Source organism: Pradoshia sp. Z3_51, assembly GCF_058215915.1.
In genome coordinates, this window is sequence record NZ_JBZAJC010000012.1 from 1 (window position 1) to 89,559 (window position 89,559).

Genomic DNA, 89,559 nt, shown 5'->3' on the forward strand with positions numbered 1-89,559 from the left:
GGATCAAACTCTCCGAAAGATGTTTGATCTAGCTAAATTTTAAAGCAAATTGACGAGATTTTAAAAATCTCTTTTTTTTAGACTTGCTTGGCGTTTCGTTTTGTTTAGTTTTCAAAGAACAATCTGTCGTGTTAGCGACTCTTACATTATATCAAGATAACTTGTTGTTGTCAAGCGTTTCTTTTAATGTATTTAACTAACAATCTTTCATTTGGTTCGCGTTGCAAAAGCAACTTTATTATCATAGCACCTACATTTTCGAAAGTCAACATTTTTTTGATATTGTTTCGTTCCTGTCTGGTGCTTACTTATAGTAGCACGCTATTAAAGCATACGTCAACCATTAAATTAAAATAAAAATACTCAGACATTCAATTTCATTGTGCTAGATTAACAACAAGACGATTTTGTTATTAATTTTTATAGTATATTAATACTATTGTCGAATACCATCAGTTCTCATCTATATTCAAAGATGACTCCTTCATATACGCTTTTCCTTCTATATAATAACTTCTAACCTTGATCGCTAAGTTTCAACTTAACGCTCCCTACGTGAATCAAGATTTATCCCATTGTCTAACAGCATACAATCGGGAATACCTTAATTATTTGCCATTCAACAGCGAAGCAAATACTTAATCTATAGAAGCTATTGCAAAAATAGGCTCCCGTTGTTCTTCCAGAGAAAGCTTGATCTGGTACGCAATAATTGAAACAAGTCACCCATATCGTCGTTTAACAATACCGTTTTCTTAATTCCTAAGGACTAATTCTCCAATTTGCTGCTGATTCTTTGCACCAATAACTACCGTCTTCGCCAAACCTAGAATATATTCATTTCAGGTTGAACGTTCTCATAATAAGCGTCGGAGATTGTTGAATTTCGTTACCAACTCCAAGATACTATGAGAAAATATTAAGAGTCCTCAAAAGAACATCTCTTATTAAACATTCTTTTCTTTCATATATATTAATGAAAAGCTCGCAACCCTTTCCAGTATAGATAGAGTTGCGAGTTATTATTTACATGATATCAACTATGTGTACTTCTCCTAATTTTACTTTGCCTTGTTTAACCAACTTAATTCCTTCTCCTGCCAGCAGGTTTGTAAAAACAATCGGTGTAATAATGGATGTCGCATTTGACTTAATGAAATTTAAATCAAATTCCATTAATATCTGGCCCTGCGTAATCTTATCGCCATCTTTAACCTTTGTTTCAAATCCTTTACCATTCAACTTTACCGTATCAATGCCAACATGAATTAATAGTTCATGACCACTGTCAGATTTTATAGCAAGAGCATGTTTAGTCGGGAAAATACTTATAATCTCTCCATCAACCGGAGAAGCAACGATTCCTTCACTTGGGATCATCGCAAATCCATCACCCATCATTTTCTCAGCGAACACTTGGTCAGGAACCTCCGAAATCGGAATCAACTGACCCTCAAGTGGTGCAGCGAATTCTCCCTTTGAGAAATCTGTTTTTAACGCATCCGGATTTACCTCTTCTATTTGTTGTTGTATCTCAGCTTCAACATTATCTGAGGCTGCTTTGGTAGGACGCGGCTTATTCCCTGCCATTATATCCTTCATCTGAGATTTAATCGTTTCGGAACGCGGGCCAAAGATTGCCTGAATATTGTTCCCCACCTCTAGCACACCAGCAGCTCCGAGTGCTTTCAGTTTATCTTTATCAACTTTCGCAATATCGTTAACCTCAACACGCAAACGGGTAATACAAGCATCTAAATGTGCTATATTTTCTTTTTTCCCCATTGCCTCAAGAATATCATACGGAAGCTCATCGACTGAACCACCCTTACCCTGAGCACTTTCATCATCTTCATCTTCCCTTCCCGGCGTTCGAAGATTCCAAGTACGGATTGCAAATCTGAAACCGAAATAATAAATGACTGCGATTACCAAGCCGACCGGAATAACAAGCCACCAGGCTGTTCGATTTGGTACTATCCCAAATAAAATAAAATCTATAACTCCACCGGAAAAGGTCATCCCTATTTTGACGTTCAACAGTTGCATAGTCATAAAGGAGAGACCTGCAAAAATAGCATGGATTCCAAAAAGAACAGGCGCAACGAACAAAAACGAAAATTCCATTGGTTCTGTAATACCTGTTAAGAAGGAAGTTAGGGCTGCTGATCCCATGATCCCGGCTACCAATGTTTTTTTCTCAGGCTTCGCTTCGTGATAAATGGCCAAAGCAGCTGCAGGTAATCCAAACATCATAAACGGATATTTCCCTGTCATAAAAGTACCTGCTGTCAATTTAACCCCATCTTTAATCTGCGCAAAAAAGATTGCCTGATCACCACGAACAATTTCTCCAGCTTTATTTGTGTACTGTCCAAATTCATACCAAAATGGTGAATAGAATATGTGATGAAGACCAAATGGAATAAGCGATCGTTCAATCACCCCAAATATAAATGCCGCTAATGTTAAGTTTGTATCTATCATATTTTGAGATAATGTATTTAATCCGTGTTGAATTGGCGGCCATATCAGTGTCATTAATAGACCTAGAATCAATGCGGAAGCAGCTGTAATAATAGGGACAAATCGCTTACCCGCGAAAAAGCCTAAATAGGAGGGTAACTCAATTCGGAAAAACCGATTATACATATAAGCTGCCAGCAGTCCAACAATAATCCCCCCAAATACTCCGGTTTGCAAAGTGTTAATGCCTAAAACATTAGCATAGGATGGATCATTGGCAGCCATGTCAGCCGTCACATTCAAAACAACCCCCATGGTCACATTCATAATTAGATAACCAATGATAGCAGCCAGGCCGGCGACCCCTTCCCCTCCAGCAAGTCCAACTGCTACACCTACCGCAAATAATAATGAAAGATTGCTAAAGACAATTTGACCAGAATCCTCCATCACAGTTGCAACCTTTTGAATCCACCCAGCATCTAAAAATGGCATTAGGTCCAACAGATTCGGATTATGAATGGCATTTCCAAGAGCTAAAAGAATCCCAGCCGCAGGTAATATAGCGACGGGAAGCATTAAAGCTTTCCCAATTTTCTGCAGGACACCGAATACTTTCTTGAACATAGTACGTCCTCCTTAGACTTATTAACAAAATAAAAGCGACTGATTATTTTCTGCTATCCATAACCAATCTGAATAATTACTTGTTAATATGCCCAAAAGGCACTCAAATACCAAGAAAACATGAATATTATGGAGGCCCTATCCAAAGATGGGATTGCAAACATGTTTCCTATCCATAAAAAAATAGCTGCCGAACTCAGCCGGCAGCCTTTAGAGAACATATTTATGAAAGGAAAATAAAGTAACAAACAAATATAACAAACATTCCATACATGATTGGGTGGATCTCTTTAATACGTCCAGCCACAATCATCGTAATTGGATAGAAGATAAATCCACAGGCAATCCCAGCCGCAATGCTTCCGGATAATGGCATCATGATGATTGTAAGAAATGCAGGCACTGCAATTTCTAATTTTGACCAATTGATATCACCGAGTGAGGAGCACATTAACACCCCGACAATAATCAAGGCCGGTGCTGTAACCGGTGATGTAATAACAGATAAAAGCGGATATAAGAATAGTGATAATAGGAACAACAGTCCAGTTACAACTGCTGCGAATCCAGTTCTAGCCCCTGCTGCGACACCTGCTGTTGATTCAATGTATGATGTCGTTGTAGATGTCCCAAACAATGCCCCTGTCATCGTTGCCAGGGAGTCTGCAAATAAAGCCTTGCCTGCTCTTGGCAATTTATTATCTTTGGTTAATCCTGCCTGGTTGGCAACCGCCATTAGTGTACCGGCTGTATCGAAAAAATCGATAAATAAGAATGTCAGCACAACAACCAGAAATTGGATAGTGAATAAATCTGATTGAATTGGATTGAAATACGGTTCAATCGCAACACCAAAAGTAGGAGCCACACTTGGAATTGCACCGAATATACTGTCAGGAATCTCAATAAGGTTTGCTAACATCCCAATGATGGCAGTAATAATCATTCCATAGAAAATGCCACCTTTAACGCCTTTAACTAAAAAGATAACTGTAATTAATAAGCCTACGATTGCCAATAATGTATTTCCATCCGTGAAATCACCGATTCCAATAAGAGTAGCATCATTATTGACGATAATTCCTGCATTTTTCATACCAACAAAGGTAATAAACAACCCAATACCTGCACCAACAGCATATTTTAATTCTGCAGGAATCGCATTAATAATGGTCTCTCTTAATCCAGTCAACGTTAATATAGCAAAAATAAAACCGGAAGCTAAAACGCCTGCTAAAGCTGTTTGCCAAGGAATACCAAACGTTAGAATTACTGTATAAGCGAAGAAAGCATTCAGCCCCATACCCGGAGCAAGCGCAATCGGATACTTTGCAATTAGCCCCATAAAAATTGAACCAACTGCAGCAGCAAGTGCAGTAGCAACGAATACAGCACCATGATCCATTCTCATTGAATCCGGAAGGTCTGGTACATCTGCCAAAGATAATTGCAATGGATTAACAACTAAAATATACGCCATTGCCAGAAAAGTTGTAATCCCGCCAATAATCTCTCGTTTGTAATTGGTGCCAAGTTCGTCAAACTGAAAGTACTTTTTCAACCTACTTCCTCTCCTTCTTTTCATACGCTTTCGTATAAGTTCCGGATAACCAAAAAACCTCGAACGAATCCGTTCGAGGCTGACTCAAATACAAAGAATAACCTATAAATAGGCAGTATCATTCATATCCGTAGTCAAGCTATTAACGGTAGCTCGGTAGAAACTTATGGGCCATATTCCCATGATTATACGAATTTATATATTTATTAAATTATTAGGTCTTTTGTATTGTATCAAGAGAATGATACTTGGTCAATAATAAAGCGAACATTATCTAGAGGTTGAGAAGGATTTGTTCGCATTTACTCCTGATGCTAGATTGGTGTAGTCAGTCCTAGAAACATTACCATACCTTTCAGGATTTATACTCATTTCCATTCATGATCTACACAAATAACATCCTTTCCATTTTATAGATTATGTTGTAAGTAACCATTAAAGCCTACACATTTGGTATATATTACAACCAGAAGCCTAAATATTGTTGTTGAATTCAGCAGATATTAAAGTATAATCATAATGGTATTTGAATATTCAGATTAGCATATTCACCAAGCTAGCCTTTCAACTCTATGATATTAATGCAGAAATACTGGTTTTATACTTTACTAAATGTGAATTAAGAAATGGACGCACTTTGAATACACTGACATATTCACCAAAGATTTTGATAAACTGAGGAAATAACTATGGATACCCAAAATTTTATAAATGTGAAAATAGATAAAGAACAATTAGAGTATGCAAAGAATCTACAAAATTTATTATGTAAAAGATTAGATACCAAACAGCCTGTAGAATATGAAATCCCTGATATTATTGCTGAACAGGCGTTGTTTCTGTATATAGATACAATGGAACGATATTATCGTTTAGAGGGTAAAGATTGGGAGGATTTTTACAACAACTTTAGCGGTGTCACAAACGTACCAAGAAAAATAGAAGATTTCAGAGAACAAAATATCAAACCATACAAAAAATAAGGGGATAACCAGTTGGCTATCCTCTTATTTTGGATTTATAACCTACTTCATAATGGAATAAGGACTTTTCGACCTTGGAAGAATTAACAAAAAGCCCTATATGCTCGGTCAATCAAAACAAGGACTTATACAAAATAGGAAAAATAAAGATAGGTCGCCTTCCACCTATACTACAGGCTACTCTACCCTATGTGAGTAATTCTTTCTCAGTTTATAAAATCCTCTTCCGCAATACACAAAAATCACCAAATATATTAAAAACAAAATAGACCAAAATATAATAAATCCCCTATTCCATGAACTCTCAATCCCGCCTAAAGCGATACTCATGGCCGAACAAACTATAAATAATAGAAAAATCCCCAGAAGAGGTACTAATTTTTTCATAAAAATCCGCTTTAGCATGTCCAGTTTTGATTGATCATCACTGAAAATATTTGTATCTCCTTCATCTGTGTTACCTGCTGATTTTCTAAAATAGCTGTATTCATTTATATCCTGCATATATTCCCAGCCATAATCTGCATACATCTGCAAATAACTTTGCTTGTCTTCTGATGTCTGCGGATTGAAATCCAATTTGTAGACTACATCTTCTGGCTCACATAATTCAAAATAATAAAACCCTGGCAGTTTAACTTTCACCAATTTATACCCTTTATTATGCATCTCACGCAAAAATGTCTCTTCTTTCTCGTAATCTGTTAACATAAACCAGCGAAATTCTCTTTTCATATCATTTTCCATCATATAACCCTCCTCTACTATTTTGATATAGTCTCTCAATACGCCTTATTTCAATATTAAGAATTTGCTTGCCTAGTTCAGTGATCATATAGAACTTCCTTTTATTTTCTTCACGAACAAACATAATTAACCCGTCTTTCTCCATTTTTGACAGGCTCCCATACATAGTTCCCGGACTGATTATTATCTCGCCGCCTGTCATTTCCTTCACCTTTTTAGCAATGTTGTAACCATGCATTTCTTCCTGCATGCAAAATAGTATATAAAACCCTGTTTCTGTCATAGGTATGTAAATTCTTTTAATCCGCTCTTCCATACTTCCTCCAATTTATAGCTCTATTTCACATCTACTATATCGTGGTTCGATACATAAAGTATATCGCACTACAATATATTCATCAACCATCTCTTACCAAAAGTGGTTGGTTTTAATTATCCCTTTAGACTTATTTTTGACATAAAAAAAGATCCCCTTTCCCACCCAAATCTCAGGTAAAAAAGAGAGTCACATTTTATTTTTATTCTTATATGCGGGCAAGCTGATGAAAATACAAATCAACTCTGCTCCATCCAACGTTGTGGCTATAACTACAGAACTAAAAATGAAAAATAGAATCTATCTCACTTATAACCTGAAAGTTTTATTCGTTTGCATTGAGCCATTCCTTTAAAAGAGCGATGTATTTTTCTGTGTCTTCTACGAAACATGAATGTCTGCAGTCGCGGAAGAGTTCCCAACGAGAGTTTGGAATATGGTCATACATATATTTTGCGATGTAAGGAGTGCAAAGATCACTACCTCCATTAATTACAAGTGCTGGCTCTTGAATGTCTTTTAGTTGCGCTGTAACATCATAATCTTTTAATGTGCCGAGTGGAGTAAATTCATTTGGTCCCCAACCGACTACATATGCTTCATTTCCTATTTTTCTAGGACGCTTCATACATTCTGGTGAATCTTCTGTGACAGGTCCTCCAGCGTGGCGAATCATGTATTCTTCTTCTGCCGCCAAATAGGCTGGGGCATCGTAGTTACCAGTGCTTGTTGCAATGGCAATGGCTTCTTGCATATCTTTTGGCATGAATTTAATCATACGTTGCTGTTCTTCTCCCCACATCCAAGAAGCTGGAAGAGTGCTAGAAAGGATGATGCTTTTGATTCCGTTTGGTTTGTAATTGCAAACATAATTCAAAAGAAGCATGCCTCCCCATGATTGACCCAGAAGATGGCATTCTTCTAAGCCAAGGTGCTTGCGAAGTGCAATGAGTTCTTCTGTCCAAACTTCTGCGTTCCAGAGGTTAGGGCGATTTTCTACATAAGATTCCCCACAACCGATTTGATCGTACATAATTAATTGGCGTCCATCTTCCTCAACAAATTGATCGAGTACTTCAAAATAGTTGTGAGTGGAGCCTGGTCCGCCATGAAGTAAAATGAGTGGTTTTTTATTACCGGTATTTTCTCCAACGATGCGGTAATACGTTTTAAAATCTAAATATGGCATAAATCCTTCAGTAATTTTCATAGATATCCTCCTAGTGTTATATATCCAATAATTGATCCTTCACAAAATGGAATTTGCTTTACTATTACCAAATAAACGGTATCAAGCGATATTTGACTTTTTGCTTATACTCACGATAACCATCGAGTTCTTTTTCAAGAAGTTTTTCTTCATTTTTAATCCTTTTGGCAATTATAAAGGGATATACAAGAAAAATAAAAAACGAATATATTGAACCTAACACAATCGGCATCGACAAAAACAAAAGTAATGTCACACTATACATTGGATGTCTGACAATACCGTATAGCCCCGTATCGATAACTTTCTGATTTTCCTGTACCTCAATAGTACGACTAAGATATGTATTCTCCCTGAGTACCTCTGCATAAAGAATATATGCTACAAGAAATACCACCGCAGCACAAATTACAACACTCTTTGGTAAGGTGTACCAATCAAAACGAAAACCTAATCCCGCAACAATAAAACCTGCTAAAAACATAAGTCCGCTAAGCTTTACCACAAGACATTGTTCATCTTGCTTCTCTTTTACATTGAGTCGCTTTTTTAACAGTTCTGGGTTTTTGAACATCATCACAATTCCTGCAAGGAACATTGGCACAAATAAAATCCCCATAAATAACCAACCATACGCAAATAATAAAGTACCCGCAGGTAAGAATATCAATAGACCAACTAAAACAACCCCCAATAAAAATTTAGTTAGTGCTTGAATGAATAATTTTGTTGTCATAATAACTCTCCCACAATTCTAATTTACCTCTTCAGTGGAAACTATTGCATACATTGTAACGACTATTCAAAGTTATTTTAATATAATCCCCACAATCTACCAACTCATTTCACTTTCCTGCTTTCTCTCAAAATCGCTCATAGCTTCATTATCTTTTTCTCGAACACTTATAATTGCTTTTTCTACCTGGAAACAGATGTGCAAATCGATAGGTAATTTTTTCTGCTTCGTGGTTCTACACGGGCTCCGGTTGCAAGAGCTAAAAGCTCATGTTTACGAGGAGCTCTGATAAGATCTCGTAATGGAAAGTGTATTCGGGCAACCTATTTTCATTGTTTTTGAATATCTTTTTAGAAACCACGAAAAAAAGGTCTACCTGAAATGATTTATTCAGATAGACCTTTTCGTCTCGTTTATATATCTGCTATCAATTTTCTATCAATCAGCCCAGCCTAAAACCACTTCAAAAACTCAGTGTTTTCAATGGTTCTATCGATTTCCAATTCTATTCCCACTCAATCGTCGCAGGTGGCTTGGACGTGATGTCATACACAACACGGTTAATATGATTTACTTCATTGACAATTCGCACAGATATTTTTTCAAGTACATCCCATGGGATTCTTGCCCAGTCAGATGTCATACCGTCAATAGATGTTACCGCACGGATTCCTATTGTGTAATCATATGTGCGGGCATCTCCCATCACACCTACACTGCGAATATCCGGAAGGACGGTGAAGTATTGCCAAATATCACGATCTAGACCGGCATTTTTAATTTCTTCACGAAGAATCGCGTCTGATTCCCTTACGATTTCCAGTTTGTCTTCCGTTATTTCTCCCAATACACGGATTCCCAGACCTGGTCCTGGGAAAGGCTGTCTCCAAACGATCTCATCCGGAATACCCAGTTCTGAACCAAGTGCACGCACTTCATCCTTGAAGAGTGTATTTAAAGGCTCGATAAGTTGGAATTGCATATCTTCCGGTAATCCACCTACATTATGGTGAGATTTAATGGTTTGCGCAGTAGCCGTTCCACTTTCAATAATATCAGTATAAAGCGTACCTTGAGCGAGATAGTCAATTCCTTCGAGCTTGGTCGCTTCATCATCAAATACGTAAATAAATTCATTTCCAATGATCTTACGTTTTTGCTCTGGGTCACTTACTCCAGCTAATTTCTTCATGAATCGCTCTTTGGCATCTACTTTAATTACATTCATATTGAAGCCTTCACTGAATGTTTTCATGACACCTTCCGCTTCACCTTTTCTAAGTAAACCGTGATCCACGAAGATACATGTCAATTGATCCCCGATGGCTTTATGAATCAATACCGCTACAACTGAGGAGTCTACTCCGCCGCTCAATGCACATAGTACTTGTTTGTCTCCAACTGTTTTGCGGATTTTATCCATTTCCATTTCAATGAAATTAGCCATGGACCAATCGCCTTTACATTTACATGCTCCAAATACGAAGTTTTTCAATAGGTCGTTACCATATACAGAATGTCTTACTTCTGGATGGAATTGAACAGCATATAATTGACGGCTATGATCACTCATTGCCGCGATTGGGCATGATGGATTCGTCGCATCAACTTGGAAGCCCTCAGGAGCTGTAACAACATGGTCACCATGACTCATCCATACCGTTTGTTCAGTAGGGAGCCCATTAAATAATAAACTTTCATGGTTCAGCTTAATTTCGGCTTTTCCATATTCGCGTTTGCTTGCACGTTCCACTTTTCCGCCAAAATGCTGAGTCATTAGCTGCATACCATAGCAAATTCCCATAACTGGAATGCCCATATCAAAAATCCGCTCATCACATGTAAAAGCTGTAGCATCATATACGCTGTTTGGTCCGCCGGAGAAAATAATCCCCTTTGGATTTAGCTTCTGAATTTCTTCCACCGTAATTGTATGGGGATGAAGTTCACTGTAAACTCCAAATTCACGAATTCTCCTTGTGATTAATTGATTATATTGACTTCCAAAATCAAGAACGACAATCATTTCTTGAATCGGGAGATCAGTTGTTTCTATCATCACTTTCACCTCGTCTGATATTTTCGGTTAATTGAGCAACTTCATCCAAAGAGATATTTATCTCTCTTCCCCATATGCTTATAAAGAAATACCAGGTATCAACCTATTAGAATCCTTATCCTTTATGTACTAGCTATTCCACAATTTAGGATTATTCATTCGAATAAAGAAAAACTAGAATCCCTATTTACAATTCAGAGTTCTAGTTAACATTTATATAATTCCTCCATAGTCAAATCATTTTCCGGTGATTTGGTAGGAACTTCCGAACCTTATTTTCGAAATTATATGAAGGGTAGATTGCTTTTTATTAACCGCCATAATTGTAACTTGAGAGAAAAGTGTGGTCAAGCAATAGTTCTTAAAATCATCTTCTCCCATTGTTCTTGAAAATTTCGCCAATCCATTTCAATTTTTTCTCCAGAATAAATGTGTTTTTCATATGCATGCGTTAGCCTATTCATATCTGATGATCCGAAGAAACGATCCACGTAAATCGCATACTCTCTCAGGGTCTGTCCAGGCTTTCTTTTTATTCCATACCGATTTAATTCTCTAAGCAATTGCATATAGGCATTTGAATAATTCGGCTTTTTCATAAGCCTCTTATAATAAAACACCCAAATGTGCGGCATCCATTTTCCTCTGATTCTATATAACAAAACAGCCGCTCCACCTAATACCAAAATCACCACTAGAGCTTTCTTCCAATGTTCCGCTACTTTATCTTTGATTGTTCCAAACGTAAACTGGGAAGCTGTATCCTTTGTTTCGACCGGCTTTTCTGGCTCCTTGTTTTCTGGTTGATTCGTTTCTGGGGTAACCTGCGTTTCCTCCTGATCATTGCTGACCTCCTGAGAAGCTGTAAACCGTACTTCAGAACTAAAGCCCTTCGTTGGTTCAAAAGGAACCCATCCTACGCTGGGAAAATAAACTTCAGGCCAGGAGTGTGCATTATTATTCGTGATCACGTAGCGAGACTCGCCCAACTGCTGATCATAAACTAAATCACCTGCCGTATATCCCTTTACCCAACGCGCCGGGATTCCGAGTGAGCGAACCAATACAACCATGGCACTTGAAAAGTTATCACAGTATCCTATTTGTGTTTCAAATAAAAATTGATCTACATAATCCTGGCTTTCCTCAGGATAAGGAACATCTTCTTTACTATAAGTAAATTGTTCACCTTTTAAATAATCCTCAATCGCTTTGACTTGATCGTACATACTGTTGGATCCTGTCTTTTCTGCAAGCTCTATTGCTAAGCTTGAGACACGCTCCGGAACATAATCAGGAAGACCTAGCGATTGGCTTATTAGTGAATCCATTTCCATTTCATACAAATCATTTATTTCATCCTGTTGGAGTACATCCAGATAATAGGTTGGGCTTCTAAATTGCATGCCCACCTTTTTTAATTCGTTTTTATTCGTATCCTCCTCATATATCGGAGTAATCTCAGAAGAGTCACCTGAATACAATACACTAGAAAAAACTGACTCATCCTCAGGATTCAGGTTATAAATTTGCTCGATAGCCATGGGGCTTGGATAAGGAATATGGCCATGGTCTATCTCAAATTCCAGTTCTGCCGTTGACACTGTATTCGTATTTCCCCCCCTGTAATCGTATAGCATAGTTGGTTCTGATTCTAATATCGTTTGACCCATACCATAATCTGCACCAGTTTCCCATCCTTTGCCCGTATAAACATTTTTATTTTCAATTTTCCAATACGTACGGACAGATGAGGAAGCCCTAAACACTACCCCATCATCGCCAACAAAATCGCCACCTAATTTGCTGTCATCCTTGTCATACCCTATCCTTTTTTGAGTAGATCCAAATTTCTCTGAGGTTGATTTAATAAAGGAAATAGGATCAGGCCATATTGCCTGTGGCTTTGGAGCAAAGAAACCAATGACTACCGCAAATACAATCATGCTGGATAAAGGAATAAGCCAACGGATAGCAGTTCGATTGGTATAATGGATGTTCTCCCCAATTAGCAAACGTACTAACGCGAGCATGCCAAGGATTGCAAATCCAATAACGACTACTCGTACAATCGCTTGATTACTATCATAGGTTGTAAAGGTATCTAGAACTGTTACATAGATAAATGTCATAAACAAAAACAGGAACAATCGCTGTTTCACTTGTACCCAATAATGAATTAAATAGGTAAACATCCATATTAAAATGAAGAAAAGAAACGTTCTGAATTCAGGACTTAACCCTTGCCAATCCGTTGAAAATACAGAGAACAATCCCTCTTTTATATCGATGAAGAAAGCGCGTATCCAACTGTCTTCTGTCAAATAGAATTCAGGACGATAAAAAATCAGATAAAGACTCATACCTATATAAACGGATAAAGCAGGAGTCATGATTTTCCAGGACACTCTGAATGCATACATCACCAATGAAACGGCTGCAAAAATAATAAAATACTTAATTTGGCTTGTGTTTGTCACTTCTCCAACTGGTCTCATCCACTCTATTAGCATAATAAAAGCAAACAGGAATAACAGAAGACGTATACCGGGATGCAGGTTATTCGTTTTCATTTTCATCTGCCGCCCCTCTCTTCAAAAACTCCCCAATCCTCTCGATTTCGAATAATAGACATTTTCGCTCCATGATTTATTCCAAAGGTATAGGCCTCTTGTTCAGCCTTATTGAGTACATGGGAAGATTCACAGAAAAATAGAATATACAAGGAATGGATTCCTCCAGCAAGGTTGGTATATGCTTTTACGAATGGTAAATGTAAAACAGAAGTAACAACAATAAGAGATGCATTTGGCGGTATAAATCTTGTCTGAGGTGTATAAAATCTTGGGGAACTTACATCAATTTTTGGCGAAGCTTTTATTTTAGCCATAAAATTCAAGGCTTTATGAACATATCCTTTTCCTTCCTTTACTTCTAATAGGTTATCCAGTCCACCTCCACCAGCCCAGAGACCCAATTTCATCCCCTTAGTCAAACCAATTTCAGCGATTGATGCACTAAAGGTCACCATTTCTTCAAAAACAGAGTGGTCACTCTCACAATTTATTAAAAGAAAGAAGTCACTGCTGTGTTTTTCTTCAAAGTTTTTAGTTTTGAGCCCGACGCCCCTTGCACTTGATTTCCAGTCAATGACGGTCATACGATCACCCGGAGCATAATCTCGAATACCAGAAACCATCGCTGTTTCATTTCTGATTTTATAGGAATTTGTGCGCTTGCCTTGTTCATAATCACCGAGAACCTGTCTTAATGGCAAAGGAACCGTTGCAGGAAGTACAAGGATTTTTTTATCGGAATCTATCATTCTACTCTTCTCAATTAACCCGAGAATATCTCCTGTTCTTATTTCAAGCTTATTAAAGGTATGCTCTCCTCTTGGCATACTCTTAATGTTATAGGACAATTCTATTCTTTTTCTGAATCCCGGAAAAACGATAGAACTGATTTTTTCCCTTCCGAGTAGGATTTCCAGCCTTTCCGGTAATAGTTCATGAATGAGCAGGTAGGCAATCGGAACCGGCATATTCCTTTTAATAATAATTTTCATAACTACTGGGTCACCGGCCGTTAATTCCTGATCACCTAAGACCCGCTCTACTGTAAAATCACTTAATGGATAGACAAAAATCATTAGAGCATACAAGGCGAACGGAAGAAAACTATAAAAAAGGAACCAGCTGACAAACCCTCCCTGGAACATGGCATATGTGAACGTCATAATTAGTAAAAGCAGGAGAATGACAAATTTCCACCACTTTTCCCATTTATTTAACGTCATTCTTATAAATTTCATTTTTAATTCACTTGCCTTTGTACCGGTACAGGCGTCCTTGCTAAAATTTCATCGAGAATAACTTGAGCATTGAATCCATCATAAACCGATTCAGCCTTCACGATCATACGATGATTAAATACATATGGAAGTAGAAATTGTACATCATCTGGTATACAGTAATCACGATTATGCATAAAAGCCCAAGCCTGCGAAGCCTTCATAAGAGCAACCGTTCCACGTGGGCTTACGCCTAAATAAACTCGATTATCGTTCCTCGTTTTCACAGCCAGTTCTACAATATACCGCGCAATCATATCATCCACATATACAGATTGGATTTCCTCCTGCAGCTTCACCATTTCATCAACAGTAATTACAGGATTTAAATCTTCAACAGAAGCAAGCATTTTTGCATTTGTCAAAATCGCCAATTCATCAGCCATCTCCGGATAACCCATTTTCATTTTAAGTAAAAATCGGTCCAGCTGCGCTTCTGGTAAAGAATAGGTACCTTCATATTCAATTGGGTTTTGGGTGGCCATAACAAAGAATGGATTGGCCAATTTGTGTGTCACGCCATCAACGGTAACTCTATGTTCCTCCATTGCTTCCAGCAAGGATGACTGTGTTTTGGGAGATGTTCGATTGATTTCATCAGCCAATATGATATTCCCCATAATAGGCCCGGGACGAAAGATAAATTCATGCTCTTTCGGATTATAGATGGAAATACCGGTTACATCAGATGGCAATAAATCCGGTGTAAACTGAATACGCTTATAATCAGCCTGAATTGATTTGGCAATAGACTTAACTAACATAGTCTTCCCAACACCGGGTACATCCTCAAGCAATACATGTCCTTTTGCCAAAAGGGCTGTAATGCTTAACTTAGCAACCTCTCTTTTACCGATAATCACTTTCTCTATATTTTGGATAATCTTATCTATCATAGGATTTAGTTTTTCATTCACGCCATATTCCCCCTCTACTTATAACCTTATTGTTATAATATTCTGTATTAACAGTCAATAACTTTATTGTAAATATTTTGTAGAAAAGGGGTTTAATCATTCAAGAAAGAGCGAAATAAGACCCAAAATAAAAAAAGGAGAGATTTTCCCCCCCTTTTAATAAAGATAAGCTTTAGTTTTACTACTGATGGGTTTCTACTCAAGTTATGTTTTATGAAGTCTCTTGAATGTAAACCTACCAAATAACATCTTGATTTTTAAACATAAAAACGATTAACAGACTAATTCCGCAACATTTCTTTAGCTTGCAGAACCAGTTCCCTATCCCGCTCATAGTAGAGCTCCAACAAATCTTGATATAGTTCTCTATTATGAACGCTGTTCAAATCTGCTTTAATTGAATCCCACTGGTCTCCGAATGTCGATTTTGAAGCGATCAAGTTTTGGTACATATTCTCCTTCGTATATATGGAGAGGATCTTTTTTATTTTCCTATATTTAAAGAACGATAGCTTATTACGAGATTTCTTCAATTTGTCTAATAGAACCTTATTATTATTAAATTCATCCAATTGGTTTTTGATTTGAAGAAATAGGAGTAAATCCATCATAGCTCCAATAGAGTACATACTTTCTTTATCGTTGATTCTGTCCCCCCGGTATGGCGGAGGCAAACAGTCCAGCATTAAAAACCGTTTCACCAATTTTGGAAAAGGTATCAGCTCCTGCTGAAACTTTCACACTTGTCTCTGCATTACTATTAAATGTATCAGCTGTCTCAATTAGAGAATCTACTGCATTAACCGCTGAAAAAGCTGTACTTATCCCGGCTGTCGCGATATTCAACTTTGATAATATCCCCAATGTTGATGCACCAGTACTGCCCGTATTAAGAACGGTTGGAATAATATCGGTAGCTGCATCAGCAGCTGAGGTTGCTCTGGTAGCTAATGTGTATGCCTCAGCAGTATCATAAATCCCAAATCCCATATCAACAGCAGTATTCATATCTTCAACATAATCAAACCAAGTGCCATCTCCAACTCCTAATTTAATTCCATTTACCAGGATGTTTGTTAGATAGTTTGGTCTCCCAAATACACTGCTTGGTTTAAATTGATCACCTTGCTGCAGTACATCTACTGTAAAACTGACTTGCCCATTTATTATAGTATTCCCTACAAAGTCAATGGTTTTCCACGTATCTGGTTCATTACCCTCTATTCCTTCACTCCCTCCACTAGGAGCATTGCTGTTTATTGGACCAGGAGAAAGCGAAGAGCCTGGTAATAGTCCACCCGGATGAGTTGAATTGGAGTCACCACCTATCTTACTGCCAGGTAATATTACGCCTGGATAGGTAGGATTGCCATTTCCATCTGTTCTATTATGATTATGGCCAGGTAAATAATCCGGTACTTTATAAGGCGGTTGGACAGGGCCTATTCCTGGCAGGCCGTTTTCCATATCTGGGATATTTCCCGATTGGCCATTAGGAGAGCCGGACTGCGGCTCTCCACCCGTTCCTATATCTCCATGCCAAGATTTATTCTCCCAAGATTCCCCCTCCCATGGTTCCCCTCTCCATGGTGTTCCGGACCATGCTGCTGAACTGAATGGGATAATGAAAGATTGAAAGAGTATAAAAGCAATCGCCATCAATATGAATACCTTTTGAATAAATAATGACTTATTCAATGATAAACCTCCTAGTTATGAGGAAGCTGATAAGTCCTTGATGTATACACATTCCCATTATTTCAGTTATAAATAAAACCTCCACTTGATGCAAAAGCGGAGGTTACAAGTCTAGTTGAATATTTGATGTAAGGATTATCCACCCTTTGCTCTAATAATATTTAGGTGATTTGTCCTCATCGCTGGAAGAGCAAGTCCAACAATTAGGATCTCATAAGGGAAACCTCCACCAGCAAAGAAGTCAAAAATCGCAATAGGTACAAGAAGGACATAAAAGAAAATCATAAAATATTTATAAAATTTACTCCATCGTTTTTCCTTCTTACTCACCTATAATCATCTCCCATACTTTTATTTGATAAATCAGTAGTTCCCTAAGATATAGATAAAGATGGAATAGAAATTCATTAGCTCCTGATTAAAACTTTACGTTCCTCTAACTCTTTCATTTCATGGTTTTTGTACCTTTGAATGGAGGAATCAAGAAGATTGTAAAATGTTTCTTTAGTTGCTGGATATTGACTCCAATTTAATTCACCTTCATCAAAGATTGATTGAAAGTCTTTTTCAGCATCAGGCCCACAATATTTATAAAGTTTTTCTTTTATATATAAATAATCCTTTGATTTAAATCTTGATTTTGTTTGTTTAACCGTTTTTAATAAATGTCTGTTGGCTTCTAATTGTTCATACTGACGTTTTACTTGCAGATACATAATCAAATCCATTTTAGGCAACAGGTCTAATAGCTGAACTCGATCCTCTACTGTAAATGAACGTTCCTTATCAACTCTCTTACCAAGATCAGTAAATGTCTCATAAAAGTTGTTCTTCATCTCCTGGCACCACAGAATGTATTCAGAAAACCCCTTAAAACTGGTTAATAGTTTCTTTTCCTCTTCATTTTCTGCCCAAATTTCCAATACATTGTTCATTTGTTCCAATGTATTATGAATGGCGTCTGTCGCATTAATCCTCGGCCTAACAATATCTTGGATTTTTAAAACTCCTCCAATAAAGGACAGGTAATGATCAAGCACAAACACCTTCTCATCATAGGAACTTTCCACGCTTGATATAATGACGTAGCCACTTCTTTTTTTACCCGGGAATTTTTTGTATTCTGCAAGCCACCAATTTTTAGATTGATAATTAAAACAATAATTAATAACGGTACATTTCTCTAATAACTTTTTATGTTTTTTTGCGATCTCTTCAGCTTCTGATTTAATCATTTGGATCCCCCTAATTTGTATACAAAAAGCGATGAGTATATAGAGCAAATTCTATCTAAGAAAATGCACCTTTAATGGAATTAAACATTGATCCTATTTTTTCCCCGACCTTCTTAACTCCTTTTTTAATTGAGCCATCTGCTATACCTTTAACCAGCTTCGATGCTCCCCATAATACTGCACCACCTGCAACCATATATGCTCCTACTAACTGCCCCCCGGGGATAGCACCTGCCACGACGCCAGAGTTCATTAATACTTCTCCAATTGATGCCGTAGTATCTGCTCCAGCAGCCACCGTTTTAGCAGAACGCCAACCATTTTCCTTTACTGAATCATAGGTACTAATACCATTTTTAACGGTGTCTATCGTGGAAAAGACTGTACTTATTCCTGCAGCACCAACATTAAGTTTAGACAACATTCCAAAAGACGCGGATGGTGGTGGGTTAGTAGAAGAACCAAATATAGAATCAAATGTAGACAAATCTTGCCCGCTTTGAATTAAGTTCCTATATTTCCTTGCATCTGTAATACCATCTATGCCCGTATACACTTTATCAGCGATCTCATATCCACCATGTAAATAATTGTAACCCGATGAATCTCCAACCCCTAATTTTATGCCATTGAGCAAAATGCCAGCAAAACTATTGGGTTTCAATAAACTAAACTTACCGCTTTCTATTTCATATGCTCCTTTTACTTGACCACCAATAACATCATTCATTATAAATTTTGTCGCTTCATAGGGGTCTATGTCAATTTTATCCTGTCCATTCCCTTCAATCGCAGGTGAACTCCCTTGAATTCCTTCATTCGACCAAGGCTTGCCCGTTTCTGGGTTAATTCCATTGGTTTCACCATTAGTCCATGGCTTGCCTGTCGCCGGATTGATTCCACTAATATCATCACCAGTCCATGGCTTGCCCGTCGCTGGATTAATTCCACTAATATCGTCACCAGTCCATGGCTTACCTGTCGCAGGGTTGATTCCACTAATATCATCACCGGTCCATGGCTTTCCCGTTGCCGGATTAATTCCACTGATGTCGTCACCAGTCCACGGTTTGCCTGTGGCTGGATTTATTCCGTTTATCTTATCACCGGTCCACGGCTTGCCCGTCGCCGGGTCTATCGGACTGACACCATCACCTGTCCATCCATCCTGGTTCCAATTATCCTGATCCCAGCCCTCTTGAGTCCATCCATCACGCTCCCAGCCATCCTGCACCCAGCCTTTTTGCTTCCATGAATCTCCTTTCCAAGTTTCTCCTTCCCATTGCAAATCGTTGCCATTCCATGCGTCGCCTTTCCAAGCATCACCCTTCCATGCATCACCTGTCCAACTGGCTGCTGCTAACGGAATAGAAATTGATTGGAGCAGGACAAAAAATATAGCAAATACAACAAAGAGCTTTTTTACTAACTTATTCCGCATCACCTTATCCCCCTCATTCAATCAGGAAGTGTTGTTTGTTTACGCAAGGTGACTGTTCTTTTCCTATTACTGTGTATTTTGATTGTATTTTTCTAGTCTCTACTTCTTAAAAACCTCAAAAGTTTCCTTATTGCAAGCTGTTTCCCCCATCTGAAGGGAGTTAAGAACTGTACAACCACTGTCACTGACCCCATATCACTCCATTATCGACTTCATTCGATAGCTGGATCGTTTCATCATTTATCCCATCAAGGTAGGATAAAAAACCGATTTCCGGACCTGCTCCGGTTTGAAATAGCTTTTCTTTAAAGCCATCAAACAACTTCCCTTGTCCTTCAAATTCATTTGCCGCTCTGACATAAATACGATTATCTTTAAAAAGCCGTATTTGTGCCTTTTCCAATTTCCCATCATTAGCGAGAATAACTTCCTTAGCCTTTGCTACTGTACCGGCCTTTATGGAGTGTTCATAGTTATCAATTAGTATCTCTTTCAGCCTTTTTTTGCCCAAGCCACTACTAAGCTCTTCGCTCAGAACTTCATCAATCGCCATTATATGAACTTCATTTGTGCTTTTTTCTGGATAGCTGTTAGCCAGTTCAGTTTTTTTTCGTTCAACCATCTCTTTGATCTTTAGTTTAGTAATCGGATTTACCTCAAGAGCATCTTCCGAATCCGAGTCAGGCTGCGGAAGATTTTCTTCATCAGTTCCATCAAACTCTGCCACAAGATTCCACACTCTATCGTAAAACTCTGCTGTTGCCGCCAAACTTGCCTGTTGTGAACTTGTAAACGCTTGTTCTTTGACAGCATAAACTTTGGCATAGTTATACAGAACAATGAACATAATCATCATTACGCTTAACATACCGAGAATAAAAAGTGTCGTACTTCCATCCTCATTCAATCGTTTCCTCATTCAATCACCTTACCGCTCGCTTCACTGGAGAATGCCAGGGAAGGAGCGCCATTTGGAAATAATTTATCCGGGAAGAAGATTAGTTCTATATTTACTGAAACTTTAGCTGTAAATGTATCTGAACTTGTCACTGATGTTTGCGCACTATTAAAGGTAAGATATTTAGCCCCCGTCTGGACTGTTTTCTCCGCTGCAGCTCTTGCCTGATCCCATTCACCTGTTATGGAGTATACCTTAGCAGCCTCATTGACAGCTGACTGTGTGACAATAACTCCATGGACTCCGACAACGAATTGCCAAATAATCAGCATTAGCATAAAAACAAGAGGTACCATACCCAAAAATTCGAGAGTAGCAGAACCATTCTCACGCTGGATTAGAGCCTTCCATTTCATTAAGCCCACTCCTCCTTAGCTGATCGATTTGCCTCCAATGTATAGATTTCTTCTCTCCATTTGATAATAAAACCTGTGATGATAAGTGTGATGATTGGGAAGAAGACCAAATTTAATAGAATATGAGAAAGAATTTGTGCAGCAAAAGAAGTAGTTAATGAGAGAATTAATAGTGTAATTCCTCCAGAAATCATCAATTCAATTAAAGACATCCCTAGAATTAAGAGAAAAAGTTTAAAGAAATGCTTTTTACCTAGCCTAATTCCTGATTTCCAACTCTTCCATATACTTTTATTATCCATTGCAGCTACAAAAGGAATCGGATATAAAAGAGTTAAAATAATCAACCCCGGTAAAAGAAATAGTATAATTCCAACGGTCGTTAAAAAACTAGCAAGAATAGCAAAAACAAAAAATTGAAATCCATTAGCAAAAAAAACAAAATAAGCATTTTTCAAGCTTCCTTCATGTCCCTGGTATTCATTAAACATATATCTTATTAACGGAACTTGAGCGAAGAGCATTAAGAGAACAGTTAGAAATGTGTAGTAAATATCAGATATTATTGTCGTTCCCAACACAGTCGGTGTAACCGCATATATATAGTTTGATAACAAAGCGTGGCCTAGTAGCAGGGGAAGTATAATTGTTACTCCCAACAAGAGTATATGTTCAAATCTGCTGGTGAAAAGAGCAAATGCTTCACGAAAAGGCTTGTCCATTAATCTCCATCCCATCATATTCATTATTTATAATTCCATAATAGAAATTCTTATCTATTAAAATTTTCAATCATAACTAATTCCTTAATAAACGCACCATTTCTTGCAACTTACGCTTATCAATATTTTTATATTTTTGATGTGATGATTCCTTCAATCTTTCAAAACTGTCTATGGTAGCTATTACATCTTTCCAAATCAGCTCATCTTCATTAAACAAGGACTTTTCAAAGTCTTTTTGTGCATTTGAATCACAATATTTTTTTAAATTGGTAACAATATAATAGTAATCTTTTTTATCAAGATTATTTCTATGATTTTTCAAATGGCTCAACAATTCCCGATTCTTATGCAGTTGATCATATTGAGACTTAACTTGCAGATAAATAATTAAGTCCAGCTTACTTCCTATTAGAACTAATTGCTCCCTTTGTTCAACTGTAAACAGATGATTTTCATCAATTTTTTTTGCTATTTTGGAAAATTCATTGTTATATTCATTGGTCTTTTCTTGGCACCATAATATAAAATCAGTAAACTCATTAAACTGATCTTTCAACTTAATTTCTTCTTCACTCTTCACCCACAAATTTAAGATATCGTTCATTTTATTAAGCGTATTATTTATCTCCTCTGTCACTGCAATTCGAGGATGAACGATGGATTGTATTCCTATACAAGTACGGATAAAAGAACCGATATGATCAAGGGCAATTTCCTTTTCGTTGACACTTGAATCGCCTTCTGTAAACACTGCATATCCTTTAGGGGTATTATTAAAGCTATACTCCGCTAACCACCACTTTCTTTTATTATAAGAAAGAACAAAATGAATAATGGTAACTTTCTCAAGAAGCTTTTTATACTTTTTGGCGTATTTCTCCACTGTGGTTCTTTCCATACTTGGAACCTCTCTCATAGCTATTTTCATATTATGTCTAAAAAAGAATGGGAGGAGGGGTAAAAGTTTTCCTCCCATTTTGAAGATGGTTTATGAAAACGCACCCCTTAATGATTTAAACCAACCTCCGACTTTCTTCTTAGCATTATTAACCCCGCTTTTTATAGAATTCCAATGCTTTGCAGCATATTTAACACCTTTTGAAACGCCCCAAATGCCTGCCCCAACAAGGACCATTGTTGCTCCAACTGCTTGTACACCTGGAAGAGCACTCGCCACAGCACCACTAGACATTAACAAAGAACCAAAGCTTTCTGTTGCACTGGCTACTGCAGTTGTTTTCTCTGTTCCTGATGCTGAACTTTTTAATACATTGATTGCTTTCGAAGTATTTTTAGCAGTATCAATCGTTGAAAAAACTGTTCCTACTACTCCTGCCGCTGCATTAAATTTTGCCAATGTACCAAATTTTGCAGCTGAATTCGCAAGAGAGGCATTCCTGTAGGCTGAGGTAAGTCCCCCCAACCCGGAATTAGCAGCATTCTGAATGGGAGAATAGGTTCTCAGCGTAGTAATTGCATCGTTAACGCTGTTTATATTATCAGCCCATAAATATGATTCATATGCCATATTAAAGGATGAGTTCGATTCACCAAGCCCCAGCCTGAATCCATTCATCATAAGTCCATATATACTATTTGGCTTAGTCAAACTAAACTTCCCATTTTCAATTACATTTACAAATTTGACTTGCCCCGCAATTACATCTTTAGCAATATATTTAGTAAGACCATAAAGGTCAATGTTACCTTCTGAATCTGTACCATTTACCTCATCAACTGAAATACGTCCTGGAGCGTATAAATAAGGAAATCCGGTCTGTGGATTTATAAAACCATTATTTCCACCTGTGATTGAGTTAGCGCCATTGGAAGCATCCGATGACCAAGGCTTTCCTGTTGCCGGATTGATTCCACTGATATCATCGCTACTCCATGGCTTTCCGGTAGCCGGATTAATTCCGTTAATCTCATCATCAGTCCATGGTTTTCCCGTAGCCGGAATAATTCCGTTAATCTCATCGCCGGTCCACGGCTTTCCGGTAGCTGGATTAATTCCGTTGATCTCATCGCCAATCCACGGCTTTCCGGTAGCTGGATTGATTCCGTTGATCTCATCACCGGTCCATGGTTTTCCGGTGGCCGGATTAATTTCGCTGATTTTATCCCCCGTCCATGGTTCTCCTGTCGCAGGGTCTATCGGGCTGACGCCATCACCAGCCCAACCATCTTGACTCCACTTATCCTGATTCCATCCCTCTTGGGTCCAACCATCTCGCTCCCAGCCTTTTTGCTTCCAAGAATCCCCTTTCCACTTCAAATCGGAGCCATTCCAAGCATCACCCTTCCAGGCATCCCCGGTCCAGCTGGCCGCCGCAAGAGGAATAGAGATGGAATGGAACAGGACAAATAATATGGCAAACATGACAAGGAGCTTTCTTACCAACCTATTTCGCTTCACCTTAACCTCCTTACTCATATCAGGAAGTAGTGTTTAATCAAGGTGTATGACTTTTCCTATTATTGCGTATTTTGATTGTATTTCTCTTCGATTTGTTTTTTGGTATCTTCGAGAGTTTTCGCATTTAAATTCTCGAGATCTTCTCTTATTGTCTTTCTGGCTTCATCCATTTCTTTTGCTAATTCGGATTTTCTTGAAGTTAAGTATTCTTTCTGTTCAGATGTTATAAGGTCTTTGTTTCTCAATCCATTAATAATAAAAACCATATTATTCTGTTGCTTTTGGATATTATTAGAATACTCATTATTCAAACTGTTAGTATCCAAATATCTTTTATTACGGTCTACCTTGGCATCATAATTAGCATTTTCCTTCCATTGTTTCCATTTCTCTAAAGCATTTTTAGCCTTATCAAATTCCGACTTTAGTTGATTACTGTTATGAACATTTGTATAAGTTCCATTCGATGCAGTTGCCATTTCTTTCAATTGTTTCTGTCCTTCTGAATCGACACCAAAACCAATAATATTAATGACAGGTTGCAAATCAGACTCTCCAAGTTTTTTAGCAGCTTCTACAGGGTTCCCATCACAGGTTTCAATTCCATCACTAACCACGTATATCATGTTCGTATTTTTATCACTCTTAAACTCTTTTAAATCATTCTGAGCATCCATCAACGACTGAGCCAAAGGAGTCCAACCAGCAGGTTCAAAGGAACTCAATGCTTGGTTAAACTCTTTTTCCTTGTAGGATCCAAACTTATAAACTAACTCACTGCTATCACAAGATAATTTTTTATCACTGTCCTTACTTGTTCCTTTATGACCATATACTCGAAGGGCAACATTGGCTTTTTCAGGCGCACTCATTAAGAATTGCTGAATCGCTTCCTTCGCTACAACCATTCTTGTTTTACCATTAGTTATATTAGCCATACTCCCACTAGAATCTAAGATAACCTCAATATTGTAATTTTCCTTAAATTGATATCGACTATCTTCTATTTCAGGATCACCAAAGGAACTCACCTTCCAACTATCTATAACCGTTTGTGGGTCTGTAACATCTACAGAAACCTGACTTACTATATAGTTAAACACTTTGTCTAATTCCTCTTCCGTAGCATTCTCTGGAATACCTTCCATCACCTTCAAAAATTCTTGATAGGATTCTGGATTCGAATCGTAGCTGATATCTGCATAAGGTCCTTGAGGTTGGTTAGCTAAATATTCCGGACTCATCTTTACTTCTGGAGCAGCTTCAAATTTTTCAATCCATGAAGTTTCTTCAACTGAGACATTTTCTTTTGGTATAGCATTCTCCGGATCTGTTTCTTCTACACTGTTCACTTCTTCAGTACTATTTTCTTTAGGCTTCTCATTTACTTCTGTTTCTTTTTCTTGATCAGTGCATCCTGATATAAACAAAGCAGCAACTGCTATTAGCACCCATTTTTTCAAGACCCCATACCTCCTAGTTTTTGTTGTATAATTATCAATCAGCAACCATTTTATCTAGAAGGCTAGTAAACTTAGTTTTAACAGTTTCACCAAGGTCTCCCCCAGCAAACGCTGTCGAAATAACCCCAACCAAAATAACAATAACCGCTGCAATCCCAATCCATTCCAAAGTCTGAGATCCTCTTTCGTTTTTCACCAATCCACCTAGCTTAGTTGTTGCCTTTACGTACATTCCTGTTAAATAATTCATTTCCATTCCTCCTATTATTCTTATAATTTTTATTATTTTAAACTCCCTTTGGGAGGGGGTTACTTAAATAAACTTCCAATGCTGTTTTCACCATAAATCATATTTAAGACCATTAATCCTGCAATGATCATAAGTGATACAGGTGCTACTACAAAGGTGGTTACCATTGTTACTTTTGGAGAAGCCTTGGCTGCGAGTTCTTTAATTTTCTCTTCGCGGAATTGCCTCATGTCCTCGGCTTGTACTTTAAATGTCGTTGCGATTGGCACTCCCAGCTTTAATCCTTGTATCAGAGATTTTATTAATCCCTGGAATTCCTTATTATCATTTCTCTCCAACAGACCTCTGTATGCCATCTCACGAGGAACACCTAAATCAATCTCATGGTTAAAACGGGAGAATTCCTCGTGTAGCGGTCCTTCAAAATAACGGATAACCTCACGTAAGGTTTGATCCAGACTGACACCAGCCTGCAAACTGGTACTCACTGTATCTAGGAAGTCAGGTAAATCATGTCTTAATGCTTCCTGACGTTTTCTAGCTGCCTGCTTCAACAGAATAATAGGAGCCATATACCCAATTAGCGGCATAAAGATCGGACCAAATTGAGCCAACGGAAATCCTAGAATTAAAAAGATCAAAGAACCAAAGAAAAGCGTAACAGCCAACCAAATTTTCAGACCCTGGAATCTGTCCAGTGTTAAATTATAGGGACGTCCTGATTTTCTGAGCAAGTCTTCAATATCTTTATTTTCACTAAAGAAGTTTATCCGTTTCCCTAGTTCAGCAAAATCATCCGAATAACTGAGAAGTTTATCAGTAAGTTTTGAGTTCTTTTTCTTCTTTTTAGGAACACCCAAATACCCTTCATGGACCGTTTCTGCAATATGGCCAATGAGTCCCCTTTTCTCATTTAAATAGCGGGAATAATGACGGATCGTTAATGTAAAAAACAACCAAAATAACAGCACACATAAAATAATTAGAGCATCCATAATTTACACCTTTATATTCGTGATTTTTCGAATCAAGAAAAACGAAAGTACAACACCCGCTGCAAACAAAACAAGTAATACAATTCCCGGTCCAGTCCATAGCGGATCTACAAAGCCATCCACTGAAGCGTTCATAATCAAGACGAGAAACACAGGCATTGCCGGAACAATAAATGAAATATATTTTTGCTCGGCTGTCATGGTTTTAATAGATTGATTAAGGATTTTGCGATCCTCAAGTGTGTTGGACATGGATTCTAGGATCGCTGCCAAGTTACCACCAGTTTTCTTCTGAATGAGCAACGTCGCTATAAACAGTTGGAAATCCCGTGATTTATTTTGTTTTTGAATAGAACGCAGGGCGTATTCCAATGGGACCCCCAATTTCAACTCCTGCGAAATTCTTTTAAATTCTTTTCCTGCCGGTGCGGGTGTTTCTTTCGCCACCAAATCGATTCCCTGAGTTAGTGTCATACCCGATCTGGCCGCATTTCCGAGCAAACGACAGATATCTGCCAGTTGGTCATTAAAGCGTTCTTCATATTTATTTTTCCGGACCATGAATAAACCGGAATGGGCACCTAGTAAAATCAATATAGGTATGATTACACTAAGAGGGAAGGGGATTTTAAACATATTTGTAAAGACCAAAACTAGTCCCAGGAATCCAAGCAGATGAAAGCCAAGATATTCAGATGGGGTTAATATAAGATTTGCATTATGTAATTTCTCTGCTAAAACTTTAGCCCGATCTGTTTTGTCGTATTTATCACCCAAACCGACAATAAAGCTTTTACGTTTTTCTTCTGGATACCAGGTTGCCAGCTTCTGTTTCCATTCACGTTTTTGGGCACGGTAGCCAAGATAAAAATAAATGCCAACTATAAAAGCCAACATAGCCACACCAGCAGTGAGAGGGATGTAAAGCATTTCATTCATACACCAATTCCTCCTCCTTTGGCCTAAAGATTACTTCATCCAAGTGAATACCGAATATACGAAGTCTCTCGAGTGCTTTAGGAACTAAGCCTGTTGCAGTATGGTATCCCAATACCTCTCCATTCGCTCCCATACCTGTACGTTTAAAATGAAAGATATCTCTGATTTGAACTTTATTTTGTTCATCAACGCTTACTTCAGATATATGGGTGATTTTCCTTTTCCCATCTGATAAACGCTCAGCTTGAATGATATAATCCAAAGCCCCTACAATATACTCCCTTACAATATGTGACGGTAAATCCATTCCCGCCATAATCACCATTCCTTCAACCCTGCTCAGTGCATCTGATGGGGAATTGGCATGCACAGTCGTCAACGATCCTTCATGACCGGTATTCATAGCCTGCAGCATATCAAATGCTTCCGATCCCCGTACCTCTCCGACAATAATCCTGTCAGGACGCATCCGTAGGGCATTTTTTACTAATTGTCGGATCGTAATTTCCCCACGTCCCTCAACATTTGCAGGTCTTGCCTCCAGTCCGACTACAGATCCCCGATTTAATCGTAGTTCAGCTGAATCTTCTATTGTAATAACTCGTTCATGAATCGGTATGGACTTTGCAACAGCATTCAGAAAAGTAGTTTTCCCACTTCCTGTTCCTCCAGAAATCAGCACATTCATTTTTGCTTCAACTATGGCCTGAAGGAAGGTCGCCATAGTTTCATCTAGAGAATCAAAATTCAATAAATCCTGCATCTCAAATGGTGTTTTACGAAATTTACGGATAGAAACCAATGTCCCGTTTAAACTGATTGGCGGGATAACAGCGTTTACACGGCTGCCATCCGGAAGACGAGCATCGACCATTGGAGAACTTTCATCTATCCTTCTCCCAAGAGGAGCAACCACTCGGTCAATAATATGTCTAACATGGGCTTCGTCTCTAAAATTGACATCTGATCGTTGCAATCTTCCCTGTTTTTCAATAAAAACTTCAGCGGGGCCATTAATGAGTATTTCTGTAATTGAATCATCATTGAGCAACGGCTCTAATGGACCAAAACCCACTGATTCGTCGATAAGCCTAGCTAACATCGTCTCTTTATCGTACCGCGGGATCACAACTTTTTCTTCAGACATAAATGCGCTGATTAAGCGTTCGATTGTGAGCCGCTTTTCGCCTTCAGATAATGCTGTTAGCGTATCTAAATTGGTTTCAGTTAGAAGTCTGGTTTTGTAATGTTCAACCAATTCATCGATATAGGGATTTGATTGCAAGGAATTATACGTAACCTCTTTTTCAATTGTTACGTCCCTTTTTTTATTAAAAAGTGCCATAATCTGCTCTCCTTCCAAATCGCCATTCGATTATTTCAATAAGCCGGCAACCCATTTTTGAACATCCTTCGCTACTGCAGGGAGCCGCTTTTCCTTAGCTTCTTTTCGAATAGGTTCACCTTTATTAATGGAATGAAGAACACCCTTTATATCCTTTTTAATTTCTGCGGCAATCGGATATTGAATGAATCTACTTAAATCTTTGCCATTTAATTCGCTATCTTTTCCTGTTTTATTGATAATGATTTCCATACGTTCATCTAAATGAATTCCCAGGCGTTTGAAGAGTTCCTCTACACTTTTAAACACACGTATGGAAGGAGTATCAGGTGTAATAACATAGAAGATTTTATCTGCTTCTTCAATTGCAGCAAATGAGGCAATATCAATGTAGCTAGGTATGTCAATAATGACAAAATCAAAACTTCTCTTGCAAGCTCTGATTAGACGTTGAACATAGTCTTCATCTATGGACTCTGCAACTTCTGTGTCTCTTGGACTCAATAAGACTTCAAGTCTCGAAAACTTCTCTTTCTCCGTCACGTTTCGAATATGGCTGTCATTAATCTCTTGTATGACAGGTTTCAAATCGGCAAGTGAACGGTTCGTTTCAATCCCAAGATAAGTTTCAATTCCTCCGTACTGCAAATTTAAATCCAGTAAGATTACTTCCGCAGTTGAATCGAGCTTCAAGGTTTGAGCAAAGGCGGAACTAATGAAGGTCGTACCGCTTCCCCCTTTTCCACTATAAAAAGCCAAAACTTCTCCTCGTCCCCTTGAAAAGATAGACGAATTTACAGCCCCGCTCGCTTTGTTAGTTTTAGTCATTTCTTTTAACGTTTGAAGCCTTTCTGATAATAAATTAATTTCATCGGGGATAACTAAATAATCCAATGCGCCCGCACGCAAAACTTCTCTCACTAATTGAAAATCCTGAATGGAATTCAAAAACATAACCAGCGTTTCAGGACTTGTCCTTTTAATCTTTTGTATGACCTCTATTACTGGCGCTTCCTGTCGATTGAGAACTAAAGCAATATCTATGTGCTCGCCATCTTCTAACTGCTGGATAACACGGCTGGTTGATACCAGTGTAAATTTGGGATACTCAGACAAAATATCCTTTATAGCTGTATAAATACTATTATCTTCATCTCCTATTACCAGCAATGATAATTCTTCATTCATAAAACCTTCCCCCGCCATCTCTAGAAAATAGGTACAAACTAATTTGTTTTTTATTCTTTCTCTTTATCCTTAGATGTATCTTTTCCAGGATCTGCTTCCTTATTTTTTTCATCTGCTTCAGTCTTTTTTACCTCTGGCTCCTTCTTTTCTACCGGTTTTTGCTCAACTACTGCCTCTTCTGTTACCACCGGTTCATTTTTCTTTGCGGCTTCAGGAGTCTCCGTAGCCTGACCTACATTTGATTTAATAATCCGGACACTGTCTGCGTAATTCTGCATATGTATTAATTCCGGAGCCTTGTCCAATGGAATCTCCAGTTGAACACCCTGAAACTTATTATCTTTTTTGGCTATACGGGCTACTTTTACGTCTTTCATAAATATTTTAGTTTGAGCCTTATTCCCTTCCAATTTATCTGAAACGATAATATCTACACGATCCAATGCTTCCAATGCCTCATCGAATAGGACTCTTTCATCCGACATCATCGAAATCAATCGATTATTTTCTTCTAATACTACAGAGGCTTGTTTAAGAATATTCTTAGAGATGACGTCCCCTTTACTTAGCGGAACGACTAATACCTTATTTTCTAAATCACTGACATTTGTAATATGGTATTCCTCCAAATACTTCTTTGGAATATCTTTTGTCGTAATCATAGTAGGCTTTAATTCCTGTCTTGAAGAAATATCTTCATTAGCTGCATAAACGGATACAACTGTCCCTAAATCATTGTTTAAAGCCTTTACCTTCTGCAATACAAAGAATCCGGCCAAAATAGCTAAAAATAAAGATAATAGCATGAATATAATAGCTTTCCTTTTTGACTCTAACATCGGTTCCCCTCAACCCCTCTTTCCTTTACATAAAATCACAAAATATTCACTTTAATAGAAATTATTATAACTTTTTACATAAATTGCAAATAATTTAATAGAATAAGATGTTAATTGGTAAAAAAGTAATATATGACCCCCTCTTTCATATTTTTAAACCTAAATTTGATAATTTTGTGACATTTTTCGTTAAGATATTTTTAAATACCCTTACATTAATTGGATAAACTAGTGCATTTTTACTATTTATTAAAAATAGCATTTGTTTTTTATAGTTATTAAAGTCTAAAAAATTAGGGATTGAATTGTAAATATATTGGGGATTTAATAGCAATCACTTGAAGAGGAGAGCAGAGATATAAAGGTCGTTTACTAATAAAAATAAACAATTTTACCCTTTAATTTTTATATTCGAAAAATAAAACTAGATATGTTGACTCAATAATTTTAACTCAAACTTATTTTCAGCCAGGACTATAGAAGAATCAAAAAAAAGACGTGTCCAACCTGGACACATCTTCCTTTATTTACCTTGAATAGCTTGATCAGCAAGAAGGAGTGAGCCAACTACGCCTGCATTGTCACCCAGTCCGGGAGAAACGATATAAGAATCGATGGCTGTATCCAGTTCAGGTAATACAACATATTGATTAAGTAATTTTTTTAAATGGTTATAGATAATCGGGAATACATGCTTTTGCTTCATAACCCCGCCGCCTAAAATAATCTTCTTTGGAGATAGGATTAAAATATATTGCATAAGGGCTTGAGCGATATAAAACCCTTCCATCTCCCAAACTTCTTCCCGCCCTTCCAGGTTAACCGCTTTTTGGCCCCAGCGTGCTTCAATCGCGGGTCCCGCTGCTAATCCTTCAAGGCAGTCTTGATGGTATGGACATTTCCCTTCGTAGGTGTCCATTTCATGGCGTCGAACTAGGATATGCCCCATCTCCGGATGAGATAACCCCTGTAGTAACTTTCCGTGCACAACTGCTCCTGCACCAATTCCGGTACCCACCGTAATATACAAACAGCTGTCCAGTCCTTTGGCAGCACCTAAGGTGGCCTCCGCCAGTGCAGCAGCATTTACATCCGTATTAAAACCAATTGGAACAGATAACCGCTGCCTTAATTCCTTAACAACCGGATAATCTCTCCAGGCAAGTTTCGGTGTTGCGGTAATGGAGCCGTATGTAGGACTATCGATATTTACATCAATTGGACCAAAAGAACCTACACCAATTGCATTTAGCTCATACTTTTCAAAAAAAGCGAATACCCGAGGCATTGTTTCCTCAGGTGTAGTGGTAGGAATCGTTATACGTTCCAGAATAGTTCCTGCCGAGTCTCCTACAGCACAAACAAATTTTGTACCACCCGCTTCAATCCCACCTAATAACATGTGAGCACCTCCCATAATTATCTTACTGCTACTGATATGAATGTAAAACGGTCATAGCGATGCCTGGAAAACGAATACTCGAATGGAATACCAATATCTAGATGACCAATTTGTTCTACTTCTAGTATTGGATCATGTTCACCACAATGGAGATATTTTTGATCCAACTCATTAGATTTAGAGGCTCTTATCTTCCTGTGAGCTCCACCTATCTTTAAATTCAACTTATTTTCAATGTGATGATAAATAGAATCATGCAGTACTTCTTCATTGATATCAGGAATCAAGTTGGAGGGCATATACGTTTCTTCAAGCACATACGGCTCATCCTCCACTATTCGTAAACGGATAATATGATAAACAGGTGTATTCATGCTGACTGAAAGGTTTTTGGCGATTTCTTCAGAGGGGAACTGGATATTAAACTCAATTACTTTGCTGACTATTTTTCGATCCTTCATTAAATTGGATAACCCAACAGTCTCATCACTGAGGACATTTACATTGTGATTCTGCATAGAAGATTGGATGATAAATGTACCGTGGCCACGTTTCCGATAAATCATCCCTCCCTGTGCCAAGATATCTAATGCTCTTTTCATTGTCATTCTGCTGCAATTAAATTCGCGGCATAAACTATGCTCATCCGGCATCATTTTATCAACCGGATAATATCCACTTTTAATTCGCTCTCTAATTTCATCTGATATAGTAATATACTTGGACATGCTACACCCTTCTTTTTCTAAACTTGTCTTTTTATAACATTCTCTCTTTCATTATAAAAAGAAGAAGATAGCCAAACAAGACTATCTTCAACTATCTTACTTAAAAACCATTATTTTTAGCTACCTCTTTATACCAATATCCACTTTTCTTAATGGTTCTTTCACCATCTTTATCTAAGTTTACGGAAACAAAACCATAACGATTTTTATAGGCATTTGACCAGGACCAGTTATCCATGAACGTCCATAAATGATATCCTTTTACATTGGAGCCTTCCTGGATTGCAGCATGAACCCATTGAAGATGGCCCTTGATAAAATCAATTCGGTAATCATCCTCAATCATTCCGTCAGCATTACGGAATTTTTCTTCTCCCTCTACACCCATTCCATTTTCAGAAATGAAGCATTCGATATTACCGTAGTTATCTTTCAAATTAATTAGAATATCGTATATTCCTTTTTCATAGATTTCCCATCCACGATGAGGATTCATTTTACGTCCAGGCATAACATAATTATCAAAATAGTGATCCGGCATAAATGGACCATCAGGATTCGGCATATGTTCTTTTGCCTTCACACGGCGCGGCTGATAGTAATTGACTCCAAGCAAGGATACTGTATTATTCTTAATTAACTCCAAATCCCCTTCTTCAATGACTGGCATGAAATCTTTTTCCTTCAGAATTTCAACCAACTCTGCAGGGAATTCACCTTTAACTGTTGGATCAAGGAATGACCGGTTAAAGAATGCGTCACAAATAACAGAAGCTTTTACATCTGCTGGATGCTGACTTCTCGGATAGGATGGGGTCAAATTCAAAACGATCCCAACTTTTCCATCCAGACCAAGCTTCTTATAGGCTGCAATTGCTTTGGCATTTGAAAGAATGGTATGATATGCGACTTGTACAGCATTTCGAAAATTCACTTCATTAGGATAGTGGAAATCATACAGGTATCCGCCTTCTACAGGTACGATCGGCTCGTTATGCGTAAACCATTTCTTAACGCGATCACCAAATGTTTCGAAACAAGTAATTGCATATTGTTCATAAGCATCAACTACTTTCCGATTTGTCCATCCGCCAATCTCCTGCATAGCCATTGGCATATCAAAATGGAATAGCCCAACAAATGGCTCAATATCATTTGCAATCAGTTCATTAATAACATTGTTATAAAATTCTACTGCTTTTTCATTTACTTGGCCTGTCCCATTCGGAAACATTCGTGACCAGGAAATAGACATCCGGAAGGAGTTGTGCCCAATTTCTTTCATTAATGCGATATCTTCCTTATATTTATAATAAAATTGGGATGTCTTTTCAGGTCCAACTCCATTAAAGAAGCGATTTGGCTCAACTTCATACCAATGGTCCCAAATATTTTTACCTTTTCCATCTACATCAGCCGCACCTTCAGTTTGAGTAGCAGAAGCAGCTGACCCCCACCAGAATCCTTCAGGAAATTGATAGTCTATTTGATCGTTAGTAGTTTTCAAAAAAATCCATCCTCTCGTCTCAAAGTTGATTCGTCTGTGTAGCTTAATGAGTAAGGAGACTAGCAGTAAAAGATATCTCCCTTCACTACTAGTCTTCTATTCAATGATATTTTTTATTTTTGTGCAGATGCTGCCGCTTCCGCTTCTGCCTCTTGTTCTTTTTTCACGTTAACGCGGTCAATGACTTTCAGGAATGGAAGCCATATCGCAAATACAATAGCGAAGTTTACTAGCTGTAAAATAGAACCCGCAATCGAGTTAGTTGCTAAATATCCGCTGAATCCAATTGGTACAGTCCATGGAACCGTTACGCCTGTCGGCGGTGGTACAAGACCAGTACTCATGGCAAAATAGGTAACAGCTGTCACAATCATTGGTGCAAGAACCCAAGGGATTAAGATCAATGGATTCATAACAATTGGAAGACCGAAGATAATCGGTTCATTGACATTGAATACACCAGGCAAACCGCCTAATTTAGCTACCTGTTTCATTTGTTTGGATTTAACAAAGACGAGAATGGCCAATACTACTGCCAAGGTCATACCTGTTCCGCCCATCCCTACTGTAAACGTATCCATAAATGGCTTCGAAATAATATGTGGTAACTCTTTACCTGCATTAAATGCAGCTACATTCTCTAAAGCCAATGTATTCCAGATAGGATCCATGACGGAGTTCATGATAATTTGACCGTGGAGCCCAAAGAACCAAAGGATTTGAATAAAGAATACAACAACTAGGGTTGGAATAATGCCACTGCCTAAGCCAGTAAGTGGTTCTTGAATAATCTTATAAATAACATCATGAAGATTTGTATTAAATGCTAAAGTTACGATTCCTTGTATCGCTAGGAAGAAAGTTAATGTAATAAGTGCTGGAATCAATGCCGCAAAAGATTTGGCTACTGCCGGTGGTACACCTGCTGGCATTTTAATCGTAATATCTTTTTGAACAGCTTTTCGGTAAATTTCACCTGCTACAAAAGCAGAAATCATACCAAGGAACATTCCTTTTGCTCCAAGACGATCTAGTGAGAGAACGCCTGTAATTGTTTCTCCCCCTTGTGTTTCAACCACAAACGGAGTCAGGAATAAAAAGGATGCAAGAGCAACTACTCCTCCAAATACAGCCTCAACATCATAGCTTTTTGATAGATAATATCCGATACCGAATACAACAAACACAGACATAATATTCATGGTTGCACTGCTTGCCACACCAAAAGTATCGCGGAGTGTTGTAATCGTGCCGTCACTTAAAAATGAATCCAAGAATGGTAGGTTTAATAGAACGACTACGATGGAACCGAACACGGTCAGTGGAAACGCTAACATAAAAGCGTCACGTAGGACACCTAAGTACCGGTTGTTATTCAGTTTACCTGCGATTGGCATAAGAAATTGACTAATTTTTTCAAACACGGGTCTTCCCCCTCAATTTAGGAATAATAGTAATAACCTAAAACTTTTTAGCCTTTAGCCTTAAAAATTTCCAGTATTTCTTTTACTAACTCTTTCATCGTTAAAGTAGACATCAAATGATCTTCCGCATGCATTAACAGCATAGAGAATTTCGTTTTTTCTCCTGATGCTTCCTTTTGGACCATTTGGAAATGAATATCATGAGAGATACTAAGATCTGCCTCAGCCTGCTTTAATAAGTCATCCGCTTCTTCAACATTACCTTCCCGGTAAACCCTTAACGACTGAATAATCTTACTCCTTGCATTACCGCTGTGTAAGATAAGCTGAAAGCTAACCTGTTCTTCTGTTAGTTGTTCAATTTGCAATTTTTCCATTACTTATCACCTATAAGGGAAATCGCTTGTTCATATGCTTTTTTACCATCTGCCATTCCATACGCCATCATATCGATTACATCCACTCTAATGCCATGTTTGTCTGCTTCTTTTTGCAGGTCAGCTTTAAGGAAACTCATTTGAGGGCCAATTAATACGACGTCTGCATCTGCCATTTCAGCTTTTGCCTTATCCTGACCTACTGCCCAAATTTTTGCATCCTCACCAATTGATTTGGCATGCTGCTCCATTTTAGTAACCAGTAAACTAGTTGACATACCTGAACTGCAAGCTAATAAAATTTTTCTCATATTTAAAACTCCCTTTATAGTAATATGGTAAAACCGCTTACATTTACTATTATAGACAGTTAGATTTAAATGTCTAGTCATTTGATAAAAAATGAATAAATTTTATGAAATTTCTATACTACTAAATTCACAGAATGTTCACTCTGAATGATATTAGATGAGCTATTAATGAGTGAAAGTACCTGAATTAAAGTGCATATTGTTGAACAGCAATCTAATAAAATAACGAACATCGCCTTTAAGATTCCTTTACAATTATCCAAGAAAAAAGGTATAGAAAAAGGGCATACCTACTTTAGGCATGCCCTTTTTCTATGCAATATTTAGTATTTTCTATTTTAATTCAATTGTTTCATTTATATTCTCTGTATCTGATTCATTCTTTGTTAGCTTCTTATATAAATTAACAATGTTTTTAGTGAGATTTCCGGTTTCCCAATATTCTGCTGCTTCTGCTTCTACCTTAATTAAAATGATATTTGGGTCATCCACACTTGTTTCCAGTAGCTTTTCATAGGCTGCATTCCAGAGTTCTTTTTTCTTGTTAATGTCATTTACAATTTCAGCTTTACCTCGAATAGAAACATAGGATCTACCGGCATACGCTACATTGACTTCCGGACGTTCCAGCACCTCTTTATATTTATCTGTTTCTTTCTTTGTAAAAAACCACAGATCCCCATCAAATTCGACTTCCTGAGTTTTCATTGGACGAGAAATCAATCCTTCACTAGTCTGTGTGGTGAGCATTGCAGTATCTACATCTTTAATTAACTCTCTTAATTTCTCCAACTCTTGTTTGTTCTCATTTTGAACATTTGACATGAAATCACCTCTTTGGATTTTATAGGTATTTTACCCTTTCACTAACCTTTTAATCGTGATATTGGTATTTAACCTGTAATTTACCACCTATTAATGACTCTGGGTTTCAAATAGTTGATGGCAGGGCAATACATCATATCCTATAGAGGACTTACATTAAAAAATCCGAATCTGTGGAACTATGCTCAAGACCCAAGATTTATCTATGTTAAATTACTTTATTTTAAAGCGATATTTTCTTCATCATACTTTAAAAGAACCGAATTTATAATATGAATGGAATCCCATTCTCCTTGTGAAAATTTCGTAATAGGATAGTTTCTTGGGAACAGGGATTCTTTGATTTGATATGGTGTTTTCCCCTCTTTATACTGTGTAATCACTTTTTCCTGAATCTCCAACAAATAATCCAGTTTTCTTTGTAATGCGATACGCCCTTTCTTTAAAAAGCCTGAGTGACAGCAATACACCTCTTCAAAATCATAGGTTAAGACATGCTTTAATGAATGAATGATAGCCGGTACACTTTCCTCCCGTAACACAACCTTTGTCCGAGGCTGACAATATAAATCCCCTGTAAACAACTGTCCGGTTTGCCGATTTAAAAAAGATAGGTGATCCTTTGAATGGCCTGGAGTCTCAATCACGTCCCATATAGCATGACGAGAGGCAAATGTTTTACCGATTTCCGTACCCTCAAATGGTTTTCGTCTACCCCAAAAAAGTTTGCGATACAATGGATAATCTGCTTTTTTGCGGCAATAATCAATCATCATCTTATTCATAAGAATGGGTACTTGATACTTCTGCTGTAAAAAAGCTGCACAACCTGTATGGTCTTCATGATAATGTGTTACAACAACCTGATCTATCTCCAAATCATTAAAAAATGGCCAAAATTCCTTTTCAATTGATTGAGCACCCGTATCAATTAAAACTCCATCCACACAAAAAACATACACATTCATATGTACATTAAGTAACGAAATGGTTCCATTCCCCGTCTGCACTCCATTTACCATCTCTGTTGTAAAGCTCTTTTTAGCTATCATCCCACTCCTCCTTACCGCGATTATTCGTTAAATATTATCACATAATGAATCATTATTCATTATGTGATTTACATGTGAGGAAAAATGTTTATTAATTTTAGGATTCTATCTTCTGGCATAGGTGTAGGACAGCCATTGAATAGCTGCTTTCCTACTCCTCTAACTTCCCTGTCGTACATCTATGGCTTGATCAAATTATAAATTCTCATTGATAATGAGAATTATTGTCAATATAATGTACTTAACTACTAGTTCCATCTTTTGTAATAAAGGAGGGTTTTTAATGCCAGATATTTATGATGTAACGATTGTTGGCGGAGGACCAGCGGGTTTGTACAGTGCGTTTTACAGCGGTTTACGAACCATGAAAACAAAGATTATTGAATCTCAGACAATGCTGGGAGGAAAAGTTAATATCTATCCTGAAAAGATGATTTGGGATGTCGGGGGATTGCGTCCTATGCGTGGGGAGGAATTCGTTAAGGATTTGATATCACAAGGATTAACCTTTGAACCTACCGTATGTTTGAATACTAAAGTTGAATATATTACTAAAGAAAATGGATTATTTACTCTTATAACAGATAATGGCGAGAAGCATATATCAAAAACCGTTATTATGGCAAATGGCGGAGGAATTATCTCTCCACAAAAGCTGGATATAGAAGGTGCATCAAAGTACGAGCTTACTAATTTACACTACACCGTTCAGCGAATAGAGCGTTTTAAGGATAAGCATGTCTTAATTTCCGGTGGAGGAAATGCTGCTATTGATTGGGCTGCAGAATTACTGCATGTCGCAGAGAGTGTGACGGTTATTTACCGTAAAGATGAACTGACTGCACACGAGGCTCAAATCAAAAACTTGCAGGAGAACCATGTAGAAATCATCCTCAATGCTACCATTACTTCTTTAGTAGCAAATAAGGAAAACCATGCGATTGATCAAGTGATTTTAGAGATTAATGGTGATAATAGAGCGATTGCTGTTGATGAAGTTTTAATTAATCATGGCTATAATCGCGAAGCTTCTCTCGAATTTGAAGATGGCTTGCAGCCGGAGATGAAGGATGATTACTATTATATCGGTACACCCAAAGGCGTTCTTTCCACAGAAGGAATCTTTGCAGCCGGGGATATTATATCTTACGAAGGAAAAGTAAATTTATTGGTCGGTGCCTTCCAGGATGCTCTCAATGCTGTCAACAGTGCCAAAGTTTTTATTGAACCTTCAGCATACGATACTGCAATGGTCTCATCACATAATGAAGTATTCAAAGAACGGAACGAATTATTATTAAAAGAAGAGCTTGGAATTTAATACAGAATCTATTCTGGAATTTAACATTTAACCATACATAAAGCTGGTAAATACGTAATTTTATCGGCTTTATTTAGACTTTTATCAATATCCCCACCTAAAATGAGGATGACAATAGCCATCCCTTTTTTAAAACTAAATCATTGTATCAATTTTACATATATTCACTAAAGGCACAACAACACATCTATTTTTAGACATCATAATGATCGTTTCTGAATCAACTTCCGTAATCAAAACAGTAATGAGAGTAAATGTTCATTTGCTTTACATCCTACCAGTTCTTCTGACGAGTTAAACATCCAGTTAGTAGAGGAAAAGGGCATTTGGAATAACCAAATAAAAAGAAGCAAGAATGCCGTTAATTAGCATTCTTGATTCTTTTTGCTACAGGGAACAGTAGCTTTATTTTCTGAATTAATATTTACACACAGTTAATGAACGCTATCATTTCCATCCCGATAACAAAACAGTAGAAACCTTTGATAATAAGCAGATTCCCAAGGGATATTCGCTTATTTTTTCAATAATAAATACATAAAATAAGGGGCACCGATAAGGGCAACCATAATACCTGCCGGGAGTCCGTTAGGCTCAATTAGATTTCGGCCGATTGTATCAGCGAATAATAATAACCATCCCCCAATCAAAATGGCAAGTGGGATAAATAATTGGTTTCGTGGTCCTACTAGAGTTTTGGCTATATGCGGTGCCATTAAACCGATGAAGGAGATCCCCCCTGTAACCGAGACAGCGGAAGCAGCCAAGGCAACAGCTGTGATCAGTAAAATGATTCTTTCCTTCTCAATCGACACACCTACACTAATAGCTGCAGGTTCACTAATCCCGAGAAGGTTTAAACGATTGGCTTTGAATAAAGTAAACGGAATAAGGATGACTAACCAAGGGAGCAACGCCCAAATAAAAGGCCAATCTGTTCCCCATATATTCCCTGCTAACCATTGAGCAATAAAATCTACTTTTTCTCGTTCTGCCGATGAAATAAGGACAATCATGGCACCGGAGAGGGCCATCGAAAAACCTATGCCTACTAACACGAGCCTTACCGGCTCCAACCCTGAGTTTTTCGTATATGAAAATAAATAGATGAAACATACGGTGAGGATCGCACCGAAAAACGCGACAAGAGGCAGCATATAAACAAATGAACCTGGTTCAATCGGAAAAAATAGAAAGAAGATAGCTACAGCCACACCCGCTCCAGAATTAATCCCAATAATGCCAGGATCCGCTAAATCATTCCGTGTAATACCTTGTAAAATAGCACCCGATAATGCAAGCGCCATTCCAGCCAACACTGTAATCAGTATTCTTGGTAAACGAATCGAAAATAAAACAAACTCTTCTTTAAACGTGCCCTCTCCAAGTAGTGTTGGAATGAGCCGGTCATAAGATAAAGCAGCTGCTCCCATCCCCATGCTGACAACCGCTGTAGCAATAATGAGAGTCAATAAAACAACAAGAAATAGTCGTTGTTTTTTTAGTAAAGAAGGATGAATCATGAGAATGCTTTCCCTCCTTTACGAACAATTATCAAGAAAAATGGCAACCCTATTGTAGCTACAATAGCTGCTACCGGAGTTTCAAATGGTGCATTTATGGTCCGTCCAAGCGTATCCGCGAAAAGCATAAAAACAGCTCCTGCAATGGCAGACATTGGGATAATAAATCGGTAATCCGTTCCGACGATGGCCCGTACAATATGCGGGATCATTAAGCCAATAAAGGTCATATTCCCGACAAGGGCAACAGATGCACCCGCCAGAAGGATAATGACAACATAAAGGATGAATTTTACTTGTGCCGTGTTTTGCCCCAAGCCAACAGCAACTTCTTCATTTAAACTAAGAATCGTCAGCTGTCTTGCTAAAATGAGCGCCACTAGAATGCCAACTATAATAAAAGGAACAATGATCTGGAGCTGGTCCCAACTAGTTCCAACTAACCCTCCTGAAGTCCATGCTGAAACATTTTTAGATACCTTAAAGTAAATACTTACCCCATCCGCAACCGCATAAAGGAAAGCAGATACAGCAGCACCTGCTAATACGATTCGAAGCGGAGAAAACCCTCCTTTTTTCATAAACCCCATACTAAATACCATGATTGTACCAACAGCTGCTCCAATAAAACAGCCAATCATCAACCCAAAATAATTAATAGATGGGAAAACAACCAGCGTAATTGCCAGCGCCGCATTTGCGCCGGCAGTCAATCCTAGTAAACCTGGATCAGCAAGCGGATTTCTCGTCAACCCTTGCATAATAGCGCCGGCAACAGCTAAAGCTGCTCCTACAAAAATGGCTGCAACTTCTCTTGGAAAACGAATCTCTCGCAGAACAAGAGTTTCATCCGTTTTCACGTTAGAGGTAAGAGCGAGCCATACATCTTTGACAGTCGTATCTGCAGCACCAAAAACCATGGCCGCCACAAACATCCCAGCAAGAACAAGCAAACTGGCAATCATTTTATAGACAAAGGGGACAGAACGTTTCATTTCTTTTGTCATCAGTTACTCATCTTCTCTTTCGTCAGAATAGGGGAAAAGGGATTCCAATTAGAATCCCTCCACCCGAAAATTATTCACCAAGAAATGATTTCTTGAAAAAAGCTAAATGCTTCTCTAATGTAACTGGGTCACTAAAGGAAGCACCGTCTCCTTCCATTTCATATACATGTCCATTTTTAACGGCAGGTATATTTTTATAGGTTTCAGTTTCCTGGAATGATACATCAGCAGCTGCGTATTTACTTAAAATCACATAATCTCCTGCGTATTCAGAGAGTACTTCCGTAGAAAGAGTATAGTATCCATCCTTAGATGTCATCTCTTTTACTTTATCAGGCATTTTCAATTTCATAGCTTGGTAAAGGATTTCTGTTCCGCGTGCCCAATTATCACCGTATACATATAAATTTTTATCAAAAGCTTCTATTACAGATACTGTTGCATCCTCACCGATTTTGGCGCGAATCTCTTCTCCGGCTTCCGCAGCACGTGTTTGGAAGTCATCAACCCAGTCCTCTGCTTCTTTCTCTTTACCTAATAGTTTTCCAATTTCCACATGCTGAGCTAAGTAATCCAATTTGCCCCAAGTATAGGTTACAGTAGGAGCAATCTCCTTTAATTTATCAACGTTTTTAACAGTAGATAACGCAATAATGAGATCAGGATTCAATTCAATGATTTTTTCTAGATTATCCTCTGAAACTTCGGCAACATCCTTTAATTCCTTTTCAAAGGTAGGGTTTGTTTTAGACCAAACGTCAACACCAACTAAATTCACATCCAGTTCAATCACGTTCCCAGTGAATCCTGATAGCATGACAACACGCTGCGGATCTGTTGGTACTTCGACTGGCCCTGTTTCTGATTCATATGTAAATGTTTTTGGCGCTTCTTCTTTTTTTGTATCATTTTCCTTCTCTGTAGATGAACTATTGCTGCATGCACTAATAATTAACACTGAGAGCAGCATAAACGGGAATATCCATTTTTTCATGTTTGGGTTCTCCTTTTAATAAGTTATAAGTAAGGCACATTGGTTTATTTGTTCGTGGATCTCTCCCTATTTGGGCATCAATATGGAATACTTTTCTGAGTACAGCGGGAGTAATCACTTCCTCGCAGGACCCGGCTTTTACAACTCGGCCATCTTTTAAGGCAATCATATAATCAGCAAAACGTGCTGCCTGGTTTAAATCATGCAAGACCATCACAATGGTACGTGCTTGTTCTTGATTCAGTTTTTGTAAAAGCTCTAAGACCTCTAACTGATGAGCCATGTCTAAATAGGTGGTTGGCTCGTCGAGAAAGATGATTTCTGTCTCCTGGGCTAGTGCCATGGCAATCCAAACACGTTGGCGCTGACCGCCTGATAGGGCATCTACCGGACGAAACTTGTAATCTATCGTTCCAGTAACCTCAAGTGCCCAGTCAATTACCTCATAATCTTTTTTAGTTAAACGACCAAATCCCTTTTGATAAGGAAACCTTCCATAGGAAACTAGTTCACCTACTGTAAGTCCGCTTGCACTTTCTGGTGACTGAGGAAGGATGGCCATTTTTTGTGCAAGAATCTTTGTATTATTACTTAAGATACTTTTCCCATCCAAAACGACGTCGCCTGATTGATGAGATATAATGCGTGTAATGGCTTTCAATAAAGTTGATTTCCCACACCCATTAGAGCCAATGATTGTCGTTATTTTCCGGTCAGGTATTTCTACACTGAGATCCTTTACAATTAATTCTTCCCCGTACCCAATGTTCAAACGATCTGTATAGAGGCGATTCATAGTAAACCTCCTTAAAAGGATATATAGCCCAATTTAATTGATAATGATTATCAATACGTAGTTAAATATAATTTCTTTTCCTACTTTTGTCAATCTATTTTTTCAGAAATTACCGAATTATTATTTACCTCGAGAAACACCGACTACATCTTATTGATAAAAAAAGACTGCTCCCTTTTTTACAGGAAACAATCTTTTAAATTCACCTTTTTATGTATGTATGAACTTTTTATAGAATATAGGGCTGTTAAACCGTCAATTCTAAAAGATTACCTTATAATCAAGGCAGTCGTGTTAGAAAGCTTATGTGACTGCTGATTATACTGAACATTAACTTTTGACTCTCTTATTGTATGGTAATAAAATAATTCCTTGCGAAAGGTAATAAAAGTTAAACAGTACACTATTACTATTAATTTTATGCTTTTTTCTCGAAAATCCCCTTAGCACAGTATTCTATGATTTCTCTTCTTCTAATAATTCCAATAAAAATGCCCGCGTCATCAATAACAGGGACAAAATTCTGCTCCATTGCCCTTAAAAGAATACTTTCCATATCAGCATCAATATGAATCGGTTCATTATAACGCTTTGGTTTTATGTCTTTCAGTTTCGTTTTATGGGTGTTTTCGAATGATAAGTCAGGGGTGTTTTTCATTTTCCAGAGTAAGTCCCCCTCTGTTAAGGTGCCAACATATCTTCCATGGTTATCGATAATGGGAACTGCAGAGTACTTGTGAAACTCCATTTTTTCCAACGCTTGTCTCATCGTGGACTCATATTTAACGAAGGCTACTTCTCTTTTTGGGATTAGAAAAAAGGCTATATTCACCGCTTACCCCCTCATCAGTTATTCATCATATACTTCCTGCTCTGCTTTAGAATGCCCGACTGATTAGTTTATATGCTGTTCTAAATTTAGCGGTTAACTTAGTCCCTTCTTTTTATCAGGTTTTTGATCTGCAATAATTAATACATCTAAATGACGGACTAAACGCAATAGCTTTTGGACAACCGAACCTCTTATGATCTCTTCCAATCGTGTCCGTGTCGATTGTCCGATAAACACTTGGGTTGCCTCTTTGTCATTTAATCGTTCTCCCAATTCTTCAACAACTTTTCTTCGGTGGGATGTTTCGTATATTTCAAAAATCCCACCCAGTCTTTCGGTTAAAAACTGCAAGTTCTTCATTTTGGACTGTTCTTCGTCTGTTAGAACAGAATGCTCCCTTACATAACCCACATACCAGTTAGCCTTCAACCGATAAGCAGTTCGAAAACCACGTCGAATTAAACGCTCACTGTTCCCGCGTAAATTTACACAAACAAAGATGACCTCTTGTTTTCGCCACGGTCCTCTTAAAGTACGGTTACGTTCCAATAATTCTAGTCTCTCATCAACATCATCAGCGACTTCACGAAGGGCGAGTTCTCTTAATGCGATTAAATTATACGTTTTAAAAAAATGATTCAGTGCCTGTTCTACTTTTTCCTTTGCGTATATATTCCCCTCCAGCATACGTTGCTGCAACTCCTTTGGAGAAATATCAATAAGCTCAATCTCATCTGCCATTCGGAGAACTTGATCGGGTACTGTTTCCCGTACCCGCACTCCTGTAATTTGTTCAATACTGTCATTTAAACTTTCTAAATGCTGAATGTTCATGGTTGAGATGACCGAAATCCCTGATTTTATAATCTCTTCAACATCTTCATAACGTTTTTTATGATTGCTGCCTGGTACGTTGGTATGAGCCAATTCATCAACTAGTACCACCTCGGGATTTCTCTTTATAATGGCATCTACATCCATTTCTTCAATCACAACATTTTTATAGTTAATTTTCATTCGTGGCATCATTTCCAAGCTTCCGACTTGATCAAGTGTTTCTTTCCTACCATGTGTTTCAAGCAAACCAATTACGACATCTATTCCGTTTTTCTTCAACTCGTTAGCCTCACGCAGCATCGTATACGTCTTCCCGACACCTGGAGCTGCCCCAATATAAACCTTTAATTGTCCACGCTTCATTTTTCCAATCCGCTCTTCCACTTCTCGATTTGATAAGCGACGGTATGGATTGATTTTATTGTCGTCTCCCAACTTAGCAGGTATTACTCTTTTTCCACTTTTATCTGTTCGGTCAGCTACAACCAAGATATCTATGTTTTGCGTACTTCGCAGAATTTTATTAATGACCGAGCCGTTTATGATTTCTTCCAGGCGGCTTCTTTTAGAATGGCCTATTACAATTTTGGTGATTTTCTTGTCAGTTGCATAGGTGACGATTTCCTCGGCTGCATCCGTTCGAGTAATAGAAAATTCTTCAAATTTACCTCCAACTTTATGAACTAACTTTTTAATGGACCTTCTAAAAGTTTGCTCTTCCTTTGAAAGCTTTCTATCCGGTGAAAGGAAACATACGACTAATAGCTCACCACCCAAACGTTTTGCAACTTGTTGTCCTCTACGTACTAAAATTGAGCCATTCCAGTGATATTGAACGGTAACAAGAATTCTCTCCGATGCTCCGGATGGTCCTATCAGCCCTTGCTGTTCTCGATATTCATCCAGTTCGTCATTTACTTCACCTGCTAAATGGCGTAAGGCAAGCTCGCGTAATACTGCCAAATTTGCTCGTTTAAACAATTTCTCTTCTAATACCCGGTCTATGTTGCCATCCTGTAAACGATTAAGAATTTGGTCAGGTGTTACATCCAAAAGCTTAACCTCATCTGCCATCGCAAGGGTGTCATTCGGTACACAATGATCCACCTGTACTTTAATGCCTAACAGTTTTTCAACAATCTCTCTAACTCCATTTAATTCGTAAATGTTCATCGTTGTAATTACACTAATATTGTGGTTCATTAGCTCTATTACATCTTCAAGTCTTGTCTTATGCGGTGCATCTAAGCGATTGCGATGTGACAAGATATCAACAAGAACAACTTCTGGATTCCTTTCTTTAATGGCTTCAATATCTAAATCCTGTTTAACTATTCCGTTCTCCACCCATTCAATTGGTCGAATCGTCTCCAAATCCCCGATTTGTTCATTTGTTTTAGGACGATTGGATGGACTGATTATTCCAATCACAACATCAATCGATCTCTTCTTCAATACATTCCCATCCAATAACATATGATAGGTCTTTCCCGATCCAGAAACCGCCCCGAGAATAATTTTCAGCCTTCCTCGTTTCACTTCATAAATCGATTGTAAAAATTCTTCGGGAGTTTTTCTGCGAAATTCGACCATGCTTTCACCCCTATCTTTCTACAGACAAGAAAAGGAGAGCTGGTATACGATACTCTCCCTTTCTCCTTCTTCCTTATTTCAATCTATCAAGCTCCATATTTAGCTGTAATACATTTACCCGCGGTTCTCCTAATATCCCATATTGCCTTCCATCCGTATTTTTTATAATAAGGGACTCTAATTGCTCTTCATCCATGTCCCTGACATCAGCAATTCTCGGTACTTGAATCTTCGCTGCCATCGGTGAAATATGCGGATCCAAACCTGAACCTGAATTTGTTAAAAGATCTGCCGGAATATCTTCTTTTTGCACATCAGGGTTATTTTCTAAAAATGCCTTTATATCGTTTTTAGTCCGCTCAATCATATCCTCATTAGATGGTGCATAATTTCCTGACCCTGATCCAGAAGCATTATATTCAATAGAAGATACACGGCTCATGAAGTATTTCGCATCCTTAAAACTCTGCCCAATCAATTCAGAACCTACCACATCCCCGTCTTTAGCTTCGATCACACTGCCATCGGCTTTAGCTGGGAAAATCAGCTGTGATACCCCTGTCATCGCCAAAGGATACATGATCCCGCATATAAGAAGTAGTACCAGACTTACCCTCAAATTTTTCAACATGTATACGTCACCTTTACTTTATTAGTTATTTTTAAACAAAATTCATGACCATAAGCAGAGAATCGATTACCTTAATACCGATAAACGGAACAATGACTCCCCCGAATCCAAAAATCGTGAGGTTACGATTTAATAGTTTTGTAGAACTCATCGGCACATATTTAACACCCTTCATTGCCAGTGGTATAAGCAATGGGATGATAATTGCGTTAAAGATGAGAGCGGATAGAATCGCGCTTTGTGGTGTATTTAGATTCATAATATTTAGTGCCCCTATTTGCGGGATTGCTACCATAAACATAGCTGGGATAATCGCAAAGTATTTCGCAACATCATTAGCAATACTGAACGTAGTCAAAGCACCTCTTGTCATTAACAGTTGCTTACCGATGGCTACTACTTCAATGATCTTCGTTGGGTCAGAATCTAAGTCAACCATGTTCGCCGCCTCTTTTGCCGCAATCGTTCCGCTATTCATCGCAAGGCCAACATCAGCCTGCGCGAGTGCCGGTGCATCATTCGTTCCGTCTCCTGTCATCGCTACCAGCTTTCCTTCGGCTTGTTCCTTTTTAATAACGGAAATCTTATCTTCGGGTTTTGCCTCAGAGATAAAATCATCCACCCCCGCCTCACGAGCGATCGTTGCGGCGGTCAGTGGGTTATCCCCTGTACACATGACCGTTTTTATCCCCATTTTTCGTAATTCGTCAAATCGTTCTTTCATTCCCGGTTTGACGGTATCTTTTAAATATATTAAGCCTAGAATTTTATTACCTTCTGCTACTGCAAGCGGTGTGCCACCTTCCATTGCGATTGTTTTTGTTTTACTATCAAGATCCTTTGGTACAGTCCCTCCCTGAGCGGTCACGTACTCTTTAATAGCATCTACGGCCCCTTTTCTAATTCTCCCTCCATCCGCAAAGTCCGTTCCGCTCATCCGTGTTTCCGCTTTAAATTCAACGCCTTCGGAATCAATTTCATGTCCCACAGTTTCTAAAACACCTGATTTTTTTGCCAGCTCAATGATCGAGCGTCCCTCAGGAGTCTCATCATGAAGAGAGCTAGCTTGTGCGGCTTTATTCAGCTCTATTTGATCTGCTTTTCCAACGGACACAAATGCTGTAGCCATCCGGTTCCCATAGGTTATCGTTCCTGTTTTATCGAGAATTATCGTATTAATATCCCCAGCCGCCTCCACTGCTTTACCTGACATAGCAATTACATTAAATTGAGTAACTCGGTCCATCCCGGCGACTCCAATCGCTGAAAGCAGTCCCCCAATCGTCGTAGGAATCAAACAAACAAGTAAGGCTACCAAAGTTGCGATTGGTATAGTCACTCCAACATAGGAGGCGATTGGAACCAGGGTCGTACAAACAATTAAGAATATCAACGTTAAGCTGACGAGCAATGTATTTAATGCAATTTCATTCGGTGTTTTTTGGCGCTTAGCTCCTTCAACCAAATGAATCATACGATCAAGGAAGGATTCACCTGGATCCGTCGTCACTCGAATCTTTAGCCTGTCACTAATTACTCGTGTACCGCCGGTGACTGAGCTGAAATCTCCACCAGATTCTTTAATAACCGGTGCAGATTCACCTGTTATTGCTGATTCATCAACAGAGGCTACCCCTTCTACAATTTCCCCATCGCCAGGAATCAATTCAGTTGCTTTGACAACAACTATATCCCCTTTTCTCAATTCAGTTGATTGGACCATTTTGGTTGATCCATCTTTCAAAAGCAATCTGGCACTTGTATCTTGTTTTGTCTTTTTCAAGCTTTCAGCTTGTGCCTTACCTCTTCCTTCTGCTAAAGATTCCGCAAAGTTAGCGAATAGAATGGTAAGAAGTAAGATTGCACTTACACTCCCGTTGTAAATTGAACTCGCTCCCCCTCCAAATAGGGTGGGGAAAATGGTCAGGATTAGGGTGATAACAAACCCAACCTCTACTACAAACATGACTGGATTTTTAGCCATCAGACGCGGGTCCAGCTTTTTAAAAGCATCTATTAAAGCACGCTTGACTATAGCGTTATTAATCGCCGCTTTACGCTTTGTGTTCATTAGAATACTCCTTTACCTTCTTTTTTCTTTATTAGCGAATCGATAAATACTCCGCAATTGGTCCGAGCGTGATAACTGGGAAGAATGTTAATGCCCCTACGATTAAAACCGTAGTCACCAGAAGAACGATGAATGTGATGTTATCTGATTTAAACGTACCAATCGTTTCCGGAACAGGTTTTTTATTTAGTAACGATCCAGCTACTGCAAGCATGGCAATCATGGAGAAATAGCGGCCAAATAACATCACTAACCCTGTTGATATATTCCAAAATGGTGTATTATCACCTAAGCCTTCAAATCCTGATCCATTGTTCGCCGCAGATGAAGTAAATTCATAGACGACTTGAGTAATTCCATGGAACCCTGAATTCGAAATCGCTGATGACCCCATTTCTGTTGCCAGCGCAATGGCCGATGGAGCCAGAATAATTAGCGGATGTATTAAAATGGTAATGGCGATTAACTTCATTTCTTTCGCTTCGATTTTACGCCCTAAAAATTCAGGTGTTCGCCCAACCATTAATCCTGCTAAGAAAACAGCTAGAATGGCATACATTAAAATATTTACGGTTCCAACACCGTCCCCACCAAATACACAATTCAACATCATTTCCCCCAATGGAACCAACCCTCCAAGCGGGGTTAACGTGTCATGCATATTGTTTACTGTGCCTGTGGTTGCAGCTGTTGTAACTGTTGTAAATAGGGCACTTTGGGCAATTCCAAACCGCACTTCCTTCCCTTCCATACTTCCATCTGATTGAGAAAGGCCGATTTCTCGAAGCGCAGGATTTCCATTTGCTTCACTAAAATAGGCTAATGATAAGAACGCAAGAAACATAATTCCCATCGCACTGAATAAAATCCAACCTTGCTTACGGCTTCTAGCCATATGTCCAAAAGCGATTGGCAGTGAAGCTGGTAGTAAAAACATGGATAAGATTTCAATAACGTTCGTGAGTGGTGTTGGATTCTCAAATGGATGTGCAGAGTTTACACCGAAAAATCCCCCGCCATTAGTCCCTAAATGCTTAATAGATTCCAAAGCTGCAACAGGTCCACGCGCAATCTGCTGTTCGGCACCCTCCAGGGTCGTAGCTGTAATCGTCGGCCCTATTGTTTGCGGAACTCCCTGACCTACTAGCACGATTCCAACCAGGATGGAAAGCGGGATCAGAATACGTGTATGGGCACGGATTAAATCCACATAAAAGTTACCTATGCTTTTTTGCCCTGTCAGGCCTCTCATAAAGGCGATACATAGAGCAATTCCTGTCGCTGGTGTTGTAAACATCAGAAAGATAATAACCATCATTTGTGATAAATAAGATAAACCTGATTCTCCGCTATAGTGTTGTAAATTAGTATTGGTTAAAAAACTTGCTACTGTATTAAAAGATAAGAACGGATCCATTGAAGCAATCCCACTTGGATTTCCCGGTAAAACACCTTGTAGACGAACGATTATATAACATATAGCAAACATTGCTATATTACTGACCAATAAAGCCTTTGCGTATTGCTTCCACTTCATATTCCCCTGCGAAATTCCTGACAGCTTATAAATTATTTTCTCTATTCCGCCAAATACTCGATCAAGCCTTGTCTCTTCCAAAGAGAAAGCACGGGCTATATAACGCCCCATAGGAATAGCAAGCAATAAAAGAACCGCTAATACCAATGCTATTTGTATAAAATCCATTATTCTTTCCCCCATAGTGTTTTAATAAATTAATATCTCTCTGGATGAATTAAGGCATCAACTAAGTAAATCGCAAGTCCACCTACAACGATTCCTATAAAAATCATTTTTCTACCCCTCGTTCCTCAATCACATTGTCACAAAATTTGATAAATCCCCAAAATAGTAGAAATGATCCTACTGCTAATCCAATTGAAATAAGATCCACAAGAATCTTCCTTTCATAAAATTGATTTTTTAATCCACAGCTAAAAGGTTAAAGGTGATTGGTTAACCAACTATATGAGCTGCTTCCAGGTTTACTTATATAAACAAGTTTGGCGCCGAGCTTCTTGTAAAGCTGATAATCCCTGCTGCATTGTGTCGCAACAATGATTTTTCTCGTACCCAATTTAGAAAAGAAGGTAGTCAATTCAAACCCTTCATTGATGGAATCTGAAATAATATAAACCTTGTTATATACCAAAAATTCCTTTTCCATTTCAATTTGGTTATCTATTCTCCTGTTTCCATTTTCCGTGTTGTAAAGAGATTTAAAATATTGCTTATAAGGCAATACATCAAATGCCCTTGTTCTGAAGCTATTACTAGAAATCACTGACGTATAAAGATTGCCTTTGCCGATAATCAGCACGTTTCCCACTTTTAAATCCCCCTTAATCTCATAGAAGGATAAAGCTGCCCTTTCTATATCCCATATATGTTGATCGAATGATAGAAAGGACACCCCTTATTGTCCTTTTATCTAACTTTAGAGAAACCATTCGGATAATATGAAATATTCATCTGGTTATTCTGGTAGTAAACGATTGAACTAGCTCTTCTTGCATTCTCATCCTCTATTTTTGCTTTTTCCTGCTTGATATCCAGATAACTCATACGAAACATTTGGTTGGTTCCTCCTTATTTTTGTTAAAATTTACCATTCAAAAAGCACAAAAAAGACCTCTGTATTACACAGTGGGCTTTAAACCAAAGGTAATACCTTCTCTCTTAACGCTTACGAGGTTAGCTGTCGGATTCGGGCCAAAAGAGTAGCCCTACCTTGTTAAGGATTCACCCCAAGTGACATTGTCACAAAAGTGGTTCCCCCGCTCTTTAAAAAGACTCAGCGATTTAAGATATTAACGTATTAAATTGTTAAAATTCAAAAAAGACCACAGAGGTCTACCCTGTGGTCGAAATAACTTCTTCGACTCCCCAGTTACACCATCCTCTCCCTTAACGCTTACGAGGTTAGCTGTCGGATTCGGGCCAAAAGAGTAGCCCTACCTTGATTAAGGATTCACCCCAAGTGACAAGAGTCACAAAAGTGGTTCCCCCGCTCTTTAAAGATTCAGCGATTAAGAATGATTTAATTATGAGAGTAATACTACTCCGGTATTTTCCAGTTGTAAAGAGTATGAGTAGCTCATATTCATCCTAAAATACAGAAAAACAGTTAAATATAACCACTTTGATAGCCAAATGATATGAAATCTTTAAATTACTCAGTTATTCACTGTTTTATTTAGAATTAAATTTTATTTTTCTTGATTTTAACAAGATAAAAAGGTGTTTCCTTATGACTCGTTGTCTGGCCCGAACCCATTTTATTATAAATCGAATACTTTAATTTAATAAAAAATAACGATCTATCCAGTACACCCAGGAAAAAGTGTCTAAAGATATTAAAACGGGTAAATAAGTCATATTAAAGAAAATTGGGAGGTATAGAATGGGAGATTATGTGATTAACGTATATGAAAACGAGCAACAAGCAGCAGATGCTATTGAGGAGTTTAAAAAGGAAGGCTATACGACTGATGAAATTTCCGTGATTGCTAACCAGGCAAATGATTTATCCAAGATGTCACAGGAAGTAAAAATATCTACTATGGATGGAGCTATTGCAGGAGCTGCTACCGGAGGGGCACTCGGCATTGCCGGCGCACTCGCAGGATTACCGGCTGTATTGGTCCCAGGTTTAGGGGCAATTTTGGCTGCAGGTCCTGTTTTAACTATGCTCGGCGGTGCGCTAGTTGGAGCCCGATCCAGTGAAGGAGGATTATTAAACTCTCTGATGAATATCGGACTTTCTGAAGAGGACGCTCAACGTTACTCTAATGAAGTCCAGGATGGAAAATTCCTCGTCATACTTCATGCTAAATCTTCCTGATAATAAAAACGGCTTGATGATTCCTACTTGAATCAAGCCGTTTTATATTACCTTAGGAAGTTTAGATCTCTCAGAAACTTTATTTATATTAAAAACTTTTTACTATTTTCGATATAATTTTATTCAACTGATTTTGGTCTTTTTGCCTGTTGAAAATCAAACTGCCTCTAATCGTCCATTCTTAATAGATAGCTGTGTTTTGTAGCTTTCTTTTGGAAATATAAATGTCCATGGCATACTCACTTCATTTGGAATCACAAGCTTAGGTAAGGTAAATTCATTTTCCGCAATAACCTCTCCCTGAATTTTGTATCGTAATCTTGTGTTATTAAATGTAAGCGGCTGATCCGTGAAATTATGGACTAATACGGTCACAAGCAGTGCCTCTTTGTGGTTGATGGCTTCCCGGATAGGAGAGAAAATTACACCTGTGCCGTTTAGATGCTTTGTCTCTACAAATACTTTTTCTATATAGCTTCGGTCCTGGGCAGATAACGCTTTATCCCACGATTTTTCGAACTGCAATTGTTGCATGATTAGAACACTCCTATTGATTCATTACTCCAAAATCCCACTATAATATATGATAAGTTTAACATTAACATAAAAACCCCACCTGTGTTTAACAGATGGGATTATATCATTATCCTCTAAGCATATTACGTCCGCCATTAACCGCGATGATTTGTCCGTTAATATAGCCTGAAATCCTTTTCGTGATTTCCCACTCTTATTTTCTGCCTATGGAAGATGATGTTAATTGGTTTGGTCCGAACCTCGCTTAAAAAGGATGCTAGGCCTAATTGACCTCGCACTCTCTTACTGTCATTACACCATAATGCTTACGCCTGTAAACACTAAGTACAATTCCTATTAAAAACGCATTCAAAATCGTCGACATCCAGCCATAGCTGATAAACGGTAAGTAGATTGTCATAATCGGGACAAACCCGAATATCATCGCAATATTATAGAAAAATTGTAAAGAAAACAGGGCCAGAGCTCCGATAACAAGTAACTTTCCATATCTATTGCGTGCTCCTATCGCAATATACCCCATTCGAATCACAAATAATAGGAGAATAATCAGAACTGCCACGGTGACAACATACCCGAAATGAGAGGTCAGACCCGCCAATGCATAATCGGAATATGTTCCTGGAAGAACATTACCCAGGCCAGCAGAGCTTCCATACCATTTTGCTTCGGTCATCAGCTCCCTTAGTTGCACATACATATACCCTGAACCATCTGCATACTTCTCGGGATTTATATAGGCTGCTATCCGCTCATTCTGATAACCTTTTAAAGAAGGCAAAACGGCTACCAACCCAATTATGAATGCTGTAATCGTACTTGCGGTTATAAATAATGCAGTTTTCTTACTTAAATGGCTCCACCATAACATAATCAAAACTGTCATTCCATAGATAAATGAGATTGCTAGGTCTGGAACCATTAAGAAAAGATAAAAGGAGTAGATAAACAAAAGAAAAAGCTGCCAAACTTTCAATTTCTTATTCTGAAAAAATTGAGCCCAAGCCAGGAAAAAGAACGGCAATGCAATCCAACAATTGAATGAACCAAGCATTGGTATACCAAAATAAGGTTCCCCATTGATTGTATAAGACGGAATTAGCCGTAACCCATAGAGTATAGCTACACCAACCAGATAAAAGGCCCAACCCCATCTTTGCAGCTTCCGATAGTCAAAGTACATAATCCCAATTGCCAGCGCTATGCCTAGCAGACCAAAAATCACTCTATTCCGCATAAATGAATCCTGTATTTCCACTTGTGACGAATCCATTGATAAAATCGGGAGAAATCCAAGCATCATCACTGCTGCTAAAAGGGAAAGAAGCAGCCAATCCACTTTCGGTCGGTATAGCTTGTTCATCTTCTCACCAAGCTTATACGGATCTCCCATTTGCTTAATCGCCTTCTCCTGTGCCTCCGTAGCCGACAGCCCTTTCCCCAGCCAATATTCCTTTGCTTCCTTAAGATGATAATTCAATTCTTTTTCAACACTTACCTTCGCTTCCTTTGAGCGAATTTGCCCGATAACTTCTCCCAAAAAGCGTTCTCTATCATTGACCATTCTGATCACCTCTCCGCCTGTCCTCTCAAGGTAAGACTAGCTAGCCATACTCGTTCATCAGACTTTTCAAGCGCACGTCTCCCCTTGTCGGTCAGCTGATACTTTTTTTCTCCTGATGATCCCCATGAAGCCGTAATGATTCCCGCTAGCTCCTGTTCATGCAAAAACGCATATATAGAACCTTCCTCGTCCTCATACTTTCTTATGCCTCTTACTGCAAGAAGCCTTGTTAATTCAAAGCCTGTCCTTTCCTTTAAAAGAAGCTGGAGGAGGTTAATGAACATATCCTGCTCGCTGAATGATTCTTTTGCGATGGACTTATGAATGCGCTTTTTCATAGTTTCTGAGAAATCTAGCTCCCGCATGCAAGTTTCCTTCATAGCCTTTTTAAGACCCTTCAACCGTTCTTCCATTCGCTATATCCCTCCCAACTATCCTTTAAAAGTGCCTTCGCTCTGCGGAGTCTCGTTTTCACTGTATTGTTATTAATAGATAGTACCTGCGCCATTTCACGAATGGGCATCCCCTCAAAATAATGAAGATAGATGACTTCCCGATATTTAATCGGCAGATGCATAACAGAATGCGCCAGACGTTCTTCTTCATCTTGCCGAATAACCGCTTGTTCAGTGCTATGCCCACTTTCACCAGAATAAATGTATTCATCACTTGAGAGGAAGACATGGTTTTTGTACCAGCTTTTCAAATAATCCTTGCAATGATTAATAGCTATTCTCCACAACCATGTCCTAATTTTTGATTTCCCCTTATATGTATGAAGGGATTGATAGCATTTTACAAAGATATCTTGGGTAAGGTCCTCAGCAAGTTCACGATTCTTCACATAAGAATAGGAGAGTTGTAAAATTTCTTGCCCATATTGGTCCATCAGTTCGTCGATGATGATCTCCTTTTCCTCAATAACGAGGCGTTCCATTGTTATTTCATCCACTATTTCTCCCCCTTCCTAAATATTGACGAGGCTATTCCGTTTCCGGTTTTAGTTTTTTTAAAATAAAGTTCATTTGTTTATTCAGGCTTGATCACATTCGGATAATCAGTCGGTCTCATGGAGATAATCCCGTGTACAAACAATACGCATAGAAATATTGATTACTTGTTTAAAATAGAAATTAAAATTACCGATATATAGATTCAAAACAACATATACATATATTACCACCAACAATAACTTTCTTTAGTAGATTAGTAACATTTTTATTTCTCATTTAAATATTTCCAAATTGCTCTGGTATATTAATTGTCATAAAATTAAGTATACTTATAAAAATTGGGGTGAATGAGATGAAAGCAGGAGTTTATCATGGCTTAAATGATGTACGAGTTGAAGAGTTACCAATGCCAACAATCGGACCGAAGGATGTATTATTGCGTACATTGCGTTGTGGTATTTGCGGTACAGATATTAATATAGTTAAAGCTGGTGCCGGAAATATGGGCATCCGGTTTGAAAAAGAATTCGGTCATGAATTTTTCGGTGAAGTAGCAGAAGTAGGCTCAGAGGTAAAGGACATTCACGTAGGAATGCGCGTCGGGGTGAACCCAATTACCGCTAAACGAGTTGGAAAAGCACTTTCCTGTGAAGCCGGCGGCTTTTCTCAATTTGTGGTCATCGAAGATGCGGCATTAAATTATAACTTATACACTTTTTCAGATGAAGTAACACCTGAAGAAGCGGCATTAATGGAGCCTATGAGCGTTGGTTTTCATGGTGCTTTCTCAACTAACCCTAAACCAGGTGAACATATCGTAGTACTTGGTGCCGGTCCGATCGGATTATCAGCTGCTGCTGGCTTGATTGGTGAGGGTATTAAAGATGTAGTTGTAGTAGATATCAATGATTGGCGTTTAGCTAAAGCTCAAGAATTAGGTGCGAAAACAATCAATACAAGTAAACAAGACTTAGCTACAGCACTTGTGGAGTATTTCGGAACAGTTGATTACTATGGTCATTCAATTCCAAATGTGGATGCTTTTGTTGATGCTGCTGGTGCCGCCCCTTTATTTGAACAAGTATTCAATTTGGCTAAACCTGATGCTCGTTTTGCCATAGTGGCTGTGTACAAGCAAGAAGTACCAATAAGTTTTGGAGCTATGATGGGAAAAGAGCTGAAAATTATTGGTGCAAGCGGATATACACATGAAGATATCGTACGTGTTGTTGATCATATTGAGAAGAAAAAAACACCAATCGCAACAATGGTAACGCAAGTCTATAAATTAGACGACCTTTCAAAGGCTTTTGACACAGCTATCGCTGCCAATGAAACGATTAAAGTTGTTGTAGATCTTACTGATTAATAATTCATCGTGCATTAAAGACACTAAAGACTCTTTAATATTATAAAAATTACAATCGACATTTTTATGTTAATAACTTAAAAAGAAGTCCCTTAAAAGTGCGTAGCTTTTGAGAGGCTTCTTTTTAATTTTTATTACGTTAACGTAAGATCATGTTGTAGCCATGAATATTTTGCGCTCATTCTTCTCGCAGATTTCTTCTTTATACCTTCTCCAATAATCTAGTGGTTTGAATATATGTTTTTTAAGAGTATCTTCCACTCGTTCCATCTCTTTATTCTCAATTATAGAAAGTATATTTCTATGTTCAGCAATCATCTGTTCAAAATGATGTTGGCTAAAGTTAATCATTCGGTGATAATCCATATTCATACGTGAAATTGCTTTCCAAGTATTATCCCTATGATGGCCTCGGAAGATAATCGAATGAAAGCCATCATCTAATTCATTAAATTGTCTAGTCATCTTTTTTGGACTCAGTGTGTTTTGTTGAATCAACAGTATTTCTTGAAGATCAAGATTTCTCCTTAACTGATCAACATTCTCTTCAGAAAAATAATTACATGCTGATTTTAAATATTTCTTTTCTAAGTCAAACCACATAAACGACGCTTCTTCAACCAATTCCAAATTTATTCTTGAAACATATGACCCAACTTGTGGAATAACATCTACAAGATGCTCTTGATGTAGTTTCCATAACGCACTTTTTATAGGCGTACTTGATACTTTTAATGCCTCAGTCAGTTCTCCAACACTCAATAACTGTCCAGGCAGTAATTCTAATGATAATATCCCTTCTTTAATTGCTCTATACGAGTAGTTATTATTATTCTCACCTGGTAACCTTGATAACATTTTCACCATACTTAGTCTCACTCCTATTAGAGAAAACACTGCTAGTCTCTGTTCAAAGCTTTATATAAGTAAAGAAGATAGTTAAATTCCGTCTAACTATCTTCTTACCTACGGCAGAAATGAAATGATGTTTTAAATTACATAATCTAAAAACCTATTATTTATATAAACACTTCATTAAATTCTTGTATCGATAAATCCACAAAATGCATCGACAGGGCTTACACCTTTAAATTCTGAACGTCCTAACAATTTATCAACTATTGCAGATAATGTATGTTCATGACTATCATAGGCATTTATGTATGTCTTAACTTGCGGTACATCTGCTAAATGGAATGGACATTGTAAAGATATAAATATTGTCGGTACTTCATTTACATAGAACGGTATATCTGGAGTTCCCTTTGAAGGATTCCATTGAATACGCTGATCTGTGCTTGGTGGTACGTCTGCTATGTTTATGATTAAATCATACTTACTTGTTAAATCAGATATTGGACGTTTTTGAGCATATACGTTCATGACTGCACCTAACATTTCTTGTGGTGGAAGTTTTAATATCTTATCTATTGCAGATTCATATATTTCAACTTCAAAACCTGCTTTTTCAAGTAATTCCTTCATTAATTCGATTGGCTTTTTCTTACCAACCGACATAGCAGCCATGATTTTACCATAAGCAGATTCTGGTCCTTTTACATCAACAAGTAAAACCCTCTTATTCTTTTCTGGATTGATTGGTAATAATTCCTGCTTATTCTTCACTAATGTGATCGCTTTATCTGATATTTCTGGTGCAACAGCCTTATTTGCTTCTGTTCCGATTTTAGCCATGGCTTCTTCTTTTGGCTGTAAAATTTCAGTTTTAGCTTTTGTGTGTAATCCTAAAGATGCTTTCAATCCTAATATACGAGTTAATGCCTCTTCAAGTCTTTCTTCAGTGATGATTCCTTTTTTATAGCCTTCCATCATCCAGTTGAAGTCTTCCTCCGGGTCATTGAAGAATAAGAATAAGTCACAGCCAGCAGCTATAGCTGTAGGTAACATCTCACTGCGCTTCATAGCAGATGTCATCGCTACCATGTGAGAAGCATCCGTTACGATTACACCATTAAAGTTCAATTTATCTCTTAATAGATTTTGTAAGACGATATTACTTAAACTTGATGGCGTTGCTAACTCTTCAATCGTTGCATCTGGTTTAAAGTGACGTACATATTCCGGTAAAGCGATGTGTCCTGACATGATAGAAGGTAATCCCGCTTCTATTAATCCTCCATATACTTTTCCGAATGTATTATCCCACTCTTCTACTGTTAACGTGTTTGGAGCAAATGATAAGTGATGATCCCTTTCATCTACGCCATCTCCAGGGAAGTGCTTAGCAGCTGGAGCTATACCACTTTCCATTATTCCTCTCATATATTCTAAAGAGTATTCTAAAACTTGCTCTGCTTTATTGGAGTAGCAACGAGTAGATATTACTGGGTTTCTCCAGTTCATATCGATATCAACAACTGGTGCAAAGCTCCAGTTACACCCGATAGCAGCAGCTTCCTCTCCGGATACTCTCCCCAATTCATAAGCATACTTAGGATCATTTGTAGCACCTATTTTTACTTGATGACCTACATATGTACCATCTATACAAGCACCATTTCCACCGCACTCTGTATTTGCAGCTATTAATAGAGGAACCTTACTATTTTCTTGTAAGATTTTATTTTGGTCATATACTTGTTCAGCTGTAGCTGGATTGTAACGAACGGCACCGATATGATAAGTAGCTAACATTCCTTTTAAGTACTCTTCATCGCGGCTGGCTCCCATGTTTACGAATAACTGACCGATTTTTTCCTCGATTGTCATCTCTGCAATTGTATCTTCTACCCATTTAATATCTTTATCTGTTAAATTAAACGGTTTTGCTTTTAAATCTACCATCATTGTTTTTTCCTTTAAGTCGATCATTAACTAAATCCTCCACCGTAAAATATCTAGAATTGGCTCTAATGATTATTCATACCAATTAGAGCCAATAATTCATCCTTAATCTTCAATTCATTAACTATTTGCATTACGTTTTGCTTCTAATTCTTTACTTAATTCAATTGTTTTTTGCTTGTTTAAAGGATACATGAATAAAACAACTGCAATGATTCCGTATAATACACCCGGCACTAATGTACCTAGCATGTAAATACCATCTAATACTTCTTGTGGTTGCGTACCTAATGTAGCATTATAACCAACAGCGGCGATTGCCACCCCACCGATACCACCAGCTACTGCTTGTCCTATTTTTCTAGACATAGAAACAATAGAATAAACCGTTGCATCTTCTCGTAATGATGTTAGGTATTCATGATAGTCAATAACATCTGAAATGAATGCATAAGTAATAAAACTATAGAAACTCATGCCCATCATAGCTAGTGCTACAATAGCGATAAACGGCATTGTTTCAATACCTTTTAAGAAGAATAGCGCAATGTATATAACACTTGCAAATGCCATTCCGACAATTGAGATTTCCTTTTTACCAAACTTTGCAACTAGTGGCTTAACTAATGGAACTGTAATGAACATTGACGCCATTTGAACAAGTCCAATTATACTTAGCGCTGCTGCATTACCGAAATAATCTTTGAACAAGTACGTATTAACTGCCATAACAATAAAAGATGTTAACATAGTCATGAGTGATGCTGTTAGTACCCATAGGAATGGTTTATTTTTCACTAAGCTTTTCAAAGAACGCAGGAAATCACCCTTCTTCACTTCTTTTGCTGGTGCCTCAATACGTTCTGTTGAAAGTTTGTAGCAACCAATATAACAAGCAATTGCTAACACACCGAAGATACAAGCTGTCATGAACATGCGATCTGCACTAATTTTGTTATCAATAAATACAATCATTGGTCCAAGAACATTAATAATAAGACCTGCTAAGCTAGCACCTACTGTACGCCATGTAGACAATGTTGTTCTTTCAACTGGATCAGCTGTAATAACAGAAGCCATTGATCCATAAGGAATATTAACTGTACTGTATAATGTACCCCAAACAATATATGTCACAAATGCCCATGCTAGATAGAATCCATCTGACATTCCAGGAATGGTTGTGAACATTAAAACACCTGTAAATACTAATGGGAATGACATACGCAATATCCAAGGCTTAAACTTTCCATTTTTTGTTGTTGGTCGTGTATCAATAAAACGTCCCCAAGCTACATCAGCAAATGCGTCCCATAGTCGAGCGACCATAAATAATACCCCTACTGTTGCAGCACTAATATGGAAAATATCTGTATAAAATACCATTAAAAATGTACTAGTTAATAAGAAAAAGAAATCGTTTCCAAAGTCACCTAGTAAATAGCCTACTTTATCTCGTAAGCCGAATGGTCTTACCGTACTAGAGTTAAGTTGTTCCTCCTGCTGGAGTACTGGTTCTCTCATGCTCATTTAGTTATCCTCCTTAATCTATCCAACAAATATAATTTGCTCAGTATTGAGCATAATTAACTAAACATATACCTTCTTTTTCTTAAGATAGAAGGGTGTTTACTCTTATGAACGGAACAGCCTTACATTTGCTCAATATTGAGCATAATTTATTAAAGTTTTATTTATAATTTGGTATGTATATTGTGTTCTTCTTTCTTTGTTACATAAATCGAGATATTGCTCAATATTGAGCATATTCAATCAAAGTTACTTATAAATTGGTATGAGTGTTGTTTTCTAACTTTTTGATATAGAAAATTTAGATTGCTCAGTACTGAGCATAATTAACCAAAAGTTTGTCTTCCTTTCATTTTCCGATAACTAGTTGGTGTCATCCCAATTCTCTCTTTAAAAAAGCGACTGAAGTGGGCGGCACTTCCAAAACCCGTCGAGCGGAATATGTCTTCCAGTGATTGATCAAGCTTCATTTCCAATAAATACTTTACCTGAATCAGTCTGCATTCCATTACATATTCCATGACCGTATAGCCAGTAACCTCTTTAAAGACATGGGATACATAGTATTTATTTAGATTAAACTCTTTTGCAATACGTTCTAAGCTGATTTTTTCGCAATAGTGCTGATTAATCCATGAGAGAATATTCTCAGCATGCTGTTTCTTTTCTGTCTTCTTTTGTTCGACGTGCAGCTGTGAACATTGGCTCATTTTATAAATCTTCATCAATAGTTGGAGAAATTCTATTTTCAGTTCTGTTTCTAATATCGAATTTATTTTACCTGTAGATTGAAACTCCTGATCGATTATCTCCAGTTGCTTTGCGAACCATTTAATTTTCTCTGCAACATATTTACCCGAAGCATCAAATCCAGTTCGCAAAATACAGTTATTCAGCTTTTGAAAAGGGTCCAAAAGATTTGGCATGCCCAAAACAGGAAATAACCTCCCTAACCAAGCTGGTGAAAAATGAATGGTACTCCTTACATAGGTATCAGGAGAAACAGTATTTGTCTTATGTAAAGTAAATCTGTCCAAAAGAATGATATCTCCTGGTTGTAAGTCATACATTTTATTATGAATAAAATAATTACACTGCCCCTCTTCAAAGACATAAATCTCATATGTACCGTGTGTTTCAAATTGATTAAATCCAGTCACATCTGTATTTAATCCTTGAAGACGATAAGAAGCCAAAATAGATCCATCTAAAACTTTAGGTTGATAAATATCCTTTGCCCATTTATTCACTACTTTTCACACTCCCGGAAGTCAGCGTTCTTAAAGGGCATTCTTTAGAACACCTACTTATTATACTAGTATATCAATAAATAAAATTCATTACATGAAAGTGCTTACTTTTTTAAGTTTTTTGATTTATTTTGCTAATACGTATTGAAATCTAAAATTATATTGATATAGTAAATGTTTGTTTTTCACAATCCCGTTAGAGGTTAGACATTGAAACATAGATTTGTTTGTATAATCTAAGCATGTTGGAAAACTCATCAAATATAAAAAGAGTTACCGTCAAAGTGCTTTCTACTTCCATTTTTTTGACTCATATTGCTCTCTCTTGTTTGCCATAAGATACAGAAAAATAATAATTTTATAAGGCCAGCAAAGATAAATATTAAAAAACACAAGCTCTTTGGACTTGTGTTTGTCTTCACTCATTCACTTTATTAAATAAATCCATAATATGGGCTTTGGCTATTTGCATAATGTGCCCAGTTAATGAGTGTAATAAAATCATACACAGGTAGCTGCACTGCTTGCTGGATATCAAATGCATAGGGAGGAAGGTCACTGCATTCTAATAAGATGGCTCCGATTTCAGGATGCTTTTCCTTTATCTCAATTGCCTTTTTTACAACCTCATCCCTCAGCTTTTCATTATTAAACGTACCAGTTCCATTAGAAATAGATGAAAACTCTTCTCCCTGACTTAAATCACCAATGACTAAATTAGACCTGTCTGTAACACCGCAAGTTTTTAAAAGAGAATCAGTCAATCCTTTTTCATAGGCTGTTAATATACCGATCTTTTGCCCTGGCTTTAATCCAACCTGAATCATCGGCATTTGAACTAGGCTAGACAGATAAACAGGAATTTCTAATGCATTTGCTATTTGCTTATGAAAGTTTCCAAAGAATCCACAGGCACTGGAAATTACTTTTGCCCCTTCACTTTGAAGCTGCTTTGCTGCTTCAATAATCCCTTTTTCCAGAGTTCTATCATTATTTAAAAGACGCTGACCCGTACAGCCGGGAACCAATTTATAATGAACAGGAAACGGAAAGGTTGAATAATTTGCGACATTGCCGGGAATGACAGGATAGGAATTCTCATCCAAGTACAAAATCCCAACAGAAAAACCTGTTACATAGCGTCCCTTTTTTTGTACAAGCTGGCCTGGATTTGTGCCAGGACCAATATATCCATAATGCATTCAATCTTCTCCCCTTTCTTATCAGAATTAGTCTTTTACAGAAATATGGATTTATGCAAAAAAGACAGCAGAAGAAGCCCGGAAATCTTCACCTTGACCCAATTTAAATTATCCAAAGACTAAGAACAGCGGAAAATAAATTAGGTTTTTGAGATGGGCAATAATCCAAATAAAAAAAAGTTGCCGACAAGACATCATCCTGTGGCAACTCTTTTATTAAAATCAAGCCTTTAATCCGTAATAATTTTTTTTTGCAAACAATAGATCCATAATAACAAGGATAAAACGAGGAAAATCAGCATTGTCATGCTCAAGCCATTAATATAATCTCCCCACTGGAGTGACCCAACCATCATCCCTACACTGCCGATCACTGTAAAGCCAAAGTTCATTAGACTTGAAGCTGCTCCGACATTTGACTTTTGCATAGATAATAGCGTATTTGACACCATCGGTCTGAGATATGTCGTGATAACCGTGAAGGGCACATAGCATACAAGAAATACAAATGGGCTGATGGAACCTACTAAGAAGAGCAGGCAGATAGATATTGTGACAATTACAAATGCGATATTGATCGATTTTTTTATCGAACCGCCACCAACACGCATATAAAGAAATGGTCCAATCAAACCTATACAAGCTGCACCGGCAAAGTAAAGGCTGAAGGCAGATTCTGAGATGCCAAATCCATCTATATAAATATATGAAGCGAGTGTTAGATATGCCATAAACGGTGCCATTAAGAGAGCAACAACAAGCAATAGGCTGGTAAACTTCTTATCCTTCACAATACTTGTAAGCCCTAAGATAGATTTAAATGTACTGCCAGATACTCGCTTTTCCTGCGGCAAAGTTTCTTCTAAAAGAAATCCTCCTATAAGTGATACTAGGAATAGAGCAGCTAGAGCAACAAATGTCATCTTCCAGCTGAAAAAGGCTAAAATAACCGCTCCCAAAATAGGCGCTAGCATTGGAGCAAGCAGAACGATCGCCTGCGTGATTGACAAAACATTAGACATCTCTTTTCCTTCGAAGCTGTCTTTAATCAAAGCTGTAGAGATGGCAACCATCCCTCCTGCACCAAATGCCTGAATTGCCCGTGCTGCAATCATGATCCAAATCGATGGCGAAATTGCACAAATGATGCTAAAAGTTAGTGCGACAAGGATACTGCCCAACAGGACTGGCTTTCGTCCGTACTTATCACTCATTGGGCCAAGAATGAGGATACCAATTGCCATAAAAATAAAGAATATCGTCATTGTATAGCTCGTTACTGACGAGGTTGTTTGATAATAGTTTGTCATCTCAGGCAACGAAGGCATATATAAGTCTGTTGCCAGAGGAGGCGTCATCGATAATAGTGCGATGAAAGCAATAAGCCCGCCCTTTTTTAAATATTTTTGTTCCATTGACATCTTCCTATCTTCCTAATGATTACATGGATTATTAGGATTAAATTAAAAAAAATTCAATTACGTCATCATTAGTTTTGTTAACGAAAATAATCCACATTATCTTAGGGTAACAGGAAACTGCTGAGCTGGGCGTATGTAAAATATAGAAATATTGAGGGGGTATCCAAGAGGACTGTTTCAACTTATTAGGTAATACATCTTGAACCTAATAGTCATCTCTAAATTAAAGAGGCTATTCGGATATGCTTTTATCTAAACTATTAAGAAGTGCCTGTACCGCATCTTTTTATATAATTAAAAATTCTAAAAACAACTACTACTCTGGAAAATAACAAAGACTTTTTGCATCCTAACAAGGCTGTTAGTTATAAAAAATCAATAAAAATTTGGTGTATACTCCGTTATAGTTAATCAATAATTTATGAGGTGTTACCATGAATACAATCACAATTGACAATAAAACTAAATCACAACTTAACATAGAATATATGAACGCTGTTTACGCTGTTAGCAGTGCTAAACATCCAGCTGAATATCTATACAAAGTTACTCAATATAAGAAAGCAAAGCATTATAAACAACTCTTAGAAGGCCATTTAAATCAACATCAATGTTCTTAATATTTTTAATATACGTAATGTATATAAAGAAAAAAAAGCGTACCTAGTGTATTGGATCCGTAAGTTAGGACTGCATCGCTACACTAGGAACGCTTCTTTTTTATATTATCCTATTCTGCTATTTAACGAACGTCCAATTCTAAACATACTAATGCCACCCTAAGGATGAAAGTGTGTAAATCTTTAACGAAGTACCTTCCTATCGAGGTTTCGCCATATCTGAGGTACAACACTTTAACTGTGATTTACAATGGGTTGCGTTAGTAAAAACTATATCAATACAAGATTTATAATAATTTTAAATGACCAGTTACTTCATCCACTTTCTCTCTTTCGCCAAGTATAGCAAGACACGTATCTGTTTTAACACCGTTGAACATGGTCAATCCGTTATCGGTGATAAGTCTTACAGGTAATTCTTTTTCTTTCGCAAGATGATAAATCGTATATAATTCATCCAAACTTTCTACATAAACAGTTACTTTTACAAATGTCTCATCAAACCATTTGTTTAGTATTTCTTTGTGGTTTTCATTTCCATTATATTCAATCCACTTTACAACCCCTAAAGAAGCATGGCTTCCTTGGGCTACATATTTCCCTTTTGTCATTTGTAAATCTTTTCTCATCACGATAACCATCTTTGTTGTGCTTGACTTCTTTTCCAAGTTGATATCTCCTTTTCGCATAGAATATGTTGAAATTGTATACCCAACTCCATTTTATTTTTTTATATGCCTATTGGTGCCTATGTGGAGAAAATTCAATGATTAATAGTTAGTGGTAAGGTCTTGGTCAATTCACCCTTTTAAAAAAGGGACTAATATTCATTGTTAGTTTTCTAAGCTATCGCTAATGCTGTTTGCTATAGTGCAGGTTAACTTATGTATTTTTAAATGGTGTCTGTACATCCTTTTTTCACCATTAAAAACCAAAAAAAGAAGCATCCCGCAAGTTTTTCAACTTGTAGGATACTTCTTTAAATGGGGGAAGCAGATTACATCATGCCGCCCATATAGTTTTATGCTGTAACATTTTTAACCGCATTAGAAGAAAGTCGCATAGAATCAGCATTCTACAGGTTCTACGTGTAACATCTTTAACCTAGATTTACTTTGATTTATTGTACTTCGTTAGCAAAATGTTAGCATGCTGTTAGCCGGCCAATAATGAAATCGACTTGATGACTCTTATCACAAAAGCGATGCAAATTTTATGTGCATCGCTTTTTGTTACACATTCCACATGTGTGGAGTGTATGTGACAAAACATGAAATGCTAAGTGAGTTTATTGCAATAAGCCGCCCATATGGTTTCATACTGTAATATGTTTCCTCATAGTGGTAATGATTAGCGTTAAATCAAGTTTTACTAATTATAGGTATAAAATCGTTAATTTGAATTTAATGAGATACTAATTCTGTCTACATTTCTTTTAAAAAATACATTTCCGAATCAATTTTTATAAACGAAAAAAATCTTAGGAGTTGGTACCCTTTCTCCTCCTATGTTTTATTGCACAAGATTTTATACAAAACCTATGATTTTTATTTCTTGCTAAAAATTCTTTACCGCAATATGCGCAAGTTTTGGTTAATCCTTTGATTTCTTTAGTAGATGAATCCCACGGAATTCCTACACCTTTATACAGTTCTTCAAGTGTGATAACACTATCATTCCCCTTTGAATTGTTTTCCCAAGTAGTTATCAACCTGATATTATATGGATGTGACAAAATTGGTGCCGGGACCCCATTTAAATATCCAGCATAAACGGAATATTTATGGTCATATTCCATACCTTCAGGTCGTTCTTTGCCATATAGCCGGTTAACAATTCTTATACAGGCCTTTCTATATTCTTCGTAACTTCTTAAATGAGCGGTTTCGTATCTCAATGAAGCTTTATTTGATCTCTTTTCATTGATGCTCTTCAACCTTTCCATATGACTTTCACGATATGTTGGGTCGTTTCCCCACCTTTCCTTATTTTTTTTAATATTATTTTCAGCCATTAATTTCTGATGACTTTCCAGTTGAGTCAAATCAATTCCATCCCTAATTAGTCTCTTAGTAATGGTTTTACGATTGACTCCGAAAAAATCAGCTACTCGATAAATAAACATTCCTTCGTTTATTTTTTCCATAATCAATTCAGAGGTTAATGAAAACCCTAATTTATCCTTTTCAAAATTACTTTTTAATGATTCTCCCTTTGAGCGAATAGGAATATTGTGTTCTATTAAACGATTTTTCACTGTGTTAACTGCACATTTATATTTATTGGCAATTCTATTTAGGCTTAGTTTTTGATTTATATAAAGTTCGATTAATTCTTCCTTTGGAATATGGAGCTTTTTATTAACCATAATTACACCCCCTTAGTATTATTCAAATATCAATGGAGTCATATTTTCAAAGTGATGATATATAATTGTAATTGATATACATCTATAAGTTAAAAGCGATACAAATACCCTAATGTATCGCTTTTTCTTGTATACACTTTATATTATATATGCGAAGTATGGTATTTCATCATGCCGCCAATCTGGTTTCATATTGTTTCGCTATGTATTAACTCGAGAATATAATAAATTCACACTCTTATACAACAAGCGATGCACATGTGATATGCATCGCTTGATTCGCTAATTACAGATACAATTATTGTACTGCAGTTGAAATATAAGGACATAAATTTTTTAATAGTAGACTAAGATTGTTTCAAAATTCGTATCAATGTATTTGTTCTTTTGTCACCATATACTATCCTCAAAAGATTATAAAGAGCATAGTAATCCCATTTGACTAGACTGTGACGAAGTAAAAAGATATTTAAAAGAAAAATTTCATTTAAAACAGAAGAATAGAGTCCAAAATATCTCTTGCTTTCAACAATAGTATCTTCATGTAACTTAGAAAAATAGTCAACACTCATTACCGGTAAATTTTTAGATCCTGAGTGGACCACTTCACTTAGTTTCTTATAATAAGTTAAATTTCTTTCAATTGAATCGTAATATTCTTTATAACTTTTTTCATCAACAGAATGCTTTAGGTCTTCAATAAATTTCTTCTTTGTTTCTAAAAATCTATAATCTAAAGGTTTAAACGCTAACGAAGGATCGTTGATGATCATAAATTCTCTTTCTTTTCCCAAAACAAACTTAAAATTTGCTTCTTGAGCTGACCTCAATAACAAAAGCGCACTTCTACACTGTCCAGTAAATAGAGCATATATTGATTCAAGAAGTAATGAAAAAGTCATATTAAATTCTGCATCAAAATATCTCTTAGTTTCTATTTTGTTTTTCAGATAATTTACTATAAATATGTAACCAAATATCTGTTTTATAGAACCTTCATTAGTTGAAACAAATTGTTGTTTCACTCCATCTAGCCTTTGTATTTTTTCAAACTCCTGTTCAAAAATATCCCTTATACTATTCATTTGTCTATGCTTCCTTTATTAACAGATTGATACCATCCTATAACCTCTTTTTCAAAGTACCTACCAGAGGATTGTTTTTTAATGTTATCCTTATTATTTTCGTGATCTTTTTCTTTTAGATATAAGATGACTGATTTAATGGAAGCTGATATCTTAGCGGTATCATATTCTGTAGAAATTTCTTTGAGTAATCTCGAAGCTAAATAAGGTCTACCTCTGAACACATAATCATTATACTTTTTATTAAAGACAACCATTATAAAATCCTTTATTTCTTTTCTTTTAATTATATCTTTATTAGTAATCAACTCAAATAAAAGACCCAAAAAAAGGATTCTTGTTTGTTCGAGAGTAAACTTATTTTTATTTATAACACTAAACTCTTTTATGAAAAAATCCTCTTTTCTATCTGCCTTTTTCATATACTCCCTCCAAGGAATCTAGCTTACTTGTAATTTCAGATACCACTCTATTAATAGAGTTTTTTAGAGTCTCATGTTTGGTTCCACTTTCATCATATAAAGAGAATTTTAAAGGAACTGATGAATGAAATGGTATCTCTGTTTCAAAGAAATCCTGCGGTATAGTCTTTTGTAGTCTCTCCTTTAATTTAGTTGCAATTTGCATTTCATGAGTAAGAGTAAATAAAACACCTAAAGATTTTATAGGTTGACGTTCTAAATCTCTTCTATACATAGAATACATCTTAAATATACCTGATTTATTTTCATAAAATGTGGATTTCACCAACTTCTCCAATAGACCAATACCCACACTAGAAAATAAATCAACCTTACTTGGAATTATATAATAGTCAGATGCAAACAAACTGGCTTGGGTTAATATAGTCCAATTAGGCGGACAATCAATTATAATATAATCGTACTTCTCCCTTAATTTATATGTCTCAAAGTGATCTTCCAACACATTATGCTTTCCACTAGTGTCACCGTATAAAGATTCAAAAAGATCTAAATCCCCAGGTATTAAATCTAAATTGTCTTTAACATTATAAATTAATTTTGGATCTTCTAATGGATTTACTATTCCTTCATACGTAAACAGAGATCGTACGGTCATTCCCTTTGCTTTTAAATTATTATAAATCAATTGTGCGGAAATTTCTTTTTTATAATTTTCATCTTGATTTAAGTCACTTAATTCCTCTTGCTCTTCTTTGATTATGTCTGCACTTACTACATCTTCAAATTTTTCTCCAAGTTCATCAAGTACCTTGGTTAGAAGTTCAGGATTTATTTTTTTCTTGTGATGCCTAAATTGATGATTTAGTAGCGCTTGTGTTGCATTAAATTGAGGATCCATATCTATTATCAGCACATTGTTGTTATCTCTCGAAAAAGCATCCGCTATATTTATAGCTGTAGATGTTTTTCCCACCCCTCCCTTTAGGTTTATAAAAGAAATAACTTTAGCTATATTACTCATTTCCTCACTCCTATTAAATGGTATATTTTACTATTAATAATAAATTAACCCATTTATATAAGCAACATATTAAGGTACATATACAGATATAAAGAGATTTTATTTATAGAGGTAATTTACTAATTATTTACTATTATACAAGATATTTATATTAAAAATACGTTTTTTTGTTATTCTAGCTTAATAACTTCACCATGTAAGAAACCTACAGTACAAACTCTATGAATTGCTTCTTATTTTGGCAAATTTAACAGCGCTCACTACTATAACTCTTCATTTAATATCAAAATCCTACAGTATAATGTTGCACTATTATTCAGAAAAGGTTGTATTAATGACATAGTTAAATCCCTAAAAGGGTCAGAGCCGCTACCTCTGTCAAAACGCTGTCGTTACTAGTGCCGACATAAGCTAAACTAGAAACAATATAACCGTGGGAATGCCCTTAAGTCACGAAAAAGAAGAGGAAAGGTGAGTTGAGCCGATGCAGAAAATCAACGTAGCAATCATTAGGCAAGGTCTATTACTGCTTGTTTTATGACTGGATTGCGAGTCTTAGAGGAGCGGGAACGGCTTCTTGCATTCAACGGTTCGGACGGAGTTTCGATTGGTTACGGCCAATGGTGCTTATCATGATACATGCGGGCGAAACTGCATGTGCTTTTCGTAAGCAAGTGATGAGTTGAAGAGATTCAGGTATAAACGAGCAGCATCATGGTGCCCAGACTTACACTGAAAAAGTGATATGTCCCCAGATGAATACCACTTCCTCTATCCAAGAACTTTCATGGTTCTTGTGATAGGGGTGGGTATTTTTTTCATTTGATAACCCGCAAACCTAAAAAAGCACTATATCCTTCATTATTCGTTTCACTTCAGTTATCGCCACAACTAAAATTATCTAAAATTTACCTCTTGATTTTCCACCATCAAATGGTTGAGATAACTTAGCAGTTGGATGAACTGCCGAAACTTAATCAAGAAGGTGATTCCACATGAACAAACAATCAACTCCATCAAGAACTGAGGAAAAGATACGAAATACTACGGTCCAAAAGATAAAGAAACTACGTAAAAGAGGATTGGCCCTATGAAAGATACACGTAATATCCCGCTACAGGAGAAGTGTCATGTACTACTGAAACAGGGACTCATATCCCCTTTCCTATTTCATAGCTTCATAGCTTACGAGAAGGAGAGGATGAAGTCATTTGAAGAAAGAATCGATTAACCTTTCTTTCCCCGGTCAACAAACGAAAACTATTACTGTGTATATCAAAGTAAATGATGAAGAATCATTCTCGCAATTACGATTACCACTAGAGGATTTGGATGCTTCTTTACTTAACAGTTCTTAGGTATAAACCATTCATCTCCATGTCAATGATGCATGATGAGGTGAACTAAATGCGTAAAGTAGTCAAACTACAGACAGTAAACGAAGACAACAAAGCAATACAGGTATGGATGCAACACTTAATCAACCGCATTTTGATGGAACAACTGGATCTTCCAATTCCCTTAGCGGCAAAAGTGACTTATCAACTGTCCAAACCATTGCAAGGAAAAGAGGATGACGAATGAACCAGAAACTGCATATTTTCTTTCGAAGAGTCAGCAGCGCTAATCAAGATTTGGCAACACAAATTGAGTTTGACCGTCCCTACAGGGAACAATGCGATGAACAACAAATAGTGGAAGTAAATGAAGATGACACTTCTGCGAATAAATTAAGTGTCGCTCAACGTCCTAAAATCATGGACATTATCCAACTGATCAAAGAAGACAAAGTTGAAAAAGTGTACGCATACGACCGAACACGCCTATTTCGTGACTATTATGAGGGACAGGAATTTTGCCATACCTGCATTGAACATAATGTAGAGATCATATTTACCTCATCCAGTAACGGACATATGGGATTTACCGGCGACTTCTTTATAGAGGGATTACTTAATCTATTTGGAGATATTGAAGGGAAGAATATCGCAAGACGAACGGTAGAAGCCAGGAGGAAGTATCCGCCCAAAAAGTACGGTTACATAAAGACCAAGCAAAAGAAATATGAAAAGGCAGCGAAAACTGAGTCTTCATTGGTAGAATTTTTCGAGGAAATCCAGCAAATTGATTCTCTGGAACTCTTCACTCAGTTCCTCTCCAAGTATCGAAAAGTATTGGCAAAAAAAACGGATGACGATTTCATACGCATGGCCACTGATCCATTTTATGCTGGATATGACTTACATGCAGGAGAATATCACCTTCCCCATGTAGACCCATTCATAACAAAGGAAACGTTCTTGCAGATTCAAGGACAACTGAGGCCATTGATTAAAGCTTATAAAGCAAACATACAAAAGCTTCGGGAACTGCACATAGACTATCCTAAATGCGGATATTGCCTAAAGTCACTGAAGCCTCGATTTAATTCTGACCGAACCACATTCTATTTCTCCTGCTCCAAGGGTCATAGCAAAGTGCATTACGATACAATCACGATTAATAAAACGACCATGGAAGTAATTGAACAAATTATAGCGAGGCTGAATGTAAATCAACTGCTCAGTGACTCCACTAACAAGATGAAAGAAATCCGGAGAATGATAAAGCAAGCTCAGGATAAAACAGAGACTTTACTAAAGGAAGCCGAAGATGCGATTCTGTTTTCAAAAGAAGGCTATGACCAAGAATGGAACGAAAAAGAGAACTATCAGGAAGTTCTCTCCCTTCAAAAGCAGTACCGCTTATATGAGGAAGAATTGAAGGAGAAGCAACAATTACTGATAGAAAACAAACAGCTGCATCAATTGACGACTGAGGCAATCGAAAAGCAAGCAGAATTAAATGTAAAAGCGCTTTGCGACCTATTAATCAAGGAAGTGCGTTTATACGAACAATCCATTGAGGTTGATGTGAACAAATGTGATTACATTCTTCATTTCGACAATGAAATGATCCTTCAATTGGAGGAGAGCTCATCATGAATCAACTAGCTTTCGCCTATATCCGCCGCTCTTCTTACAAGCAACAACAGAATCATAGTGTTGAAACACAAAAAGCACGGATTTTGGACTTCGCAAAGAATAAAGGACTATCCATACCGGAAGACTTCATCATTATTGAAGATGTGACAAGCGCCTACAGCAAGAAAGCCAGTCAGCGAAAAGCTCTCATGAAGCTAAAGGACCGCATGATTGAAAGCGGCATAAACACGGTTATTTTTAATGAAGAATCACGAATGGACAGAACCGGCTATACGTTTGTCCTTGATTTTTATCGTCCATTGCTACAACACTTTGGCAAAGTGAACGTATTCACGACCGAATCTAATGACGTCTGGTCTCCGGAAGCTCAACACGTCAAAATTGCCTTCATCTTGTACCATCAGGAATCTACCATCAAATCGGAACGAGCTATTGGGGATTTGAAAGGTCATCTGCAGACCGAGCAAGGAAAACGGCCGGGATCTAAGGTTCCATATGGATATAGCCAAGTTAACAAGGAATTGATTCTTAACAAACAATCAGAAATCGTTTCATTCATTTATTACTTGCACAGCTGGGGCTACTCCATGAAACATATAGCCGATTGTTTGAATAGCGCCAAAATCCCATCTGCCACAAACGGACAATGGGCTGTCAGCAGTATCGAATCCATTTTGAAGAACAACGTCTATTCAGGCACTTTGGAGTGGAACATCAAGAAAGGAAAGGAACCGGAAACATTCACGTTCCCTTCATCTCATCCATCCATTGTGTCGAATACCCTTATAGGAGTAATAAGGATGAATCACCAATTACAACAAACCTATGGACGACTGAATACACCATTCCTGCTTTTAAACAAAGTGGTATGCGGCAATTGCCAACAATCCTTGGTATGTAAGAATACCTCTACGAAAAGAGCAGGCAGACAATATAAATATCAGTATTACATCTGTAATCACTGTTCTTACAAATGTCCGGCAGATGATTTACATCAAGTGGTCTGTCAGAAGTTGACCCGCTATATAAAACAACTCTTATCAGATGATGAACAGCTACAGTCCATGGGACAATCCATGCAGCAACATCAAGATTGCCTGGAACATTGTATTGAAGATATCGAAAACAAACTCGACATTCTTCTTACAAAAGAAGCCCTTGCCGAAACACATTCCGATCAAAAACTTTTGAACCTAATCGCCCAGAAAAATGAAGAACTCATACACGAAAGAGAAATCCTTATGTCCAAGCAACAACTCTTAGACGCCATGCAGGATGCTTTAGATGATGGCTCTTTTATAAACCGTTTTTCACTCATTTCAAAAGAACAACTAAATGATCAGGAATTACGCTTACTTATTTTATATTTTATAGAATCGGTTACCGTCTCCTCTTCTTCCCCACCAACAATCAGATTTACATCGGATGTTTTGCGGGACTTATTTAAGACAGAGTAGACACATTACCGAAAACGTCCCATCTCTATTGGATGGACAACCGAATATCTATCAATCGACATTCTTTATGTACAAAACCACTTAACAGAAAAGGCACTCACACTGCCTTTTCACCTATTACAATTTCGACAGTCTATCCGTAATGGTATACCAATACGGAAGGAGTACCGAAAAACTATTAGTAGTATAGACAAACAACCGAAACTTATACATATAACCATTTGGAGGGGTTACGTATGAAACAAAAAAATCAATACACAACTTGGGAGTCTCTTCCCGATACATTAACAGCATCACACATCGCACAATTTCTTGGCATTTCAAGAAAGACAGTCTATGAGTTATTCAAATTAAACGTAGAACACGGTGGTATCCCCAACTTTGATATTGGTGCTTCTAAGCGAGTAGAAAAAGCCGATTTAGCTATGTGGATTAACAATCAAAAGCAGAAAAAAGCTCAAGCAATGTAGATTAGGTATTGGGGAAGTTAAAATACTCCCTTCTCTCTTCTACTTACAAAGTAAATGAACAAAACGTATCTGCTACATACGCAGTGGAAATAATAAATAATCGCAGTAACATTAATTCAAAGAAAAGAGGTTTATGAATTTGAAAGGACATTTTCATCGAAGAGGCTGTATATGCAAAAAGAAACGTTGCACTTGCGGATCAACTTGGAGCTTCGTAATTGATATCGGGAGAGATCCCGCTACCGGTAAACGTAAACAAAAAACGAAAGGAGGATTTCGAACAAAACAGGAGGCCGAATCAGCCGCTACAGAGCTTATGTACGAAATTAATCAAGGTCTATATGTACAGGAGCAGGATGTTATCTTCAAAGATTTCTCAAGCGAATGGCTTCTTATGTATAGTGAGAAGAATAGTGTGAAACCGGGCACCATTCGTATCAGACAACACGAAATCGATAAACTATCTCCTTACTTCTCTCTATTAAAACTGAAAGACATCACCGCTAAGCGTTATCAAGATGCCTTAAATGATTTAAAGGAAAAAGGATATGCCGATAACACATTGGATGGTGTACATCGTACTGGGAGAATGATTTTCAAGAAGGCCATCGAGATGCGAATCATTAAAAATGATCCAACAGAATTCGCTTATCTGAAGAAGGATCGAAAAACCATTGATGAATTAGAAAAGCAAGAAATCCCTAAATATATGGAAAAGGAAGAGTTAGCATTACTGTTGCAAACATCCTCTCAAAAAGGACTGGATTTGGACTACTTAATCTTCCTAACCCTTTCTTACACAGGAATGCGTGTTGGTGAATTAGTAGCGCTTAAATGGAAAGACATTGACTTTGATAACCACACCATCAGTATTACAAAAACATATTATAATCCGACTAATAACACGTTGGAATATCAACTTGTGCCACCTAAGACCAGAAAATCAAAACGAAGCATAGTCGTTGATGAATGTGTTATTGCAGCACTCAAAGAGCATATGGAATTACAAGAGAAAGTAAAAGAACGTCTGGGTACAACTTATCTAGATGAAGGATTCATTTTTGCTAAACATGACAGACAGCCCGGCTATCCCATCTTCATTAAAACTGTTGAAAATCGAATGGCTCGATTACTAAAGTTAGCAGGGTTAAACACAGAGCTTACTCCCCACTCTTTACGCCATACGCACACATCATTGCTTGCAGAAGCGAGAGTAGGATTAGAGGAAATTATGGACCGGTTAGGTCACTGCGATGATGAAACAACGAAGAACGTTTACCTTCATATAACGAAAGAAATGAAAAAAGAGGCTTCTCATAAATTTGCTCAATTAATGAGAAGCCTCTAATCGGGAGAGAAATGTTAGCAAAATGTTAGCATTGCTCTTATCCCTTATTCAAAAACCTTGTATATCAAGGGTTTTGGGGGCAGATTACATCATGCCGCCCATTCCGCCCATACCACCCATGTCAGGCATTCCGCCGCCTGCACCAGCTGGCTCTGGCTTGTCAGCAACAACTGCTTCAGTTGTTAAGAACATAGCTGCAACAGAAGCTGCGTTTTGAAGTGCAGAACGAGTTACTTTAGTAGGATCCACGATACCGGATTCGATCATGTTTACCCATTGGCCATTAGCTGCATTGAAGCCAATGCCGATTTCTTCTTTTTTAAGACGTTCTACAACTACAGAACCTTCAAGGCCTGCGTTGTGAGCGATTTGGCGAACTGGCTCTTCAAGAGCACGAAGTACGATGTTAACACCAGTTTGTGCATCGCCTTCAAGTTCCACAGCAGCCACTTTATTGTACACACTTACAAGTGCAGTACCACCACCGGCTACGATACCTTCTTCAACAGCAGCACGAGTGGAGTTTAGAGCATCTTCAATGCGAAGTTTGCGCTCTTTCAATTCTGTTTCAGTTGCTGCACCTACTTTGATAACGGCTACGCCGCCAGCAAGTTTAGCAAGACGCTCTTGTAATTTTTCTTTATCAAATTCAGAAGTAGTTTCTTCTAATTGGGAACGAATTTGATTGATACGTGCACCGATTTCGCTAGTTTCTCCAGCACCTTCAACGATTGTAGTTGTTTCTTTTGTAACAACAACTTTCGCAGCGCGTCCAAGAGAAGTTAATGTAGCAGATTTAAGGTCACGGCCTAGTTCTTCAGTGATTACTTCACCGCCAGTTAATGCAGCGATGTCTTCAAGCATAGCTTTACGACGGTCACCGAATCCAGGAGCTTTAACAGCTACTGCATTGAATGTTCCGCGAAGTTTGTTCACAACTAGAGTTGCTTGTGCTTCACCTTCAACATCCTCAGCGATTAGCAATAAAGGTTTACCTTGTTGAACAACTTGTTCAAGGACAGGAAGTACTTCCTGGATGTTAGAGATTTTCTTATCTGTGATCAAGATGTATGGATTTTCTAGTACAGCTTCCATTTTATCGGAATCTGTTACCATGTATGGAGAAGAATATCCACGGTCGAATTGCATACCTTCTACTACATCTAGTTCAGTTGTAAATCCTTTGGATTCTTCGATTGTGATAACTCCGTCGTTACCAACGCGTTCCATTGCTTCAGCAATTAGAGCGCCAACTTCTTCGTCAGCAGAAGAAATCGCAGCAACTTGTGCAATGGATTCTTTGCCTTCGATTGGTTTGGAGATTGCTTGTAATTCTTCAATTGCAACAGAAACAGCTTTTTCAATCCCTTTACGAACGCCCATTGGGTTAGCGCCAGCTGTTACGTTTTTCAATCCTTCACGAATCATAGCTTGGGCAAGAACTGTTGCAGTAGTTGTACCGTCACCAGCAATTTCATTTGTTTTGCTTGCTACTTCTGCAACCAATTTAGCACCCATGTTTTCAAACGCGTCTTCAAGCTCGATTTCTTTTGCGATTGTTACACCATCATTTGTGATAAGTGGGGAACCGAATTTCTTTTCAAGAACAACGTTACGTCCTTTTGGTCCAAGTGTAACTTTTACTGTATCAGCTAATGCATCTACCCCACGTAACATAGCGCGGCGAGCTTCTTCACTAAATTTAATATCTTTTGCCATACGTAAATTACCTCCTCGATTTTTTTGTTATGTCTTATTTTTTAATCGACATTTTCGTTAAGCAATAACGGCCAAAATGTCGCTTTCACGTAAAATTAAGTATTCTTTACCTTCGTATTTAATTTCTGTACCTGAATATTTAGAGAAGATAATATGATCGCCTTCAGATACTTCCAATCCTACTCGCTCACCATTCTCAAGGACACGGCCTGTTCCTACCGCTACAATTTTGCCTTCAGATGGTTTTTCTTTGGCAGTGTCTGGTAACACGATGCCGCTTGCAGTTTTTTCCTCTTGTGCGACAAGTTCAATCACAACGCGATCTCCTAGTGGCTTTAACAAGTAAAACTACCTCCTTAAAGTTATCTCCATTTTTATTAGCACTCATCATCGTTGAGTGCTAACACAATTTATAGTTTAAATAAAGAACCAATGATTTGCAAGTAATATTAGTTAAAATTTTTAAATTTTATCACCATTTATTTATCTTACCCAAATAAGGTCTAAATATCCTTTTTATTTCAGTTTGGTAGATGAAGAGAAGGAAAATGTTTCGCAATTGTAACTATGAGGTAAAAACGGTTAAAATTAAAGATATGCGCAATCTAATATCTATATAAAAGATTAAGGGAGTTTTTCTATTTGAAAAAATATTACTGGTCAATTCTCATTACCTATATTGCCATGCAATTTTCTTCTATTCTTGGTATCCCAATTATGCTGGTTTTCTTATCGAACACGAATATCCCCGCGGAACGGATAGAAGTATTGGCTGCAGGGTATTGGATTGTTATAAGCTTTATTCTGGCTTCTATCATTACTCTAGTCCTACTGAGATATGAAAAAAATAATAGAAGCTTAGGCGATCAGGCAAGTGTGGGAGCTTCGATCGGCTGGGCAATTGGCGGAGTATTTCTTGCTTTGTTTTCACAATCTATAGCTGGTAATATCGAACGAATTATTGGTATTCCTACCGGGTCTGAAAATACACAGAATATACTCGGTCTCATTGAGGCAGTACCGCTTGTTATGGTAGTCAGTTCTGTACTTGGGCCATTTTTAGAAGAGATTGTCTTTAGGAAAATTATCTTTGGCACATTACACAAGCGATTGAATTTCTTCCTGAGCGCGTTAATCAGTTCACTGATCTTTGCCGTTGCTCACATGGAATTTGTACATATCCTGCTTTATACAGCAATGGGATTCACATTTGCTTATTTATATGTTAAAACAAAGAGAATCCTTGTTCCTATTTTTGCCCACATTACTATGAATACATTAGTTGTAATCGTACAATCACTTTACAAAGATGATATATTAAAAAATATGGAAGAGCTTAATAAAGTTCAAAGCTTTATCGGAGGTTTGTTATGAGACGTTCACCGTTGTATATGGCAACGACTTACTTAATTTTAGGTGCTATTTTTATATTTTTTGCTGTTCAAAATGTATCACGCAGCGGTTGGGATTTCTTTACCTATTTCCTGATCATACTGGCTACACTTGATGTTGGTTCAGGAATCCGCTTGGTGATGATTCATAAGCAAATAAAGAAAATGAAAAGTGAAAAACCAAAAGAATAACAAAAAAAATCTCGGAGGGAAAACCTTCGAGATTTTTTATTCTGTATCTTCCGTATTTCCGGATGGATAATGTTTAAGAAAATATACTAATGATTGCAATTCGACTGCAAGGTCAATATGATGGACACGAATGCTGTCTGGCACATTCAGACGTGCCGGTGTAAAGTTTAAAATAGCCTTAATGTTCGCAGCCACTAAACGATCTGTAATAGATTGGGCAACCTGTGATGGAACTGTTAAAATAGCTACACTAATATCTTGCTTTTCAAGTTTTTTCTCCAGTTCATCCATATGATAGAGCGGAACATCCCCTATAAGGGTTCCTACTTTATCAGGAGAAACATCAAACGCCATTTCAATCTTTGTATTATTATTTTTCATAAAATTATAATTTAAGAAAGCTGTACCTAGATTCCCGACTCCAATTAGAGCTACCTTTGTAATCTCATCTTGATCGAGAGTTTTTCTAAAGAAGGATAATAGATAATTAACATTGTAACCATACCCTTTTTTACCTAAAGCACCAAAGTACGAGAAATCTCTTCGTATAGTAGCTGAATCTACTTTAACAGCTTCACTTAGTTCTGCGGAAGAAACTCGTAGTTTTCCTGACGCGTGTAGATTTTGTATAAAACGATAATATAATGGAAGTCGTTTGGCTGTAGCCTGCGGTATTTTAGTATTTTCCTGCAAAATTAATTCCCTTCTCCCTATTCTTTCTTGTCAATCGTTACTCCATATATCAAAACTGCCTTTGATAATCCCGACTGGTTTTACCCCCCGGTTTTCCAATGAAAATAGTTTCCTTCAATAACCATTGATTTTTCGATTGCTTTGCACATAACATATAAGGTTAATCAAGTATTGCTGAAACAGCTGTTATTTCTTACTTTCGTTTTTAAGATTATACGAATAATTAATCTATTCATATTTTCAGCTTTTTTCCATATAAAATCAATATCTAATCCTTGGAGTGCCCGGGTACCACATAGAAATTATATCAGAAGTTTTCTTCACTACCATAATTCTAACTATCTTAGCTATGTATAATACGCCGCTTTTTTATCAATGATTCGTTAATTTTATATTCGAGCAAAATACTAGGACTAGCGGTTCTGATTGTTTCCAGGTTACCTCCGCGATACCAATCATATGGGATCTTTCCTGATTAATAAAGCACGTAAATTCACTGAAAGTTTATTCTCCTATTCCTATTCTATAATATTTCTATCATTTTTGGTAATTTTTGTGTGAGTATTCACAAATTTTCTATTAAGTTGCGGTGCTTATCAAGAGTAGGCTACACTTAAGGTATGTACTTCTTGAGGTGAGAATATGATTATTTTACAAGTTAATAATGTATCCAAATATTATGGAGCTGAAGCAATTTTATCTACAATTAAGCTCGAAGTTCAAACGAAAGACCGTATTGCACTTGTTGGCAGAAACGGTGCCGGTAAATCTACCCTGCTTAAAATTATTGCCGGGCACCTTTCACATGACAGTGGCGAGATCTATAAGCCAAAAGATGTTTCGATTGGTTATTTGGCTCAGAATACCGGTCTTCAATCCGACCGCTCTATTTGGGATGAAATGATCTCTGTTTTTGAAGGCTTACAAAAACAAGAAGATGAATTGAGATTATTGGAAAAATCTATGGCTGATCCTTCTGTCTACAATGATGAACAAAAATATAACCGGGTATTAAAAGATTACGATCGTCTCCAGGAGGAATTTAAAAATTCTGGCGGTTACCAAATGGAAGCAGATGTACGTTCTGTTTTACACGGTTTGCGTTTCTCAGATTATGATTATACTACATCTATTAATTCCTTAAGCGGCGGCCAAAAAACCAGGCTTGCACTAGGTAAATTATTATTAACGAAACCTGATTTACTGATTCTGGACGAGCCGACCAACCATCTTGATATCGATACATTAGGCTGGCTCGAAGGCTACCTTCAATCATATCCTGGAGCTATCCTCATTGTTTCCCATGATCGTTATTTTCTTGATAAGGTTGTCCATCAAGTCATGGAGCTTTCCCGAACATCAATTAAGAAATATACAGGGAATTACAGCAGATACTTAGAGCAAAAGGCAGAGGAATATGAACGTAATGCAAAGCTTTATGAAAAGCAGCAGGATGAGATTGCAAAATTAAAAGATTTTGTCCAAAGAAACATGGCCAGAGCATCTACAACTAAACGGGCCCAGAGCCGGCAAAAGGCCCTGCAGCGTATGGAAGTGATGGATCGGCCCTTGGGCGATGAAAAATCAGCTAATTTTACCTTTGAGATTGAAAGGCAAAGTGGTAATGAAGTCCTTCATGCAAATGATTTGTCTATTGGATATGAAGCACCTGTCGCCAGCCACTTGAACTTTAGAATAACTAGAGGAGAAAGCATTGCACTGATTGGTCCGAATGGAGTAGGGAAATCTACTTTATTAAAAACATTGATTGACAGAATTCCAGCTTTGCATGGAGACTTTCAGCTCGGTGCCAATGTGACACTCGGATATTATGATCAAGAGCAGGCTAATCTATCGTCCAACAAAACTGTGCTAAATGAGTTGTGGGATGACTTCCCCAACCAACCTGAAAAGGATATCCGATCCATATTAGGGAACTTTCTATTCAGCGGAGACGATGTAATGAAAACTGTCTCTACCTTGAGCGGTGGTGAAAAAGCACGGCTGGCTCTTTCAAAATTAATGATGCAAAAAGCCAACCTTTTAATTTTAGATGAGCCGACCAACCACTTGGATTTGGACAGTAAATTAGTGCTTGAAAATGCACTGGTTGATTATTCAGGCACTCTCCTCTTTGTATCCCATGACCGTTACTTTATCAATCGAATTGCCGATAAAGTATTGGAAATGAAAGCAGATGGTACAATTGAATACTTGGGAGATTATGACTACTATATTCAGAAAAAACAAGAACAAGCGGAACTCGCTGAACTGGAAAAACCAGCGGATTCTATCTCCAACAATCGCCCTGTTTCAGATAAAACTACTTATCAGGAGGACAAGGAGCTTAAAAAGAAAGAGCGCCAACGCCAAAGACGTATCGCAGAAATTGAAACTACCATTGAAGAACTTGATACACGGATATCCGATTTAAATACACAATTATGTGATCCGGAAATCTATCAGGACCATGAGAAATCATTGGAAATCCAGACAACTCTTACAGCAACTGAAGAAGAATTGGAAGCATTAATGGAAGAGTGGACTTCTCTACAAGACGAATAAATCAAGATAAAAAACCAAGTTAGGGATGACTTGGTTTTTATCAACATTTTTATCCACATTAAAAAAGTTATAAAATAAGGTTTGTTTTGATTTTTCCACATTATCCACAGATTTCAAATCTTTTATCCACAGAATCTGTTGATAACATGTAGTTATCCACAATTATTCGAGTGCTTTTACTTTTCAATCAATTTTTTTACCAATAAAATAAGGCTGGGACAAAAGGTTTCCAGCAACTAAAAAAGCCGAACTATTATAAAGTGCAGTTTAAGCATTATTAATAATAGTTCGGCTTTTTCTATTTAGTTTAATAAAAATTCAATACATCGTTCGGTTTTGGACACAGCAAATTTAGTTATGTCCCAGCCTCATTTTTTATTCCAATATCAATCCTGGATTTGCATTTAAGTCCATGGCAGCTCGTTTGCCTTTTTCAAATGCAATACTACCTGCTGCAGCAATCATTGCTGCATTATCTGTACATAAATAAAGTGGAGGTATAATCAATTCTACTTCCTTTTTGTCTATAAAAGCTTTTTCTAATTTAGTTCTTAATCCTTTATTGGCAGCAACCCCGCCGGCTAACAGTACTTGTTTCACCTGGAACTCTTCTGCTGCTTTTACGGTTTTAGTTACTAAGACATCAATTACACTTTCCTGAAAGCTGCAAGCCAGATCCTCAGGAGCTAACACTTCACCTTTTTGGTTGGCATTATGCAATGTATTTATAACAGCCGATTTTAATCCGCTGAAACTGAAATCATATGAATCCTCTTCTAGCCATGCACGAGGCAGTTTAACTGTTGGCTGACCTTCATGCGCCAGTCGATCAATATGAGGGCCGCCCGGATAAGGTAGCTTTAGCGTACGAGCTACTTTATCATATGCTTCACCGGCTGCATCATCTCTTGTTTCCCCTATAACGTCAAAAGCTCCATGCTCCTTCATCAACACCAGCTCCGTATGGCCACCGGATACAACCAATGCAAGGAGGGGAAAGGAAAACTCAGTGAGAATTCTGTTTGCATATATATGTCCAGCGATATGATGTACATTAATAAGTGGAATTCCATGAGCAAAAGCCAATGCTTTTGCCGCATTTACGCCTATTAAGAGAGCTCCCACTAACCCAGGACCTTCAGTAACCGCAATTCCATCAAGATCATCCCAAGAGATTTCTGCTTTCTCCAATGCCTCTTCAACTACAAGGGTAATTGCTTCAACATGATGCCTTGAAGCAATTTCAGGAACGACTCCACCAAAACGTTTATGGCTCTCGATTTGAGAAGCTACAACATTTGAAAGAATTTCTCGGCCATTTTTTATTACTGCTGCTGCGGTTTCATCACAGCTGGTTTCTATACCTAATATGATTTGATTTTCTTTATTCACCATAATTCCACCCACATTACTAATGCATCTTCCATATTGTCTGTATAATAAAACTTTCTTATGCCACCGTCTTTAAAGCCCAATTTTCGATAGAGACTTTGAGCAGTTTGGTTTCCGATCCGTACCTCGAGAGTCATTCTTTTCACTCCCATGCTTTGTGCCTTGCCCAACATACGTACCATTAATTCTTCCCCGATTTTTTTGCCTCTCCATTCCGGCAATACGGCAATATTCGTGATATGGCCCTCATCGAGGATGAACCAAGTACCGCAATAACCAATTACTTTCCCCTGGTCCTCTGCTACCAAATAATACGCATATTGATTGTTCATCAGCTCATTATAAAAAGCTTCTTTGCTCCATGGCAAAGTAAAAGAAGCATGCTCTACCTCAATCACACTATCAAGATCCTCTATAGTCATCTTACGAAATGTAATCGTCTGATTCATTACTCTTCCCTCTGTTTCTCTTGAGCTTCTAACCATTTCGCCTCAGCTTCTGCTAAACGTACGTAATTGGGGACAAAGGTGTGGATATCATCACCAGGCAGATTCATGCCATGCAATGCTAATTCACCCGGCCTGGCCTGATGCAACGATAAAGGTGCCATAATAGCCTTATCTCCAAGAATTTCTGTTAGGGCCTCGATATGAATAGGAACATCATTGCCTATGAATAGTATAGGTTGATTGAGTGATTTTAAATGCTCAGCCCACTCAATGGCCAACACATTCTGGTCTTCCTCCAATCTAACTAACTCTCCATTATCCCATTTAAAAAGACTTGTATAAATCTGTCCCCTTCTTGCATCAAACAGTGGACATACCAAACCATTGAAATATCTGCCATTCAGGGCAAGCGCCTCTAAACTTGATACGCCTGATAATTGAATGCCTAGACTCCAGGCCAAAGACTTGGCAATCGTTACGCCAATTCTTACGCCGGTATAAGAACCTGGCCCCTTTGCCACCACGATTTTATCAAGGTCTCCTGGCTTAAGCCCGCATTCCTTCAAAATTGCTTCTATGGAAGGCATCGCCCGTACTGAATGGTTTCGTTTTGTAAATGTTATTTGCTCTCCGATAATCCCTTTTTCATTAGCAACAGCCACTCCCAGGACATTCGTAGATGTATCAATTGCTAATACATTCATTAAAATATCTCCTCACATAGCTTTTCATAAAATTCACCTTTTGGTTCAGCTACAATTCTCCGTCTATCATTCCCATCATGATATAAATATAAGGTCAAAAGCTCTTCCGGCAATTGTCCTTTTATCAGATGAGCCCACTCGACGATCGTAATTCCTTCACCTTCAAAATATTCTTCAAACCCGAAATCTTCCTCTTCATTTTCAATTCGATAAACATCCATGTGATAAAGTGGAAATTTCCCTTTATATTCTTTCATAATGGTAAAGGTCGGGCTATTTACATTTCTTGTTACACCAATTGCTTTAGCAATTCCCTTGCTAAATGTTGTTTTGCCTGCACCTAGGTCTCCCTCAAGCGCAATTACAGATCCGGGAATCAGGCGACTTCCAATTTCCTCTGCCAGCTTCCTGGTCTCTTCTTCACTATTACAAATTCTCATATATTCGATCACAGTCATTCACCATGCTTTATATTTTATTATTAAAGTTTACATTATTTTAGTGTGTAAATCCAATTTCGTTTTTTTAGGTTAGCGCAAGGTTAGAAATATGAATTTGGTAATGGAATATCTGACTCTTTACGTATAAATTTATTGCTTGAGATGAGGTCTTGGCTACTACAGATTTGCTGTATACTTCGCATAGCTTTAATACAGTGTGACACGGCTTCGGTACGACTACGCCGACCTTTAAGGTCCTTGCCTTGGGATAGATCACCGCGGGGCATAGGTCGGGCATAGGTGCCTCATAGGCGGAGCATAGTTGCTTTTCTACACACTTCACCCACCTTTCAACCACCTTTACCCTGGTATACGTCGGGCATAGGTGTTCCATAGGTGGAACATAGCTGCTTCCCTCCATACTTCACCCACCTTTCAACCACCTTTACCCCCGTATAGGTCGGGCATAGGTGCCTCATAGGCGGAGCATAGCTGCTTTCCTACACACTTCGCCTACCTTTCAACCACCTTTACCCCGGTATAGATCGGGCATAGGTGCCTCATAGGTGGAGCATAGCTGCTTTCCTCCATACTTCGCCTACCTTTCAACCACCTTTACCCCTGTATAGGTCGGGCATAGGTGATCCATAGGTGGAACATAGCTGCTTTCCTACATACTTTACCCACCTTTCAACCACCTTTACCCCAGTATAGTTCGGGCATAGGTGTCCCATAGGTGGAACATAGCTGCTTTCCTACACACTTCGCCTACCTTTCAACCACCTTTGCCCGGGTATAGGTCGGGCATAGGTGTCCCATAGGTGGAACATAGCTGCTTTCCTACACACTTCGCCTACCTTTCAACCAATCTTTGCCCGGGCTAAGTGCAGTATAGGTGATGGTAGACCCAGAATAGCGTGCAGTATAGGTGATGGTAGACCCAGAATAGCGCACCTTTCCCATACCTTATTCACGTCTTTAAGATATTCCATTGACTGTGGATTGATCCCGACTCCTCACTCCTCCAGCTCCAACAAGTATCCAAAATCCTCCTTGCTCCCTAAAAAACCGCACAAAAAAACCAGCTCATCAACTGAACTGGTTTCTGATTGCCCGGCAACGTCCTACTCTCACAGGGACTCGCGTCCCAACTACCATCGGCGCTGAAGAGCTTAACTTCCGTGT

At 37.7% G+C, this 89,559-nt stretch carries 83 protein-coding genes, 1 rRNA gene and 4 riboswitches; of the genes, 14 read left to right on the forward strand and 70 right to left on the reverse strand.

Features of this window, described 5'->3' with window-relative positions; all coding sequences use genetic code 11:
- Positions 1 to 1,026: 1,026 nt before the first annotated feature.
- Positions 1,027 to 3,093 carry a glucose-specific PTS transporter subunit IIBC gene (gene ptsG / locus AC4BHA_RS16130; RefSeq protein ID WP_066109793.1) on the reverse strand — a complete coding sequence of 689 codons (2,067 nt, stop codon included), beginning with the start codon at positions 3,091 to 3,093 and terminating at the stop codon, positions 1,027 to 1,029.
- A gap of 223 nt (positions 3,094 to 3,316) precedes the next feature.
- The gene (locus tag AC4BHA_RS16135; protein WP_066109795.1) at positions 3,317 to 4,654 is read right to left on the reverse strand and encodes an NCS2 family permease; all 1,338 of its coding nucleotides are present in this window, start codon (positions 4,652 to 4,654) and stop codon (positions 3,317 to 3,319) included.
- A gap of 111 nt (positions 4,655 to 4,765) precedes the next feature.
- Positions 4,766 to 4,867: riboswitch (purine riboswitch) on the reverse strand.
- A gap of 476 nt (positions 4,868 to 5,343) precedes the next feature.
- Here AC4BHA_RS16135 and AC4BHA_RS16140 point away from each other — a divergent pair.
- Complete coding sequence (locus tag AC4BHA_RS16140; protein ID WP_066109798.1) at positions 5,344 to 5,637, forward strand: hypothetical protein; 294 nt, start codon at positions 5,344 to 5,346, stop codon at positions 5,635 to 5,637.
- A gap of 177 nt (positions 5,638 to 5,814) precedes the next feature.
- On the opposite strand, the gene AC4BHA_RS16145 is transcribed toward AC4BHA_RS16140, so the two are convergent.
- From AC4BHA_RS16145 to AC4BHA_RS16305, 33 genes are all read right to left on the reverse strand, one after another.
- Complete coding sequence (locus AC4BHA_RS16145) at positions 5,815 to 6,387, reverse strand: DUF2812 domain-containing protein (protein ID WP_077248197.1); 573 nt, start codon at positions 6,385 to 6,387, stop codon at positions 5,815 to 5,817.
- The gene (locus tag AC4BHA_RS16150) at positions 6,374 to 6,700 is read right to left on the reverse strand and encodes a PadR family transcriptional regulator (RefSeq protein ID WP_066109805.1); all 327 of its coding nucleotides are present in this window, start codon (positions 6,698 to 6,700) and stop codon (positions 6,374 to 6,376) included. The genes AC4BHA_RS16145 and AC4BHA_RS16150 overlap by 14 nt, the downstream gene beginning before the upstream one ends.
- A 325-nt stretch (positions 6,701 to 7,025) precedes the next feature.
- Positions 7,026 to 7,910, reverse strand: coding sequence for a proline iminopeptidase (pepI, locus tag AC4BHA_RS16155; protein WP_066109808.1), 885 nt, complete (start codon positions 7,908 to 7,910; stop codon positions 7,026 to 7,028).
- A gap of 64 nt (positions 7,911 to 7,974) precedes the next feature.
- Complete coding sequence (locus AC4BHA_RS16160) at positions 7,975 to 8,646, reverse strand: methyltransferase family protein (protein ID WP_140462281.1); 672 nt, start codon at positions 8,644 to 8,646, stop codon at positions 7,975 to 7,977.
- Between the two features lie 505 nt (positions 8,647 to 9,151).
- Complete coding sequence (gene guaA / locus AC4BHA_RS16165; protein WP_148631306.1) at positions 9,152 to 10,705, reverse strand: glutamine-hydrolyzing GMP synthase; 1,554 nt, start codon at positions 10,703 to 10,705, stop codon at positions 9,152 to 9,154.
- A 209-nt stretch (positions 10,706 to 10,914) separates the two neighbouring features.
- Positions 10,915 to 11,017: riboswitch (purine riboswitch) on the reverse strand.
- Between the two features lie 35 nt (positions 11,018 to 11,052).
- Positions 11,053 to 13,284, reverse strand: coding sequence for a DUF4129 domain-containing transglutaminase family protein (locus tag AC4BHA_RS16170; protein ID WP_490553746.1), 2,232 nt, complete (start codon positions 13,282 to 13,284; stop codon positions 11,053 to 11,055).
- Positions 13,281 to 14,519 (reverse strand): DUF58 domain-containing protein, encoded by a 1,239-nt coding sequence (locus AC4BHA_RS16175; RefSeq protein ID WP_066109816.1) that lies wholly within the window; start codon positions 14,517 to 14,519, stop codon positions 13,281 to 13,283. The genes AC4BHA_RS16170 and AC4BHA_RS16175 overlap by 4 nt, the downstream gene beginning before the upstream one ends.
- 2 nt (positions 14,520 to 14,521) lie before the next feature.
- Positions 14,522 to 15,454, reverse strand: a complete 933-nt coding sequence (locus tag AC4BHA_RS16180) for an AAA family ATPase (protein ID WP_066110019.1) — start codon at positions 15,452 to 15,454, stop codon at positions 14,522 to 14,524.
- A gap of 302 nt (positions 15,455 to 15,756) precedes the next feature.
- Entirely contained in the window at positions 15,757 to 15,927 is a 171-nt protein-coding gene (locus AC4BHA_RS16185) for a hypothetical protein (protein ID WP_175354328.1), read from the reverse strand.
- Positions 15,928 to 16,111: 184 nt separating this feature from the next.
- Positions 16,112 to 17,173 (reverse strand): hypothetical protein, encoded by a 1,062-nt coding sequence (locus AC4BHA_RS16190; protein ID WP_490553741.1) that lies wholly within the window; start codon positions 17,171 to 17,173, stop codon positions 16,112 to 16,114.
- Positions 17,174 to 17,308: 135 nt separating this feature from the next.
- Positions 17,309 to 17,503 carry a hypothetical protein gene (locus AC4BHA_RS16195; protein WP_066109823.1) on the reverse strand — a complete coding sequence of 65 codons (195 nt, stop codon included), beginning with the start codon at positions 17,501 to 17,503 and terminating at the stop codon, positions 17,309 to 17,311.
- Positions 17,504 to 17,580: 77 nt separating this feature from the next.
- Positions 17,581 to 18,408: a hypothetical protein gene (locus AC4BHA_RS16200; RefSeq protein ID WP_066109826.1), complete on the reverse strand. Its 828-nt coding sequence runs from the start codon at positions 18,406 to 18,408 to the stop codon at positions 17,581 to 17,583.
- A gap of 55 nt (positions 18,409 to 18,463) precedes the next feature.
- Positions 18,464 to 19,849: a hypothetical protein gene (locus tag AC4BHA_RS16205; RefSeq protein ID WP_490553737.1), complete on the reverse strand. Its 1,386-nt coding sequence runs from the start codon at positions 19,847 to 19,849 to the stop codon at positions 18,464 to 18,466.
- Positions 19,850 to 20,030: 181 nt separating this feature from the next.
- Positions 20,031 to 20,768, reverse strand: coding sequence for a Tad domain-containing protein (locus tag AC4BHA_RS16210; protein WP_490553735.1), 738 nt, complete (start codon positions 20,766 to 20,768; stop codon positions 20,031 to 20,033).
- Complete coding sequence (locus AC4BHA_RS16215) at positions 20,765 to 21,163, reverse strand: TadE family protein (protein ID WP_140462279.1); 399 nt, start codon at positions 21,161 to 21,163, stop codon at positions 20,765 to 20,767. The genes AC4BHA_RS16210 and AC4BHA_RS16215 overlap by 4 nt, the downstream gene beginning before the upstream one ends.
- On the reverse strand, positions 21,163 to 21,885 hold the full coding sequence (locus AC4BHA_RS16220) for a hypothetical protein (RefSeq protein WP_066109834.1): 723 nt from the start codon (positions 21,883 to 21,885) through the stop codon (positions 21,163 to 21,165). The genes AC4BHA_RS16215 and AC4BHA_RS16220 overlap by 1 nt, the downstream gene beginning before the upstream one ends.
- Before the next feature lie 76 nt (positions 21,886 to 21,961).
- Positions 21,962 to 22,786 (reverse strand): hypothetical protein, encoded by an 825-nt coding sequence (locus AC4BHA_RS16225; protein WP_066109837.1) that lies wholly within the window; start codon positions 22,784 to 22,786, stop codon positions 21,962 to 21,964.
- A 90-nt stretch (positions 22,787 to 22,876) separates the two neighbouring features.
- Entirely contained in the window at positions 22,877 to 24,307 is a 1,431-nt protein-coding gene (locus tag AC4BHA_RS16230; RefSeq protein WP_490558916.1) for a hypothetical protein, read from the reverse strand.
- A 59-nt stretch (positions 24,308 to 24,366) separates the two neighbouring features.
- Positions 24,367 to 25,770 carry a VWA domain-containing protein gene (locus AC4BHA_RS16235; RefSeq protein WP_066109843.1) on the reverse strand — a complete coding sequence of 468 codons (1,404 nt, stop codon included), beginning with the start codon at positions 25,768 to 25,770 and terminating at the stop codon, positions 24,367 to 24,369.
- A gap of 34 nt (positions 25,771 to 25,804) precedes the next feature.
- Positions 25,805 to 26,020 (reverse strand): hypothetical protein, encoded by a 216-nt coding sequence (locus AC4BHA_RS16240; protein ID WP_066109846.1) that lies wholly within the window; start codon positions 26,018 to 26,020, stop codon positions 25,805 to 25,807.
- Positions 26,021 to 26,079: 59 nt separating this feature from the next.
- Positions 26,080 to 27,015, reverse strand: coding sequence for a type II secretion system F family protein (locus AC4BHA_RS16245; protein ID WP_066109849.1), 936 nt, complete (start codon positions 27,013 to 27,015; stop codon positions 26,080 to 26,082).
- A gap of 3 nt (positions 27,016 to 27,018) precedes the next feature.
- Positions 27,019 to 27,954, reverse strand: coding sequence for a type II secretion system F family protein (locus AC4BHA_RS16250; protein WP_077248199.1), 936 nt, complete (start codon positions 27,952 to 27,954; stop codon positions 27,019 to 27,021).
- Entirely contained in the window at positions 27,947 to 29,299 is a 1,353-nt protein-coding gene (locus tag AC4BHA_RS16255; RefSeq protein WP_066109852.1) for a TadA family conjugal transfer-associated ATPase, read from the reverse strand. The genes AC4BHA_RS16250 and AC4BHA_RS16255 overlap by 8 nt, the downstream gene beginning before the upstream one ends.
- A gap of 30 nt (positions 29,300 to 29,329) precedes the next feature.
- Positions 29,330 to 30,487 carry a CpaE/TadZ family protein gene (locus tag AC4BHA_RS16260; protein WP_066109856.1) on the reverse strand — a complete coding sequence of 386 codons (1,158 nt, stop codon included), beginning with the start codon at positions 30,485 to 30,487 and terminating at the stop codon, positions 29,330 to 29,332.
- 50 nt (positions 30,488 to 30,537) lie between these two features.
- The gene (cpaB, locus tag AC4BHA_RS16265) at positions 30,538 to 31,326 is read right to left on the reverse strand and encodes a Flp pilus assembly protein CpaB (RefSeq protein ID WP_490558917.1); all 789 of its coding nucleotides are present in this window, start codon (positions 31,324 to 31,326) and stop codon (positions 30,538 to 30,540) included.
- A gap of 523 nt (positions 31,327 to 31,849) precedes the next feature.
- A complete protein-coding gene (locus AC4BHA_RS16270; protein ID WP_490558918.1) occupies positions 31,850 to 32,728 on the reverse strand; it encodes an ROK family protein in 879 nt (292 codons plus the stop codon).
- A gap of 17 nt (positions 32,729 to 32,745) precedes the next feature.
- On the reverse strand, positions 32,746 to 33,456 hold the full coding sequence (locus AC4BHA_RS16275; protein WP_066109866.1) for a GntR family transcriptional regulator: 711 nt from the start codon (positions 33,454 to 33,456) through the stop codon (positions 32,746 to 32,748).
- A 100-nt stretch (positions 33,457 to 33,556) separates the two neighbouring features.
- Positions 33,557 to 34,942 (reverse strand): glycoside hydrolase family 1 protein, encoded by a 1,386-nt coding sequence (locus tag AC4BHA_RS16280; RefSeq protein WP_139063889.1) that lies wholly within the window; start codon positions 34,940 to 34,942, stop codon positions 33,557 to 33,559.
- A gap of 134 nt (positions 34,943 to 35,076) precedes the next feature.
- Entirely contained in the window at positions 35,077 to 36,387 is a 1,311-nt protein-coding gene (gene celB / locus AC4BHA_RS16285) for a PTS cellobiose transporter subunit IIC (protein WP_066109871.1), read from the reverse strand.
- Positions 36,388 to 36,434: 47 nt separating this feature from the next.
- Positions 36,435 to 36,764 (reverse strand): PTS sugar transporter subunit IIA, encoded by a 330-nt coding sequence (locus tag AC4BHA_RS16290; protein WP_066109874.1) that lies wholly within the window; start codon positions 36,762 to 36,764, stop codon positions 36,435 to 36,437.
- Positions 36,764 to 37,075: a PTS sugar transporter subunit IIB gene (locus tag AC4BHA_RS16295; RefSeq protein WP_066109877.1), complete on the reverse strand. Its 312-nt coding sequence runs from the start codon at positions 37,073 to 37,075 to the stop codon at positions 36,764 to 36,766. The genes AC4BHA_RS16290 and AC4BHA_RS16295 overlap by 1 nt, the downstream gene beginning before the upstream one ends.
- 333 nt (positions 37,076 to 37,408) lie before the next feature.
- Positions 37,409 to 37,900 (reverse strand): pyridoxamine 5'-phosphate oxidase family protein, encoded by a 492-nt coding sequence (locus AC4BHA_RS16300; RefSeq protein WP_140462274.1) that lies wholly within the window; start codon positions 37,898 to 37,900, stop codon positions 37,409 to 37,411.
- A 218-nt stretch (positions 37,901 to 38,118) separates the two neighbouring features.
- The gene (locus AC4BHA_RS16305; protein WP_140462273.1) at positions 38,119 to 38,952 is read right to left on the reverse strand and encodes an MBL fold metallo-hydrolase; all 834 of its coding nucleotides are present in this window, start codon (positions 38,950 to 38,952) and stop codon (positions 38,119 to 38,121) included.
- Positions 38,953 to 39,235: 283 nt separating this feature from the next.
- Between AC4BHA_RS16305 and AC4BHA_RS16310 the strand changes: the two genes are divergently transcribed.
- Complete coding sequence (locus AC4BHA_RS16310; RefSeq protein ID WP_140462272.1) at positions 39,236 to 40,273, forward strand: NAD(P)/FAD-dependent oxidoreductase; 1,038 nt, start codon at positions 39,236 to 39,238, stop codon at positions 40,271 to 40,273.
- A gap of 515 nt (positions 40,274 to 40,788) precedes the next feature.
- Here the strand turns inward: AC4BHA_RS16310 and AC4BHA_RS16315 are convergent.
- The 12 genes from AC4BHA_RS16315 to AC4BHA_RS16370 all read right to left on the reverse strand — a co-directional run bounded on the left by AC4BHA_RS16315 (position 40,789) and on the right by AC4BHA_RS16370 (position 53,150).
- On the reverse strand, positions 40,789 to 41,796 hold the full coding sequence (locus tag AC4BHA_RS16315; RefSeq protein ID WP_490553684.1) for a FecCD family ABC transporter permease: 1,008 nt from the start codon (positions 41,794 to 41,796) through the stop codon (positions 40,789 to 40,791).
- Entirely contained in the window at positions 41,793 to 42,803 is a 1,011-nt protein-coding gene (locus AC4BHA_RS16320; protein WP_140462271.1) for a FecCD family ABC transporter permease, read from the reverse strand. The genes AC4BHA_RS16315 and AC4BHA_RS16320 overlap by 4 nt, the downstream gene beginning before the upstream one ends.
- Before the next feature lie 70 nt (positions 42,804 to 42,873).
- Complete coding sequence (locus AC4BHA_RS16325) at positions 42,874 to 43,797, reverse strand: iron-hydroxamate ABC transporter substrate-binding protein (protein WP_066109895.1); 924 nt, start codon at positions 43,795 to 43,797, stop codon at positions 42,874 to 42,876.
- Positions 43,748 to 44,593, reverse strand: coding sequence for an ABC transporter ATP-binding protein (locus tag AC4BHA_RS16330; RefSeq protein WP_066109900.1), 846 nt, complete (start codon positions 44,591 to 44,593; stop codon positions 43,748 to 43,750). The genes AC4BHA_RS16325 and AC4BHA_RS16330 overlap by 50 nt, the downstream gene beginning before the upstream one ends.
- A gap of 418 nt (positions 44,594 to 45,011) precedes the next feature.
- Positions 45,012 to 45,425, reverse strand: a complete 414-nt coding sequence (locus AC4BHA_RS16335; RefSeq protein ID WP_066109903.1) for a CBS domain-containing protein — start codon at positions 45,423 to 45,425, stop codon at positions 45,012 to 45,014.
- 93 nt (positions 45,426 to 45,518) lie between these two features.
- Positions 45,519 to 47,855, reverse strand: coding sequence for a universal stress protein (locus AC4BHA_RS16340; RefSeq protein WP_490553682.1), 2,337 nt, complete (start codon positions 47,853 to 47,855; stop codon positions 45,519 to 45,521).
- A 73-nt stretch (positions 47,856 to 47,928) separates the two neighbouring features.
- Positions 47,929 to 48,486, reverse strand: a complete 558-nt coding sequence (gene kdpC, locus AC4BHA_RS16345; RefSeq protein WP_140462269.1) for a potassium-transporting ATPase subunit KdpC — start codon at positions 48,484 to 48,486, stop codon at positions 47,929 to 47,931.
- A gap of 31 nt (positions 48,487 to 48,517) precedes the next feature.
- The gene (kdpB, locus tag AC4BHA_RS16350; protein ID WP_490553679.1) at positions 48,518 to 50,557 is read right to left on the reverse strand and encodes a potassium-transporting ATPase subunit KdpB; all 2,040 of its coding nucleotides are present in this window, start codon (positions 50,555 to 50,557) and stop codon (positions 48,518 to 48,520) included.
- A 31-nt stretch (positions 50,558 to 50,588) separates the two neighbouring features.
- Positions 50,589 to 52,262, reverse strand: a complete 1,674-nt coding sequence (kdpA, locus tag AC4BHA_RS16355; RefSeq protein ID WP_148631275.1) for a potassium-transporting ATPase subunit KdpA — start codon at positions 52,260 to 52,262, stop codon at positions 50,589 to 50,591.
- Between the two features lie 29 nt (positions 52,263 to 52,291).
- Positions 52,292 to 52,369, reverse strand: a complete 78-nt coding sequence (locus AC4BHA_RS16360) for a potassium-transporting ATPase subunit F (protein ID WP_077248205.1) — start codon at positions 52,367 to 52,369, stop codon at positions 52,292 to 52,294.
- Positions 52,370 to 52,518: 149 nt separating this feature from the next.
- Positions 52,519 to 52,905, reverse strand: a complete 387-nt coding sequence (locus AC4BHA_RS16365) for a hypothetical protein (RefSeq protein ID WP_148631273.1) — start codon at positions 52,903 to 52,905, stop codon at positions 52,519 to 52,521.
- Between the two features lie 98 nt (positions 52,906 to 53,003).
- The gene (locus AC4BHA_RS16370) at positions 53,004 to 53,150 is read right to left on the reverse strand and encodes a hypothetical protein (RefSeq protein WP_490558919.1); all 147 of its coding nucleotides are present in this window, start codon (positions 53,148 to 53,150) and stop codon (positions 53,004 to 53,006) included.
- A 95-nt stretch (positions 53,151 to 53,245) separates the two neighbouring features.
- Positions 53,246 to 53,386: riboswitch (cyclic di-AMP (ydaO/yuaA leader) on the reverse strand.
- Between the two features lie 85 nt (positions 53,387 to 53,471).
- Positions 53,472 to 53,614: riboswitch (cyclic di-AMP (ydaO/yuaA leader) on the reverse strand.
- A 365-nt stretch (positions 53,615 to 53,979) separates the two neighbouring features.
- Between AC4BHA_RS16370 and AC4BHA_RS16375 the strand changes: the two genes are divergently transcribed.
- Entirely contained in the window at positions 53,980 to 54,420 is a 441-nt protein-coding gene (locus AC4BHA_RS16375; RefSeq protein ID WP_148631271.1) for a general stress protein, read from the forward strand.
- Positions 54,421 to 54,576: 156 nt separating this feature from the next.
- Here the strand turns inward: AC4BHA_RS16375 and AC4BHA_RS16380 are convergent, their stop codons facing one another.
- From AC4BHA_RS16380 to AC4BHA_RS16395, 4 genes are all read right to left on the reverse strand, one after another.
- Positions 54,577 to 54,954: an SLAP domain-containing protein gene (locus AC4BHA_RS16380; protein WP_490553673.1), complete on the reverse strand. Its 378-nt coding sequence runs from the start codon at positions 54,952 to 54,954 to the stop codon at positions 54,577 to 54,579.
- A gap of 265 nt (positions 54,955 to 55,219) precedes the next feature.
- Complete coding sequence (locus AC4BHA_RS16385) at positions 55,220 to 56,521, reverse strand: FtsW/RodA/SpoVE family cell cycle protein (protein WP_490553671.1); 1,302 nt, start codon at positions 56,519 to 56,521, stop codon at positions 55,220 to 55,222.
- Positions 56,522 to 56,526: 5 nt separating this feature from the next.
- Positions 56,527 to 56,934: a PadR family transcriptional regulator gene (locus tag AC4BHA_RS16390; RefSeq protein WP_066109930.1), complete on the reverse strand. Its 408-nt coding sequence runs from the start codon at positions 56,932 to 56,934 to the stop codon at positions 56,527 to 56,529.
- On the reverse strand, positions 56,919 to 57,473 hold the full coding sequence (locus AC4BHA_RS16395; RefSeq protein WP_490553670.1) for a sigma-70 family RNA polymerase sigma factor: 555 nt from the start codon (positions 57,471 to 57,473) through the stop codon (positions 56,919 to 56,921). The genes AC4BHA_RS16390 and AC4BHA_RS16395 overlap by 16 nt, the downstream gene beginning before the upstream one ends.
- Before the next feature lie 353 nt (positions 57,474 to 57,826).
- Between AC4BHA_RS16395 and AC4BHA_RS16400 the strand changes: the two genes are divergently transcribed.
- Positions 57,827 to 58,843 carry a zinc-dependent alcohol dehydrogenase gene (locus AC4BHA_RS16400; protein WP_490553668.1) on the forward strand — a complete coding sequence of 339 codons (1,017 nt, stop codon included), beginning with the start codon at positions 57,827 to 57,829 and terminating at the stop codon, positions 58,841 to 58,843.
- 150 nt (positions 58,844 to 58,993) lie between these two features.
- On the opposite strand, the gene AC4BHA_RS16405 is transcribed toward AC4BHA_RS16400, so the two are convergent.
- The 6 genes from AC4BHA_RS16405 to AC4BHA_RS16430 all read right to left on the reverse strand — a co-directional run bounded on the left by AC4BHA_RS16405 (position 58,994) and on the right by AC4BHA_RS16430 (position 67,045).
- Complete coding sequence (locus tag AC4BHA_RS16405; protein ID WP_066109938.1) at positions 58,994 to 59,710, reverse strand: GntR family transcriptional regulator; 717 nt, start codon at positions 59,708 to 59,710, stop codon at positions 58,994 to 58,996.
- A 168-nt stretch (positions 59,711 to 59,878) separates the two neighbouring features.
- Positions 59,879 to 61,675, reverse strand: coding sequence for a glycoside hydrolase family 3 protein (locus tag AC4BHA_RS16410; protein WP_217491089.1), 1,797 nt, complete (start codon positions 61,673 to 61,675; stop codon positions 59,879 to 59,881).
- Between the two features lie 93 nt (positions 61,676 to 61,768).
- Positions 61,769 to 63,178, reverse strand: a complete 1,410-nt coding sequence (locus AC4BHA_RS16415; RefSeq protein ID WP_066109943.1) for an MFS transporter — start codon at positions 63,176 to 63,178, stop codon at positions 61,769 to 61,771.
- A 326-nt stretch (positions 63,179 to 63,504) separates the two neighbouring features.
- Positions 63,505 to 64,428: an AraC family transcriptional regulator gene (locus AC4BHA_RS16420; RefSeq protein WP_066109945.1), complete on the reverse strand. Its 924-nt coding sequence runs from the start codon at positions 64,426 to 64,428 to the stop codon at positions 63,505 to 63,507.
- Between the two features lie 434 nt (positions 64,429 to 64,862).
- Positions 64,863 to 65,630 carry an aspartate/glutamate racemase family protein gene (locus AC4BHA_RS16425; RefSeq protein ID WP_490553665.1) on the reverse strand — a complete coding sequence of 256 codons (768 nt, stop codon included), beginning with the start codon at positions 65,628 to 65,630 and terminating at the stop codon, positions 64,863 to 64,865.
- A gap of 230 nt (positions 65,631 to 65,860) precedes the next feature.
- A complete protein-coding gene (locus tag AC4BHA_RS16430) occupies positions 65,861 to 67,045 on the reverse strand; it encodes a Bcr/CflA family efflux MFS transporter (RefSeq protein WP_490558920.1) in 1,185 nt (394 codons plus the stop codon).
- A gap of 440 nt (positions 67,046 to 67,485) precedes the next feature.
- Here AC4BHA_RS16430 and AC4BHA_RS16435 point away from each other — a divergent pair, with 440 nt between their 5' ends.
- Positions 67,486 to 67,671: a hypothetical protein gene (locus tag AC4BHA_RS16435; RefSeq protein ID WP_490553661.1), complete on the forward strand. Its 186-nt coding sequence runs from the start codon at positions 67,486 to 67,488 to the stop codon at positions 67,669 to 67,671.
- Positions 67,672 to 67,958: 287 nt separating this feature from the next.
- On the opposite strand, the gene pth2 is transcribed toward AC4BHA_RS16435, so the two are convergent.
- The 5 genes from pth2 to AC4BHA_RS16460 form a co-directional block, all read right to left on the reverse strand.
- Positions 67,959 to 68,339, reverse strand: a complete 381-nt coding sequence (pth2, locus tag AC4BHA_RS16440; protein WP_490553659.1) for an aminoacyl-tRNA hydrolase — start codon at positions 68,337 to 68,339, stop codon at positions 67,959 to 67,961.
- Between the two features lie 812 nt (positions 68,340 to 69,151).
- On the reverse strand, positions 69,152 to 70,039 hold the full coding sequence (locus AC4BHA_RS16445) for a hypothetical protein (protein WP_490558921.1): 888 nt from the start codon (positions 70,037 to 70,039) through the stop codon (positions 69,152 to 69,154).
- Positions 70,040 to 70,386: 347 nt separating this feature from the next.
- Positions 70,387 to 71,124 (reverse strand): hypothetical protein, encoded by a 738-nt coding sequence (locus AC4BHA_RS16450; RefSeq protein ID WP_490558922.1) that lies wholly within the window; start codon positions 71,122 to 71,124, stop codon positions 70,387 to 70,389.
- Positions 71,121 to 71,546 carry a hypothetical protein gene (locus tag AC4BHA_RS16455; protein ID WP_490558923.1) on the reverse strand — a complete coding sequence of 142 codons (426 nt, stop codon included), beginning with the start codon at positions 71,544 to 71,546 and terminating at the stop codon, positions 71,121 to 71,123. Before AC4BHA_RS16455 ends, AC4BHA_RS16450 begins: the two co-directional genes overlap by 4 nt.
- Positions 71,530 to 72,570 (reverse strand): ParA family protein, encoded by a 1,041-nt coding sequence (locus tag AC4BHA_RS16460; RefSeq protein ID WP_490558924.1) that lies wholly within the window; start codon positions 72,568 to 72,570, stop codon positions 71,530 to 71,532. The genes AC4BHA_RS16455 and AC4BHA_RS16460 overlap by 17 nt, the downstream gene beginning before the upstream one ends.
- Before the next feature lie 1,211 nt (positions 72,571 to 73,781).
- Here AC4BHA_RS16460 and AC4BHA_RS16465 point away from each other — a divergent pair.
- The 6 genes from AC4BHA_RS16465 to AC4BHA_RS16490 all read left to right on the forward strand — a co-directional run bounded on the left by AC4BHA_RS16465 (position 73,782) and on the right by AC4BHA_RS16490 (position 78,829).
- Positions 73,782 to 73,928, forward strand: a complete 147-nt coding sequence (locus AC4BHA_RS16465; protein ID WP_490558925.1) for a hypothetical protein — start codon at positions 73,782 to 73,784, stop codon at positions 73,926 to 73,928.
- Positions 73,929 to 73,977: 49 nt separating this feature from the next.
- The gene (locus AC4BHA_RS16470; RefSeq protein ID WP_490558926.1) at positions 73,978 to 74,154 is read left to right on the forward strand and encodes a hypothetical protein; all 177 of its coding nucleotides are present in this window, start codon (positions 73,978 to 73,980) and stop codon (positions 74,152 to 74,154) included.
- Complete coding sequence (locus tag AC4BHA_RS16475) at positions 74,151 to 75,554, forward strand: recombinase family protein (RefSeq protein WP_490558927.1); 1,404 nt, start codon at positions 74,151 to 74,153, stop codon at positions 75,552 to 75,554. The genes AC4BHA_RS16470 and AC4BHA_RS16475 overlap by 4 nt, the downstream gene beginning before the upstream one ends.
- A complete protein-coding gene (locus tag AC4BHA_RS16480) occupies positions 75,551 to 77,011 on the forward strand; it encodes a recombinase family protein (protein WP_490558928.1) in 1,461 nt (486 codons plus the stop codon). Before AC4BHA_RS16475 ends, AC4BHA_RS16480 begins: the two co-directional genes overlap by 4 nt.
- Positions 77,012 to 77,247: 236 nt before the next feature.
- Complete coding sequence (locus AC4BHA_RS16485) at positions 77,248 to 77,481, forward strand: helix-turn-helix domain-containing protein (RefSeq protein ID WP_490558929.1); 234 nt, start codon at positions 77,248 to 77,250, stop codon at positions 77,479 to 77,481.
- Between the two features lie 139 nt (positions 77,482 to 77,620).
- Positions 77,621 to 78,829: a site-specific integrase gene (locus AC4BHA_RS16490; RefSeq protein ID WP_490558931.1), complete on the forward strand. Its 1,209-nt coding sequence runs from the start codon at positions 77,621 to 77,623 to the stop codon at positions 78,827 to 78,829.
- Between the two features lie 84 nt (positions 78,830 to 78,913).
- Here the strand turns inward: AC4BHA_RS16490 and groL are convergent, their stop codons facing one another.
- Both groL and groES read right to left on the reverse strand, forming a co-directional pair.
- Positions 78,914 to 80,548, reverse strand: a complete 1,635-nt coding sequence (groL, locus tag AC4BHA_RS16495; protein ID WP_066109987.1) for a chaperonin GroEL — start codon at positions 80,546 to 80,548, stop codon at positions 78,914 to 78,916.
- A gap of 57 nt (positions 80,549 to 80,605) precedes the next feature.
- Positions 80,606 to 80,890, reverse strand: coding sequence for a co-chaperone GroES (gene groES, locus AC4BHA_RS16500; RefSeq protein WP_066109990.1), 285 nt, complete (start codon positions 80,888 to 80,890; stop codon positions 80,606 to 80,608).
- Positions 80,891 to 81,190: 300 nt separating this feature from the next.
- Between groES and AC4BHA_RS16505 the strand changes: the two genes are divergently transcribed.
- Entirely contained in the window at positions 81,191 to 81,922 is a 732-nt protein-coding gene (locus AC4BHA_RS16505) for a CPBP family intramembrane glutamic endopeptidase (protein ID WP_066109993.1), read from the forward strand.
- The gene (locus AC4BHA_RS16510; RefSeq protein ID WP_066109994.1) at positions 81,919 to 82,131 is read left to right on the forward strand and encodes a YdiK family protein; all 213 of its coding nucleotides are present in this window, start codon (positions 81,919 to 81,921) and stop codon (positions 82,129 to 82,131) included. Before AC4BHA_RS16505 ends, AC4BHA_RS16510 begins: the two co-directional genes overlap by 4 nt.
- 36 nt (positions 82,132 to 82,167) lie before the next feature.
- Here AC4BHA_RS16510 and AC4BHA_RS16515 read toward each other — a convergent pair whose 3' ends face one another.
- Positions 82,168 to 82,827, reverse strand: coding sequence for a redox-sensing transcriptional repressor Rex (locus tag AC4BHA_RS16515; RefSeq protein ID WP_066109997.1), 660 nt, complete (start codon positions 82,825 to 82,827; stop codon positions 82,168 to 82,170).
- Between the two features lie 639 nt (positions 82,828 to 83,466).
- On the opposite strand from AC4BHA_RS16515, the gene AC4BHA_RS16520 reads away from it, so the two are divergent.
- Positions 83,467 to 85,389: an ABC-F family ATP-binding cassette domain-containing protein gene (locus tag AC4BHA_RS16520; protein ID WP_490553785.1), complete on the forward strand. Its 1,923-nt coding sequence runs from the start codon at positions 83,467 to 83,469 to the stop codon at positions 85,387 to 85,389.
- 375 nt (positions 85,390 to 85,764) lie between these two features.
- Here the strand turns inward: AC4BHA_RS16520 and tsaD are convergent, their stop codons facing one another.
- The 5 genes from tsaD to rrf form a co-directional block, all read right to left on the reverse strand.
- Positions 85,765 to 86,784 carry a tRNA (adenosine(37)-N6)-threonylcarbamoyltransferase complex transferase subunit TsaD gene (gene tsaD / locus AC4BHA_RS16525; RefSeq protein WP_066110003.1) on the reverse strand — a complete coding sequence of 340 codons (1,020 nt, stop codon included), beginning with the start codon at positions 86,782 to 86,784 and terminating at the stop codon, positions 85,765 to 85,767.
- Positions 86,778 to 87,230, reverse strand: coding sequence for a ribosomal protein S18-alanine N-acetyltransferase (rimI, locus tag AC4BHA_RS16530; protein ID WP_140462253.1), 453 nt, complete (start codon positions 87,228 to 87,230; stop codon positions 86,778 to 86,780). Before rimI ends, tsaD begins: the two co-directional genes overlap by 7 nt.
- Complete coding sequence (gene tsaB / locus AC4BHA_RS16535; protein ID WP_066110009.1) at positions 87,230 to 87,934, reverse strand: tRNA (adenosine(37)-N6)-threonylcarbamoyltransferase complex dimerization subunit type 1 TsaB; 705 nt, start codon at positions 87,932 to 87,934, stop codon at positions 87,230 to 87,232. Before tsaB ends, rimI begins: the two co-directional genes overlap by 1 nt.
- The gene (gene tsaE, locus AC4BHA_RS16540; RefSeq protein ID WP_490558930.1) at positions 87,934 to 88,392 is read right to left on the reverse strand and encodes a tRNA (adenosine(37)-N6)-threonylcarbamoyltransferase complex ATPase subunit type 1 TsaE; all 459 of its coding nucleotides are present in this window, start codon (positions 88,390 to 88,392) and stop codon (positions 87,934 to 87,936) included. The genes tsaB and tsaE overlap by 1 nt, the downstream gene beginning before the upstream one ends.
- 1,093 nt (positions 88,393 to 89,485) lie before the next feature.
- A 5S ribosomal RNA gene (rrf, locus tag AC4BHA_RS16545) occupies positions 89,486 to 89,559 on the reverse strand; the annotation flags it as partial.

Coding starts and splice junctions, on each gene's coding strand:
- ptsG (WP_066109793.1), bottom strand. CDS start 3,093: ATGTTCAAGAAAGTATTCGGTGTCCTGCAGAAAATTGGGAAAGCTTTA.
- AC4BHA_RS16140 (WP_066109798.1), top strand. CDS start 5,344: ATGGATACCCAAAATTTTATAAATGTGAAAATAGATAAAGAACAATTA.
- AC4BHA_RS16145 (WP_077248197.1), bottom strand. CDS start 6,387: ATGATGGAAAATGATATGAAAAGAGAATTTCGCTGGTTTATGTTAACA.
- AC4BHA_RS16150 (WP_066109805.1), bottom strand. CDS start 6,700: ATGGAAGAGCGGATTAAAAGAATTTACATACCTATGACAGAAACAGGG.
- pepI (WP_066109808.1), bottom strand. CDS start 7,910: ATGAAAATTACTGAAGGATTTATGCCATATTTAGATTTTAAAACGTAT.
- AC4BHA_RS16160 (WP_140462281.1), bottom strand. CDS start 8,646: ATGACAACAAAATTATTCATTCAAGCACTAACTAAATTTTTATTGGGG.
- guaA (WP_148631306.1), bottom strand. CDS start 10,705: ATGATAGAAACAACTGATCTCCCGATTCAAGAAATGATTGTCGTTCTT.
- AC4BHA_RS16170 (WP_490553746.1), bottom strand. CDS start 13,284: ATGAAAATGAAAACGAATAACCTGCATCCCGGTATACGTCTTCTGTTA.
- AC4BHA_RS16175 (WP_066109816.1), bottom strand. CDS start 14,519: ATGAAATTTATAAGAATGACGTTAAATAAATGGGAAAAGTGGTGGAAA.
- AC4BHA_RS16180 (WP_066110019.1), bottom strand. CDS start 15,454: ATGATAGATAAGATTATCCAAAATATAGAGAAAGTGATTATCGGTAAA.
- AC4BHA_RS16185 (WP_175354328.1), bottom strand. CDS start 15,927: ATGTACCAAAACTTGATCGCTTCAAAATCGACATTCGGAGACCAGTGG.
- AC4BHA_RS16200 (WP_066109826.1), bottom strand. CDS start 18,408: ATGATTAAATCAGAAGCTGAAGAGATCGCAAAAAAACATAAAAAGTTA.
- AC4BHA_RS16205 (WP_490553737.1), bottom strand. CDS start 19,849: ATGCGGAATAAGTTAGTAAAAAAGCTCTTTGTTGTATTTGCTATATTT.
- AC4BHA_RS16210 (WP_490553735.1), bottom strand. CDS start 20,768: ATGAGGAAACGATTGAATGAGGATGGAAGTACGACACTTTTTATTCTC.
- AC4BHA_RS16215 (WP_140462279.1), bottom strand. CDS start 21,163: ATGAAATGGAAGGCTCTAATCCAGCGTGAGAATGGTTCTGCTACTCTC.
- AC4BHA_RS16220 (WP_066109834.1), bottom strand. CDS start 21,885: ATGGACAAGCCTTTTCGTGAAGCATTTGCTCTTTTCACCAGCAGATTT.
- AC4BHA_RS16225 (WP_066109837.1), bottom strand. CDS start 22,786: ATGGAAAGAACCACAGTGGAGAAATACGCCAAAAAGTATAAAAAGCTT.
- AC4BHA_RS16240 (WP_066109846.1), bottom strand. CDS start 26,020: ATGAATTATTTAACAGGAATGTACGTAAAGGCAACAACTAAGCTAGGT.
- AC4BHA_RS16245 (WP_066109849.1), bottom strand. CDS start 27,015: ATGGATGCTCTAATTATTTTATGTGTGCTGTTATTTTGGTTGTTTTTT.
- AC4BHA_RS16250 (WP_077248199.1), bottom strand. CDS start 27,954: ATGAATGAAATGCTTTACATCCCTCTCACTGCTGGTGTGGCTATGTTG.
- AC4BHA_RS16255 (WP_066109852.1), bottom strand. CDS start 29,299: ATGGCACTTTTTAATAAAAAAAGGGACGTAACAATTGAAAAAGAGGTT.
- AC4BHA_RS16260 (WP_066109856.1), bottom strand. CDS start 30,487: ATGAATGAAGAATTATCATTGCTGGTAATAGGAGATGAAGATAATAGT.
- cpaB (WP_490558917.1), bottom strand. CDS start 31,326: ATGTTAGAGTCAAAAAGGAAAGCTATTATATTCATGCTATTATCTTTA.
- AC4BHA_RS16270 (WP_490558918.1), bottom strand. CDS start 32,728: ATGTTATTAGGTGGGATTGAAGCGGGTGGTACAAAATTTGTTTGTGCT.
- AC4BHA_RS16275 (WP_066109866.1), bottom strand. CDS start 33,456: ATGTCCAAGTATATTACTATATCAGATGAAATTAGAGAGCGAATTAAA.
- AC4BHA_RS16290 (WP_066109874.1), bottom strand. CDS start 36,764: ATGGAAAAATTGCAAATTGAACAACTAACAGAAGAACAGGTTAGCTTT.
- AC4BHA_RS16295 (WP_066109877.1), bottom strand. CDS start 37,075: ATGAGAAAAATTTTATTAGCTTGCAGTTCAGGTATGTCAACTAGTTTA.
- AC4BHA_RS16300 (WP_140462274.1), bottom strand. CDS start 37,900: ATGTCAAATGTTCAAAATGAGAACAAACAAGAGTTGGAGAAATTAAGA.
- AC4BHA_RS16305 (WP_140462273.1), bottom strand. CDS start 38,952: ATGATAGCTAAAAAGAGCTTTACAACAGAGATGGTAAATGGAGTGCAG.
- AC4BHA_RS16310 (WP_140462272.1), top strand. CDS start 39,236: ATGCCAGATATTTATGATGTAACGATTGTTGGCGGAGGACCAGCGGGT.
- AC4BHA_RS16315 (WP_490553684.1), bottom strand. CDS start 41,796: ATGATTCATCCTTCTTTACTAAAAAAACAACGACTATTTCTTGTTGTT.
- AC4BHA_RS16320 (WP_140462271.1), bottom strand. CDS start 42,803: ATGACAAAAGAAATGAAACGTTCTGTCCCCTTTGTCTATAAAATGATT.
- AC4BHA_RS16325 (WP_066109895.1), bottom strand. CDS start 43,797: ATGAAAAAATGGATATTCCCGTTTATGCTGCTCTCAGTGTTAATTATT.
- AC4BHA_RS16330 (WP_066109900.1), bottom strand. CDS start 44,593: ATGAATCGCCTCTATACAGATCGTTTGAACATTGGGTACGGGGAAGAA.
- AC4BHA_RS16340 (WP_490553682.1), bottom strand. CDS start 47,855: ATGGTCGAATTTCGCAGAAAAACTCCCGAAGAATTTTTACAATCGATT.
- kdpC (WP_140462269.1), bottom strand. CDS start 48,486: ATGTTGAAAAATTTGAGGGTAAGTCTGGTACTACTTCTTATATGCGGG.
- kdpB (WP_490553679.1), bottom strand. CDS start 50,557: ATGAACACAAAGCGTAAAGCGGCGATTAATAACGCTATAGTCAAGCGT.
- kdpA (WP_148631275.1), bottom strand. CDS start 52,262: ATGGATTTTATACAAATAGCATTGGTATTAGCGGTTCTTTTATTGCTT.
- AC4BHA_RS16360 (WP_077248205.1), bottom strand. CDS start 52,369: ATGATTTTTATAGGAATCGTTGTAGGTGGACTTGCGATTTACTTAGTT.
- AC4BHA_RS16370 (WP_490558919.1), bottom strand. CDS start 53,150: ATGTTTCGTATGAGTTATCTGGATATCAAGCAGGAAAAAGCAAAAATA.
- AC4BHA_RS16375 (WP_148631271.1), top strand. CDS start 53,980: ATGGGAGATTATGTGATTAACGTATATGAAAACGAGCAACAAGCAGCA.
- AC4BHA_RS16380 (WP_490553673.1), bottom strand. CDS start 54,954: ATGCAACAATTGCAGTTCGAAAAATCGTGGGATAAAGCGTTATCTGCC.
- AC4BHA_RS16385 (WP_490553671.1), bottom strand. CDS start 56,521: ATGGTCAATGATAGAGAACGCTTTTTGGGAGAAGTTATCGGGCAAATT.
- AC4BHA_RS16390 (WP_066109930.1), bottom strand. CDS start 56,934: ATGGAAGAACGGTTGAAGGGTCTTAAAAAGGCTATGAAGGAAACTTGC.
- AC4BHA_RS16400 (WP_490553668.1), top strand. CDS start 57,827: ATGAAAGCAGGAGTTTATCATGGCTTAAATGATGTACGAGTTGAAGAG.
- AC4BHA_RS16405 (WP_066109938.1), bottom strand. CDS start 59,710: ATGGTGAAAATGTTATCAAGGTTACCAGGTGAGAATAATAATAACTAC.
- AC4BHA_RS16410 (WP_217491089.1), bottom strand. CDS start 61,675: ATGATCGACTTAAAGGAAAAAACAATGATGGTAGATTTAAAAGCAAAA.
- AC4BHA_RS16415 (WP_066109943.1), bottom strand. CDS start 63,178: ATGAGCATGAGAGAACCAGTACTCCAGCAGGAGGAACAACTTAACTCT.
- AC4BHA_RS16425 (WP_490553665.1), bottom strand. CDS start 65,630: ATGCATTATGGATATATTGGTCCTGGCACAAATCCAGGCCAGCTTGTA.
- AC4BHA_RS16430 (WP_490558920.1), bottom strand. CDS start 67,045: ATGGAACAAAAATATTTAAAAAAGGGCGGGCTTATTGCTTTCATCGCA.
- AC4BHA_RS16435 (WP_490553661.1), top strand. CDS start 67,486: ATGAATACAATCACAATTGACAATAAAACTAAATCACAACTTAACATA.
- AC4BHA_RS16445 (WP_490558921.1), bottom strand. CDS start 70,039: ATGGTTAATAAAAAGCTCCATATTCCAAAGGAAGAATTAATCGAACTT.
- AC4BHA_RS16450 (WP_490558922.1), bottom strand. CDS start 71,124: ATGAATAGTATAAGGGATATTTTTGAACAGGAGTTTGAAAAAATACAA.
- AC4BHA_RS16455 (WP_490558923.1), bottom strand. CDS start 71,546: ATGAAAAAGGCAGATAGAAAAGAGGATTTTTTCATAAAAGAGTTTAGT.
- AC4BHA_RS16460 (WP_490558924.1), bottom strand. CDS start 72,570: ATGAGTAATATAGCTAAAGTTATTTCTTTTATAAACCTAAAGGGAGGG.
- AC4BHA_RS16470 (WP_490558926.1), top strand. CDS start 73,978: ATGCGTAAAGTAGTCAAACTACAGACAGTAAACGAAGACAACAAAGCA.
- AC4BHA_RS16475 (WP_490558927.1), top strand. CDS start 74,151: ATGAACCAGAAACTGCATATTTTCTTTCGAAGAGTCAGCAGCGCTAAT.
- AC4BHA_RS16480 (WP_490558928.1), top strand. CDS start 75,551: ATGAATCAACTAGCTTTCGCCTATATCCGCCGCTCTTCTTACAAGCAA.
- AC4BHA_RS16485 (WP_490558929.1), top strand. CDS start 77,248: ATGAAACAAAAAAATCAATACACAACTTGGGAGTCTCTTCCCGATACA.
- groL (WP_066109987.1), bottom strand. CDS start 80,548: ATGGCAAAAGATATTAAATTTAGTGAAGAAGCTCGCCGCGCTATGTTA.
- AC4BHA_RS16510 (WP_066109994.1), top strand. CDS start 81,919: ATGAGACGTTCACCGTTGTATATGGCAACGACTTACTTAATTTTAGGT.
- AC4BHA_RS16520 (WP_490553785.1), top strand. CDS start 83,467: ATGATTATTTTACAAGTTAATAATGTATCCAAATATTATGGAGCTGAA.
- tsaD (WP_066110003.1), bottom strand. CDS start 86,784: ATGGTGAATAAAGAAAATCAAATCATATTAGGTATAGAAACCAGCTGT.
- rimI (WP_140462253.1), bottom strand. CDS start 87,230: ATGAATCAGACGATTACATTTCGTAAGATGACTATAGAGGATCTTGAT.
- tsaB (WP_066110009.1), bottom strand. CDS start 87,934: ATGAATGTATTAGCAATTGATACATCTACGAATGTCCTGGGAGTGGCT.
- tsaE (WP_490558930.1), bottom strand. CDS start 88,392: ATGACTGTGATCGAATATATGAGAATTTGTAATAGTGAAGAAGAGACC.